We start from the raw sequence: 113,949 nt of genomic DNA, 5'->3' as shown, positions 1-113,949 counted from the left end.
GTCGCCTTCCGCGACATAAACCCCCAGGCACCCACGCACATCCTGGTGATCCCCAAGGTGCACTACCCGGACGCGGCCTCCCTCGCCGCGGCCGAACCGCAGGCCGCCGCGGATGTGCTGCGCGAGGCGGGCACGGTCGCCGCCGATGAGAAGCTCGTCGAGACGGGCTACCGCGTGGTGTTCAACACCGGCTCCGGCGCCGGTCAGACCGTCTTCCACGCCCACGCCCACGTCCTGGGCGGCCGCGGGCTCAACTGGCCCCCCGGATAACCCTTGTCCGCACGGGAACTGATCGTCCTCGGCACCGCCAGCCAGGTGCCGACCCGGCACCGCAACCACAATGGCTATCTGCTGCGCTGGGACGGCGAGGGCCTGCTGTTCGACCCCGGTGAGGGCACCCAGCGCCAGATGCTGCGGGCCGGGGTCGCCGCCCATGACATCGACCGGATCTGCGTCACGCACTTCCACGGGGATCACTCCCTGGGCCTGGCCGGGGTGATCCAGCGGATCAACCTCGACCGGGTGCCGCACCGGGTGACCGCCCACTACCCGGCGAGCGGACAGCGGTTCTTCGAGCGGCTGCGGTACGCGACCGCCTACCGCGAGACGGTGGCGCTGACCGAGGAGCCGGTCGCCGGTGACGGCGCGGTGCTGGCCCGCACCCCCGCGTACACACTGGAGGCGGCCCGGCTCTCGCACCCCGTCGAGTCGTACGGCTATCGCCTGATCGAACCGGACGGCCGCAGGATGCTGCCCGAGCGGCTCGCCGCGTTCGGCGTCCGCGGCCCGGACATCGGCCGGCTGCAGCGGGATCGGGCGCTGGAGATCGAGGGGCGTACGGTCACGCTCGAAGAGGTCAGCGAGGTGCGCCGGGGGCAGCGCTTCGCGTTCATCATGGACACCCGGCTGTGCGACGGCGTCTCCGCGCTGGCGCAGGGGTGCGATCTGCTGGTCATCGAGTCGACCTTCCTGGACGAGGAGGAGGCGCTGGCCGTCGAGTACGGGCATCTGACCGCCGGGCAGGCGGCCCGGGTCGCGGCCGGGGCGGGGGCGCGGCATCTGGTGCTGACGCACTTCTCGCAGCGCTACGGCGATCCGTCCGACTTCGAGCGCCAGGCGCGGGCCGCCGGGTTCGAGGGGGAGCTCACGGTCGCCGAGGACCTGATGACGGTGGCGCTGCCCAAACGGCGCTGAGGGCGCCAAGGTGAGGGCGTAGGGCCCCGGGGACGGCGCATGCCGCGCCGCGACGGGGCCGCCCGGGCCGCCCGGGCCGCGGGGACGATACAGGCCCGCGCCGCGACGGGGTCCTGCGGATCGGTGGGGACGGCGGACGCCCCGAGGGGGTGACGCTTGCCGGTCCCCGGCCCGTTGTCCGTGCCATCGTGCACACTGTCCGCACCCGCATCCGACGATGGAGGCGGACCGGTCAGACCTGGGAGAGCGCGGTGACGACACACAACGGCGACAAGCTCACAGCGGGTTACCCCCTGCTCGACCCGCTCGAGGCCGTTCGCCGGCCCGGTGACCCGGCGTGCGACGTCTATCTCACCGGCACCGTCTTCCTCGACATCATCTTCACCGGTCTGGACACCGCCCCCGTCCGCGGCACCGAATCCTGGGCCCGCGGCATGGGCTCGAGCCCCGGCGGCGTCGCCAATATGGCCACCGCCCTGGCCCGGCTCGGCCTGCGCACCTCGCTCGCCGCCGCCTTCGGCGACGACCACTACGGGGACTACTGCCAGGACGCCCTGGACCGCGGCGAGGGCATCGATCTCTCGCTCTCCCGCACGATCCCCGGCTGGCACTCCCCGGTGACCGTCTCCATGGCCTACGAGGGCGAGCGGACCATGGTCTCCCACGGCCATGAGGCCCCGCCGCCCGAGGAGCCCGCCCCCAGCTCCCCGCCCCCGGCCCGCGCCGCCGTGGCCTCCCTGGTGCCCGGCCACGGCCAGGAGTGGGTCGCCGAGGCCGCCCGCCGCGGCAGCAGGGTCTTCGCGGACGTCGGCTGGGACGACACCGGCCGCTGGGATCCGGCCGACCTCGCCGAGCTGGAGCACTGCGAGGCGTTCCTGCCCAATGCCGAGGAGGCGATGCGCTACACCCGCACCGATTGCCCGCGCGCCGCCGCCCGGGCCCTCGCCGACCTGGTCCCGCTCGCCGTCGTCACGCTCGGCTCCGAGGGGGCGTACGCGGTCGACGGCCGCACCGGCGAGACCGCGGAGGTGCCCGCGATCTCCGTGGAGGCCCTGGACCCGACCGGCGCCGGGGACGTGTTCGTCGCCGGTTTCGTCACCGGCACGCTCGCCGACTGGCCGCTCGGCGACCGGCTGGCCTTCGCCGGGCTGACCGCCGCGCTGTCGGTGCAGGAGTTCGGCGGCTCGCTGTCCGCGCCCGGCTGGGTCGAGATCGCCGCCTGGTGGCAGCACGCCCGCTCCTACGACGACCAGCCCGGCCGCGCGCTGCGCCGCTATGCCTTCCTCGACCGGCTGCTCCCGGCCGCCGCCCGCCCCTGGCCGCTGCGCCGGGCCGTTCCGACGATCGGTTTTCGCCAGGCGTAGCGCCGAGGCCCCGGCCGACGCCCCGGACCCTGGGACGGCCGGGGCGCGGGAGCCCCAGGTGAGTGAGGTGATGAGTGGACGAGGAGTAAAAGTGCTCGGGTCTTGTCGGTGCTCCGTCGTACCCTTGTAGCCAAGGTTGTCGAGCGGCGAGAACCCTTGTGCCAGGAGGTAGAAGCAGGCCAGAGAGCCGGCCCATGACGCAACCAACCACAGCACCGCAGGCGCATGCGCAGTTCACGGTCCCGAACAAGCACCCCATGGTCATGGTCCTGGGATCCGGTGACGCGCTGCTGCGTGTGATCGAGAACGCGTTCCCGGCGACCGATATTCACGTACGGGGCAACCAAGTCAGCGCCACCGGGGATCCGAAGGAAGTCGCCCTGGTCCAGCGTCTGTTCGATGAGATGATGCTGGTGCTCCGCACCGGTCAACCGATGACGGAGGATGCGGTGGAGCGCTCGATCTCCATGTTGCGCGCGGCCGAAAATGGAGAGGGCGGAGGGCAGGAGACGCCTGCCGAGGTGCTCACCCAGAACATCCTCTCCAACCGCGGTCGCACCATCCGTCCCAAGACGCTCAACCAGAAGCGCTATGTCGACGCCATCGACAAGCACACGGTCGTCTTCGGCATCGGCCCCGCGGGCACCGGCAAGACCTATCTGGCCATGGCCAAGGCGGTCCAGGCGCTGCAGTCCAAGCAGGTCACCCGGATCATCCTCACCCGGCCGGCGGTCGAGGCGGGGGAGCGGCTCGGCTTCCTGCCCGGCACCCTCTACGAGAAGATCGACCCGTATCTGCGCCCGCTCTACGACGCGCTGCACGACATGCTCGACCCCGACTCCATCCCGCGCCTGATGGCCGCGGGCACGATCGAGGTCGCGCCGCTGGCGTATATGCGCGGCCGGACGCTCAATGACGCGTTCATCATCCTCGACGAGGCCCAGAACACGAACCCCGAGCAGATGAAGATGTTCCTCACCCGGCTCGGCTTCGACTCCAAGATAGTGATCACGGGCGACATCACCCAGATCGACCTCCCCGGCGGGACCAAGAGCGGTCTGCGCCAGGTGCGGGAGATCCTGGACGGCGTCGAGGACGTTCACTTCTCCATGCTCACCAGCACCGACGTGGTCCGTCACAAGCTGGTCGGCCGTATCGTCGACGCATACGACCAGTACGACAGCCGCAACGGAAAGTAACCACGAACCCCCATGGCGATCGACGTCAACAACGAGTCCGGTATCGATATCGACGAGCGGGCTGTGCTCGACGTCGCCCGCTACGCGCTGGCCCGGATGCGTATCCACCCGCTCTCCGAGCTCTCGGTGATCGTCGTCGACGCCGACGCCATGGAGCAGCTGCACATCCAGTGGATGGACCTGCCGGGGCCGACAGATGTCATGTCCTTCCCGATGGACGAGCTGCGCCCGCCGGCCAAGGACGACGAGGAGCCCCCGCAGGGCCTCCTCGGGGACATCGTGCTCTGCCCCGAAGTGGCCAAGAAGCAGGGGGAGGAGGCGCCGACCGGGCACTCCATGGACGAGGAGCTGCACCTGCTCACCGTCCACGGCGTCCTCCACCTCCTCGGCTATGACCACGAGGAGGCGGACGAGCGCGCCGAGATGTTCGGCCTGCAGGCCGCCATCGTCGACGGCTGGCGCGCGGAGCAGGGCCTGACCGGCCCCTCGCCGGCCCCCACCGTCCGATGAGCGCCCAACTCGTCACCGCGACCGTCCTGCTGGTCGTGGTGGCCTGGCTGGCGGCCTGCGCGGAGGCCGGTCTCGCCCGCACCACCCGGTTCCGGGCCGAGGAGGCCGTGCGCTCCGGGCGGCGCGGCAGCGCCAAGCTGATGCTCGTCGCCGAGGACCCCACCCGCTATCTCAATGTGGCGCTGCTGGTCAGGGTCGCCTGCGAGGTCGCGGCGGGCGCGGTCGTCACGTTCGCGAGTCTGCGCGAGTTCGACGAGACCTGGAAGGCCCTGACCGTCGCGATCGGTGTGATGGTCCTGGTGTCGTATGTGGCCGTCGGCGTCTCCCCGCGCACCATCGGCGCCCAGCATCCGCTCAACACCGCGACCGTCGCCGCCTATGTGCTGATCCCGCTGGCCCGGGTCATGGGCCCCATCCCGCCGCTGCTGATCCTCCTCGGTAACGCGCTCACGCCCGGCAAGGGCTTCCGTAAGGGCCCGTTCGCCTCCGAGGCCGAGCTGCGCGCCCTGGTGGACCTCGCCGAGCAGGAGTCGCTGATCGAGGACGAGGAGCGGCGCATGGTCCACTCCGTCTTCGAGCTCGGCGACACCCTGGTGCGCGAGGTGATGGTGCCGCGCACCGACCTCGTGGTCATCGAGCGCTTCAAGACCATCCGGCAGGCCCTCACCCTGGCGCTGCGCTCCGGCTTCTCCCGGATCCCGGTCACCGGGGAGAACGAGGACGACATCGTCGGGGTCGTCTACCTCAAGGATCTTGTCCGTAAGACGCATATCAACCGCGAGGCCGAGGCCGAGCTGGTCTCCACCGCGATGCGGCCCGCCACCTTCGTCCCGGACACCAAGAACGCGGGCGATCTGCTGCGCGAGATGCAGCAGGAGCGCAACCATGTCGCCGTCGTGATCGACGAGTACGGCGGCACGGCCGGCATCGTCACCATCGAGGACATCCTCGAGGAGATCGTCGGCGAGATCACCGATGAGTACGACCGCGAGCTGCCGCCCATCGAGGACCTCGGCGACGGCGCCCACCGGGTGACCGCCCGGCTCGCCCTCGGCGACCTGGGCGAGCTGTACGGCACCGACCTGGAGGACGAGGACGTCGAGACGGTGGGCGGGCTGCTCGCCAAGGCGCTGGGCCGGGTGCCGATCGCGGGCGCCACGGCCGAGGTCGACGTCCCCGAGGGCGGCATCGACCCCGCGCTCAAGGCGCTGCGGCTGACCGCCGAGTCCCCGGCGGGCCGCCGCAACCGCATTGTCACGGTGCTGGTCGAGCCGGTCCGCGAGACCGCCGCGGCCGAGCCGGAGTAGCCCTGTAGCAGCCCCTACGCGCCCGTGACGCGGCCCTGTCCACACCCCGTGGGCGGGGCCGCACCGTCATGCCGAGAAAGCCGGGGCCGCGTCGTCATGCCGAGAAACCGGGGCCGCACTGCCATGCCGCGAGACCCGCCCCTCCGCGCTCCCGCGGCACGCGCCGGGGCGCGGCACCCGCCTGCGCGACAGCGGGCCGTCGCGCCAGCGCATCGGCAACGCGCGGCCCGCGCTGCGCCATGCGAGTGGAATAGCCGTCCGCTCCCTGGCCCATCTGGCGTAGGCACCCGCTTACTTGCAGATACCGACTGGTGGGTCGCCCATACCTCTGTCGGGGGACAGTCGACTTGTCTTGCTTGACGTAGACAGGTCGGCCGTATGGGCACCCCCGTGCAGAGGCCATGGCTCCGCGAGGCATGCGCCGCGCGGAGCCGGGCGGCTCATCCCCCCTGAGATCAGGAAAGGGCGGCCGCTTCCATGTCCACCACCGCGGTGACCTCCACGCCGAATCCCTCCGTCTTCGGTCAATCCGTCACCTACACCGCCAATGTCACCGGCATCACCACCGGGACCCCTCCGTGGGGCGACGTGACCTTCGTCATCACCGGTGGCCCGACCATTGGACCCATAACGCTCACCCAAACCGGGGTCGACTCCGGCACGGCCAGTGTGACCGATTCCACCCTTGCCTTCGGCTCCCATCTGGTCACGGCGAACTTCGTCAACTCCAGCGATCCGGTCGACAATTCGTCCGGCACGACCATCCAGCAGGTCAACCAGTCGGCGACGGTCACCACCGTCACCTTCGTCCCGCCCGCGCCCGTCTGCGGGCAGACCGTGACGCTGACCGCCAATGTGGCGGCGGTGCCCCCGGGCAGCGGCACACCCACCGGTACGGTCACCTTCATCATCAGCGCGGACGGGCCGACGGTGACCGGGGCCCTCGACGGGGCCGGGAACGCCTCCGCCACCGTCCCCGCCCTGAGCGTGGGCACGCACCAGGTCGCCGCGTTCTACAACGGCGACACCAACTTCGCCGCTTCCAACTCGGCCTTGACGCCGCTCACCGTCAACCCGGCGGACTCGACCACGACCCTCACCGTGTCCCCCGCCGCGCCCGTCTGCGGTGCGGAGGTGACCCTGTGCGCCCAGGTGGCGGTGGTCGCGCCGGGCACCTGCACCCCTACGGGCACGGTGACGTTCGCCGTCGACGGTGTCCCGTTCGTCGTCGCCGCGCTCGACGGGAGTGGCCAGGCGTGCGTGACGGCCGGCGACATCCCGGTGGGGACACACACCGTGACGGCCGCCTACAACGGCAACGGGGATGTCGCGGGCTCGACCGGTACGGGAACGGTCACGGTCGGCCAGGGAGCCTCGACCACAACGGTCACGGTGTCCCCGGCCGCACCGGTCTGCGGTGAGACGGTCACCATCTGCGCCCAGGTGACGGTGACGTCGCCGAGCACCTGTACGCCCACGGGCACGGTGACCTTCGTGATCACCGGTGGCCCGACCCTGACGGGCATGCTGGACGGGACCGGCCAGGCATGTGTGACCACCAACGCGCTGACCGCGGGGTCTTACACCGTGACGGCCACGTACGGAGGCGACACGGGCGTCGCGAGCTCCACCGGCTCGGGGTCGGTCACCGTGGGCCAGGGCACGTCGAGCACCGTGGTGAGCGTCTTGCCCAGCCCGACCGTCTGCGGTGAGACGGTGACCATCTGCGCGGACGTGACCGTCGCGCCGCCGAGCACATGCCTCCCCACCGGGAACGTGATCTTCGTGATCACCGGCGGTCCGACCCTGACCGGCGTGCTCGACGCGACCGGCCAGGCATGCGTGACCACCAATGCCATCCCGGTCGGCACGCACACCGTGACCGCCACCTACGAGGGCGACGAGGGTGTCACGGGCTCGACGGGGACCGGCTCCGTCACGGTGAACCAGGCGTCCTCGACGACCGTGCTGACCATCACGCCCAGCACGGTGTCGTGCGGCGAGACGGTCAGTCTGTGCGCACAGGTCACCACGACGCCGCCCGGCACCTGCACCCCGACCGGAACGGTCACCTTCGCGATCGCGGGCGGTCCGACGCTGACGGGCGTGCTCGACGCGACCGGCAAGGCGTGCGTGACCACCAGCGCCATCCCGCCCGGCACCCACGCGGTGACGGCCACCTACTCCGGTGGCACCGGCGTCGCCGGCTCGTCCGCCACCGGGTCCATCACCGTCAACCAGGGCGTCTCGACCACGACGCTGACCATCACGCCCGCCTCTCCGGTGTGCGGTCAGGCGGTGACCCTTTGCGCGCAGGTGACGGTCGTGGCGCCCAGTACCTGCGTTCCGACCGGGACGGTGACATTCACGATCGCGGGTGGTCCGACGCTGACCGGGACGCTGAACGCCAGTGGTCAGGCGTGCGTGACGACCAGTGCGATTCCGGTCGGCACGCATGCGGTGACGGCCGCGTACGCGGGGATCACCGGCGTCGCGGGCTCGTCGGCCTCCGGCTCCGTGACCATCGGCCAGGCCGCGTCCACGACCACGCTGACCATCACGCCCGCCTCCTCGGTGTGCGGTCAGGCGGTGACCCTGTGCGCGCAGGTGGCGGCGAATGCGCCCGGCACCTGCGTTCCGACCGGAACCGTGATGTTCGTGATCACGGGCGGTCCGACCTTGACCGGAACGCTCAACGCCAGCGGCCAGGCATGTGTGACGACAAGTGCCATCCCGACCGGCGCGCATGCGGTGACGGCCACCTACGGGGGCAACACCGGTGTCGCGGGCTCGTCGGCCTCCGGCTCGGTCACCGTCGGCCAGGCGACCACCACGACCACGCTCACCTCCTCGCCGAACCCGTCCGCGCCCGGCCAGAACGTGACCTTCACGGCCACCGTGACCCCGGTGCCGCCGGCGACGGGCACGCCGACCGGGACCGTCACCTTCGTGATCAGCGGCGGGCCCACCCTCACCGGCACGCTCAATGCCTCCGGTATGGCGACGGCCAGCACCAACGCCCTCACCACCGGAGCGCACACGGTCACCGCCACCTACGGCGGTGACACCTGCTTCGGCGGTTCGACCTCACCGACGATCACCCAGAACGTGGTCACGGCGTCGGTCGGGACCACCGTGACCGCCACCCCGGCCACCATCCGGCTGCGGTTCAACGGCACGCTGATCATCCCGACCCTGAGCGCGACGCTGAGGGACGCGTCGAACAACCCGATCTCCGGCCAGACCCTCACCTTCGTCGCCAACTCCGCACTGGGCCCGATCCCGCTGGGCAGCGCGGTCACCAACGCCAGCGGCACGGCGACGCTCAGCAACGTCACCGTATCGCCGACCGTGCTCACCGCCTCGACGTACACCGCCTCCTTCGCCGGCGCCCCGGGTCTGAGCCCGTCGTCGGGCTCGGCCTCGCTGACCTTCCAGCCGATGCCGATCCTCCCGTAAGGCCCTGACCGTAAGAGTCTGAGCACACCCGCACCGCGCAAGTCGCCCGCGCCGGGCCGCCGCACCGCGGCCCGGCGCTGGCCGCGGTGTGCCCGGGGGCGGGCTCGGGACCGGCTCCCCGTCCACCCACCGGCGTCACCGCCGGTCAACGCCCCGCATATGCTCATCCGCATGAGCGAAGCAGCGCAGCTGGACCCCGAAGACCGCAAGATCATCACGCTGGCCCGCTCCGCGCGGGCCCGTAACTCCGTGGCGGAGGGCGCCGCCGTCCGTGATGAGACGGGGCGTACGTATGTCGCCGGGACCGTGGCCCTCGACTCGCTGAAGCTGAGCGCCCTGCGGACCGCCGTCGCCATGGCCGTGGCGAGCGGTGCCACGTCCCTGGAGGCCGCGGCCGTGGTGACCGAGGCGGAGAGCGCGTCGGACGAGGACCGCGCGGCCGTACGGGACCTCGGCGGGGCCGGGACGCCGGTGCTGCTGGCGGGCCTCGACGGCACCCTGCGGGCCACGCTCCCCGCCTGACCGACCGACCGGCCACCGGCGGTCGTACGAGGCCGGGACGACTGGCTGTACGGGGCTCGGGACGACCGGTCGTACGAGGCCCGGGGCGACTGGTCCGAGCGGGCCGGGGCATCGGGGAGAATGGGGTCCATGACTGCCGGTACCTCCCCGTCCCCGACCGAGCAGCGGGAGACCCCGCACCGCTCGGGCTTCGCCTGCTTCGTCGGCCGCCCCAACGCGGGCAAGTCGACCCTGACCAATGCGCTGGTGGGGACGAAGGTCGCGATCACCTCGAACCGCCCGCAGACCACCCGCCACACCGTCCGCGGCATCGTGCACCGCCCCGACGCCCAGCTGGTGCTCGTCGACACCCCCGGTCTGCACAAGCCGCGCACCCTGCTGGGCGAGCGGCTCAACGATGTCGTGCGCACCACCTGGGCCGAGGTCGACGTCATCGGCTTCTGTCTGCCCGCCGACCAGAAGCTGGGCCCCGGTGACCGCTATATCGCCACCGAGCTCGCGGGGATCAAGAAGACCCCCAAGATCGCGATCGTCACCAAGACCGATCTGGTCGAGTCCAAGCAGCTGGCCGAGCAATTGATCGCCATCGACCGGCTCGGCACGGAGCTGGGCTTCGAATGGGCCGAGATCGTCCCGGTGTCGGCTGTCGGCGACAAGCAGGTGGGCCTGCTGGCGGATCTGCTGGTCCCGCTGCTGCCCGAGGGCCCGACGCTCTACCCCGAGGGCGACCTTACCGATGAGCCCGAACAGGTCATGGTGGCCGAGCTGATCCGGGAGGCCGCGCTGGAGGGCGTACGGGACGAACTGCCGCACTCCATCGCGGTGGTCGTGGAGGAGATGCTGCCCCGCGAGGACCGCCCCGCGGACCGGCCGCTCCTCGACATCCACGCCAACCTCTATATCGAGCGGCCCAGCCAGAAGGGCATCATCATCGGCCCCAAGGGACGCCGCCTCAAGGAGGTCGGCACCAAGTCCCGCAAGCACATCGAGGCGCTACTGGGTACGCCAGTCTTCCTCGACCTTCATGTGAAGGTCGCCAAGGATTGGCAGCGGGATCCGAAGCAGTTGCGGAAGCTGGGGTTCTGAGCCTGGCCCACGCGGCCGCGGAGACGGGGGTTCTGAGCCCCCGTTGCGCGTCCCTACGCGCCTTCCTTCAGCACCGTGCGGATCAGTTCCCGCTGGGCGTCGCTCAGATGGGGGTCCGCGGCGTGGACGGTGCGGCCGTCGACGGTGATCTCGTACTGGAAGCCGTCGGGGACGCCGCGGGCGGCCGTGATGTGGCCGGTCTCGACGGCCTGGTGGGCCAGGGCGTCCAGATGCGTGGCGTCGGGCCGGCCGGTGGTGTCCAGCTCGGCCCGGCGCTCGATTCCGGCGAAACCGCCGGTGCGGGTGACGGAGATGCGCATGGCTCCATCACTACCCGATGGCGTGCTCTAGCGCGCGCCCACGCGGGCCCGCAGATCGGTGATGCCCACCCCGGCCCACGCCTCCTGCACCGCCGTCTGCTCCTCGCCCTCGCCGTAGCGGGCGTGCGCCGCGGCCACCGTAAGGTGGGCGAAGTCGGTGAACTCCGCGTCGGAGGCCAGATCGCCGCCGGTCAGCACGTCGAACCAGATCTGCCCGGCGCGCTCCCAGGCGTTGCCGCCCAGGGCGGTGGCGGCGAGGTAGAAGGCGTGGTTGGGGATACCGGAGTTGATGTGGACGCCGCCGTTGTCGCGTGAGGTGTGGACGTAGTCGTCCATCGTGCCCGGCTGCGGGTCCTTGCCCAGCACATCGTCGTCGTACGCCGTGCCCGGGGCCTTCATCGAGCGCAGGGCCACTCCGGTGACCCGGTCCGTCAGCAGCCCCGCGCCGATCAGCCAGTCGGCCTGTTCGGCGCTGTGGCCGAGCACATGCTGCTTGACCAGTGAGCCGAAGACGTCGGACATCGACTCGTTGAGCGCCCCGGACTGGCCGAAGTACTCGAGGTTGGCGGTGTACTGGGTGACGCCGTGGGTGAGCTCGTGGGCCATGACGTCGACCGGGATGGTGAAGTCCAGGAAGACCTCGCCGTCCCCGTCGCCGAAGACCATCTGCTCGCCGTCCCAGAAGGCGTTGTTGTAGTCCTCGCTGTAGTGGACGCTCGCGTTCAGCGGCAGGCCGGAGTCGTCGATCGAGCGCCTGCCGTACGCCTTGAGGAAGAGCTCGAAGGTCGCGCCGAGCCCGTCGTAGGCGCGGTTCACCGAGTCGTCCCCGCTCGCCTGGTCGCCCTCGCCGCGCACCTTCTTCCCCGGCAGCGAGGTCTTGTGGTGGGCGTCGTAGATGGTGCGCTCGGGCTTGTCGGAGGGCGCGGCGGCCCGCGCGGCGGGGACCCCGCGCACGGTGGTGATCCGGCGGCGGGTGCGCTGCAGGGCGTCGTGCTCCAGGGTGCGGCGGGCGAGATCGGCCAGCGAAGCGTCCTCGGCATGGGACAGCTTGTCGAGGACATGCGGCGGCACGATCGTGCAGAAGGTGCCGCGGCGGTGACTGCGGGCCTGCGCGGGGGCATTGGCGTTGGCGTCCATGGCTGGCAATGTCGCACCGTGTGAGATGGGTGTCACGCCTTGCGGTCATGATTGCTGAAATCGAGTGGAAGATGTGTATTCCTCCGCAGACCATGTTTCGGTCCGCATGGTGATACGGGTTCCGCCGTGCCGGTGCGTCTCGGTTAGGCTGCTCAGCATCATGCGTTTCGGGCTGCTTCTTCTTAGCTGCCGCGGCGAGGGCCTGTAGTCGTAGGCCGACCCCCTCCCCGCGGAGTTCGGCGTTGCAGTGATCACGCCCTGTCGGCCGCCCCAGGACTCCGCGACAACGGATTCGTCCTGTGGACAGCGGATTACCCAAGGAGCCCCGCGCACCATGACGACTCACTCCGATACGCCCGGCCATTCCCAGACCTCCGGTAGCGCCGTCGGGCGTCCCACGCCCCTCACGGCCGCGACCGTCACCCAGCGCCCCTCCGGTATGCCGATCCACAAGTATGGCCAGTACGAGGCCGTCGACATCCCGGACCGCACCTGGCCGGACAACCGGATCACCGTCGCCCCGCGCTGGCTGTCCACCGATCTGCGGGACGGCAACCAGGCGCTGATCGACCCGATGTCCCCGGCCCGTAAGCGCGAGATGTTCGACCTGCTGGTGCGCATGGGCTACAAGGAGATCGAGGTCGGCTTCCCCTCCTCCGGCCAGACCGACTTCGGCTTCGTACGGTCGATCATCGAGGAGGGCGCGATCCCGGAGGATGTGACGATCTCCGTCCTCACCCAGGCGCGCGAGGAGCTGATCGAGCGCACCGTGGAGTCGCTGCGCGGGGCGCACAGGGCCACCGTGCACCTGTACAACGCCACCGCCCCCACCTTCCGCCGCGTCGTCTTCCGCGGCACCCGGGAGCAGGTCAAGCAGATCGCGGTGGACGGCACCCGGCTGGTGGTGGAGTACGCCGACAAGATCCTCGGCGATGAGACGGTCTTCGGCTACCAGTACAGCCCGGAGATCTTCACCGACACCGAGCTGGACTTCGCGCTGGAGGTCTGCGAGGGCGTCATGGACGTCTGGCAGCCCGAGGCGGGCCGCGAGATCATCCTCAATCTGCCGGCCACCGTCGAGCGCTCGACCCCGTCCACCCACGCGGACCGCTTCGAGTGGATGTCGCGCAATCTCTCCCGGCGCGAGCACATCTGCCTGTCGGTGCATCCGCACAACGACCGCGGCACCGCCGTCGCCGCCGCCGAGCTGGCGATCATGGCCGGGGCGGACCGGATCGAGGGCTGTCTGTTCGGGCAGGGCGAGCGCACCGGCAATGTCGACCTGGTGACGCTGGGCATGAACCTGTTCTCCCAGGGCGTCGACCCGCAGATCGACTTCTCGCAGATCGACGAGATCCGCCGCACCGCCGAGTACTGCAACCAGATGGAGATCCACCCGCGCCACCCCTATGCGGGCGATCTGGTCTACACCTCCTTCTCCGGCTCCCACCAGGACGCCATCAAGAAGGGGTTCGAGGCGCTGGAGGCGAGCGCCGCCGAGCAGGGCAAGACGGTGGACGAGATCGAGTGGGCGGTCCCGTACCTGCCCATCGACCCCAAGGACGTCGGCCGCTCCTACGAGGCCGTGATCCGGGTGAACTCCCAGTCCGGCAAGGGCGGCATCGCCTATGTCCTGAAGAACGACCACAACCTGGACCTGCCGCGCAGGATGCAGATCGAGTTCTCCAAGACGATTCAGGCCAAGACCGATGCAGAGGGCGGCGAGGTCACCCCGGGCCAGATCTGGGCGGCCTTCCAGGACGAGTACCTGCCGACCGACGACAACCGGTGGGGCCGGATCGCGCTGAGCAGCGCGCAGACGTCGACCACCAGCGAGGGCACCGACGCGCTCACCGTCGAGGCGGTCGTGGACGGCGCCGAGACGGTGCTGACCGGCACCGGCAACGGCCCGCTGGCGGCCTTCTTCAACGCTCTGGCCTCGATCGATGTGGACGTACGGCTGCTGGACTACTCCGAGCACACCCTGAGCGAGGGCGCCGCGTCCCAGGCCGCCGCGTACATCGAATGCGCGATCGACGGGCAGGTGCTGTGGGGTGTCGGGATCGACGCCAACATCGTGCGGGCCTCGCTCAAGGCGGTCGTCTCCGCGGTGAACCGGGCGCGCCGGTGATTTTTCCGGTGCGTAGATGATCTCTCATCCGGCGGATCCGACGGGTCCATCACCCCGTTGACCTTGTCACCCACACGGGCCCCGTTCACCATGCGAGGTGGGCGGGGCCTCGGGTTTGGCCTGTTGTCTCCGTTCGGGGTACTGACGTCACATCATGGATGTGGCTAGCATCACGTCAACGCGGCAACGTGGCCGAAGCGTTATGGAGGTGTGACGTGGTGCACCGGCGAGCCCGCCGTGACCGGGACCTGTGTGTGGTAGGAGTGCGCACTCTGTGGCGGACCGTCGGCGATGGTGAGTTCTTCTGCCCGGAATGCGGAGGTGACCGCAATTTCCGCCGCCGTACCGGCCGCCGTCGCATCGTGCTGCTCGGCCTGCCCGTGCTTCCACGCGGACCGGTCGCGCCCATCGTGGAATGCGCGGCCTGCGGCGGCCGCTACGGCACGGAGGTGCTCGACCACCCCACGACCATCCGCTTCTCCGCGATGCTCCGCGACGCGGTGCACACCGTGGCCCTCGCGGTCCTCGCCGCGGGCGGCACCGAGGCGACGGCGGTCCGGCAGGTCGCGGTCGGCGCGGTGCGCGCCGCCGGGTTCGCCGACTGCAGCGAGGACCAGCTCCTCGCGCTCATCGAGGCGCTGGCCGCCGACACCGGGCGGCTCCCGGGCGCGTGCGGCGAGCGCGACGGTCTGGACCCGTGCGGTACGGCGCTGGCCATCGAGCTGCATGAGGCCCTGGAGCCGCTGGCCCCGCATCTGGCCCCCACCGGCCGGGAGGCCATCCTCCTGCAGGGCGCCCGGATCGCCGTGGCCGACGGCCCGTACCGCCCGGCCGAGCGCGCGGTCCTGGAAACCGTCGGCCGGGCCCTGATGATCTGCCCCGACGACACGGCCCGGCTGCTGGCCGCGACGCGGGCGGCGTTCTGAAGGCGCCACGAGGGCAGCCGTCCTGAAGCCGCCACAAGGCAGCCGTCCTGAAACCACAAGGGCGGCGCTCTGAAACGGAGATTCCGGTTCGCCTCCCTACTCCCCAGGGAGTAATCGGCCCCGTCCCGCCCCCGGCGCAGTAGCCGCCATCTCCGTCGTCGGCGCGACGTATCGGCGCCCCCGCGCCGGAAGCCTGGGGGCATGCAGACGACATCGTCAGGGATCCCGAGCGATCCCCATCAAGCGGACACGGCGCCGCCCTCCGCGGCCGGGCCGCCCGCCGGGCCCGGCGGCAAGGGGCGCCGCTCACTGCCCTGGGCGCTCATCGCGGGCTGGGTGCTGCTGCTCCTCGTCGCCGTCCCCTTCGCGGGCAAGCTCGAGGGCGTCAAGCGGGACACGGCCGTCGACTACCTCCCGGCGGGCGCCGACTCCACCCAGGTGGCGCGGCTCCAGGAGCGGCTGCCCGGTGGCGACACCATCGACCTCGTCCTCGTCTACCACCGCGACGGCGGGCTGACCGATGCCGACCGTAAGGCGGCCGGCGGGAAGGTCGCCGAGGTGGCGGGGCGCCACGACATCGTCGGTGGGCAGGCGCCGCGCGCCATACCGTCCAAGGACGGCACGACCCTGATGTATCCCATGGCGCTCACCGGCGTGACGGACGAGAAGGAGCGGGCCGAGGCCGTCAAGGACGTCCGCGCCGAGCTCGCCTCCCACCCCGAGGGCCTGAGCGTCCAGGTCGGCGGTCCCGGGGCGCTCAGCGCCGACTCGCAGGAGGTCTTCGCCTCCACCGACGGCACGCTGATGTTCGCCACCGCCGGGGTGGTCGCCCTGCTGCTGATCATCACCTACCGCAGCCCCCTGCTGTGGCTGGTTCCGCTGGGGGTGGTCGGCGTCGCCGCCATGGCCGCGATGGCGATCGTCTACGGCCTCGTCCAGGGCTTCGACCTCGTCGTCACCAGCATGAGCTCCTCGATCATGACGGTGCTGGTCTTCGGCGCGGGCACCGACTACGCCCTGCTGATCGTCTCCCGCTACCGCGAGGAGCTCCGCCGCCACCGCGCCCCGTACGACGCGATGCGCGAGGCCCTGCGCGGCTGCGGTCCGGCCGTGCTCGCCTCCAGCGGCACCGTCGCCGCCGGGCTGCTGTGTCTGCTCGCCGCCGACCTCAACAGCAGCAGCGGACTGGGCCCGGTCGGCGCTGTCGGGGTCGTCTGCGCCCTGGCGGCCATGATGACGCTGCTGCCCGCGGTGCTGGTGCTGCTGGGGCGGCGGGTGTTCTGGCCGCTGATCCCGGCCTACGGCAGTGAGCCGCGGGCGACCCGGCGCGGGTTCTTCGAGGCGATGGGCGGCTCGGCCCGCCGCCGGCCCGGGGCCGTCCTCCTCGGCGGTGCCGCACTGCTGGGCGCCCTCGCCATCGGCGTGCTCAATCTCCCCGGCGACCTCAAGCAGGAGGACACCTTCACCGACAAGCCCGAGTCGGTGGCCGCTACCCAGACCCTCGCCCACGCCTATCCGGACAGCAGCAGCCAGCCCATCAGCGTGCTGGCGCGCACCGCGGGGGCGGACGAGGTGCTGCGGCGGGCGCGCGACACGGAGGGGGTCGCGCGTGCGGACCGCGGGCGCAGCGGCGGCGGCTGGACGGAGATCGACGTCTTCCCCCAGGGCGCCCCGCAGTCGGCCGGAGAGACCGCCACCCTGCACGCCCTGCGCTCCGGTCTCGTACGGGTCGAGGACGCCGACGCGGTGGTCGGCGGGCCCAGCGCCCAGCAGCTCGATCTGAAGGACACCAACGCCCGCGACCGGATGCTGGTCATCCCGCTGGTGCTGATCGCCGTGCTGCTGATCCTCGCGGCGCTGCTGCGCAGCCTCGTCGCGCCGCTGGTCCTGGTCGTCGCCGTGGTCGCCGTATGGGGCGCCGCGATGGGAGTCGGCGGGCTCTTCTTCGACCCGGTCTTCGGCTTCGCCGGGGTCGACCCCGGGCTGCCGCTGCTCTCCTTCGTCTTCCTGGTCGCCCTCGGCGTCGACTACGGCATCTTCCTGATGCACCGGATGCGGGAGGAGTCGCTGCGCGGGGCGGACGTCCCGGACGCGGCCGTGACCGCGCTGCGCACGACGGGCGGGGTGATCGCGTCGGCCGGTCTGGTGCTGGCGGCGACCTTCGCGGTGCTGGCCTCGCTGCCGATGGTGATGCTGGTCGAGATGGGGTTCGTGGTGGCCGTCGGCGTGCTGCTCGACACCTTCCTCGTGCGGACGTATCTGGTGACGTCGGCGAGCCTGCTGCTGAAGCGGTGGGTGTGGTGGCCAGGTGCCCTCTTCCGCCGTACGCCCGCCTCGTCGGTCTCGTCCGGCTCGCCCGCCTCGTCGGCCTCCTCGGCGTCGGCAGGCCAGGGCGGCGCCTCCGGCCCCGAGGCCCGTCCCGAACCGGCCGTACGCGGCGGCTGAGGCCGCCTCTGAGCCCGGACCGGCCGCACAGGGGACGGCCGGTCCGGAACCCCCTGCGCACCGCCCCCTCCGCACCGCCCTTTCGTACCGCCCTATGGATCGGCCCGAGGCGGATCCCCGAGGATGGAGCCCGTGCCCGCACCTTCCGCGACCCACCCCGCGACCGCCCCACCCGCGCGCTCGACCGCGCACTTCACCGCCCACCGCGCGGTCGCCTCCGTGCTGCGCGCCCTGCACAGCGGCCCCCGCCCCGCCGAGACCCGGGACGAGGCCCGCAGGCGGCGGCGGGTGGATGCCGGGATCGCCGCTGCGGTGCTGGTCCTGCAGATCACGCTGGCCCTGCTCAACTTCGATCGGAACGGCCATCGTCCCGACGCGATCGGCTGGGCGCTGCTCACCGCCAGCGCCGTGGCGCTCGTCGGGCGGCGGCACAGCCCGATGGTGGTCACCGCGGCCGTGGTGCTCATGGTCGGGCCGTACCACGCCATGGGCAACGTCCATATCGCGGTCGTCCCGGCCGGGCTCCTCGCCGTCTACACCCTCGCCGTGATCGGCCCGCCGCTGCGGTCCTTCCTTACGGTCGGCCTTCTGCTCGCGAGCATGGTGACGACGATGGCCCTGGGCAGCAACCTGCGGGCCGGCGCCGACATGCTGCGCAGCTCCGGCTGGGTGCTGTCGGTCGTGGTGATCGGCGAGGCGGTCCGTATCCATCGTAAGTACATCGCCGCCATCCTGGAGCGGGCCGAACGCGCCGAGCGGACCCGCGAGGAGGAGGCGGCCCGGCGGGTCGCCGAGGAACGGCTGCGCATCGCGCGCGATCTGCACGATCTGCTCGCGCACAGCATCACCCTCATCGGCGTCCAGACCTCCGTCGCGGCGCATGTCCTGATCGCCGACCCCGAACGGCTGGACCGCGAGGCGATGGCCAAGGCACTCGACGCGATGGCCGACACCTGCCGGGACGCCCGCGCCGAACTCCGGGCCACCCTCCAGGTGCTCCGCGGGGGCGCGGACGGCGACGCCGACCGCGCGGACGAGGAGGACATCGGCCCGCTGCCAGGGCTCGCCGGACTCGCCGACCTGGCCGCGGCGGCGGAGGCGGCGGGCGTACGCGTGGACCTTACGGTCGGCGTGGAGGGAGTCGAGCTGTCGCCCGCCGTGGGCGCCGCCGCGTACCGGATCGTGCAGGAGGCCCTGACCAACGCCGTCCGCCACGCGCCCGGCACACGGGTGCGGATCACGCTCGTACGGGACGAGGGGGAGCTGTGCGTCGCCGCCGTGGACGACGGCCCCGACGGCGACGGTGAGCCCCTTACCACGCCCACCGAACCGGGCTATGGCATCGTCGGCATGCGCGAGCGGGCCCGCAGCGTCGCGGGCACCCTGACCGCCGGACCGCGCGAGGACGGCCCAGGCTTCGCGATCAGGGCCGCGCTGCCGTGGGGCAGGGGCGGCGCGCCCGGCGGCCGTACGGGCACCGGACAGACCGCCGCAGCGCCCAGGGAGGCCACCGCATGACCACCGCACCGGACCCGGCGCCACGGACCAGCCCAGCGGACCCGGCGTCAGGCCCCGCCCCAGTGGGCCCCGCCCCCGGGACCACCTCGCCGGATCCCGCCGCCGGAACCACCCCACCGGATCCCGCCTCCGGGACCACCCCCTCGGATCCGGCGTCCGGGACCGCCGCGCCGATCAGGGTGCTGCTCGCCGACGACCAGAGGCTGGTCCGTTCCGCCTTCGCCATGCTGGTCTCCTCGGCCCGCGACATGAATGTGGTCGGGCAGGCGGGCACCGGCCGCGAGGCCGTCGAACTGGCCCGCACCGCCCGCGCCGACCTCGTGGTCATGGACATCCGGATGCCCGATCTCGACGGCATCGAGGCCACCCGCCGCATCGCCGCCGACGAGGACCTCGCCGGTGTCAGGGTCCTCGTCCTGACGACCTACGACACCGACGAGCACATCGTCGAGGCGCTGCGCGCGGGCGCGTCCGGCTTCCTGGTGAAGGACACCCGGCCCGCCGAACTCCTGGACGCCATAAGGACCGTGGCGGCGGGGGAGTCCCTGCTCTCGCCCGGCCCCACCGCCCGCCTCATCGCCCGCGTCCTGCGGCTCCCGGACGCCCCGCCGCCCGGCGCCCCGGCCCCCGCCGCACTGGCCGCGCTCTCCGAGCGCGAACGCCAGGTGCTCGCCCTCGTCGCCCGCGGCCTCAACAACGCCGAGGCCGCCCAGACCCTCGGCCTCTCACCGCTCACCACCAAGACCCATGTCAGCCGCATCATGGGCAAGCTGGGCGCCCGCGACCGCGCCCAACTGGTCATCGCGGCCTACGAGTCCGGCCTGGTCACCCCGTCCCGCTCCTGACCGGGCGCCCTGCCCCGGGCGCCCCCGCTCCACACGCTCCCCCCGTCAGCCCACCTCGCGCTGCCCCCAGCCCTCCCGGTACGCCGCCCAGTCCTCGTCCGTCGCCGCGTAGTCCACGTACAGCGCCACCCCGAAGCGCTCACGCCGCCGGTCCTCGCGGCCGAGGCCGAGCCGGGCGCCGCGGACCGCCGCCGGGACGGTCTCGGCCCAGGCGTGACGGCCGAAGTTGTTGGTGTGGTAGCCGGGGAGGCCCATCAGGAGATCCGTGGTCGGCGGGGTGACCTCGAGCGCGAGTTCCGTCTGCTGGGCCACATAGCCGCCGTAGAGGCTCTCCATCGGCATCGAGGTGTCGTACGACATCACCGCGATCTGGTCGACCCGCCGTGCCACCTGCCCGAAGTACGACTGCGACCACCACTTGGGGTGGCCGGTCAGGAACCCCGCGACCGAGTGCAGGGCGGGCAGCGGGTCGATCTGGTGGGCCGCGACCGACAGCGGGACGTGGCGGGGACGGGTGAGGGCGTGCAGCGCGTCGAGGAGGGCGAGGTAGGCGCGGTCCTCGGAGTGCAGCGGCTCCAAGTCGAAGTGGACGCCGTCGAACCCCGCGTCCAGCACCTGGCGCGCCGAGGCCACGATCCGCGTGTGGTTGTCGCCGTCGGCGAGGCTGAGCCCGGTCGGGCCCTCGGTGTCCAGAACGTCGCCGAGCCATGCCTGGACGCGGACGCCCGGCAGTTCGCGGTGCACCGCCTTCAGCAGCCACCCCGCTTTCGGGTAGCGCCCTTGGGGCAGGGTGCCGTCATGTTCCAACGGGCCCGCGTGGACGTACAGATCGCGGATCCCGGTGCCGCGCACCCGCCGCACCAGCCCTTGGAGTTCGGCCTCGCCCTTGCGACCGTCCACCCAGGCGTGTCCGAGCCATACGGCGTCCCGGCCCCGGGTCTGCGTACCGGGCCCGGGATCGCCCGCGTACAGCAGCCGCAGGGAGATCCCGGCGGCGAGTACGGCCAGCACCAGGCAGCCGACGAAGGCGGCCACGATCCGCTTGGGCCATTTCAGCCGCGGATGGCGCCAGCGCCGCAGGAACGCCTTGCGCAGACGCCGGAGCGAGGCGCGCCCCTTGGCCAGAGGCTTCGATATATGAGGTTTGACCACGGAAGGGAGGGTAACCAGAGCGGTGCGAACGCGGTTGCCCGCACGAGGGCACGGCTACCCGGCCCTTCCCCGGCCTGCCCCCGTCCCCGGTTCGCCGCGGGCGGCCGTCGTCGGGCCCGCGCCTGCCCTCCGCCGTTCCGCGCTTGCCGCGCTTACATCTTGTCGCTCGGGATTTCCTTGATCTCGGCCGTCGGGGCGTTCTTCTTGACGGATTCGACGCCCTTCTGCGCGGCCGACTTGGACTCGTAGGCTTCGCCGACGGCGATGATCTCGCCGTTGCCCGCCTTCAGCCGGAAGCGGTGCTTGCCGCCCTTGTCCTCGTAGATCTCGAACTTGCCCGCCATGGATGCCACCTCCATTAGCCGCACCGACCCCCTCAAACCACCGTAGAGCGGGCGATGCGGCCTCGCACTCTCGCATCAGGGCGCATCAGAGGGGCGTCAGGGCCCATCGAGGCCCATCGAGGTCCAATCGAGGCCCATCAGGGTCCAATCAAGGTCCATCAGTCCCATCACGGAGCGCCGAACAGCGCGCGGCACGGCTCCAGTCCGGCCATCTCGACCGGGGTGGCGCGGTGCTCTTCCCAGGCCGCGCGGTCCAGCCGCAGCCGTTGAATGGTGCGGGCCTCGCCCCTTACGGCGACCACGGACAGCCCGTCGGGGCGGTAGCCGAGCCGCCGGGAGACCCCCAGCGAGCGGCCGTTCTCCACCATCGCGCCCGAGGTCAGCGACAGCGCGCCCAAGCCCTCGAACGCCAGGTGTGCCACCGCCGCCCGCATCTCCGTGCCCAGGCCCTTGCCCTGATGGGCGGCGCCCAGCCAGGAGCCCGTCTCGGCCTCCCGCGTGACCGCGAATTCGGTCGCGAACAGGTCCTGCCGCCCGATCACCGCGCCCTCATGCAGCACCGCGAGGCTCAGCGCCCACTTCTCCGGCCGCCACTCGGCGATCGTGCCCAGCAGATGCTGGAAGGAGCTGCGTCCGCGCTCCTCCGGGGGCGCGTCGGTCCAGGGAATGCTGAAGGGCATCTCGGCCGGGTCGTGTACCCCGTCCGCCGCGACCGCGGCGAGTTCGTCGAGCAGGGGGATGTCGGGAAGCCGCAGTTCCAGGCGCGGCGTACGAAGGCGAAGCCCGTACAGGGGCCAGTAATGGGGGTCCATGACGGGAGACTGCCGGACGTACGGCCGCCGCGTCGAACCAATTACGGGCTCATTCGTCAACCCATGTTGACGGCGGGCGGGGCGTCAACCTACATTGACAGCATGACCGAAGCAACGGATCTCGCCGAGCGCGCGGGCGACCGGGACCCCCGGGTCGGACTGCGTGCCGTCGCCGCGCTGCGCCGGTTGCTGGAGCAACTGGAAGCCGTGCAGGTGCGCGGCGCCCGTGCCCAGGGCTGGTCGTGGCAGGAGATCGCCGCCGAACTGGGCGTCAGCAGGCAGGCGGTCCACAAGAAGCACGGGAGGCGTTGATGTTCGAGAGGTTCACCACCAGTGCCCGCGAGGTCGTACGCGGCGCCGTCCGCCACGCGGAGGACACCGGGGCCGACACGGTCGGCGAGGCCGAGCTGCTGCTCGCGCTCCTAGACCGTACGGACAGCGGCCGCACGGGCGGCGGCGGTGCCGACAGCGGCCGTACGGAGGACGGCGGCAGCCATACGGAGGTTCCCGGCGGCCGTAAGGGCGGCGGCCGTGCCCGCGGCGACCGTAAGGGCAGCCCCGCCGCCGAGGTTCTCACCGCCCTCGGCGCGCACGGCCGACGCGCCTCGATCGAGCGGGCCCTGGCCGAGGTCCGCCGACGCGGGGGCATCACCGGCGCCGATGTGGAGGCGCTGGCCGGGCTCGGCATCGATGTGGACGAGATCGTCGCGCGGGTGGAGGAGGCCCATGGCGTGGGCGCCCTCGCCACGGCCGGATCCACCCCCGACTCCACCCCCGATTCCGCTCCCGGATCCGCCTCCGCACGCGCTCCCCGCCGCGGCAGGCGCCCCCTGCGCCGCCCGTTCTCCCGGGAGACCAAGTCGGTGCTGGAGCGCTCGCTGCGGATCGCCCTCGCCCGCGGCGACAAGCACATCGGGGATGAGCATCTGCTGCTCGCCCTCACCGCCCGCCCCGGTGTCGCCGCGCATGTCCTGGCCGACCACGACGTGACGTACATCCAGGTCGAACGAGCCCTCGCCGCCCGCGCCACGAAGGGCTGACCCGGGAGCCCGCCCCGCGCGAGGGCGCACAATTGGTTTGCTCCCGCACCGTGTTGGGACGCATCCTGACCCGATGTTGATCCGACGAGAGACCCGCTCCGACATCGACGCCATCCGGGCCGTCACCTCGGCCGCGTTCGCGAAGCCGGACACCTCGGATACCCCGGACACCCCGGTCCCGGTCGAGACCGCGCTGCTGGACGAACTCCGGATCAGCGACGGCTGGTTGCCCGCCCTGTCGTTCGTCGCCACCGGCGACCGCGACGAGGTGATCGGACATGTCGTCTGCACCCGTGGCCATGTCGGCTCCGACCTGGCCCTCGCCCTCGGTCTCGGACCGCTCAGCGTGCACCCCGCCCATCAGCGCCGCGGCGTCGGCCAGGCGCTCGTCCACGCGGTGCTCGGCGCCGCGGACGCCTTCGGTGAATCGCTGGTCGCCCTGCTGGGCAGCCCCGCCTACTACGGCCGGTTCGGCTTCCGCCCGTCGACCGACTACGGCATCACGGCCCCGGACCCGGCCTGGGGCGAATACTTCCAGGTCCGGACCCTGACCGCCTATCAGCCCACCCTCAAGGGGGCCTTCGCGTACGCCGAACCGTTCAACCACGTCTGAGCCCGCAGCCCGCAGCCCGCAGCCCGCAGCCCGGAAGCCGGCCCAGGCTGCCGGTCGGCGACAACGGCAGGGCGCGTTGAGGTGATTCCGTCACGCGTTCTGCGCCGCGCGCTGCTCCAATGCCCGCGAGACGGCGCGGGCGATGGATTCGTCGATGCGTTCGCCGATGGTGGCTTCGACGAACTCGGCGAATCGGGCCACCACTTCGGGCCCGGCGCCCTCGGGGGAACCGGCGTCGAAGGGCGGCTGGGGGTCGTATTCCATGGCCAGCTGGGCGAGTTTCGCGGCGTCCTCGCCGAGCACGCGTGCGATGAGGGTGAGCCCGAAGTCGATACCCGCGGTCACACCGCCGCCGGTGACCCTGTTCCTGTCGATGCACACGCGCTCGCTCGACACCTCGACGCCGAACCGCGCCAGTTGGTCCCGCGTGGCCCAGTGGGTCGCGGCCCGGTAGCCGTCGAGCAGGCCCGCCGCGGCGAGCGCGAGCGAGCCGGTGCAGACCGAGGTGATGTACGAGGCCGTACGCCCATGGTGCGCGAGGAAGTCGAGCGTGGTGCGGTCGAGCAGCACCTCGTCGACGCGTCCGCCGGGTACGAACAGGATGTCCAGGTCGGCGGGGCAGTCCTGGAGGGTGACGGTCGGCAGGACGGCCAGGCCGATGTCGGACACCACTGGTTCGAGTGAGTGCGACACCAGGTGGACCCGCATGCCCGCACTCGCGAAGGCCAGATGCGGACCGACGAAGTCGAGCGTCGTATGCCCTCCGTACAGCAGCATGCCGACGTCCATCGGACGTGCGCCCGCGCCCGCCTGCGGGCCGTTCTCCTGTGTCGTCGTCTCGCCTGCCAACTCGATCCTCCGTGGTGTGCCGAAAGCGCGTGGAATCGCGCTTTTCAGCAGGTTATGCACGGGCGGTGGCATCAACCACGAGCGTTTCTGCCGAGCCTCCACGGATTCTCGCCAGTCGGCTGTCGGAGGCACGGGCTACGGTGGGTTCTGGGTTCGTTGTTGCACCCCTTGAGCCTTTCGGTCGAGTGCGTCGAGTGCGTCTAGTACGAGGAGAATCCGGAGTGACCCCCGAAAAACTGCGGTCCTTCTGCCTCTCCTTCAACGCGGCGGTGGAGGAGTTCCCGTTCTCCCGCCACCCGGAGGTCGCGGCCTTCAAGGTGGTCGGCAAGATCTTCGCCCTGACGACGCCGGACGCCCGCCCCCTCACGGTGAATCTGAAGTGCGACCCGGCGGACGCGGGCCGGCTCCGTGAGGGGCATCCGGAGCTGATCATCCCGGGGTGGCATATGAACAAGCGCCACTGGAACACGGTGACGGTCGACGGCGGCCTCCCGGACCGGCTGGTCCGGGAGCTCATCGAGGACTCCTACGACCTGGTGGTCGCGGGGCTGCCGAAGGCCGAGCGCCTCCGGCTCGACCGCCCATGAGGGTTTCCAACGGCGGACGCCGGGCCGGTCTCAGCCGAACTGGCCGGGCTGGTAGTCGCCGGCGGGCTGTTGGACGATGACGTTCAGGCGGTTGTAGGTGTTGATGATGGCGATGATGGCCACCAGGGCGGCGAGCTGTTCCTCGTCGTAGTGCTTGGCCGCGTTCGCCCACGCCTCGTCCGTGACCCCACCGGCCGCGTCGGCGATGCGGGTGCCCTGCTCCGCCAGCTCCAGGGCGGCGCGCTCGGCGTCGGTGAACACCGTGGCCTCCCGCCAGACCGCGACGAGGTTGAGGCGCGTCGAGGTCTCCCCGGCCTTCGCGGCATCCTTGGTGTGCATGTCGGTGCAGAAGCCGCAGCCGTTGATCTGGCTGGCGCGGAGCTTCACCAGCTCCTGCGTCGCGGCCGGCAGCGCCGAGCCCGTGACCGCCTTGCCCGCGGAGTTGATGTGCTTCAGGAACGTGCCGAGGAGCGGGTTGCCGAAGAGGTTCAAGCGAGCATCCATGGTGAGCTCTCCTATGCCGTTGCGGTGGCTGTGGTGACACCTCCCTGACGGAACGGTTCGGGGAGATGTGACAGGACCGCATGTGACCTGCGTCTCCCTCACAGCGGCGAGGCGGCGAGGCGATGAGGCGGCGGGTCAGCGGGCGAGGCGGGGGAAGAGCGCCTCGGCGTTGCCGCGGTCGATGGCCTCGGCCTGCCCGGGGGCGTAGTCGGGGTAGGTCTCCAGGTAGTGGTTGTAGTAGGTCCCGGCGTCCTGGGGCGCGAAGGGCCAGTCGCTGCCGTAGAGGACGTGACCGGGCTCGGCGAAGGCCAGCAGCGCGGGCAGGGCGCTGGGGCTCGCGGACAGCGCGGTGTCGAAGTAGAACCGCTTCAGGTCGCGCAGGATGTCCCCGGCCTCGCGCTCGCGGTCGACGACGGTGGAGGTCAGGCCGGAGAAGCGGTACGCGGCGTAGGGCAGGAAGCCGCCGCCGTGGGAGAGGATCACGCGCATGTCCGGGTAGCGGCTCATGACGCCGTTCAGCACCAGGTTGAGGGCGGTGCGCGTGGTGTCGAAGACGTAGTCGGCCAGCGGGGCGGGGGTGCCGGGCAGGAGCGGCATCGGCGGCTGGGCGGGGTGGACGAAGACGGTGGCGCCGCGGCGGTCGATTTCGGCCCACAGCGGTTCGAAGTCGGGGTCGCCGAGGTAGCGGCCGTGGGCGTTGGACATCAGGACGACGCCGTCGGCACCCAGGGTGTCCAGCGCGTGCGCGGTCTCGGCCAGGGCGGCGTCGACGTCGGGCAGCGGGACGCTGGCGAAGTGGCCGAAGCGGCCGGGGTGGTCCCTGACGACCTCGGCGCCGTACTCGTTGACGGCGCGGGCGAGGTCGCGCGCCTGTGCGTCGCTGCCCAGGTGGACGCCGGGGGAGGTGACCGACAGGACGCCGGTGGCGATGCCCTGCTGATCCATCATCGCGATGGCGTCGGTCGGGCTCCAGGCGGGGATGGCCCAGCCGCCGGAGTCGAGGCCGTGCGCGGCGAGGGTCTGGGCCCAGATGGGCGGGACGATGTGCTGGTGGACGTCGATACGGGCGGGGAAGGTCATGATGATGAGCCTCCTAGTACTTAGCTTGCTAACCAATCTTATTTAGTAAGCTAACAATCATGCGAGAGGCAGGCAACCAAGAGACGGGCGAACCAGCGGCCGGTCCCGCGCCCGATTGCGCCCCCGAGGCGGGCGTGGAAGACCTGGCCCAGGCCGCCGACCGGCTCTTCTACGCCATGCGGCGCTCGCGGGCCGCCACCGTCGGCCAGTCCGCGGTCGGTCTGTCCATGTCCCAGGTGGCCCTGCTCGACCCCCTGGCGCAGGACGCCGAGGGGGACGGCCTGCCGGTCGGCCGCCTCGCGGCCGGCGCCGAGGTCAGCGTGCCCACCGCGACCCGCATGCTCCAGCAACTGGAGGCCAAGGGCGTGATCACGCGGCGTCGCTCGCCGCAGGACGAGCGCCAGGTCCTCGTCCGCCTCACCGAAGAAGGCGCCGAACGCCTCACCGCGATGCGGACCGAGCTACGGGCGCGCCAGTACGAGGCGCTGTCGCAGTTCACCCCGCAGGAGCGCCGCGCCCTGGCCGCGCAACTGCACCGCCTGACCGGCATGATCAGCGCAACCATCCCGGGCCCGGCGGGAACCCCATAGCAGCGGCGGCCTACTGGGGGTTGGTGCCCCGTCCGCGCGTCGCGGCGTGGCGGGCGCGGTGGTTGGCGACATTGGCGCGGTTGCCGCACAGGCCGGGCATGCAGTAGCGACGGCTACCGGGCCGGGTGGTGTCGATGAACACTCCACGGCAGGTGGGCGCGGTGCACGGGCGGAACCGCTGCTCGCCGAGGGTGTGTACGGCCCCGAGGATGCCCATGCCGCAGATCAACGAGAGGGCGTCGGCGACGGTTGCTCCGTCCCGGAGCGGGGCGGCCCAGCGGGTGCGGTTCTCGCGCCCGGGATCGGGAATCAGGGTGGTGCCCTGGGCGGGCGAGGTGAGCGCGGTGGCACCGGCGATGAGGTGATCGCGGTCGGGGTGATCGATCAGATCGCGCACCGTCACCCGAAGTGCGTGGACCGCACGCAGCTCGGCTGGGCGTGCGCGGCGGGCGAGCTCGGACAGCCCATCGCGAACGCCCTCGTCTCCGGACTGACCGCCGAGCAGATCGGCGAACGCGACGAGGGCGGCCAGGTCGGGCAGGTGGTCGTCGCCGCGCCAGACCTCGGCAGTGGTGTTGACCAGCTCGGTCGCGACCCCAGCCGCCCAGACGTAATCGTCCAACGCCACTTGCATCCTTGACGAACCTCTCGCTACCTTCGGCTAAAAGCGACTTTACCCCTTACGCATGCGAGCCGGTGGGCGGGACCGGGGGCGGGTGGTGACTGCCGCCGCCCGTGCCCCCTGCCGTGGCTTCATCCAGGAGATCGCCCATGTCAGAGCTGGAGATCGATGCCCTCGTCTTCGACGTGCTCGGCACGCTCGTCGACGAACCCGCCGGTATCCACGCCGGTATTCATGAACTCGCCCCGTCAGCCGCGTCAGCCCCGTCGCTCGACGACTGCAGGGTCGATGAGCTTCTGTCGCTGTGGCAGCAGCACATCGACCGCGAGCAGCGCCGCGTCCTCGACGGCGACCGCCCCTACCTCACCAGCGACGCCCTCGACCAGGAGGCCGCCCGGCTCGTCGCCGACGCCGCCGGAGTCGACGACCCGGCCGCCGTAGCGGCGCTGGCCCTGTCCGGCCGTCGGCTCCCGCCGTGGCCCGACACGGTGGCGGGGCTCGCCCGCCTCGCCGAACGGTTCCCGCTGATCGGGCTCTCCAATGCGAGCCGTACGGCGCTGCTGGGACTCAACGCCCATGCCGGACTGCGCTGGCACCAGGCCCTGTCCGCCGAAGACGCCCGGACCTATAAGCCGGACCCAGCCGTCTACCAACTGGCCGTCACCGTTTCCGGACGACCGCCGGAGCGGCTGCTGATGGTCGCCGCCCACGCCTGGGACCTGCGTGGAGCGCAGCGCCTCGGCCTGCGCACCGCCTACGTCGCCCGCCCCGTAGGCGACCCGCCCACCGCCTCGGACCGCTTCGACGTGCACGCGGACGACCTGGCCGACCTGGCCGACCAACTCGACAAGCTCCAGGGCGCTTGATCCATTACAGGGCTCAGACCATTACGGGGCTCAGGCGATACCCCGCTTCGCGCGCTCGGCATCGATGAGCTCTTCCATGAGCTCCTCAGGATCCACCATCCATTCGGGATCGTAGAGGTCGTCATGGTCCTGCCCGCTGAGAGAGAGCCCCAACTCGGCCAGCCGGGCGGACAGTTGGGAGAACGCCGACGGGGTGTCGTCGGGCTCGTCGTGGTAATGGGCTCTGTCCGCGGCACACGCTTCGGCCAGCGTGCTGCCCGCCATGCTCCAGTACGAGAACTCGGTGTCCAGCTCGATGACGGGCCAAGGACCGTCCGTGGGCTCGTCGGGGTGCAGCCAATAGCCGATCCAGCCCTTGCCGCCTTCCGCGACGAGCTTGACGTACTTGGCCATCTCGGCGGCTCCGGCGTTGATGGCCTGCATCTCGGGGTCGGCGCGTTCCTTTTCGCTGAGATAGCTGGTGTCGAGGAGTGGATGGAGCTGATCGGATTCGAAGAATCTGAGGTCGAGAAGGGCACGGAATTCGGTGCGGTTCTCCCACTGCGCCACCAGCATCGTGTGCAGGTCGTCGGGGATCGGACGACCGTCCAGCCGCTCACGGGAGAACGTCGCGAGCCGTTCTTCGAACATGGTCCCTCTTCACTCGTTCACTCGTCGAAGCAAGCTGATCCGATGACCTTAAGGGCACCCTCGGACAACCGACCTTCACGCCGTGAGGAGTGCTCAGTCCCGGAACGAACCGTCATCCCGGCGCGAGTGCCGTGACAGCAGGTGCTTGCACTGCGGGCAGTGCCGCCTGAACCCCTTCTTGATCAGATAGCTGATGCCGATCGTCACCACATGCATCAGCCCCACCGCCGCGTTCTGGAACAGCCGCCCCAGCCACGACCTCGTACACGTCTCACAGTCCCGGCAACCGTCCGCCATGGCGCGTTCCCCCACTCGTCATCCGTTGTGCCCGTGCTGACCCGCTCTGTAGAACCAGTGTGCGCAATGGAGAACGCGGACCGGGCGCCAACTGCCGCCCCACCGCCGGGTTGTGACCGCCCCAGATCGCGCCCAGCACACAGTTGTGACATCGCGGATCACTTCGGACCGCCCGCCCGTACATCCATGCCGTGCACACCAAATTCCGCACCATGCACGCCTCTTGACGTGGACGCGTCGCTACGCGTCACTGATAGGAACCTTTCCTATCAGTCTGTCCGGAGGAAACCCTGTGGCGCCCATCCCCCGCAGACCGCGCCGAGCGGTCGGTGCCTTCCTGGCCGCGGCCACCGCGGCCTTAACCATCACGCTGCCGAACATCAGCGCGGCCCAGCCCTCCGACGCGAAGGCCGCCGCCGCATCCGTGCGGTACGAGGCCGAGTCCGCGGTCATCTCCGAGGGCGCGGCCGAGTCCAACCACGCCGGCTACTCCGGCTCCGGATTCGTCAACTTCGACAACGCGGCCGGGACCTACGTCGAGTTCACGGTGAACGCCCCGGCCGCGGGCAGCGCCACCCTGACCCTCGGCTACGCCAACGGCACAGCCGCCGACCGCCCGCTGGACATCGCCGTCAACGGCGACCAGGCGGTGGACCACCTGGCGTTCCCGTCCACCGACACCTGGACCGGCTGGTCGTCCGTGACCACCACCGTCACCCTCAAGGCCGGTGCCAACACCATCCGCACGACCTCGGCGGCGGCCGAGGGCGGCCCCAACCTCGACTACATCGACGTCACCGCCGCCGACGGACCGGCCGGAACCGACTACGAGGCCGAATCCGCCAAGATCTCCCAGGGCGCCGTCGAGTCCAACCACGACGGCCACTCCGGCACCGGATTCGTCAACTTCGACGTCGTCACGGGCGCCTACGTCGAATTCACCGTCGACGCGGCACAAGCCGGCCCCGCCCGGCTCGACTTCCGCTACGCCAGCGCCTCCGCCGACCGCCCGCTCGACATCGCCGTCAACGGCGGCACCGTCGCCGACGACCTCTCCTTCCCGGCGACCGGCGCCTGGACCACCTGGAAGACGGTCAGCGTGAACGCCACGCTCAAGGCCGGCGGCAACACGGTCCGCGCGACCACCTCCGGCGCCGACGGCCCCAACCTCGACAAGCTGACCGTCACCCCGACCGGCCCCGCCGACACCGAGCGGCCCACCGCCCCCGCGAACCTGCGCAAGGACAAGGAGCCGACGGCCACCACCGTCTCGCTGGCCTGGGACGCGTCCACCGACAATGTCGGCGTCACCGGCTACGACGTCTATCAGCACGGCCAGTTGATGAAGAAGGTCGGCGCGGACGTCCTCGCGGCGACCGTCGAGAACCTCGACCCCGAGACCTCGTACGACTGGACCGTCTTCGCGCGGGACGCGGCCGGGAACGCCTCCGAGGCATCCAACGCCGTCACCATCGCGACCCTGCCCGCGCCGCCCGACACCGAGCCGCCGACCGCCCCGGCCAACCTGACCTCCCCCTCGAAGACGGCCACCACCGTCGATCTGGGCTGGTCCGCGTCGAGCGACAACGTCAAGGTCACGGGCTACGAGATCTACCGCGACGGCGTGCTGTCCGGCACCTCGGAGACCACCTCCACCAGCGTCGCGGGCCTGATTCCGAACACCGCGTACGCCTTCAAGGTCAGGGCGTACGACCTCAAGGGCAACAAGTCCCCCTTCACGCCCGAGATCACGGTGACCACCTCCGGAAGCCAGCCGGGCGGCACCCCCGACCCCGGCACGGTCAGCACCATCGCGAGCGGCGTGGACGTGGCCTGGGGCCTGGGCTTCCTGCCCGACGGCACCGGCATCTTCACCGAGCGCAACACCTTCAACGTCTACAAGCTGACCAAGTCCGGCACGAAGACCCTGGTCGGCAAGGTGCCCAACTCCCAGACCACCGGCGGCGAAGGCGGTCTGCTGGGCCTCGAGATCTCCCCGACCTTCGCCACCGACCACTACCTCTACTTCGTGCACACCTCCAGTGAGGGCAACCGCATCGCCCGGATGACGCTGGAGAACAACACCCTCAGCGGCTACAAGGTGCTGCTCCAGGGCATGGAGAAGAGCCGCTTCCACAACGGCGGACGGCTGCGCTTCGGCCCCGACGGCAAGCTGTACGCCTCCATGGGCGACGCCCAGACCGAGTCGCGGGCGCAGGACCGGAACTCGCTCAACGGCAAGATCCTCAGGATCAACCCCGACGGCTCGATCCCGTCCGACAACCCCTTCGGCAACGCCGTCTGGTCGCTGGGCCACCGCAACCCGCAGGGCCTGGACTTCGACTCCAAGGGCCGCCTGTGGGAGTCCGAGTTCGGCAACAGCGTCATGGACGAGGTCAACCTCATCCAGAAGGGCGGCAACTACGGCTGGCCCAACTGCGAGGGCACCAGCGGCGATTGCTCGGACTCCGACTACATCGCGCCGAAGAAGACCTGGTCGACCTCCTCGGCCTCACCCAGCGGGCTGACGATCATCAATGACCATGTCTTCGTCGCCACCACCGTGGGGAAGCGCGTCTACCGGATGCGCATCGACTCCGCCGCCAACCTCGTCGAGCAGAAGACGTACTTCCAGGGGACCTACGACCGGCTGCGTACGGTCGAGGTCGACCACGACGGTGACATCTGGCTCACCACCTCCACCGACAAGGACGGCACCGACGGCAACGACCGCATCCTGCGGATCGACATCGTCTACTCGGACGACGGCACCGCCGGTGAGTTCAAGCTGAGCAGCAGCGCCTTCAAGGACAACGCGACCATCCCGGAGCGCCACACCTGCGCCGGCGACGGAACCGCGGGCCAGGACCCCTCACCGCCGCTGGCCTGGGGCGCCGGAACCACCGGCGCACGCGGCTGGGCCATCGTCTTCGCCGACGTCGCGAACAGCGGCAACAAGCTCCACTGGGCGATCTGGGACATCCCGGCGGCCAAGCTCTCCCTGCCCGAGGCGCTGGGATCCGGATTCAACGTCCCAGGCCAGGACGGCGCCAAACAGAAGGCCATGGGCAGCGGCGCCAACGCCCAGCAGTACTTCGGCCCCTGCCCCGGCGGTTCGACCCATCCGTACACCTTCACGCTCTACGCCCTGAACAGCGCGACCGTGCCCGGGATCAACTCCGGCTCGTCGATGGCCCAGATCGAGACGGCGATCAAGAACGCGAGCACGGCGAACGTGAAACTGCGCGGCAACTCGGACGCGGGAACGTAACCGTTGAGATGACGTAGGGGTGGCCGGAGAGGTCCTCTCCGGCCACCCCTCATTCGTCCACCGGGTCGCGCAGCTCGAACCAGATGTGCTTGCTGGTGGGGCGCAGCCCGTGCTCCCAGGTGACGCCCCATGCGTAGGCCAGCTCCTGCATCAGGAACAGCCCCCGGCCGCCCTCCTCGTCGGGCGCCGCGTCGCGGGGGTACGGGTGGCGGTCCGGGGAGCCGTCGCGTACGGCGATCGTCGCGATGCGGTCGCGGACGAGGGTGTCGATGTGGATCAGTTGGGTGTTCGTGTGCCGGTTGACGTTCGTCACGGCCTCGGAGACCAGGAGTTTCGCCGTGTCCGCGAGGTCGTGCAGGTCGTTGGCCTGGAGGAGGGCGGCGATGGCGTCCCGGCAGACCCTGGGGCTCTTGGGGGAGTTGGGGGCGCTGAGGCGGTAGGCGTACGGGGGTTCGGTGACTGCGGCGACTTCGGGCATGAGGGTGCTCCCAACGCGGTGCGTGATTGGTTCGATGCGCTGCGCTACCAGGACCATACGGCATTCGGATGCAGCTATGCAGCGTAGTTCGCTGCCTTCATGCAACCGATCGTGGATTCGAGTAATGTCGCAGACGCACTGTGTGATGAAGTGGGCAAGGGGAGGGTGTGCACATGCCGCAGAAGGCAGCCCCAACCGCACGACAGCGCCGCGTTGGCGCGGAGTTGCGCAAGATGCGTGAGCACGCCGGGATAACGGTGGCCCACGCGGCTCAGCAGCTGGGTGCCGAGGGTGCACGGGTCAGCAACATGGAGTCGGGGCGCCTGGGTGTGAGCGAGGAACGCGTCAGGATGCTGGCCGCCGTCTACTCATGGGGCGACCAGGCGTATGTTGACGCTCTCGCAGCCATGGCCACCGAGCGTGGCCGAGGCTGGTGGGATGAGTATCAGGGCAAGATGGCTGCCAGCGCCCTTGACCTGGCCGAGCTCGAATTCCGAGCCGTGAGCTTGCGCGCCGTGCAGATCATGCACATCCCGGGTCTGCTGCAGACTGAGGACTACGCGAAGGCGGTGTTCTCGATCGCCGAGCCGGAACCCACCCCCGCGCAACTGCGGGTCAGCCTGTCCTTCCGGTTGCGCCGTCGCGATGTCCTGGATCGGGACGATCCGCCGCCGTGCACCTTCCTGATTCACGAAGCTGCGCTGAGGATGGAGTTCGGTGGGGCCAAGGTGGCCCGTGCTCAGCTGGAGCGTGTCCTTGAGGCATCGGAGCGGGACAATGTCACGGTGCGAGCCATCCCCTTCTCCGCCGGAGGGTTTCCCAACGCCGGGGTCTCGGCTGCCTATGTGTGTGGGGCGGTCCCGCAATTGGATACGGTGCAGCTCGACGCGCCCACCGGTGTGATGTTCCTTGACGGAGAGACCCACCTCGCCAACTACCGGCGGATTCTCGATCGGACGGAAGAGCTGTCCCTCACACCCGAAGACACGCGCGATTTCATTCACGCCATCGCGCCCTGACTCTGAAGGCATGGAGATGTCCCACATACAGTGGCGGAAGTCCTCCTACTCGGCGGACGCCCCGGACAACGCCTGCGTGGAGCTGGCCCACGCCCCCGACGCCGCGATCCTCCTCCGCGAGAGCGACGAACCCCAGACCGTGATCGCCACCACCCCCGCCGCCCTCCGGGCGCTTACCCGGGCCGTGAAGGCAGGGCGGTTCGATCATCTGTCCCGCTAGGGGACAATGGGCGCCATGAGTCTGTTCCGCGACGACGGCATCGTGCTGCGCACCCAGAAGCTGGGCGAGGCGGACCGGATCATCAGCCTCCTCACCCGCAACAACGGCCGCGTCCGCGCCGTCGCGCGGGGGGTGCGGCGGACGAAGTCGAAGTTCGGGGCGCGGCTCGAACCGTTCAGCCACGTCGACGTGCAGTTCTTCTCGCGCGGCGGTGGCGAGCTGATCGGCCGCGGGCTGCCGCTGTGCACGCAGAGTGAGACGATCGCGCCGTACGGTGGGACGATCGTCACCGATTACGCCCGCTACACCGCCGGTACGGCCATGCTGGAGACGGCCGAGCGGTTCACCGACCATGAGGGCGAGCCCGCCGTACAGCAGTATCTGCTGCTCGTCGGCGCCCTGCGCACCCTGGCCGCCGGGGAGCACGAGCCGCATCTCGTCCTGGACGCGTTTCTGCTCCGCTCGCTCGCGGTCAACGGTTACGCACCGAGTTTCGATGACTGCGCCAAGTGCGGGATGCCCGGTCCGAACCGGTTCTTCTCGGTCGGCGCGGGCGGGGTCATCTGCGGAGAGTGCCGGGTGCCCGGAAGCGTCGTACCCTCGGCGGAGTCGCTGACGCTGCTGGGCGCGCTGCTGACGGGGGACTGGGCGACGGCGGACGCGTGTGAGCTGCGGCATGCCCGGGAGGGCAGCGGGCTCGTGGCGGCGTATTTGTCCTGGCACCTGGAGCGGGGACTTCGGTCGCTGCGGTACGTAGAGAAGTAGCAGCACAGGCAGTAGCACAGAGAGCAAGAGCTGAGGGAGACGTGGCAGGCATGGCAGGACGCGGGTTTCTGGGCCGACAGCGGCGGGAGTACCGGATCCCGGAGCCGCACCCGTCCGGCGCCCGGCCGCCGAAGATCCCCGGTGAGCTGGTGCCGCAGCACGTGGCGTGCGTGATGGACGGGAACGGCCGCTGGGCCAAGGAGCGCGGGCTGCCGCGCACCGAGGGGCACAAGGTTGGCGAGGGCGTCGTGCTGGACGTGCTCAAGGGCTGCCTCGAGATGGGCGTGAAGAACCTCTCCCTCTACGCCTTCTCGACCGAGAACTGGAAGCGCTCGCCCGACGAGGTGCGCTTCCTGATGAACTTCAACCGCGATGTCATCCGCCGCCGCCGCGACGAGATGGACGCGATGGGCGTACGGATCCGCTGGGCGGGCCGGATGCCGAAGCTGTGGAAGTCGGTGGCGCAGGAGCTCCAGGTCGCCCAGGAGCAGACCAAGGACAACGATGCCATGACGATGTACTTCTGCATGAACTACGGCGGCCGGGCGGAGATCGCGGACGCGGCGAAGGCGCTGGCGGAGGACGTCCGGTCGGGGCGGCTCGATCCGTCGAAGGTGAACGAGAAGACGTTCGCGAAGTACCTCTACTACCCGGACATGCCGGATGTGGATCTCTTCCTGCGCCCCTCGGGCGAGCAGCGGACGTCCAACTACCTGATCTGGCAGAGCGCGTACGCCGAGATGGTGTACCAGGACGTGCTGTGGCCGGACTTCGACCGCCGCGACCTGTGGCGGGCGTGCCTGGAGTACGCCTCGCGGGACCGCCGCTTCGGCGGGGCGATCCCGAACGAGGACCAGTTGAAGAAGGACGACTCCCCGTCCGAGTAAGCGCGCAGGCGGCGTGAGCGGCGGCCGCTTGGTCCGCCGCCGCCACGCCTATTCCGCCGCCACGATGCGCTCCACCGCGGCCGCCACCAGCCGGTCCCGCTCCGCCTCCGTGAAGACGTCCGGCAAGGTGAGCTGCTCGACGATCAGCCAGTTCAGAGCCATTATCAGCAGCTTGACGGCCATGGCGTCGCCGGGGAGCCCCGACGCCTCGTGGTAGGCGACGTTGGCATCGACGTCGGCCCGCACCCGCTCGGTGAGGACCTTACGGAGCGCGGGGCGGCGGGTGGCCTCGAGGCGGAGCTCCAACAGGGCCAGATAGCCGGTGCGGAACGAGGCGACGCGGCCGACGAGTTCACGCATCAGCTCCACGTAGGTCTCCCGGTCGCGGCCTGCCGCCCGCTGGCGGGCGATCGTGGCCTCGTCGGGCTGGAGCCGCTCATAGACACGGGCGCCGGCCTGGGTGAGCAGATCGTCGCGGTTGGCGAAGTAGTTGGACGCCGTACCGGCGGGGACGGCGGCCTCGGTGTCCACCGCCCGGAAGGTCAGGCCGCGTGCGCCTTCCCTGGCCAAGACCTCGATCGCAGCGTCGACGAGTGCGGCGCGCCGCTCGTCGTTCCGTCTCACCATTGACACCACTCCGTCTGTAGTACTACGTTCTAACCACTTCAGTCAGAGTACTACAGGTGGAGCTGCCAACAATGCGAAAGCTCGTGTACTACGTCGCCGTCACGCTCGATGGTCGCATCGCCGGTCCCGGCGGTGAGTACGACTTCTACTTCGCCGGCGACGAACGGCAGTCCGCCGCCTACTCGGCCTGGACCAACACGCTGTTTCCCGACACGGTCCCGACCGCCCACCGCGCCGCGGTCGGCCTGACCGACACGCCCAACCGGCACTTCGACACCATCATCATGGGCCTCGGCGCCTACCGCCCCGCCCTGGACGCGGGGATCACCAGCCCGTACGCGCATCTGCGCCAGTACGTGGTGTCCAGCACCCTCAAGCCCGACATCGACCCGGCCGTCACCGTCGTCCCGGGCGATCCGCTCGCCCTCGTACGCGAGCTCAAGCGGGAGGAGGGCACCGGGCTGAACGTATGGCTCTGCGGTGGTGGCAAGCTGGCGGGTGCACTGCTGCCCGAGGTCGACGAGCTGGTGATCAAGAACTACCCGGTCGTCGCCGGTGCCGGGGTCCCGGCCTTCGACGGCGCCTTCGACCCCACCGTCTTCGACGTCGCCGAGCGCACCGCCTTTCCCGGCGGCGTCACCCTCACCCACCTCACGCGCCGCTAGCCATGGCGCTCAGCGCTCTTTACTCGTTGTAGGGCCCACATTGAACGGTCCATGATGCTCGCCGCCCTAGCCTGGAAGCTTTGTACGACAAACGCTCAACGGGGGAGGCGTCGCATGGGCGGCGGCAGCGGCAGCGGCGGCGGGCACGGCGGCGGCAAGGTCCTGGACATCAAGGTGGCGGACATCAAGTCCGTCGCGCCCACCTTCCACCACCAGTCGGTGAAGCTGAGTGAGGCGCTGACCAAGCTGATCACGACGCTGGACGGCTATGGGGAGCCGTGGGGGGACGACAAGCCCGGTAAGGACTTCGGCAAGCAGTACAAGCCGAACCAGAAGCACATCGAGTCGGCGGCCGGCATTCTCGTCCTCGGGCTGACCAGCATCTATGAGGCGATGAACGACATGGCCGATGGCCATGTCGACAACGACAAGCTCATCGAGGGCATGTTCACCAAGGCCAAGCATGGCTCCGGCCATGACCAGGGTCCGGGCGCGGGCGGCCATCGGTGAGTTTCGGCAGCGAGATCGAGGAGAAGGCCAAGGCCCTCCTCATGAAGCTGGGCATGTGGTGGCCGGACGCCAACTCCGGCACTCTTCGCCACGCGGCCGACGCCTGGCGGACGTTCGCCGACAGCGTGGACGATGTGCGGGTCGCGACCGACAAGGCGGCCACGACGCTCATCCACCACAACAAGGGCGAGGCGATCGACGCCTTCGAGACCTTCTGGGGGCGTTACGCCAAGGGCAAGGGCGAGGGCTGGCTGAGCAACCTCGCCAAGTCCGCCCGGAACATGGCCAAGGCGCTGGACAAGTTCGCCGGCACCGTCGATGACGCGATCGAGAAGCTGTGGACGCAGATCAGCATCGATGCCGTCGCGCTCGTCGGCGGCGGGCTGCTGACCATCGTCACCGGGGGTGCCTCCGACGGGGTGGCGGCGGAGATCATCGCCATGGCCGCCGGTCTGGGCGTCGCCGTGGAGGAAGCGGTCGCTGTCATCGCCGCGGAGATGCTGACGGGCGCGGTCTTCACCAGCGTGCTGTCGGTGACGATCGACGCGGCGGTGGCCCAGCCGGTGAAGATCGCCCTGGGGCAGCAGAAGGGCTTCAGCCTGGACGAGGTCAACCAGGCCGCCAAGGACGGCATGATCGACGGCGGGATCTTCGGCGCCGGGCTGGGGGTGCTCAAGCCCGGTGTGATGCCGAAGCTCACCGGCGTCCCGGACCTGCTCAAGCCCCCGAAGGTGCCCTCGCTGCGCCCGAACCTGGTCGAGGAGGGCCCGGCCGCCCGCCCGGCCAGGAAGTGCCCGTGTACGGGTGAGCCGATCGACATCGCGACCGGCGCGATGTTGATGGAGCACACCGATCTGACGCTGCCCGGTTCGCTGCCGTTGGTCTTCGAACGCACCCATGTGTCCTCGTACCGGGGCGGGGTGTGGTTCGGCCCGACCTGGGCCAGCCTGCTGGACGAGCGGATCCAACTCGACGCGGAGGGCGTGGTGTTCGCCGCCGCGGACGGGATGCGGCTGGTGTACCCGGTGCCGGAGCCCGGGGTGCCGACGCTGCCCGCGAAGGGCGCGCGGTGGCCGCTGGAATGGGATGGCAAACCGGACGGCGTCATGACGGTCACCGATCCGGAGGCAGGTGTGGTGCGGACGTTCGTCCGCCCCGCCGCCACGGAGGAGCCGGGCGCGGTCCATCTGCCGCTGGAGAGCCTGCAGGACCGCAATGGCGCCCGCATCGACATCGAACGCGCCCTGAGCGGCGCCCCGTTGGCCGTCCGCCACTCCGGGGGCTACTACCTGGCCGTCGACACCGAGGGCCAGCGGGTCACCGCACTCCGGCTCCTCGATGAACCGCCGTCGATCTATGCCCCCGGGCAGAGCCGCGAGGGCGGCACGGTGGTGATGCGCTACGGCTACGACGAAGCGGGCAACCTTACGGAGGTCATCAACTCCAGCGGCACGCCCCTGCGCTTCACCTACGACGCCCAGGGACGGGTGACCTCCTGGACCGACCGCAACGGCACGTCGTTCCGGTACGTGTATGGGCCGGACGGAAAGGTGGTGCGCACCGAGGGCAGCGACGGCGTCTACAACGGCGGCCTGGAGTACGACGACGCGGCGCGGACGACGGTCTACACGGACTCGCTGGGCCACCGCACGACGTACCGCTACAACGCCGACGGGCAGTTGATCGAGGAGACCGATCCGCTGGGCCACACCACGCTGACGGAGTGGGACACGCGCGGCGACCGTAAGGTCGCGATGACGGATCCCCTGGGGCGCACGACGCGCTACGGGTACGACGAGGACGGCAACCTGACCGGCGTCACCCTCCCGGACGGGGCGCGGGCGAAGGCCACGTACAACGCGCTGTGCCTGCCGCTGGAGGTCACCGAGCCGGGCGGCGGCACGTGGCGCCACGCATACGACGACACGGGCAACCTGACCGCCACCACCGACCCGGCGGGGTCGACCACCACCTACGCCTACACCGACCGGGGCCACCTGTCCCAGGTGACGGACGCACTGGGCCACAGCCGCCGCATCGCATGCGGCCCGGCGGGACTGCCGATCGCTGTTGTGGATCCCCTCGGCCACACCACGAGCGTCCGCCGGGACACCTTCGGCCGGATCGTGGAGGCGACGGACCCCCTGGGCCACACCACCCGCATGGGCTGGACGACCGAGGGCAAACCGGCGTGGCGGGAGGAGCCGGACGGGGCCAGGGAGAGCTGGACCTGGGACGGCGAGGGCAACCTCCTCACCCACACGGACCCGGCGGGCCACACCACCCACCAGACCTCCACCCACTTCGACGTCCCCGCCACCCGCACCGAGCCGGACGGCGCGACGTACGCCTTCGCCTACGACACCGAGCTGCGCCTGACCGAGGTCACCAACCCCCAGGGCCTGACCTGGACCTACACCTACGACCCGGCGGGCCGCCTCACCTCCGAGACCGACTTCAACGGCCGCACCCTCGCCTACACCCACGACCCGGCTGGCGACCTGCTGACCCGGACCAACGGCGCGGGCGAGACGCTGCGTTTCACCCGGGACGCGCTGGGCCGTGCCGTCGAGCAGCGGGACGCCGCGGGCGAGACCACGACCTTCGCCTACAACGCTGTCGGCCAACTGGCCCAGGCGACCAACGCGGACGCCGAGCTGACCATCGAACGCGATGCGCTGGGTCGCGTCCTGTCAGAAACGGTCAACGGCCGCACGACGACGTACGCGTATGACGCGGTGGGCCGCCGCACCGAACGCACGATGCCGTCCGGCCTGACGAGCGCCTGGACCTACGACGAGGCAGGCCGCCCCACCGCACTGCGTACGGGGACGGCCGGCACCCTGACGTTCACCTACGACGCGGCGGGCCGAGAGACGGAACGCCGCGTGGGCGAGGCGGTGAAACTGACTCAGACCTGGGACACGGCAGACCGCCTCACGGCACAAACGATCGGCGAGGGCCGCGACAGCGAGGCGAACCGGGTCCTCCAACACCGCTCCTACGCCTACCGCGCGGACGGCTACCTCACCGAGATCCGCGAACTCACCTCCGGAACCCGTCGCTTCGACCTGGACCCGGTAGGCCGCGTGACGGGGGTTCACGCCCACGGCTGGACCGAGACGTACGCCTACGACACGGCAGGCAACCTCACCCACGCAACGGCCCCGGAGCACGACACCCCCGGTGACCGCAGCTTCACCGGCACGATCATCCACAGCGCGGGCCGTAAGACCTACGAACACGACGCCCAGGGCCGCCTGACCAGCCGCACCCGCAAACTCCTCAACGGCCAGACCCGCACCTGGACGTACACCTGGAACGCCGAAGACCGCCTGACCGACGTGACGACGCCCGAAGGCGACCACTGGCACTACACCTATGACCCGCTGGGCCGTCGCATATCCAAACAGCGTCTGGCCGAGGACGGCACGGTCGCCGAATCGGTGGACTTCACCTGGGAAGACACCCGCCTGGCGGAACAGTCCACCCCCGAGGGCAAGCACACCACCTGGGACTACGCCCCAGGCACCCACCGCCCCCTCACCCAAACCGACCACACCCCGCTGATCCGGAAGCCCGGCGCATCCCTCATCGAGAAATTCACGGGCGCCGATGACGAGACGCCACCCGGCTTCCACGCCATCATCACGGACTTGGTCGGCACCCCAACAGAACTGGTCACCCCCGACGGAGACCTGTCCTGGCAACACCGCACCACCCTCTGGGGCACCCACTTCCCCTCCCGGGCGAGCACCTCAACGGTCGACTGCCCCCTCCGCTTCCCCGGCCAATACGCCGACCCCGAAACGGGCCTGCACTACAACTACTTCCGCCACTACGACCCAGAAACGGCCCGCTACGTCACCCCCGATCCGCTGGGCCTGGATCCCGCCCCCAACCATCACGGATATGTCACCAATCCGTCCGGCTGGGCTGATCCAGCCGGTCTTCAGCGTTGTCCGCAGGATGCTTTGGATAAGGCTTACGAACTGGACAACACTCCACGCAAGCTGGAGCATGTAATCGACCCTCCCAAGCACGGCTTCGACGACATTGTCAAGAATTCGGGAGGGAGGGAACAGGCTTTCAGGCGTATCGTCAATAGCTTGGGCGAGAAGGATGATTTGCCGGATGCCGGCGGGTTCGTGGTCAAGCGTACGATCGACGGCGAGGTCGTGACGATTCGCGGAGCCATGGTGAAGGGTGTGCCACGAGTAGGCACGGCGTTCATCGAAGACAAGTTCCCCGGAGGGAAATGATGGCGGCAGTCGAGCACCCGCCCAGGCATCTACAGGCGGCTGAAATTAGTGTACTGAAGAAGGTCCTTTCGGTGCAATTCCCGGGCGCTGAGCAGTTGAGGCAGCAGCTCCCTCAAACGCGCGTCGTCGGTCGCTGGGGTAGTGATTCCCCCAGCGTAGACCTCGAAGTGGTGGAGCCTTTCCCGCGAGCGGAGGTCTCCGATGGGGTGATTCCCGCCATTGGCGCGGTGAAGGATTCCTCCGGAGAATTGGTCGGCGAACTGCTGCTATGGGTGAGTGATGGGTGTCTGTCGGCTCTGGAGTACTCCTGGTATACCGACGAGGCTCCGGTGGTGCTGCCTGGCCCGCACGATGTGACCGTTGCTGTGGAGCAGTGAGGGAGGGCGCGTGGATGGCATCGCGGTTCTGGCGAGGGTGATTTCCACCGGTCGGCTTCACGACGTCAGTATCGGTTCGCCCATTGGAGGGGTCGATCAGGCGCTGAAAGTCGACTTCATTGACGTGGTCGACGAAGAGTACGGAATGCTCCGCAGGGACTACGGATTCGTGGAGCTCTACTTCTCCGGCGGTCCGGGGAAGTGGAGCATGACCAGCGGCATGATCGAACTGCATCGGCTCGCGGCTGATGACCAGGGCATGGCGGCGGAATGGCGCCGGGATACGGACGTGGAGTTCCCGGAGTGCTGCTCCTGGAGCGAGCTGCGGGAGGAGCTGTCGCGAACCCCCGACGCGCCCGATCTCGATCTTCGCCCTCAAGGCGGCTATCTCGAATACCGCGCACCGGAGACCAAGGTCTCCGTGCTGGTGGTGGACAACCAGGAGGAGCGTGACGACTGCCCGGGGCATGGGGACGTCTGGAGCGTGAGCCTTGGCTGATGGAGTTCGGAGGGGCCGCATTCGCCAGGCGACGGGCATCGGACTGTCGGCCCGGGCCGCATCCGCGCTGCGGAAGTCCGACTCCCGCAGCGCGGATCGCCGTCAGTACCCGGCTTCCTCGACACCCGCGCGGGCACCCCATGCCCGGGAAGCGGCGACAGCACCCACCGCCGTCGCGGCCAGCGCGGCGCTGACCCACACCGCGCCCCGGTAGTCGCCCGTCGTCTCCGTCACGACGCCCGCGGCCAACGGGCCCAGGAAGGCACCCGTGTTCAGCGCGACCGTGGCGAACGAGCCGCCCAGCGAAGGGGCCTGGGCGGCCGTGTGCATGACGCGGGTGACGAGGGTTGAGCCGATGCCGAACGACAGGCCGCCCTGGAGGATCGTCGCGATGAAGAGCGGGGCCGTATAGGGGCTGGCCAGCGCCAGCAAAGCCCAGCCCACAGGCAGGGTGAACAGTGCGAGGAGCAGGCCCCTCCCGAACCCGCCGTCGGCCCTACGGCCGGCCGTGGTGACCCCCACGAAGGCGCCCACCCCGAACGCGGCGAGAAGGGCGGGGACGGCGGCGTCGGGGAGGTGGGTGATGTCCGTGGCGATGACGGCCAGGTAGGCGAAGGTCGCGAAGGTCGCCCCGTTGACCACGGCCGCCAGGACCATGGCCCACTGCACCGGGCGCGCCGCCACCACACGCGCTTCCCGCCTGATCGACACATCCTCCCGACCCGCCGCGTCGGCGGGTGCCTGGCGGAAGACCAGAGCCAGCGCGGGCAGGCACAGGGCCGCCACGGCCCAGAACGCGGAACGCCAGCCGGACCACTCCCCGAGCAACGCCCCCGCGGGGACACCCGCGACGCACGACAGCGTGACCCCGGACAGCAGAACGGCGGTGGCCCTGGCGTGCCGCGCCGTCGGTACGAGGGCCGTCGCGACGGACATCGCGACCGCCAGGAAACCGGCGTTGGCGATCGCGGCGACGATACGAGTACCGAAGAGCACGGCGAAGTCCGTCGTCACCGCGCCGATCACATGCACCACCACGAACGCCGTCAGAAACGCCGCCAGGGCCCTCCGCCGTGGCCATCGCGCGCTCAGCGCGGCCATCACCGGGGCGCCGACGATCATCCCGATCGCGTATGCGGACGTCAGGCTCGCCGCGGCTCCCACCGATACGGAGAGGTCGCGGGCGATGCCCGGTACGAGACCGGACAGCATGAACTCGGATGTTCCTTGCGCGAAGACAGCGAGGGCGAGGACATAAAGGAAAACAGGCAAGAGGTCGACTCCAGCGAAGAGCGGATGCGGGCAAGAACAGCCGCGTGCTGGATGTCGGACTACGCCATGACGAGCCATGAATACGTCATGACTACGCCATGGATACGGCGAGCCCGAAACGGAACCAGACACACGGAGTCGTGTCCGGTCGCTGGAAGCGAGATCGACCCAAAAGTCAGGTCAGCGGTTCAGACAACTACTCGCCGCCGAACGACCGGCGGCTCCGCTCTGTCTGATTCAGGGCTCGTCACGTCGGGCACCGTATCCACAACCCCAGACGGAGATCAATTCGGAGCGGGGCGGTTGCCAACCCCGCGACGTGAAGATCAACCCTGCGCAGCCTTCGCCGCCGCGCAGTCGCCGCAGGTGCCGAAGATCTCGATCGTGTGGGCCACGTCCACGAAGCCGTGCTCGGCGGCGATCGCGTCGGCCCACTTCTCGACGGCGGGGCCCTCCACCTCCACCGCCTTGCCGCAGGCGCGGCAGACCAGGTGGTGGTGGTGCTCCTCGCTGTTGCAGCGGCGGTAGACCGCCTCGCCCTCCGTGGTGCGGAGGACGTCGACCTCGCCGGCGTCGGCGAGGGACTGGAGGGTGCGGTAGACGGTGGTCAGGCCCACCGAGTCGCCTCGGTGCTTGAGCATGTCGTGGAGCTCCTGCGCACTGCGGAACTCGTCCACCTCGTCCAGTGCTGCCGCCACCGCGGCGCGCTGCCTGGTGGACCGGCCGCGTACTGGGGGACCCGCGGTCACCACAGCTGCCTCCTCAACCTCACATGCTCCGTCGCTCTCAGGGCTCTCTCCGCGCCCACTGCGTCTTCTGCCCGGCCATTGTGCCAGTTATCGCTCGGGGGACGGACGAGAGCGACAGACTGGGTGGCCGAGTGTGCGAGTACGTGGACTATACGAGTGTCGTCGTTAGTCGTTATACGAGTACATCGTCCCTCACCGTGCACCCTTCCCCGGCCGCGGCCACCCGTTGAGCGCGTCGTTTCGCCAGGGGCGCGGCCAGGGCCGTGATCACGGCGAAGACGCCGATGGCGAGGACGACGATGCTCGCGCCGGGCGGGACGTTCTTGTAGAAGGAGAAGACCGTGCCGGACAGGGTCACCACGACGCCGATGGTGATCGCCAGCGCGAGCGTCATCGCGAAGCCCCGGGTGGCCTGCTGGGCGGCGGCGACCGGGACCACCATCAGGGCGCTGACCAGGAGCAGGCCGACGACGCGCATGGCGACGGTGACCGTGACGGCCGCGGTGACGGCCAGCAGCAGGTTGAGCGTGCGCACCGGAAGGCCGGTCACCCGGGCGAACTCCTCGTCCTGGCACACCGCGAAGAGCTGGCGGCGCAGCCCCAAGGTGATCAGTACGACGAATGCGGCGAGGAGGGAGATCGCGACGACGTCCTCGGGGGAGACCGTGGTGATCGAGCCGAAGAGATAGGTGGTGAGGTTGGCGTTGGAGCCGGTCGGCGAGAGGTTGATCAGCAGCACACCGCCCGCCATCCCGCCGTAGAAGAGCATCGCGAGCGCGAGATCGCCACGGGTCTTGCCGTACCAGCGGATCAGCTCCATGGCGATCGCGCCGAGGGCGGAGACGGCGACGGCGGTCCACACGGGGTTGGCGCCGGTCAGGAAGCCGAGGGCGACGCCGGTAAGGGCGACATGGCCGATCCCGTCGCCCATGATCGCCTGGCGGCGCTGGACGAGGTAGATGCCGACGGCGGGCGCGGTGATGCCCACCAGGACGGCGGCGAGCAGGGCCCGCTGCATAAAGGCGTAGTCGAGGATCTCGAGCATCTCAGGTCAGCAACCCTGTCCGGATCGGTTCGGCGTCGGGCGCCGCATGGGGATGGACGTGATCGTGGCCGGGCAGCGCGTGCTGGCCCACGGCCTTGGGCGGCGGTCCGTCGTGGACCACGCAGCCGTCGCGGAGCACCACCGCGCGGTCGATCAGCGGCTCCAGCGGGCCGAGCTCATGGAGGACGAGGAGGACCGTGGCACCGGCGGCGACCTGCTCGCGAAGGGTGCCCGCGAGGATCTCCTGGCTGGCGAGGTCGACCCCGGCCATCGGCTCGTCCATGATCAGCAGTTCCGGTTCGCCCGCGAGGGCGCGAGCGATCAGCACGCGCTGGTGCTGACCGCCGGAGAGGGCGCTCACCGGGTCCCGGGCGCGGTCGGCCATGCCGACGAGCTCCAGGGCCCGCTGAACGGCCGCCCGGTCCGCCTTGCGCGGCGGGGCGAACCGGCGCCGGGCCAGCCGGCCCGCCGAGACGACCTCGCGTACGGTCGCGGGGACGCCGCTGGCGGCGGTGGTGCGCTGCGGTACGTAACCGATCCGGGCCCAGTCGCGGAAACGGCGGCGGGGGGTGCCGAAGAGGGCCAGCTCACCGCCGGTGAGCGGCACCTGGCCGACGATGGACCGTACGGCGGTGGACTTGCCCGAGCCGTTTGCGCCGAGCAGCGCCACGACCTCGCCGCGGCGGACGGTCAGATCGATACCGCGCAGCACGGGGCGGCCACCGAGGGTGGCGGTGGCGCCGCGCAGGGATATGGGGTCGGCGGTCGGTGCTGAGGTCGGGGCCGGATGTGTGGGTGCCTCGGGTCCTGGATGCGGGGGCGCGGTCGGGGCTATGTCCGGTTCCTCGGTTTCCATGGGTTCCTCGGTCGCCATCGTTTCCTCGACCTCCGTGGGGTGGTCCGTCACTTGGTGCCCAGCGCCTTCTGCAGGGCCTTCAGGTTGGATCGCATGACCTGGATGTAGTCGTCACCCTTGGACTTGTCGCCGATGCCCTCGATGGGATCGAGCACATCGGTCCGCAGATGGAGATCGCCCGCCAGCGTCTTCGCCGTCCGGTCGCTCACGAGGGTTTCGAAGAAGACGGTGTTGACCTTGTCCTTCTTGGCGACGCTGTGCAGCCCCTTGATCCGGGCCGGGCTGGGCTCGGATTCGGGGTCGAGGCCGGAGATCGCCTCCTGCCGCAGACCGTAGCGCTCGGCGAGATAGCCGAAGGCGGCGTGGGTCGTGATGAAGGTGTCCGACGAACGGTCCTTCAAACCGCTCCGGAAGTCCTGATCGAGCGTGGTCAGCTCCTTGACCAGGGCGGTGGTGTTCTTCTTGTACGTCGTGGCGTGATCGGGGTCGGCCTTCTCCAGCGCCTTGCCGACACCCTTGGCGACCTGGGCGTAGCGCACCGGGTCCAGCCAGATGTGGGGGTCGGCGGCGGCGTCGCCGGAGTGGGCGTGGCCCTCGTGCCCTTCCTCACCCTCGCCCCCATGACCGCCTTCGCCCCCGTGGTCATGGTCGCCCTCGACCTCGGTGCCGTGGTCCTCCAGCGTGGTGTACGAGGCGGCGTCGGCGACGTGCTTCGGCTCGGCCTGTCCGATGGCCCGGTCGACGGAGGGCTGCAGCCCCTTGAGGTAGACCACCAGGCCCGCCTTGCTGAGATCGGCGGTCTGCCGGGGGCTGATCTCCAGATCGTGCGGTTCGACGCCGGGCTTGGTCAGGGAGGACACATGGATGGCGGTCCCGCCGATCCGCTGGGCGAGGAACTGCAGGGGATAGAACGACGCCACCACGTCCAGCTTGCCGTCCGTCCTTCCGTCGCCAACGTTGGAGGAGCAGGCTGTGAGGGTGGTCAGGCCCAGTGCGGCGGCTCCGACGAGGGCGGTCGTGGGCCTGAGGCGGCGTATGTTCATGACTCTCATTTTCAACAAAGATGGAAACGATTGTCAACAACTGTCCTCTTGTTGATCGCTTCGACTACCGATTTGATCCGGGGGGTGCCGCCGCCGGTAACCTGAAGCATTCGCTTCGTCGTCAGTGTCGTCATCAATGAAGAGAGCACCGTGGCCGCCGACAAGATCGACACCATCGTCAGCCTCAGCAAGCGCCGTGGCTTCGTCTACCCGTGCAGCGAGATCTACGGCGGCCAGCGCGCCGCCTGGGACTACGGACCGCTCGGCGTGGAACTGAAGGAGAACATCAAGCGGCAGTGGTGGCGTTCGATGGTCACCTCTCGTGACGACGTCGTCGGACTCGACTCGTCCGTGATCCTGGCCCGTGAGGTGTGGGAGGCGTCCGGCCACGTCGCCACCTTCACGGACCCGCTCACCGAGTGCACCTCCTGCCACAAGCGGTTCCGCGCGGACCACCTGGAGGAGGCGTACGAGGCCAAGCACGGCCGGCTCCCCGAGAACGGCCTGGCCGACGTCAACTGCCCGCACTGCGGCAACAAGGGCAGCTTCACCGAGCCCAAGCAGTTCTCCGGGCTGCTCGCCACCCACCTCGGCCCGACCCAGGACTCCGGCTCGATCGCGTATCTGCGCCCCGAGACCGCCCAGGGCATCTTCACCAACTTCCTCGCCGTCCAGCAGACCTCGCGCCGGAAGCCGCCGTTCGGTATCGCGCAGGTCGGCAAGTCGTTCCGCAACGAGATCACGCCGGGAAACTTCATCTTCCGGACGCGTGAATTCGAGCAGATGGAGATGGAGTTCTTCGTCAAGCCGGGCGAGGACGAGACGTGGCACGAGTACTGGATGGAGCAGCGCTGGAACTGGTATCGGGACCTCGGTCTCCAGGAGGCGAACATCCGGTGGTACGAGCACCCGAAGGAGAAGCTCTCCCACTACTCCAAGCGCACCGCTGACATCGAGTACCGCTTCAGCTTCGGCGGCTCGGAGTGGGGCGAGCTGGAGGGCCTGGCCAACCGCACCGACTTCGACCTGAAGGCGCACTCGGCGGCGTCCGGCCAGGACCTGTCGTACTTCGACCAGGAGGCCGGCGAGCGCTGGACCCCCTACGTCATCGAGCCGGCGGCGGGCGTGGGCCGCGCGATGCTGGCCTTCATGCTCGACGCGTACGTCGAGGACGAGGCGCCCAACGCCAAGGGCAAGATGGAGAAGCGCACCGTGATGCGGCTCGACCCGCGCCTGGCGCCGGTCAAGGTCGCGGTGCTGCCGCTGTCCCGCAACCCGCAGCTCTCGCCGAAGGCCAAGGGGCTCGCGGCGGACCTGCGCAAGCACTGGAACATCGAGTTCGACGACGCGGGCGCGATCGGCCGGCGCTACCGTCGCCAGGACGAGATCGGCACGCCCTTCTGCGTCACCGTGGACTTCGACACCCTCGACGACAACGCCGTGACCGTGCGCGAGCGCGACACGATGAAGCAGGAGCGGGTCTCCCTCGACCAGATCCAGTCCTACCTGGGCGGCCGCCTGATCGGCTGCTGACCTGGCCCGGGCCATCGCGCCCGGACCACGGGCACCGGACACATACCCGACGACGGGCTCCGGCGCCGCGGACGCGATGTCCGTGGCGCCGGGGCCCGTCGGTTCGGCAGAACGGGGGGTTCACCAATCGTGCGAGGCGTGACACATCACATCACCGCCACCCGCGAGGACGGCACGGTCTTCGAGGTGAGCTACGGCTACGGTCCGGGGCAGCGGCGGCTGCTCGGCTGCGAGCACTGCGACTGGCAGGAGCGGATCACCTACGGCGGCGCCCGCCACAAGGGACTCGACCACCTCGCCCAGGCGCACGGAGCCCTCGGCTCCCCGCGGATGACCGCCGACGCGGCGGCGCGGCGGCAGGTCGTGCTGATCATGCTGGCCTGCTTCGCGGCGGCAGCGGTCATTCTGTGGTGGGCCGCCTCGCAGGGGTGAGCCGCGCGTTGCCGCGGACGGTCCGCCGCCCCCGGCCGAGCGCCAGCGCCGTGCACAGCGCCGCCAGCGGCAGCTCCGCGCAGGCCGCCATCGCGACCGCCACCGCCAGTTCCCCGCCCGGCGCGGCGGTCACCGTGTCGAACCACGCGTCCACCACCAGCAGCGCTCCCGTCGCCGCCGCGGTCAGACGATGGCGGTCGTCGCCGCGTCTGCGCAGCGCGGCGGTGGAGAGCAGCCCGAGCGCCTCGAGGGCGTCCAGGCCCACCCAGGCGGCGTTCCAGTGGCCGACCTGAGCCGTGGACGGCACCGTCCGGGCCAGTACGTACAGCCAGGGGACCAGCGCCGCCCCCGAGGCCAGCAGCACCGGCTCGGGGCGTATCCGCGTGATCCACGCGGGCCGGGAGCGAGATGTGCTGCGGCCGGGCCGGGCGGGGGCGTACAGGGCGGTCATGGGGCGGGTCTCCTTCCGGACGGCCCGGGGATCGGGCCTGCCCGCCAGCCTTGTCGGCGCCACCGCCCGTGTCGTTCAAGGCAGTTGCCGTTGTGGGGTGGCACTGGCTGCACTCCTTTTCCGGGTCCGCGCTCCAGCGCGCGGCCGTACCGAGCCGCTCTAGAGTCGCCGTATGAGACTCCCCACCGCGCTGCGGCCCGCGTTCGAGCGGACGCTTCACCGGCTGCGGCGCGACCTCGGTTTCGGCGTCGCGGGTGCGGCGGCGCAGTTCGTGGCCTGGGCGATCCCCATGAGCGTTCCGTGGCTGATCTACGAGCACATCGCCGCCCTGGGGTGGGTCGTGCTCGCCCTCATCCTCCCGCTCGTCGTCCCGGCCGTGGCCACGCCCGTGCTGACGCGCGTCCAGCGGTGGCGCTTCAAGGAGCTGCTCGGCATCGAGATCACCGGGCCCGGGTGGGCTCCGCGGCAACTGTGGTACCACCTGCTGGCCGGACCGGCGGTCGCCTGGGGCGGGGTACTGGCCGCCACGATGGCCCTCGTCGGTCTCGGGGCCGCCACCGTGTACCTCTGGATATGGGGCGTCCCGCTGTCCTGGCGGCTCGACCACGTCGGGTACTCGACCCAGGCCGCACATGTCACGGCGGGCGGCCTGATCCTGCTGGGCCTTGCCTACGCGCTCATCGGTGCCCTCGCGCGGCTCGACACCCGCGCCGCCACCACGCTGCTGGGCCCCGTCCCCGCCAAGGAGCTGGAACGGCGGGTCGAGGACCTGACCGAGAGCCGTGCGGGGGCGGTCGACGCGGCCGACGCCGAGCGCCGCCGCATCGAACGCGATCTGCACGACGGCGCCCAGCAGCGGCTCGTCTCCATGGCGGTCAACCTGGGCCTGGCCAAGGCCACCCTGACCGATCTGCCGGACGAGGCCAGGCAGGTGATCGACGAGGCGCACCGGGAGGCCAAGGGGGCCATCGAGGAGCTGAGCAGCCTGGTGCGCGGGCTGCACCCGGCCGTCCTCGACGAACTCGGTCTGGACGCCGCCCTCTCCGGCATCGCGGCGCGCGCCCCGCTGCCGGTGCGGCTGCATGTCCATGTGCCGGAGCGAGCCGCCCCGACCGTCGAGGCCGTCGCGTACTTCGTCGTGTCCGAGGCGCTCGCCAACGTCGCCAAGCACGCCCGGGCGGAGCGGGCCGACGTCACGGTCGTCCGCGCCGGGGGCACGCTGCGGATCGTCGTCGAGGACGACGGGGTGGGCGGCGCCGACCCCGCGCGGGGCAGCGGCCTCGGCGGGCTCGCCAAACGGACCGGGTCGGTGGACGGCACGTTCGACATCAGCAGCCCCCGCGGGGGCCCGACCGTCATCACTGTGGAGCTGCCGTGCGCGCTGTGATCGCCGAGGACTCGGTTCTGCTGCGGATCGGCCTGGTCAAGGTCGTACAGACCGCGGGCTTCGAGGTCGTGGCGGAGGCGGCGGACGCCGAGGGGCTGCTGGCGGCGGTCGAGGAACACCGTCCGGACATCGCGGTCGTGGACGTCCGGATGCCCCCGGGCTTCACGGACGAGGGCGTACGGGCGGCCCTGCTGATCCGGCGGCAGTGGCCGGACACGGCCGTACTGCTGCTGTCGCAGTACGTCGAGGAGCGGTACGCGGCGGACCTGCTGACCTCCCACACCAGCGGGATCGGCTATCTGCTCAAGCAGCGGGTCGCGGACGTGGAGGAGTTCATCGACGCGCTGCGCCGGGTGGCGGGCGGTGGCACCGCCCTGGACCCGCAGGTCGTGGCCCAGTTGCTGGTGCGGCGGCACAGCGATCCGCTGGACCGGCTGACCTCGCGTGAGCGCGACGTACTGGAGCTGATGGCCGGCGGGCGGTCGAACGCGGGGATCGCCGGGGCGCTGGTGATCAGCGAGAGCGCGGTGGCCAAGCACATCAACTCCATCTTGGGGAAGCTGGACCTGCCGGTCGCCGAGGCGGACCACCGCAGGGTGCTGGCCGTGCTGCGGTTCCTGGGCGTGGGCCAGAGGCCCCGGGCGTAGGCGCGCACGGTCGTCGAGGACCCCGTTCGCGTCCCAGCCGACGCGGTTCAGCAGCCGCTGCATCCGGTCCGGGCCGCGATGGCCGGCCTCCTCGGCCACCGGCCACCCGTTCTTACGCTCCAACGGCGCCAGCAGCCCCCGCGTATACGCCGGCGCCGGCACGACACCGTCGTGACACAGCGGGCCTTGGACCACCCGGTGCACGACCTGGTCGCGGGCTGCCCCAGCAGAACGGGTCTCGGGCGGCGGCATCGGATCCCTTGCTTCTTCTCACTGCCGAGGGTGGCCGTCCGGGCCTCCGGGTAGCGGGCGCCCGCGGCGGCGTTCGCCGGGACAGCCCTCCTCGATGGCGGTCACCTCTTACGCCACCGCGCGCGGCAGGCGCAGGCTCAGCAGCAGGGTCAGCGCGATCGCGGCGAGCTGGGCCGCGAGCGTGATGACCAGTGCGTCACCCATGCCCATCGAAGGCTCCAGGGACAGGAAGAGCGTGCCGAGCGTCGCCACGCCCAGTGCCAGCGCGGACTGCTGGGTGGTGACCATCACGCCGCTCCCCACCCCGGCCCGATCGTTCGGCACGTCGGCGAGCACGATCCGGATCAGCACCGGAAGCTGCAGCCCCTGTCCGAACCCGGCCAGCGCGACGCCCGGCAGCAGCCCGGCCAGCGACAGACCCTGCCAGTCGCGCCATACGGCCAGCATCAGCACCGCGATGCCCACGGCCTGGATCAGCCCGCCCGCGGTCACCACACGGCTGCCGTACCGGCCCACCAGGCGCGGCCCCATCAGCGAGGCCACGAAGAACGTCGTGGCCATCGGCGCCAGCGCCAGCCCGGCCTCGACCGGCCCGTACCGCAGCCCCTGCTGCAGTGCGACCGCGATGACGAACATGAAGCCACCGAAGCCGATCGAGAACGGCACCACCATCGGCAGCCCGCGCCGCAGCCCGTTCAGCGCGAACAGGCTCGGCGGCAGCAGCGGCGTGCGTCCCGCCCGGTCGGCGCGCCGCTCCACGACGTAGAACGCGGCGGCCACGAGGGGGAACGCGCCCAGCGTCAGCCAGGTCCACAGCGGCCAGCCCGCCGCCCGGCCCTCGGTCAGCGGAACCATCAGCGTGATCAGCGACAGCGCCAGCAGTACGGTGCCCGGCACGTCCACCGGCGCGGGCCGCTCCGAACGGGTCTCGGGGACCGTACGGACCGCGAGGATCAGGCCGATCACCGCGACCGGCACATTGACCAGGAAGACCGCGCGCCATCCGGTGCCCGCGATGTCCGCGGCCACCAGCACACCGCCCAGGATCTGGCCCGCCACCATGGACAGGCCGGCCGTCGCGCCGTACATGCTGAGCGCGCGGGCGCGGCGCGTCCCGCTGGTCGATGAGTGGATGGTGGCCAGCACCTGGGGCAGCATCAGCGCGGCCGAGGCGCCCTGCGCCACCCGGGCGCCCACCAGGCTCCAGGCGTCCGGCGCGAGCCCGCAGGCCAGCGAGGTCAGCCCGAAGGCCGCCATCCCGGCGAGGAAGAGCCTGCGCCGTCCGAAGGTGTCGCCCAGCCGGCCGCCGAGGACCAGCAGTACCGCGTACGCCACGCCGTATCCGGCGACGACGAGCTCCAGTACGGCCGGACCGGCGTGGAGATCGTGGTCCATGGTGGGCAGGGCCACGTTGACGATGAAGAAGTCGATCAGCGGCAGCGCCGCGCCCAGCAGCACGGTGAACAGCCCGAGGGGGCTCAGCGCGGGGCCGGAGGAGGTGTGGGTCCGTCCGGTGGTCTTCCCGCCAGCGGTCTTCGTGCCGGTCGTCTTCGCTGCGTCCGGGGCGGGGGTTCTCGTTCGTATCGTGGAAATCTGCGTTTCGGTCACGCTTACGAAGATCCTGGGTCGCTCAGGCTGGTACCAGAGTGTCTTTATCCTGGTACAAGAAGTACCTGGCAACCGGCTGAGCCCTTCAGGCACCCTGGAGCCATGACCACGATGGTGCGGGAAGCCACGGCCGGTGCCACGACGGGTGCCACGGCCGAAAGCAGGAGTGCGGGGGCCGAGATACGGCGGGGCGAGCTGGCCGCGTTTCTGCGCAGCCGGCGGGAGCGGATCACCCCTGAGCAGGTGGGGCTGCCCCGGGGCCGCCGCCGGCGCACCCCCGGTCTGCGCCGCGAGGAGGTCGCGCAGCTCTCGACCGTCGGCGTGACCTGGTACACGTGGCTGGAGCAGGGCCGCGACATCCATGTCTCGGCGCAGGTCCTCGACGCCATCGCCCGCGCGCTGATCCTGGACCGCAGCGAGCGGGCCCATCTCTTCGCGCTCGCCGGGACCGTCGACCCGAGCCCGGCGAGCGAGTGCACGGGCGTTCCGCAGTCGCTGCGGCGCATGCTGGAGCAGCTGGAGCCGTTCCCCGCCTGCGTCCAGAACAGCCGCTTCGACCTGCTCGCCTACAACCGCACCTACCGGCTGATGATGTGCGACCTGGACCAGGTGCCGCCGGAGGACCGCAACTGCCTGTGGCTGGCCTTCACCCATGACGAGTGGCGTTCGAGCCTGGTGGACCGGGACGAGACGATCCGGCTCATGGCGGCCAAGTTCCGTGCCGTCATGGCCGAGCATGTCGCCGAGCCCGCCTGGAAGGCGATGGTGAAGCGGCTGGAGGACGCCTCCGCGGAGTTCCGGGAGATCTGGGCGCGGCATGAGGTGGTCCGGCCCGGCGACAAGATCAAGGTCTACCGCCAGTCGCGGGTGGGCATCCTCCGGCTGGCCTCCACCAGCCTGTGGACCGGCCCGAGGCAGGGCCCCAAGCTGCTCACCTACACCCCGGCGGACGCGGAGACGCATGAGCGCCTGGAGCGGCTGCACGCCATGGCGCTCGCGGAGGGGGCCGGGGCGGGGGCGGAGGCCGCCCCGGCGGCGGTCTGATCCGACCGACGGCCCTGGGGCGGCCCCTTACGGACCGACCCCAGGGCCGTCGTTACGCACCGGCCCCAGGGCCGTCGTACGCATCACGCCTCGGCGCCGTCACACATCAGGCCATGACGCCCCTCACGCCTTCGCGTTCGCCGCTGCCCGTCCCGCCGGCGCGCTCTCTTCGAGCAGCGCGGCCGCGTGCCGGGTCGTCTTCTCGGCCCAGCGACCCGTGGTCACGATCCCCAGCAGCAGGATGACGGCACCGCATCCGGCGATGATCCACCAGGCCGGACGGGCGGCGTCCACGAACGCGGCAGTGGCCGCGGGCGAGGCGGCGTGCCCCATTTGGCCCGCCGCCGCCGAGGCGGCGCCCGCCGCCAGCACCGCGCCGATGACCGCGACACCGAGCGACTGGCCCACCTGGCGGCTGGTGGAGGCGACGGCCGCGGCGACTCCGGCCTGGGAGCGGGGCATCCCGGAGACCGCCGTGTTGGTGATGGGCGCGTTGACCATGCCGAAGCCGAGGCCGAACATCGCATAGCCGAGCAGCAGCCCGATATCGGTCGTCTGGACGTCGAAAGCGGCGAACATCACCCCGCTGGCCGTTATGGCCACCCCGGCCACCAGCATCGACGGGCGGGGCCCGCGGGCGCCCACCAGCCGTCCGGACAGCGGTGCGCAGACGAAGCACATGAACGCCATGGGCAGCATCCACAGCCCGGCGTGCAGCGCGTCGAGCCCTCGCACGTCCTGCAGATAGAGCGTGTTCATGAAGAGATAGCCGCCGAGCGCCGCGAAGGCGCACACCGCGACGACCGTCGCCCCGCTGAATGGCGCGCTGTGGAAGAACCGCACATCGATCAGCGGTTCCGCACGCCGCAGCTCGTAGCGGATCAGCGCGATGAGCCCCACGGCGGCGATGGCCACGAAGGTCACGATGAGCGGCGAGTCCCAGCCGAGGTCGGGCGCCTCGATGATCGCGTAGGTGATGGTGCCCAGCACCGCGACGACGAGCAACTGGCCGATGGGGTCGGCCCGGCGCGGCTTGGGGGCACGCGACTCCGGTACGTAGCGGGCGGTGAGGAGCAGCGCCGCGATCCCGACCGGAAGGTTTATCCAGAAGATCGAGCGCCAGCCGACGGACTCCACCAGCACTCCGCCGACGATCGGCCCGGCCGCCATGCTGATGCCGACGACCCCGCCCCAGACCCCGATCGCGCGGGCCCGCTCCCTGGGCTCGGTGAAGACATTGGTGATGATCGACATGGCGACGGGGTTCAGCATCGAACCGCCGATCGCCTGCACCATGCGGAAGATGACCAGCGTCTCCAGGTTGGGCGCGAGGCTGCACAGCCCCGACCCGAGGGTGAAGATCACCAGCCCGGTCTGGAAGGTGCGCTTGCGTCCCACCCGGTCGGCCGTCGACCCCGAGAGCATCAAAAGCGCGGCGAGGACCAGGGTGTACGCGTCGATCGTCCACTGCATCCCGGAGACGGATGCGTGCAGATCGCTTCGGATCGAGGGCAGGGCGACGTTGAGGACGGTGTTGTCGAGGCTGACGAGCAGCAGGCTCATGCAGCAGATCGCCAGCACGAGCATGCGCCGCCGATGGCTGAGCTCACACATGGTTGAACGCTACATCGATACTGTCGGTGCGGCGGTCATAACCGCCCTGTCGGTCCCTCTGGCGGGTGCGGGACAATGAGAGATCGGCCCGTCCTCTCCACCGTAGTACGCACAAGGAAGCTGACCCCATGACGCAGACGCCGCAGCCGCCCCAGACTCCGCATCAGCCGCGGACGCGGCTGCGGATCGGACCGCATATGGTCCAGCCGCCGGTCGTTCTCGCACCGATGGCCGGGATCACCAACGCTCCGTTCCGCACCCTGTGCAGGGAGTTCTCCGGCGGTAGGGGGCTGTTCGTCAGCGAGATGATCACCACCCGGGCGCTGGTGGAGCGGGACGCCAAGACGATGCGGCTGATCCACTTCGACGGCAGCGAGAAGCCGCGCTCCATCCAGCTCTACGGGGTGGACCCGATGACCGTCGGCAAGGCCGTCCAGATGATCGTGGCCGAGGATCTCGCCGACCATATCGACCTCAACTTCGGCTGCCCGGTGCCCAAGGTGACCCGTAAGGGCGGCGGCTCGGCGCTTCCGTACAAGCGGCATCTGCTGCGCTCGATCCTGCGCGAGGCCGTGACCGCCGCGGGCCCGCTGCCGGTCACGATGAAGATGCGCAAGGGCATCGACGACGACCACATCACCTTCCTCGACGCGGGCCGGATCGCGGTCGAGGAGGGCGTGACCGCGATCGCCCTGCACGGCCGCACCGCGGCCCAGCACTACGGCGGCACCGCCGACTGGGACGCGATCGCCCGTCTGAAGGAGGCCGTCCCGGAGATCCCGGTGCTGGGCAACGGCGACATCTGGTCGGCCGACGACGCGGTCCGGATGATGCGCGAGACGGGCTGTGACGGCGTGGTCGTGGGGCGCGGCTGCCTCGGGCGGCCCTGGCTCTTCGGCGACCTGGTGGCCGCGTTCGAGCCCGGCCAGGAGGGGCCGGTGGACGGCTCCGAGGTGCCGGTGCCCGGCTCCGAGGCGCCCGTATACGCGCGGCCGACGCTCAAGGAGGTCGCGGCCGTGATGCGCCGCCACGCCGAGCTGCTCGCCGAGTGGCTGGCGGACGAGGAGCGCGGAGTGATCGACTTCCGTAAGCATGTCGCCTGGTACACCAAGGGCTTCTCGGTCGGCTCGGAGATGCGCAAGCGGCTGGCGATCACCTCGTCCCTCGCCGAGCTGGACGCCCTGCTGGCCGAGCTGGACCTGGACCAGGAGTGGCCCTCCGGCGCCGACGGCCCGCGCGGCCGCACCTCGGGCCGCAACCGCGTGGTGCTGCCCGACGGCTGGCTGGACGACCCGTACGACTGCGCGGGAATCGGCGCGGACGCGGAGCTGGACACCTCGGGCGGCTGAACCCCGGCAATCCAGCCTCCAGCAGTCCCGTAGTCCAGCAGTCCCGTAGTCCGGGGGTCACACGAGGTCATCACGGGTTAAAGTGATGGGCTCGTGGTCGCGGTGGGATCTGGACGATCTGGGGGGATCGGTGACAAGCGTCGTCTTCGTCCACGGCACGGGGGTCCGGGCCAAGTCGTACGAGAAGAGCTTCGCGCGGGTCGTGAGCGGCCTGGGGCGGGTGAGAGCCGATATCCGGGTCGTCCGCTGCCTCTGGGGCGAGCAGCATGGAGCGTCGCTGGGGCTCGACGGGGCGTCGATCCCGGTGCGGACGAAGCACCGCGGTGTCGGCGGCGACGAACTGCTGGACCAGGACGATCCGCTGGCCGTGTGGGCGCTGCTGGAGGTGGATCCGCTCGCCGAGCTGCGGGAGTTCGCGGCGGCGGCGAAGGCGCGGCGCGGCGGAGCCGCGCGGGCCGGTTTCGCCCCCGGCCGTCAGGACCCCTGGCAGGCCGTCGCCGATACGGCACGCGGGCTGAGCCTGGAGGCGGTGACCGGCGGCGGGGGGAGCCTGGACGCGTTGGTGTCCGACCTCGCGCCGCACCTCGGCACGGCCGGTGGCCGCGTGGCCCAGGAGATCTCCCGCACCCTGGGCGGTACGCCGCCCGCCGACGGTATCGAGGCGATCGCGGCCCGCGCCCTGTACGCCCTGGCCGTCCAGCGCGCCGAGGGCCCGCACGGCGACGATGAGCCGCTCGCGGTGGACGGCGCCGACCGGGACACCGTCGTCGGCGCGCTCACCGATCAGTTGGGCGGCGCCGGCCGGGGCGGATTCGTCGCCGGCGCCGCGAAGAGCGTCGCCGTACGGGCGCTCAACTCCTACCTTTCGCCGCTGTCTTCACTGGCCCATACCTTCCGCGGCGGGATCACCAAGGGATCCGTCCCGGCCAGCGGCGACATCCTCCGCTACCAGGTGCGCGGCGCCGGGGTGCGTGCCGCGATCCGGGAGGCAGTGCGCGCTGAGATCGCGTCAGGGGGCGGCCCGGTGGTGCTGCTCGCCCACAGCCTCGGTGGTATCGCCTGCGTCGATCTGCTCGCCGAGCCCGATCCGCCTGCCGGGGTGGACCTGCTGGTGACGGTCGGCTCGCAGGCGCCGTTCCTCTACGAGCTGGACGCGCTCGCCGCGCTGCGCCGCGGCGAGTCACTGCCCACCAGCTTCCCCCGCTGGATCAATGTCTACGACGAGCAGGATCTGCTCGGTTTCGTCGGGGAGAAGGTCTTCCCCGACCGGGTCACCGATCTGCGCGTCAACACCCGCCAGCCCTTCCCGCGCGCCCACACCTCGTACTTCGCCCACCAACAGATGTACGAACTGCTGGGCCCGGAGCTGCCGAAGTGACAGCGGTGGAGCACGACTGGCGCCGCACCCATGCCGTGATCGTGGCGGTCGAGCGGTACAACGGCAGCGACGCCCTGAACCTCGACGGCCCGGTGCGCGACGCCATCGGCATGCGGAAGTGGCTGACCGGGCGGGGCGTACCGCCGGAGAACATCCGGTTACTGGCCTCGCCCATGGAGCACAACAGGGCGGCCCTGGAGGAGGCGCACCCCGGCTACCGCCCGGCGGAGCGCGCCGATGTGCGCAAGGTCTTCCGGGACGGGCTGCGCGAGATCGACGGCGACTGGCTGTGGATCTACTGGGCCGGGCACGGGGTGCAGGCACCGGGCGGCCGGTGGAGCCTGCTGTATCCGGAGACCTCCGACACCGACCTCCAGGGGCTGGACGCCGACAGCCTGATGGACCTGGTGCGCACCGACCATGTGCACTGGGACGGAGCGGACCGGGTCACCGTGGTCATCGACGCCTGCCGGCGGGCCCTTCCCCTCGACATCCACGAGCTGGCCGACGTCCCGCAGCCGCTCACCAACGTGACCCAGACCAGATCCGAGCGGCCGGTCTTCTGGATGCGGGCCTGCCAGGCCGGGGCCGTCGCCATGGAGCAGGACGGCGCCGGGCGCTTCACCTCCGCACTGCTGCGGCAGCTCGAGACGGCGGGCGCGGACGGGCCGGGGCTGGATCTGGACCGGGTCTGGAAGGGCGTACAGGACGAGTTCGCCCAGGTGCGCGCGACCGGGAGCAGTCGGCAGTACCCCACGATGCACGTCATCAACTGGGAGCAGGAGGAGCGGACGGTCCGGCTCGGCCCGCCCGCCCCGCCCCTCGATCCGGAGAAGCGGCGGTTCCGGGAGACGTTGGTCCTGGAGGCGTCCGGGCTGCTCGGGGCGGATGCGGCCGGATCGGCGGGGAGGGTCGCCGCCCGGCTCTGCGAGCAGTTCACCACCGCCCCGCCCGCCACGACGCCGCCCTCGGCCGAGGAACTGGTCGACTGGGCGCTGGAGAACCCGCACGGCACCATTACCCTCCTGGCCGAGCTGAGCGCCCACGCCCCGGTCCGTACCGAGATCCGCAAGGCCTGCCATGTGCTGCAGGACCAGTGGCTGACCCGCGCCGAGTACACGGAGCTGGTCGCGCTGCTGGGGCGGCTGGACGAGCGGGGCCGGTACGACGTCGCCGAGGAGGCCCGCGCGCTGTTCGGCCTCGTCGATCTCTCGTGCCACGATCCGGCCGTGCTCGCCGACGCGCTGGAGGAGCTGCTCCCCAAACCGGATCAGCTTCCCCAACTGCTCAGGGTCGTGGAGCGCTTCGCGGCAGTCGATGAGGGGGCGGCCGCGGCCGGTCTGCGCGCCTGGTCGCTGCGGTGTGCCGAACGGCTGGGGCTGAAGGGCCAGTTGATGGAGCGGCGCGGCGAGGCCGAGGAGTACGCCGAGGGCGTCAAGGCCGCAGGTCTCGCCCAGGACCAGCGCATCCAGATCCGGCTCCATCCGTCCGACGGCGCCGGACAGCGGCGTGCGTACGAGGTGTGGACGCGGCGCGGTGAGGACGTCACCTCCCTGGCCAAGGAGGACACCCCCGCCTCCCTGGAGGAGATACAGCGCGGCATCGACGCCCTTCTGAGGAGACATGCCCGCACGCGTGACACCCTCGTGGAGTTCTTCGTGGCCCCCACCGACCTCGAACTGGCCGTGCACCGCTGGCAGCTCGACGCCGATGGGCCCCTGGAGCGCTCGCTCGGCACGGACTACCCGGTCGTGGTGCGCTGCACCGACCTCCGGGACAACCAGCGGCACGTCTGGAAGCAGCGGTGGGAGAGGGTCGACTCGGCGGGGACCGAGGATCTGGAGTGGCTGCCCGCTCACCTGGACACCTTCAAGCAGGTCCACGGCGTCCTCCAGGGGCAGGAGGACGCTCCGGGCGTGGTGCTGACCACCCCCTTGCGGGCCCGGTCGGACGTCTTCAACGCCTGCCTGTTCGACGGAGTGCCCGTCCTCATATGGCATGGCGAGGCGGAAGCCGCCGCCGCGCGGGCCGAGTTGACGGCCCTGCTCGGCACCGAACGGCTGCGGTCCCTGCCCCAGCATCTGCGCAAGCTCCGGTCGGCGAGCGAGGCCGACGAAAGCCACCACGGCCGCCATATGGCGCTCCTGTGGGACGATCCGCACCGCCCGCTCCCCGACCAACTCGACCTGTCCGCACCCTGAGGAGAGACGAAGAAGATGGCACAGGACTGGAGGCTCTTCCAGGGCGGCGACACCGAGCCCCACGACGTGGAGACCTGGCCCACCGCCCCGCCGTGGCGGCGCTTCGGCGACGACGCGCGGCGCCGGGATCAGGAGCGGCCGCTGCCGTATCTGATCTCCGACGAGGACCGCGACGTCGTCAACATGGCGCTGCATCTGCACCGCCCGCTGCTGGTCACCGGCCGTCCCGGCACCGGCAAGTCGACTTTGGCCCACGCCATCGCCCGCGAGCTCAAGCTGGGCGAGGTGCTGCACTGGCCGGTCAACAGCCGCTCGACGCTCACCGAGGGCCTCTACTCGTACGACGCGGTGGGGCGGCTGCGCGAAGCCTCCCTCAAGCGGCGCGCCGACGAGACCGCCGAAGCCGAACCGGACATCGGCGACTATCTGCGGCTCGGCGCGCTCGGCACCGCGCTCCTCCCGGTGGCCAAGCCACGGGTTCTGCTCGTGGACGAGCTAGACAAGGGCGATGTGGACCTGCCCAACGACCTCCTTACGGTCTTCGAGGAGGGCGAGTTCGAGATTCCGGAACTGGCCCGGCTGGGGGAGGACAGGACGATCCAGGTGCAGATCTCCGGGTCCCGGAAGAAGGCCGGGATCCCCGGTGGCTGGGTCAGTTGCCGCGTCTTCCCCGTCGTCGTCATCACCAGCAACGGCGAGCGCGAGTTCCCCCCGGCGTTTCTGCGCCGCTGCGTCCGGCTCGACCTCAAGCAGCCCGATGAGCGGCAGCTCCAGAGAATCGTCACCATGCATCTGGGCGAGGAGATCGGCGCCCGGGCCCAGGAGCTGATCGCCGACTTCGTGGCCCGGCGCAACGAGCGGGAGCTGGCCACCGATCAACTCCTCAACGCGGTCCGGCTGCGGTCCTCCGGGGTGCGGGTCGACCAGGACGTCCTCGACAAGCTGTTCCGTTCGCTGAACGAAGTCGACGCGTAATGATCGAGCGGCTGTGCGCCCTGCTGGAGGACGCGGGCGTCGAGCTCTCCGAGGAGGAGCTGCGCGACGTCCTGTGGTTCGCCGCGACCACGGCCCCGGCGCGGAGTGAGGAAGGGGAACCCACGCCGTCCCCGGGTTCCGCCGGTCCCACCTCCGGCGCGGCCGACGGCGACGACGACGGGAAGGGCGACCAGCGGCAGCCCGCCGGGCCACCCACCGAAGGCGAGCCCGAGCCCGGCCCCCTCGTCCCCGCCGGGCTCTACGCCCCCGGTGCCGCCCGCCCCGCCGCGGCCCGCCCGGCGCGCGCGGTCGGCGTCCGGGGCGTCCGGGCGCTCCCCGCGGCGCGCGGCCTCTCCCGCGCGCTGCGGCCGCTGCGGCGGAGCGTGCCGTCCCGTACGTCCTTCTGCGTCGATGAGACCGCCACCGCCGAGTGGATCGCCGAAACCGGTCTGCCGGACGTGGTGCTGCGCCCCCGCCCGGAGCGCTGGCTGAGCGTCGCGCTCATCGTGGACGACGGCCCGTCGATGGTCCTGTGGCAGCAGCTCGCCGCCGAGGTGCGCGGACTGCTGGAGCGGCAGGGCGCTTTCCGCTCCGTACGGACCTACGGTCTGGACAGCGCCCAGGACGCCGCACCGGTGCTCAGGGCGCGCCCGTACGCCCCCGGCGCCCCGCGCCGCACCGCGCGCCAGCTCACCGACACCTCCGGCCGCACCGTGATGCTGGTCCTCTCGGACGGGGTGGGCCCGGGGTGGCGCGGCGGCGCGATTCCGCGGCTGCTGCGCCGCTGGGCCCGCCACTCGCCGGTGGCGGTCCTCCAGCCGCTGCCCGCGCGGATGTGGCCGGAGCGCGGCATGCCCACGCAGCGGCTGCTGGTCGACGCCGGCGGCCGGGAGGGCAGCCCGGGCCGCGCGCTGTCCGTGCGCCATCCGGTGCTGCCGCGCGGCCTGGTGTCGTACGACGGCAAGACGCCCGTGCCCGTGCTGGAGCTGGCCGAGGGCGAGCTGGGCGCCTGGGCGGCGCTCACCGGTACGGGCGGCAGCGGCGCGCCGCTGCCGGTGATGCTGCTCGACGGCGCGGAGAAGCCCGTGGCCGCGCGGGCCACGGCCCATGTCCCCGAGCCGACGGCCGAGGAGCGGCTGCGCCGCTTCAGGGGGGCCGCCTCGCCCGAGGCCCAGCGTCTGGCCGGGGCGCTGGCCACCGTCCATCCGCTGACGCTGCCGGTGATGCGGCTGATCCACCAGGCGGGCGCGGGGCGCGGGGAGCGGTTCCACCCGGCGCAGCTGGCCGAGGTGTTCCTGGGCGGGCTGCTGCGGAGGCGGGAGGGCGGCGCGGAGGAGTACGAGTTCCACCCGGGGGTCGCGGATCTGCTGCTGGACGCGGTCCGGACGTCGGACGCGCTGGAGACGGCGGCGCAGGTCACCGCGTTCCTGCTGCACCGCCAGGGCAGCGGCCCCGAGTTCCGCGCCCGGCTCTCCGGCGACCACGGGGACTCCCGCGTCGCCGAGGAGGCCCGCCCGTTCGCGGCGGCGTCCCCGGAGCTGCTGCAGCGGCTGGGGCTGCTCGAGGAGGGCCCGGACGATCCGGCGCCGCCGCCGGAGGTGCCCGAACGGCGGTCGGTGGCACCGGCCACCGCCGTCCCGCCTCGCTCCTACACCTCCGAGCAGGTCCAGCCGCCGGTGATGGCGGTGGTGCGGCGGATCGCGGCGGACGACGGGCTGCCGAAGTCGGTGCGTGACTACGTCGACAAGATGCTGGCCGAAGCCGACGAGCGCAACGAGGAAACCGGCTGGTGGGGAGTGCGGACCCTGCCCGATGTGGCCGAGCAGCTCATCGACGCCGGGTGGCCGGAGCACGTGGCCGAACTGCGGGAGATGGCGCGGGAGCAGATCGAGGGGCTCAGGTCCCGGGACGACCTCGAATCCCGCAACCTCCGCGGGCATCTGGCGATCACCCTGAACAAGCTCGGGGAGCACGACGAGGCGGAGCGCGAGCTGCGCGCGGTGGTCGCGATCTCGGGGAGGGTGCACGGCGCGGAGGCCGACTACACGCTCTTCGCCCGCGGCTACCTCGTCGACCTGCTGAGCGACGCCGGGCGGGCGGACGCGGCGGAGGAGGAGTGCCGCGCGCTGATCGAGGCGTGGGAGCGGCGGGACGACGACTCACGGTCGCATGTCCAGGACAAGCGCTTCAGGCGCGGGCGCCTGCTGCTGGACCTCGGGCGGGTGGCGGAGGCCGAGGAGGAAATCCGGGTCTCGCTGTCCATGGCGCGGGAACTGCACGGGCCCACGCACCAGGAGACCGTCAACGCACGTGCCTGGCTGACCACCGCGCTGCGGCGGCAGAACCGGCTCGACGAGGCGGAGGCCGAGATGCGGGCGGCGGTCGAGGACTGCGCGGCATCGGCGGAGTCGGAGGTGGACCCACCCCTGATGACGGCGCTCTTCACGCTCGGCGACATCCTGGACCTCGGGCAGCGCTACGAAGAGGCGGAGTCGCTGTGGCACGACCTGGTCGACAGGACCTCGGCGGCCCTGAGCCCCACCCACTGGCGGGTGCGCCGGGCGCGCCGTAACCGCGTCGATGACCTGCGCGGCCTGCGGCGGTACGCCGAGGCGGAGTCCGAGGCCGACGCGCTGGTGGCGGAGACGTTCGCGGCCGTCGGGGAGCGGCACGACGAGTCGTTGACCGCACTGCGGACGCGAGCGCTGGTCCTGGACGATCAGGGGCGGCACGACGAGGCGCAGACGGCCTACCGCGACCTCCTGGCACGGCAGACCGCCGTGCTCGGGGCCGAGCATCCCAACGCCCTCACCACCCGGCACCATCTGGCGGTCAGCATGGGGATGGCCGGACGGCACGAGGAGGCGCTGGAGGCGTACACCCAGGTGCTCCAGGACCGGATCCGCCTTGTGGGACCGGACGCGCCGGGGACGCTGGTGGAGCGCTACAGCCGCGCCGGGGCCCTGTCGAGCCTCGGGCGCGTGGAGGAGGCCGAGCAGGAGTACCGCCTGACCATGGAGGGGGAGGCCCGAGTGCTGGGGCCGGACGACCCGAGCGCCCTGCTGACCGTGGTCCAACTGGCCGCCCTGCTGCGCGACCAGAAGCGCTACGAGGAGTCCGAAGCCTTGTACCGCCGGGTGGTCGAGGGGCGCACGCGGTCCATGGGAGCCGAGGCCAAGAACACCCTGGCCGCCCGGCACAGCCTGGGCAATGTGCTCAACAAGATGGGCCGGTTCGCGGAGGCCGAGACGGAGATCCGGGAAACGCTCACGGCCCGGCAGCGCGTCCTGGGACCGGAGCATGCCAACACCCTGTGGACCCGGCACAACCTCGGCACCACCCTCAAGGGCCTCGGCCGCCTCGACGAGGCCGAGGCCGAGTGGCGGGCCGTGCTGGAGATCGGCGAGCGCGTCCTGGGCGAGGAGCACAACTGCACCGTCAAGACCCGCGAGGCCCTGGCCGGGCTGCGGGGGCCGGAGGACGACCAGATGTCCTGATGGGAACGGTCAGGCGTCCTGAGGGGGGATCCGGCTGTTCGCCCCCCTCGGGCGGCGAGCAGGGCTTCCCGTTCCCGCCGGGCGCGCCGTGGCGAAATATGGCGCGATCCGATCGCCATGCCGCTCCTCAGCACCCGCCGGGCGCCGCTCGCCAGTTCGGTCGGCGCGAGCCGTGCGCTGGCTGGGGGCTCGGCCGCCCCTCCCGGCGTGTCGCTCATCTGAGCAGCACCCCTCTCGTTGTATCCAAAAGGCGAGACAATGGGCTCTGACAAGGCGTGATTCTCGCCACTCTGATCGGGGTGTCGCTCATATGAGCAGGGATCGAGGGGTGATCCGACGGTCCTCCGCTGTGCTCACCTCTCCAATGCGTGGCACTCAGTGCCACCCTCTTGATGTTCGACACCTCGAACCAATGGTTACGTATAGTGAAATTCCAAGCGTCCGCCACGGGCGGAGGGTGGGTGTGTGTTCGAGGCTTGAAGACACTTCAAGCGAGCCTCGATCGGGCACCGTACTTTCGAACACGTGGCAGGCGGGTGGTTACAGCCGTATGACGGTGGAGTGGACCTGCTCAGGGGCCTTTGATCTGGGTACGCTCCCCGCCGTCAGGGCAGCCGAGCCGAGGAGATCGAGTCCCGTGCCGGAAACACAAGATCAGCAGAAGTTCGTTTACGACTTCACCGAGGGCAACAAGGATCTCAAAGACCTGCTCGGCGGTAAGGGAGCCAATCTCGCCGAGATGACCAATCTCGGTCTCCCCGTGCCACCGGGCTTCACCATCACCACCGAGGCATGCAAGGTCTACCTCGACAGCGGTGAGGAACCCGCGGCCCTGCGCGACGAGGTGAGTGCGCACCTCGACGCCCTCGAAGCGAAGATGGGCAAGAAACTCGGCCAGGCGGACGACCCCCTCCTCGTATCCGTACGCTCCGGCGCCAAGTTCTCGATGCCCGGCATGATGGACACCGTCCTCAACATCGGCCTCTCGGACCAGTCCGTGGCCGGGCTCGCCGCGCAGGCGGGTGACGACCGGTTCGCCTGGGACTCCTACCGGCGCCTCATCCAGATGTTCGGCAAGACCGTGCTCGGCGTGGACGGCGACCTCTTCGAGGAGGCCATCGACGACGCCAAGCAGGCCAAGGGCGTCACCGTGGACGTCGACCTCGACGCCGCCGACCTCAAGAAGCTGGTCGGCGAGTTCAAGAACATCGTCGCCAAGGAGACCGGCCGGGGCTTCCCGCAGGAGCCGCGCGAGCAGATGGACCTCGCCGTACGGGCCGTGTTCGACTCCTGGAACGGCGACCGCGCCAAGCTCTACCGCCGCCAGGAGCGCATCCCCCACGACCTCGGCACCGCGGTCAACATCTGCTCCATGGTCTTCGGCAACCTCGGCCCCGACTCGGGCACCGGCGTCGCCTTCACCCGCGACCCGGCCAGCGGCCACCAGGGCGTCTACGGCGACTACCTGCAGAACGCCCAGGGCGAGGACGTGGTCGCGGGCATCCGCAACACGGTCCCGCTGGCCGACCTCGAGCGGATCGACCAGCAGTCCTACGACCAGCTCATGCAGATCATGGAAACCCTCGAGACGCACTACAAGGACCTGTGCGACATCGAGTTCACCATCGAGCGCGGCAAGCTGTGGATGCTGCAGACCCGGGTCGGCAAGCGCACCGCCGGTGCCGCCTTCCGCATCGCCACCCAGCTCGTCGACCAGGGGCTCATCGACGAGGCCGAGGCGCTGCACCGGGTCACCGGGGCGCAGCTCGCGCAGCTCATGTTCCCGCGCTTCGACGACGAGGTGGCCTCCGGCGACACCGTCCAGAAGATCGGGCGGGGCATCGCCGCGTCCCCGGGCGCCGCCGTCGGCAAGGCCGTCTTCGACTCGTACACCGCCGTCAAGTGGTCGCGCTCGGGCGAGAAGGTCATCCTGATCCGCCGGGAGACCAACCCCGACGACCTCGACGGCATGATCGCCGCGGAGGGCATCCTGACCTCGCGCGGCGGCAAGACCTCACACGCCGCCGTCGTCGCCCGCGGCATGGGCAAGACCTGTGTGTGCGGCGCCGAGGAGCTCGAAGTCGACACCAAGCGGCGCCGGATGACGGTGCCCGGCCGGGACGGCAAGGACGGCATCGTCATCGAGGAGGGCGACGTCGTCTCGATCGACGGCTCCTCCGGCAAGGTCTACCTCGGCGAGGTCCCCGTGGTGCCCTCGCCGGTCGTGGAGTACTTCGAGGGCCGCATGCACGCGGGCGCCGACGACGCGGACGAGCTGGTGGGCGCGGTGCACCGGATCATGGCGTACGCCGACCGGGTGCGCCGACTGCGCGTACGGGCCAACGCGGACAACGCCGAGGACGCCGCCCGCGCCCGGCGGTTCGGCGCCCAGGGCATCGGGCTGTGCCGCACCGAGCACATGTTCCTCGGCGAGCGGCGCGAGATGGTCGAGCGGCTGATCCTCGCCCACACCGACGAGGAGCGGGACACGGCGCTCGATGGGCTGCTGCCGCTGCAGCGGGACGACTTCGTCGAGCTCTTCGAGGCGATGGACGGGCTGCCCGTCACCGTCCGGCTGCTCGACCCGCCGCTGCACGAGTTCCTGCCCGACATCACCGAGCTGTCGGTGCGCGTCGCGCTCGCCGAGTCCCGCAAGGACCACAACGAGAACGATCTGCGGCTGCTGCAGGCCGTGCACCGGCTCCATGAGCAGAACCCGATGCTGGGCCTGCGCGGCGTACGGCTCGGCCTGGTCATCCCCGGCCTGTTCGCCATGCAGGTACGGGCCATCGCCGAGGCCGCCGCCGAGCGCCGCAACGCCAAGGCCGACCCGCGGGCCGAGATCATGATTCCGCTGGTCGGCACGGTCCAGGAGCTGGAGATCGTCCGCGAGGAGGCCGAGCGGGTCATCGCGGAGGTCGAGCAGGCCCACGGCGTGGACCTCAAGCTCACCCTCGGCACCATGATCGAGCTGCCGCGCGCCGCGCTGACCGCCGCCCAGATCGCCGAGTCCGCCGACTTCTTCTCCTTCGGCACCAACGACCTCACCCAGACCGTCTGGGGCTTCTCCCGCGACGATGTCGAGGCCAGCTTCTTCACCGCCTACCTGGAGAAGGGCATCTTCGGCGTCAGCCCGTTCGAGACCATCGACAAGGACGGCGTCGGCGCCCTCGTCCGCGACGCCGCCCAGGCCGGTCGCGCCACCCGCCCCGACCTCAAGCTGGGCATCTGCGGTGAGCACGGCGGCGACCCGGAGTCCGTCCACTTCTTCCACGAGGTGGGCCTGGACTACGTCTCCTGCTCCCCGTTCCGCATCCCCGTCGCCCGCCTGGAGGCCGGCCGAGCGGCGGCGAACGGCCGGTAGGCCACCAGCCGATAAGGCCACCGGAGCCGGCGCCGGGAAACACCCACCCTCATCCCCGGCAGCGGCTCCGGATCTCAAAGGGGGCGGCACCTTGTGCGGAGGTGCCGCCCCCTCATTCGTCCGTCAGCCGAGGGGCGCGTCAGGTGAGCGGAGCCAGAGCCGCTGTCCGCCGGGGGACACGGTCAGCCCGAAGTCGCCGCTGTCCGGGCTGCCGTCGTTCACGTACGCCTTGTGCACGGCGGTGGCCTCCTCCCACAACTGGCGTGGGCCGTACTGCCACACCTCCTCGTGGGTGACCGTGGCCGCCGACCCGTTTCGATCGTGGAGCCAGATCTGATACCTGCCGTCCGGTGCTCCGTCGGCCATGACCACGCCCGGCAGTTTCGCGCCCGCGTAGAGGGCGAAGCCGAGGCCGGTCATGCTGTCGGCAGGAAACGGGCCGGTGCTGCCGTGCCGCCCGGTTCCGCTGTCCACCGGGACGTCCGGGCCGGGGCGCTCCGAGCGCATCGGCATGAACCGGGCACCGCCGATGAACCGGCCGGAGGCAACCCCATCGCCGCCTACGTCGAGCCGTACCAGCGTCCCGGACCAGAAGTCCCCCGCCAGCGGGGCGAGGATGAGCCCGCCCGGCTTGGTCTGCCGTACCCATGCGTAAGGGATGCGGCGCACCGAACAGGTCGCGATGATCCGGTCGTACGGCGCCCCGGACTCCCACCCCCGTGCCCCGTCGCCCCACACGACGCCGGGGCTGTATCCGGTTTCCTTGATGGCCTTCGCGGCCTTCTCCGCCAGCACCGGATCGACCTCGACGGTGGTGACGTTCTGGCTCCCCAGGCGCGCGGCGAGCAGCGCGGCGTTCCAGCCGCTGCCGGTGCCGATCTCCAATACGCGCTGCCCGTCGGTGACCTCCAGCGCGGCGAGCATGCGCGCCACCATCGTGGGCATGGAGTTGGACGAGGTCGCGATTCCCAGGCCGTCACTCCGCCCGTCGTCCACCTGCGTCACGATCGGCACATCCCGGTAGACGAGGTCCCACCATGCCGCGTCCGTCGTGACGGGGACGCAGGTGGCCCGCTGCTCCCAGATGTCGCCGGGGATGAAGTGGTGGCGTGGAACGGCGTCGAAGGCCGGGCGCCATGCGTCCGTGAGTTCGCCGGACGCGGCGAGGGCTTCCATGAGTGCCGCGTGACGTGGTCGCCAGTCCTCGGTCATGGACCCTCACTTCCCTTTCGGGGGCGGTGTGCCGTCCGGCGGGGGCGGCGGCGGGGGCGTCCACGGCTTGATCGGGGCGGGATCGCCCTTGTGCTTGTTCTCGACAGTCACAGTTCTACCTCCTGAGTACGGGCGCCTGGGCGCCTGTAAAGGCCCGCCCCGGCCGGGGCGGGGGGCTTTTCTGTGCGAGGACTCCACCCCGGCCCGGGGTCCCCCGATCGGGTCCGGAGTCCGGTCGGCGGTGCCTCACATGGCTTCCGCTGACCGGGCTTGTCGCGTGGCCGCCTCGTAGGCGCGGAGCAGCCGCTCGCCGGTCTCGCATTCGGCGCCGGGGGTGCGGCAGGCGAGGCAGCCCGCGGCGTGTTCGATGGCGGCGCGCCAGGCTTCGTCGGAGAAGGGGTCGGTGGTCTGCTCGGGGGTCGTCATCGGGTTCTGCCCTGGTCGAGGGCTCGGCGCATGGCGGCGGCTTGGGTTACCGCGTCGCGCGGGTAGTCCCGGGCGTGGGTGGGGCAGGCGTAGATGGTGGCGCCGGCGACGCTGCCGCTGTGCTCGATGGTTACGGGGACGGGTTCGTCGGTGGGTAACTGGCAGCGGTAGCAGAGCTGGCGGCCTTCTGGGACGGGGTCGAGTACGTCCTCGACGGCCTGACGCAGGGCGGGGGCCAGGTGGTCGGGGTCGGTGAGATAGCGGTCGGGGCCGAGCGGGATCCGCCAGTACGTTTGGTGCTCGGGCCCCCATGCGGCGGGTGGTACGCCGAGGAGGGTGCTTTCGTCGGCGAGTTCGGCGAGGACGCGGATCTGGCGCATGCACCAGCTACGGGCGGTGCGGATGCCGATCAGCCAGTAGGTCTTGCCGTAGGTGTTGTCCTGGATGACGGCGCCCGAGTCCCGCCCGAGCAGCTCCAGGGCGCGGTTCGCGACGGCGGTGGGCGCGGAGACGGCGTCCCACCATCTGCCCACCGGTAACGGCTCGATGTCCTCGGTGTTTGGCGGTGTCCACGGCAGGTTTCTGGTCGTCGTCATGGTCGGCTCCGTGCACGGTCTGTGTTCTGACCGTCACATCGTGCCGACCTGGCGGGGCGTCACGTTGCACTGAACTGTGCAACTTGACGGCGATTGTCCGTGCTAGAGGCCGATCCAGTCGGCGAACTCGGCTAGCTCGCTGCCGCGCGACCGCTCACGCGACCGCAGGGCGATGACCGCCTCGCGGGTCGTGGGGTGGTACCGCGTCTGCTGCGGCGCCGTCCGGCGCGCCTTCTGTAGGCAGTCGAGCGCCTGTGCCGAATCCCCGGTCCATACGTTTGCCCTGCTCAGGTCCAGCCAGTGATGCCCTGCCCGGGACCGGTCCCAGCGCTTGGGGAACCGTACGTCGTCCGCCAGTTGGACCGCCTGGTCGTACTCCTCCAGGTCGCAGGCGATCGCGATGGCGTGGACGCCGACGTTTGTCGGACCCCAGCCCACGCCGTAGGCCGCCGTCTCGCCGGTTCGTTCCGCCAGTTGGCGGGCCTCGGTTACGCGGGCCTCGACCTGGTCGGGGGCCTTCATGCGGCCGGCGATCACAGCCGCACGGAGCTGAAGGACACCGGCCATCGCGGCGAGACCCTCCGCACTCCGTGAATCCTGACCTTCCAGGTCCCGGAGGGTGCTGTCCACGATGCGCATGCCCAGGTCGTATCGGCTGGAGGAGAGGGTGGTCTGGGCGCGCAGGTAGCCGTACATGGCGGCGAGGCCCGGTTCGTCGGCGCGCGGCGCCGCCCAGTCCAGCCGTTGCAGGGCCACGGTGGCCAGGTCCACGTATCCGAAGGACCAGGCCAGCGTGAAGACGCACCGGAACGCCCAGGCCAGGCATTCATGGGCCTGCCGCTGCTCCTCGCCGCTGGTGGTGTGTATGGCCTGCACGCATTCGTCGATGAGCGCCGGGAGGTCGACAGCCATGGGCAGGTACTCGGCCTGCCGCCGCTGCACCAGGACCTTCTCCATGTCGGCGCGGATCAACGTGATCGGGCGGGCCGGGACCTGCCAGTCGAGGGGGATGTCCCAGTTCTCCATGCTGACCCGGATGGGCTGTATGACCTCGTCGAGCCGCTCGCGCCGGAGCTCCTGGGTATACGGCTGGCCGAGGAGTTCCGAGGTGGTCACGCTGAGCGCGCGTGCGCAGGCCGCGATGAGGGATGGCGAGGCGGGCCGCTGGCCGCACTCGACCTTCGACAGCAGGGACTTCGAGACGTTGGCGCGCATGGCCAGACCTTGCTGGGTCAGGTCGCGTTCGCGGCGGGTGCGAGCGATGCGTGCGCCGGTGTGTTCCTCGATGCTCTGCGGCATGCTGAACTCCGTTCTGGCCTCGACACTCAGAACGGTACCCGCGACCCGCTCCGCCGGTACGGCTGATCGGCCCCCATTTCGGTGAGGGCCGACGCGCCTCCTTGACACGACGGGACCGGCGCGGGTGCGGGGCGCCCGTCACCGACGCCCCGCATAGCGCAGCTCACCGATGTCCCCGCATAGCGCAGCGTCATCGCGACCGCGGAACTTAAAGGGGGCGGCACCTTGTGCGGAGGTGCCGCCCCCTCTCACTCCCCCCACGGGAGCTGTTGCCGCGCGCATCGGCTACGTGCGGCAACACAAGTGCCCAGTCGCCGTAACGTACTCGTCACCCCCCACGGGAACGAGCAATCTGGCTCTGAGCACCGCCTGTTGAATTCCGGACAGCCCCTGGAAGTGTTTACCGGCGGCCCCCGGTTTTCCTGGAGAACAGCTTTCCTCTTCCGGCGTCCGCGCCGCTCCCCGTTTCACATCTGGCCAAAAGGGCGTGGTGACTGACCGTGCCAGCGTGCATACTCATCGGTGATCGGGGGGCGGTCGCAATGTCACGTGTGGGGGTCTGGTGCTCCGTGTTCATTTCAGTGAACTCGATCTGGCCCGGCTGCGGATGGCGGTCCGACCGGACGCGCTCTGGGAAACCGTTTTGAGTTTCCATCGGCTGCGGGAGAACCGGGCCGAGTCCGTATACGGAAAATGGCGTTCGGAGGCGCGAAACCGACTCAACGGCGAAGCGCGGCTGCTCGCGCCGCTCATTCCCTCGCGCGGCTATTTCCCGGACTTCCTGACCCCCGCCGAAGGGGTAATCGGTTGCGACGCCGCGATGTCCGCGCTGCGCGCCATCCCGGGGGAGCGGCTGAACGCGGAGCTCGCCGGGCTTCCGGCGGCCTGGGCGCTTCCGGGGTGGATAAGGGATCTGGGGGAGGGCGAACGAAAGCCGCTGGACCGGCTGATCAGCACGCTGCGCGCCTACCACCAGGCCGCCGTCGCGCCGTACTGGGCGCATATACAGGCCCGGATCGAGGCCGACCGGGCGGCCCGGGGCCGCGCCCTGCTGGACGGGGGCGCCGATGGGCTGCTGGCCTCGCTGCCGGCGACGATGCGGTGGCGGGCGCCCGTGCTGGAGGTCGACTATCCGGTGGACCGCGATCTGCGGTTGCGCGGGCGGGGGTTGCTGCTCCTGCCGTCGTTCTTCTGCCGGGGGACGCCGGTGACGTTCCGGAACCCGGATCTGACGCCCGTACTGGTCTACCCCGTCGAACACGCCCCGTGCGGCCTTCCGCTCCGCCCCGGGCAGCGGCCCGCCCTCGCGTCGGGGCCCGGGGCCGGGGCGGCATCCGCGTCGGGGGCCGGGCCCGCCCGGACGCTCGGCAAGCTGGTCGGGCAGACCCGCTCGGCGGTGCTGCTGGAGGTCAGGGGCGGCTGTACGACCAGTGAACTCGCCCGCCGGGTCGGCGTATCGCTGGCCTCGGCCAGTCAGCACGCCAGTGTGCTGCGCGAGGCGGGTCTGGTGCACACCCTGCGCCAGGGCAGCGCCGTCCTGCACACGCTGACGCCGCTGGGCGCGGCGCTGCTGCGCGGCGGGGCGCCCGGAGAGCGCGTCTTCGGCTCACCGGCGCAGCTCCCGCCGGTCGCCACGAGCGGGCGGGGGCCGTCCGGGCGCGGATGAGGCTATTCGGCCCGACCGTACGGTGGGTTCTGCTCGGTGAGCTCAGGGACAGAGACCGGCCCGGAAGGTGAACGAGACGAGTTGCGCTCGATCACGTGCGCCGACCTTCGTCATGGCCCGCACCGCATGCGTCTTCACGGTGAACGGCGACACGGACATCTGGGCCGCGATCTCCTCGTTGCCGAGACCGCTTGCGACGAGAACGACCACGTCCCGCTCCCTGGGTGTCAGAGCGTCGAAGCGCCGCAGCAGTTCCTGGTCGATCACCGGGGGCGGACTGTCGGTCATATGACCGATGAGCGCGGCCGTCGCGGCGGCCGACAGCGCACCGCCACCGCGGACGACCTCACTGATTCCGGCGACGAGTTCAGCAGGGCTCACGGTCTTGCTCAGGAAGCCGTTGGCGCCCGCGCGAAGGGCGGCGAGAACGATGTCGTCCTGGTCGAAGGTGGTCAGCACGATCACCCGCAGCTCTTCGGGCGGGTGCTCTTTGCGGATCCGGCGGGTGGCTTCGACACCGTCGATGCCGGGCATCCGGATGTCCATCAAGACCAGGTCGACGGGGTGGTCCCGGAGGAAGGGGACGACCTGGAGTCCATCGGAGAGATCACTCGCGACAACCAGACTCGGGTCGAGCAGAAGCATCGCCCGGATCCCGGCCCTCATGTCGTCCTGGTCGTCGACGATCAGAATCCTCGTCATCAGATGACGGCTCCAAGGGGGCTGAACTCCGCACGGACCCGGAACTGTCCGTCGTCACTGTCGATCGTCAGCCGCCCGCTGGAGGACTCGACGCGCTCGCGCATCCCGATGAGTCCGAGTCCGCTGCCGGAGCCGGAGCCGGAGCCGGAGCCGGAGCCCGGGCCGGAGCCGCGGAGTGAATGACCGACACGGTTCTCCACGGTGACGCAGATCCTGCCCTCGCGCTCGCGCACATCCACCGTTGCCGCCCCCTCCCCATGCCGGTAGGCATTCGTGAGTGCTTCTTGAACGACCCGGTAGACCGTCACGCCGACACTGGGCTCCACGAAACCGGCGGGGATGTCGATGGAGGGTTGGACGTCGAGGCCGATGCTCTCGAACGAGGCGATCAGTCCTTCCAGGCCGCTCAGCGACGGAGTCGGCCGGAGCGCCTCGCCGTCGGAAGTGTCGTCTCCGACGCGGAGGAGCGCGAGGATCCGTTGCGTCTCGACGACGACGGTGCGCGCGCTGGACCTGGCCGAGACGAGGGCCTGCCGGGACGATTCGGCGTCCTCGGGCAGCCCGATTTCCGCGGCACCGAGATGCAGGCTCAGCATCGCCACTTGGTGGCCGATGACGTCGTGGAGGTCTCGTGCGATGCGGAGTCGTTCTTCGGTCACTCGCCGAGTGGCTTCGATCTCGCGGGTGGCGATGGCGCTTTCGGCCCGCTCCTCCAAGATCCACCAGTGGTCTCGATGGATGCGGAGCGCGGCCCCTGTCGCACCTCCCGCTATGGCCGAGAAGAGGGCGGCTGCTCCTACGATCGCGCCGCCACGAAATCCTCCCAACGTCATGAAGGCGCCCAGGAAGAACGCCGCCACGATGCCGGTTCCGGCCAGCGGCTGCTTTCCCCTGAGAGTGACCGAGAACAGCACGAGCACTGCCATCATCCACACCGACAGGGGGTCGTGGCCCACCGCTGTGACGGCGAAGGACGCCGCGCTCGTCACGACCAGTCCTGCCCATGGCTGCCACCATGAGAGGGCGACACCGCCACCGGCGAGGAGGACCGAGAGGGCCGTCGGCCCATCCGAGCCTCTCAGTATCACTGCCACGATCTGACCGGTGAACACCAGCGCGGCCACTGCATAGGCGGCTCGGTGCAGCGCCTCGGGGCGGCGGACCCACAGGGGTGCCGCGGGCCCGTCTTCACTGTTCTGCGCCTTGACCATGACCTGATTCTCGTTCACGCATGCCCAGGCCGTGTACTTCGAACGAAGTAGACGGCGCACCTGATTCGGCCGGTGGACACGGCAGAACTCATTCGATCGAAGCGGATGGCAGAACTACTTCGATTGAAGTACGTGGCCCGTCCCGAGACCGCTGAGACTCCTCATCGAGGCGACCGTCTCACACCATCACGATCACAACGGGACACCCGATGACTCAGACCACCGTAACTCCGACCACGACCACGACCACGACCACGACGGCGCCCTCCGGGCTCCGATCGCTCTACCTGATCCGAGTCGCCTTCTCCCTGATCTGGGTGGCACTCGTCCTCACGACCTCCGCCTCGCTCGTGTCGAGGGACAGGCCCACAGTGATCGCGGCCGTGCTGCTCATCAGCTACCCCCTGTGGGACGTCATCGCCACGCTCCTGGAGCGGCGGATGGCCGCCACCGGCTCCACGAACCGCGTCAGTACGATCAACGTGGCTCTCGGCCTCGCCACCACCACCGGAATGATCATCGCCGTCTTCTCCACCATCGGGACGGCCCTTCTCGTGTTCGGCATCTGGGCCCTCCTTTCCGGAGCGATCCAGCTCGTCGTGGCGATCCGACGCCGGCGCACCGTCGGCGCCCAGTGGCCCATGGTCATCAGCGGCGGGCAGTCCGTCCTCGCCGGTGCCACCGTCGCCGCCACGTCCGCCTCGGCGACGAGCGGCCTGTCCACCGTCGCCGGATACTCGGCCTTCGGTGCCTTCTGGTTCCTCGTCTCCGTCATCGCCCTAAGCATCCGCGGCGGCTAGTCCTTTCGGCCCTCGGCCATCGCGTGGTCCTCCGCCGTCCCCGGTGTGGCTCCGGTGGCGAGTTCGCCCGTGGCCACCTTGCTGTTCCGGCGGCCCCAGCACAGGTAGATCAGCAGTCCGGCCGCCATCCAGCCCAGGAACCGGGCCCAGGTGATCAGCGGCAGATTGCCCACCAGCAGCAGACACAGCAGCACCGCGACGGCGGGCACGACCGGCACCCATGGGGTGCGGAAGCCGCGCCGCAGGTCGGGGCGGGAGCGGCGCAGGTAGACCACGCCGACGCAGACGACGATGAAGGAGGTCAGCATGCCGATGTTGCCCAGCTCGGCGAGGTCCCCGATGGGCAGCACCGCCGTCATGAACGCGACCAGCAGCCCGAGGGTCCAGGTGATCCGGCGCGGGCTGCGGGTGACCGGGTGGACGTGGGAGAACCACTCGGGCAGCAGCCGGTCGCGGCTCATCGCGAGGAAGACCCGGCTCTGCCCCAGCAGCATGATCATCACGACCGTGGTCAGCCCGCAGATCGCGCCGATGCCCACGATCCGCACCGCCCAGTCCGCGCCCGCCGCCTTGAGGGCGCCGGTGATGGGGGCGGCGTTGTCCAGCTTGGAGTAGTGCTGCATCCCGGTCACGGTCAGGGCGACGGCGACGTAGAGCACGGCGCAGACGGCGACGGTGGACAGCAGCGCGATGGGCAGGGTGCGCTGCGGGCGCTTGGCCTCCTCGGCGTTGCTGGCCATGATGTCGAAGCCGGAGTACGCGCCGAAGATGATCGCGCCACCGGTCAGGATCCCGGCCATGCCGAACGTGGCGTCCGCGCCAAGACCGGCCCACCCCAGCAGCGGCTGCTCCCACATGTCGCCGTTGCCGCCGACCGGTTGGGACGCCGGGATGAACGGCGACCAGTTGGCCGCGTCGATATGCGTCACCCCGATCGCGAGGAAGATGACGATGGCCACGAGCTTCACCATCGTCATCGCCGTGTTGATCCGGGAGGTGGTGCGCACCCCGGAGGCCAGGACGGCGGTGAGCACCAGGATGACCAGCACCGCCGGGATGTTGACGGCGGCGTCCGGGCCGGAGACGGAGGCCGGGAGGTGGATATCGAAGGTCGCCAGGAAGTCGGTGACGTACTGCGACCAGCCACTGGCCACCGCGCCCGCGCCCATCGTCATGTCGAGGATGAGGTCCCAGCCGATGAGCCAGGCCACCAGCTCCCCGAGCGAGACATAGGCGAAGGTGTAGGCGCTGCCCGCCACCGGGACGGTGCTGGCGAACTCCATGTAGCAGAGCGCGACCAGGGCCGTGGCCACCGCGCCGATGCTGTAGGAGATCGCGATGCTCGGCCCGGCGTAGTTCGCGGCCGCGGTGCCGGTCAGCACGAAGATGCCCGCGCCGATGGTGACGCCGATGCCCATGAGGGTGAGCTGGAGCGGGCCCAGGGCGCGGGCCAGCCGCGTCTCGGGGCTCGCTGCGTCCTCGATGGTCGCTTCGATGGATTTGTTGCGCATGGCGGTGGTCACTCCTTCGCTGGGCCCGGCGCGACACGGCGGACGACGACGCTCTGAGCAGGACGGTTACGCCGTGAGCGGGACGGCTGCGCCGTGAGCGGGACGACTACGCCCTGAGCAGCACTCCGGGGAGGTGCTCGGCCAGTCGCTCGTAGTCGGAGACGGTGTTGTAGAGATGGGCCGAGAGCCGCAGGAAGCCCCGCCCGTCCCACGAGGTGATCGCGGTCTCGCAGCCGGTGTCGGCCGCGATCGCGCGCTGCAGCACATGGGAGGCTTCGTGGTCGGCGGCGAGACCGGCGGGCAGCGGGACCAGCCGCATCGCCGGGGCCTCGCTGCCCCCGACGGCGGTCAGGTCCGCGCCCAGGGCGTCGGCCAGCAGCCCCTGGGCCACCTCGGCCAGCTTGGACATCCGCTCGCGGGCGGCGTCCCAGCCGTACGTCTCCTCGATGAACTCCAGCGAGCGCGGCGCCGCGAGCCAGGCGGTGAGGTCCAAGGTGCCCTGGACGTCGAAGCGCTGCGGGAACGGGTCCGGGGTGCCCCAGGAGTCGGTGAGCGGCCACAGATCCTGGGCGTCGGGGCCGCGCGCGACCAGCGCCGCCGTACCGCGCGGCGCACAGCACCACTTGTGCAGATTGCCGACCCAGAAGTCGGCCGCCCCGGCCAGGCCGACCGGATCGGCCAGCATGCCGGGCGCGTGCGCGCCGTCGACCAGGACCTTCGCCCCGACGGCGTGGGCGAGCCGGGCGATCTCCGCCACGGGGAAGAGCCGGGCGGTGGCCGAGGTGATCTGGTCGACGACCACCAGCGCGGTGGCCTCGCTCAGCGCCCCCTCGACGACGGCCGCGATCTCCTCGGCGGTCGCCTCCAGCGGGATGTGCAGCGTCCGCACCCGGGCCCCGGCCCGTTCGGCGGCCCGTGCCGTGCCCATCGCCACCGCGCCGTAGGTGTGATCGGTCAGCAGCACCTCGGCGCCGGGCGGCAGGGTCAGAAAGCCCAGTACGGTGCTCACCCCGGCGCTGGCGTTGGCCACCAGGGCGGTGTGATCCGCCGGGACCCGCAGAAACCGCGCCACGGCGGCCCGCGCCCGGCCCACCCGCTCGGGCAGCTCGCGGAACCACGCGTCCGGGTTGGTCTCCATCTCCTCGCGCAATGCCCGCTGGGCGTCCTGAACGGTGCGCGGCACGGCGCCGAACGAGCCGTGGTTGAGATGGACGACCGAGGGATCGAGCGTCCAGCGCGACGGGGCGGCGGCCATAGGTCCCTTCCTGGTTGACTGAGGGGAGGTGAGCGAGTTGTCCGACGAGTTGTCCGATGACTTCGTCGAGCTTCCGGGAACCGTAGAGGGATCTCGCTGGTCTGACCAGGCCCTTGACGTAAAATGGGCGTAACGAAGTCGACAGATAGCGTGGAGTCATCTAATGACTCGGCCGGATGGTCAGGAATGGGTGGCCATCAATGGGTGGCCGGAAACGGGTGGGCAGGAAGGGGTGGCCGGATGGCCGCGACCGATGAGGCTGCGGACGGGCTGCGCGCCATGATCGCCAAGGGTGAGCTGGCGCCCGGCCGGCAGCTCCCCGCCGAGCCCGAGCTCTGCGCGCGGCTCGGCGTCTCGCGTGGCTCGCTGCGCGAGGCCGTGCGCTCGCTCGCCGCCCTCGGGATGCTGGAGTCCCGCCACGGCGCCGGCACCTTCGTATCGGCGCTGCGCCCCGGGCAGATGCTGGCCGGGTTCGCCGCCACCGTGGACGTCCTGCCGCTCGACGGGCTGCTGGAGCTGTTCGACGTACGCCGCCCCCTGGAGGCCCAGGCCGCCGCGCTGGCCGCCGCCCGCGCCGACGAGCAGGTTCTCGCCCGGCTGCGCGAGGTGCAGAAGCGGCTGGCCGCCTCGGAGGACGAGGCGGAACGGCATGCGCTGGACCGGGAGTTCCACTCCACCCTGTGCCAGGCCGGCGGCAATGAGGCGCTGGCCGCCCTCGCCGATGTGCTGCGCGCCCGGGGCAGTCACTACAGCATCTACGGCGCCCCCGAGGCCGACACCATCCGGCTGGCCAGCGACCTCGGCCATGAGGCCCTGATCAACGCCGTGGCCGCCCGCGATCCGGCGGCGGCCGCTGCGGCCGCCACCTCGCATCTGTCCCAGACCGAGGTCTGGCTGCGGCGGTACGGCCCGGCCCCGGACGGCGGCCCGGCGCACTGACCGGCGTCCAAGCGGGTCAGAGGAAGTCCGCCACGGTTCGGGCAGCGTCCCGAAAGGGGCGCGGGGCTGTGTCGATGTGCGGCTCCGCCGCGTGGGCGCGACCAGCCACGACGGCGACGCAGTTGGCCGACGACGCATCGCGACACTTCCAGCGGAGCGCTTAGAGGTGGCGCGGAAAGGGGTGCGGTCATGGTCGGCGGTTCGGGCGTTCGTCCCAGCGGTGAGTCATCCATGCTCGCCGGATCAGGCTGCGCACGGTGATGATCGTGTCGGTGAGGTCGAAGAATGCGTTGACGACGGGGGCGCGCCGCTCGTAGCAGCGGGCGAGCCGGTGGAAGGCGTTCTGCCATGCATGGGTGCGTTCGACGTGCCAGCGCTGACTGGCCTGGATGGGCGCCTTCTCGCCTTTGTGCGCGATGTGGCCGTGCAGGCCGCGTTCGTCGAGCATCGTGCGGGTCTTGTTCGAGTCGTAGCCGACGTCCAGGTGGACGGTGACCTCGTCGGCAACGGACCCAGGTCGTTCAGGCGGTCCAGGGTCGGGGCGAGCAGCGGGGAGTCATGGCAATTGGTCCCAGAGCGGTTCGGTCAGCCATGACGGAAGCGCAGGCATGGGTCTCCTCGGTGATCACAGAGCGTCAGCAACTCCATGATCAACGGGACCTGTGCCCGCTCGGCTACCTACCTTCCCAACCGCGCCTGTCCGCGCGGCCGAACAGCGTTGTCAAGCTTGCGGCTACTTGCGCCATCCACTCCCCTGCCCGCCGTTTCCGGCGCTTCAGTCGGTCGTGTTCCCGACAGGCCCGGCGAACCAGGGTGGTCGACCTGACCACTCGACAACGCGCGTGCCGGCAATGGCCTGAGGAACTCTTCCCACGGAGCCTCTGCGCACGGATGGCGAGAGCTTGGGCACTCAGATGCTGTTGGCGATGCGCTCGTGGTCCCGTTCGCCCTCGCGGGTCTGGATACCAGCGGCGAGCAGCTTGTGGGCGAGCTCGGTGACCTCATCGCCGAACGCCGCGAACAGGCCCTCGTTCTCAACGGCGTACGCCGCACGCGGAATCGGCTGCGCGACCGCGTCGACCGCAGCCTTCGTGATGGAGATCACCTCCGGCCGGAGGCCGGCGATCCGTCGGGCGAGGGTGTCGACGAAGGAATCGAGTTCTGCGGCGGGCAGGGCACGGTTGATCAGGCCATACCGTTCCGCGAGCTCCGCGCCCACGAGTTCGGCGCCGAGGATGAGCTCCAGCGCTCGGGCCCTTCCTGCCAGGCGCGTCATGTTCACCGTGCCTCCGCCTCCGGGGAGGATGCCCATCAAGGACTCCGGCTGCCCCTGCCCCGATTTGCCGATCGCCGCGAATCGCATGTCCAGGTACATGAAGAACTCGTTGCCCGCGCCGCGCGCGAAGCCCGCCAGCTTGCCGATGGTGACCTGCGGCAGCGAGCGGACCTCCTCGCTCATCGCCTGGAGGATGTTCAGGCCTTCCGGGACGGTCGAGCCCGGCGCGGCCGCGATCGCAGCGCGAGTGGCTGCAGGCAGCGCGTCAGGGTCGGTGAGGTAGGCCATGTCACCGTGCGCAACGAAGAACTCCGGGTCAGCGCTCTCGAAGACAATGACGCGGACGTCGGCGTCGTCCCGCACACGCGCGACGAATGCCCGGAGTGACGGCAGGAGGACCGCGTCCATCAGATTGAGCGGCGGGTGATCGATTGTCACCGTCGCGACCCCGTCCGAGACGTCGATCGTCAGGGCGGGAAGGTCTTCGTAGCTCATGAGGTGGCTCCATATCGCGGTAAGGGACGGCCCGTGACCGGGCCGCCGGCTGGGGACAGTGTCGCGAATCTCAGCATCGCGACTGACACTGAGTATCAGGTTAGAAACCTGTACCCGAAGAAGCAAACGAGTGTGTAGGAGTACACTCGTCCCCATGAGCGCAGCGCCAGTCGGTACCCGTGAGATCAGCCGCCACGCGGTGCGAGCAGAGCTGGCCCGCGTCGCGTTCAACCGGTTCTGCCTCACCGGCTTTGACCAGGTCACCTTCGCCGACCTCTCCGAAGCCGCCGGAGTGTCGCGGAGCACCTTCCTGCGCTACTTCGGCACCAAGGAAGACGTGGTCCTGTTCGTCTTCGACCCTGTCGGTGACGTCATCACTGACGCGCTCGATGCCGAGCGGGCCAACCAGGACGACTGGAGCAGGCTGCGCAACGCCCTGGAGTCAGCCGTGAGGTTCCTCGTGCGCGACGTCCAGGAACTCGTGACGATCCTCGGCCTCATCGAGCAGACCCCAGCCCTGTGCGCACGCCTCCGCGAGAAGCAGGCTGAATGGCGACCAGAGATCGTCGCCCGACTGCAGAAGACAACCTCCCCGACCGACGGGCCATCGGTCATCGCCAACGTTCGCGTAGCGGCGGCGCTCGAAATCTTGTGGATCGTCCTCGGGCAATGGAGCGCGAGCGACGGCCAAGAGGACCTCGGCAAACTGCTGGACGCTGCGTTCGCCGCCTTCTCGACCCCGGCATGCCAGCAGACGGACGCTCCGTTGTAAAGGGCCGAGGCGGCGGCTTCCTCGGCGGTGCCGAAGCAGCTGAAAGGAGTGGTCGACCCGGCGGCGGTGATCGCGTCGTCGGAGTCCAGCCCCGGCCGCGAGTGCAGGAGTGGGGTGTCGATCCGGCCGAAGCGGACGGTGTCCACGCTCAGCCGTGCGGGGCCGCCGAGGCCCCCACAGCACCTATCTGCGCGACCTCTCAGTCGTCGATGCCGCTGCGCTCGACGCCCGCGACGATATGCCGCTGCAGGACGAGAAAGACCACCAGCAGCGGCACGATCGACACCGCCGCCGCCACGAACAGCTCATGGATGTTGACGGTCTGGGCGGTGGTGAACGTCGACAGCGCCACCTGCACCGTCCACGCGTCCCGGTCCTGGCCGATGACCAGCGGCCACAGGAAGGAGTTCCAGGCGCCGATGAAGACGATCGTGCCGACCGCCGCGAAGACCGGCCGGGAGTTCGGCACCACGACCTGCCAGTACGTACGCCAGTAGCCCAGACCGTCCACCCGCGCCGCGTCCTCCAGCTCCCTCGGAAACCCAAGGAAGTACTGGCGGAAGATGAACGCCGCGACCGCGCTGAACAGCGTCGGCACCACCAGACCGCGCAGGGTGGACACCCAGCCGAGCGAGCTGACCAGCACAAAGCTGGGCACGAAGGTGACCGCCGCCGGGACCATCAAGGTGCCCAGGATCCAGTAGAAGACCACATTGGCGTAGGCGTACGGGATGCGGGCCAGGCCGTATCCGGCGAGCGAGGCCAGCAGCAGGGTGCCCACGGTGGTGAGGACCGCGATCAGCGAGGAGTTGAGCAGCGCGTGCGCCATCGGCACGTTGGGGTCGTCGAACAACTCGCGGATGTTGGACCAGTGCAGCTCGCTCGGGAAGAACCGCCACTCCGGCGAGGTGATGTCCGCCTCGCTCGACAGACCGTTGCGCACCAGGAGATAGAAGGGGATCAGGAAGAGCAGCGCGAGTGCGAGCAGCAGCACCAGCCGCACGGCGCGCCCCACGCCGACGAGGGCGTCCCGGACATCGCGCGTGTTCGGGGGAACGCGCGGGGGATTGTTCTGGCGAGTGCCCGGGGAATTGCTCGGGGAAGCGCTACGGGGAGTGCGCATCAGTCCTCCTTCCGGCCCAGGCCGAACCAGCGGGCCTGCACCACCGTCACCACGGCGATGATCAGCGCCAGGATCACCGCGCCCGCACTGCCCAGGCCCAGGTTCTGCCCCTGTCCCAGCGCCGTGTAGTAGAGGTAGACCAGCGGCGGACGGGCGTAGGGCGGATAGCCGCGCGAGTCCGACAGCAGGTTGTAGAACTCGTCGAACGCCTGGAACGCGTTGATCACCAGCAGCAGCACCACCGCGACCGAGGTCGCCCGTAACTGCGGAAAGGTGATGTGCCGGAACACCTGCCACCCCGGCCGCGCCCCGTCCACGGCCGCCGCCTCGTAGAGCCGAGGCGAGATGCGCTGCAGCCCGGCGAGGAACAGCACCATGTAGAACCCCGCCTGCAGCCACAGCCGTACGGTCACGATGACCAGCCAGTACCAGGGCGGGTCTGTGGTCGACAGCCAGGCGATCTGATCGGCGCCGAACCAGTCCAGCACGGTGTTGGCCAGCCCGAAGCGCACCCCGTTGAAGATCGACATCTTCCAGATCAGCGCCGCCACCACATACGAGCACGCCACCGGCAGGAAGAACACCGACCGGAAGAACGCCTGCGCCCAGCGCAGCCGGTTGACCATCAGCGCGAGCGCGAGCGAGAGCACATAGGTCGCCGGGACGATGAACGCCGTGAAGACCAGGAAGGTCACCAGGCTGCCGGTGAACGCGTCGTCGCCCAACATCGCCGTGTAGTTGTCCAAGCCGACGAAGTCCGTGGGCGAGACGGTGTTGTGCGCGTCGAAGAAGCTGAGATACACGCTCCAGGCCAGCGGGACATAGGTGAAGAGGGTCAGCCCCAGGACGAAGGGGCCGACGAATATCCAGAACCACAAATGGCGGTTCTGCGGGCCCAGCAGCCTGCGTGTCACTTCGGTGGTCGGCACCCCCCGCATCAGTTCTTCTTCCGCACGCGCCGCAGCTCGGCCTTGGTCTTGCGGACCACCGACCGCAGCTCGCCGTCCGGGTCGGCGCCGCCCTTGATGATCCGGCTCAGCGCGTCCTGATAGGCCGTCCTGCTCGCCGAGGTCCACAGCAGCGGCTCGGCATGGCCGTGGTCGGTGACGTAGCGCACCGCCTCACCGGCCGCGCCCTGCCGCAGCTTGGCCGCCTTCGTGGCCAGCGAGATCCGGGCGGGGATGTGGAAGCCGTAGCGGAGCGCGAAGTCCTCCTGGTAGTCGGTCCGCTCCACCCACAGCCACTTCAGATACGCCTTCGCCACCGCCTTGTGCCGGGACCGGGCGCTGACCGCCGCCCCGTAGGCGCCGACCGGCACCGCGGGCGCGCCGTGCGCCCCGTCCTGGGGGAACGGCAGCACCCCGAAGTCGTCCCCCAGCGCCTTCTTCACCTGCGGCAGCGCCCACAGCCCGGACCACTGCATGGCGGTGAGCCCCTGGGTGAACGCGGCCGGATCCGACCAGTCGGAGGGCGCCCCGAGCAGCAGCGACTTCTCGGCGTAGAGCTGACGCAGCTTGCCGAGCGTCCGGGCGGCGGCCGGGTCGTCGAAGCCGACCTTGCCGTCCTCGGTGACCAGCGTGAGCCCGGCGGCGTTGAGCGGGGTGCCGCCGAGGACGCCGGGGCCGCCGTCATTGCCCAGGAAGAGCCCCTTGACGTCCCTGGTGGTGAGCTTCTTCGCCGCGTCGATCAGCGCGTCGAGGGTGCGCGGCGGCTCCACCCCGGCGTCGTCCAGCATGCTTCTGCGGTAGTAGAGCAACTGGGTGTCGATGACCTGCGGAATGGCCCAGATCTTGCCCTGATACGTCTTCGGGGCGAGCACGGCCGGGTTGAAGTCGTCCTTGGCCTCGCTGAGGAGATCGGTGAGGTCGACCACCTGACCGCCCTGGATCTGATCCAGCGTCGGGCCGTTGACCTCGAAGACATCCGGGCCGGACTTCGTGAGCAGCGCGGCGGAGGTCTGCTGGTCGTAGGCGCCCGGCCGCCACTGCACCTGGACGTTGGCCCGGTCGAACGCGTCGGCGTAGCGCCTGACGGCCTGTTCGGTGCCGGGCTCGCCGTACTGGTGGTACCACTGCTCGATCACGGGCTGGCCGGCGTGGTCATCGCCGTCCCGCCCGGTGTTCGACCCGCAGGCGGAGGCCAACGCCCCCGTCAGGGCCAGCCCTCCGCTAGCACCCAGCAGCCTTCGGCGGCTCATGGACATTGGCGTGCGCCCCCTCGTCTCCCGGTCCGTACGACTCCCGGTCTCCGTACGACCCAACGATCAACGATGGAGGCGGATTACGACAGAGGTATTGCGAAGGGATGTCACTTTTCGGTACCGGAATGTGACGCTGAGTCGACGTGGGGGGTGGGGTGGGCTGGAGCGGGGCGGGGTAGGGCGTGCTAGTTGTCGGCGTCGAGTTCGTCGAAGACGCGCTGGGCGGTGGCGAAGGCCGAGTTGGCCGCCGGGACACCGCAGTAGATCGCCGACTGCAGCAACACCTCGCCGATCTCCTCCCGGGTCAGCCCGTTGGTGAGCGCGGCCCGGATGTGCATGGCCAGCTCGGCGTCATGGCCGTGGGCGATCAGCGCGGTGAGGGTGATACAGCTCCGGGTCCGCCGGTCCAGACCGTCGCCGGTCCAGATCTCGCCCCATGCGTAGCGGGTGATGAAGTCCTGGAAGCGGGCGGTGAACGGGGTCGTCCGGGCCACCGCGCGAGCCACATGCGCGTCTCCGAGGACGGCCCGGCGCACCGCCATCCCGGCGGCGTGGCGGGAGGCGTCGTCGTGGGGCGCGTCGGCGTCGTGCGCCAGGTGCGCCAGCAGGGCCGCCGTCACCGCCTCCGGGCGCTCGACCCCCGCCAGATGGGCCGCCCCGGCGATCTCCAGCAGGCTCGCACCGGGCACCGCGTCGGCGATCCGGCGGGCGTGCGCGGGCGGGGTCGCGGGGTCGTCGCGACCGGCCACGACGAGGGTGGGCGCCGTGATCTTCTCCAGGTCGGCCGTCATGTCGTACGCGGCGAGAACGTCGCAACAGGCGGCGTAGCCCGCACGGTCCGTGGCGCGCAGATCCTCGATCAGCGCGGCGCCGACGGGGGATTGGGCGAAGCGGTGCGAGAACCACGTGCCCGGACGGCTCGCCACCATCGCCTCCGTCCCCTCGGCCCGTACCAGCGCGGCCCGCTCACGCCAGACGGCGGGGTCCCCGAAGCGGGCCGAGGAGCAGACGACCGAGAGGCGGCTGACTCGGTCGGGGTGGTGGGCGGCAAGGTGCAGCCCGACCGCGCCGCCGATCGAGATGCCCGCGTACGCGAACCGCTCCCACCCCTGATCGTCGGCGAGCCGCAGCACGAGGGCGGCGAGCGCGTCGACGGTGGCGGAGCCGTCGGCGGGCAGCAGCGCGGCGGGGGAGCCGCCGTGACCCGGCAGATCCCAGCGCAGCACGCGGTGCGCCCGGGTGAGCGCGGGAAGCTGGGGCTCCCAGACGGCGAGGGAGGTGCCGATGGAGGGGCCGAGGATGAGAGGCGGGGCGGTGGGGGGTCCGGCGAGGTCGTGGTGAGGTCGGTTGTCGGTCACGTGGTGCTCCGGTCGGTGGGTGTGTGCGGGTGCGTGGGCGGCTGCGGCGGGGCGTTTTCCCCACCCCGCCCCTTCCCGAAACTGGGGCCGCGCCCCAGCCCCCACTTCAGGGGCTCCGCCCCTGGACCCCCGGGGTTTCGCCTCGACCCCAGGGGCTTCGCCTCGATCCCAGGGGCTCTGCCCCCCTCGGACTCCCGCGGGGTTTCGCCCCCTCTGAGGCGGGGCTGAGGGGCATCTTGCAGCCTCTCCGGCGATTGAGGAGCGGGGGTCCGGGGGCGGAGCCCCCGAAGTGGGGGGCTGGGGGCGCCCAATTTCGGGAAGGGGCGGGGTGGGGAACTTGCCGCCCGGGGGCGTTACGCATAACGCTCAAGCGCACGGTCGACCAGGGCCGGGCCCGCACCCACGTATGTGCCCGGGTCCGTCAGCTCGCGCAGACGGTCCGGCGGCAGCACACCCGCCAGTGCCTCCGCCAGCCCCACGCCCCCCTCCGCGACGCGCCGCGACGCCTCGGTCAGCAGTTCCTTCGCACGGGCGCGGCCGACCACCTCCGCAAGCTCGGCCGCGATCCGCTCGCTCACGATCAAGCCGCCCGTCAGCCGCAGATGGTCGGCCATCCGGTCGGGGAACACCTTCAGACCGGACGTCAGCTCGGCCGCGTCCCGGGCGGAGCCCCCCGCGAGCCGCAGCAGCTCCCGTAGCGGCTGCCACTCGGCGTGCCAGGCCCCGCCCGGCCGTTCGTCCTCCGCGGCCAGCGCGCCCAGCAGGGTCGCGGCGAGCCCCGGTGCCTGACGGGCGGCAGCGGCCATCAGCGTGGCGCGCACGGGGTTCGACTTGTGCGGCATCGCGGACGATCCGCCACCCGCGCCCTCGGCCACCTCGCCGATCTCCGTCCGCGAGAGCACCAGCACATCCGCCGCCACCTTCCCCAGCGCCCCCACGGTGAAGGCGAGCGTGGAACCCAGGTCGGCGACGGGGGTGCGCAGGGTGTGCCACGGGAGGTCGGGCTCGGCCAGCCCGGTCGCCTCGGCGAAGCGCGCCAGCAGCTCAGCCCCCGCCCCGAAGGCGGCCAACGTGCCTGCCGCACCGCCCAGTTGGGCGGGTGGCCGCAGGGCCGCCAGCCGGTCACGGGCGTCCAGGACCAGCGCCCGCCAGCCCGCCGCCTTCAGCCCGAAGGTGGTGGGCACGGCGTGCTGGGTGAGGGTACGGCCGGGCATCGGGGTGTCGCGATGCGCGGCGGCGAGCCGCGCCAGCTCCGCCGCCGTACGGTCCAGGTCGGCCACGATCAGCGGCAGCGCACGGGCGGCCACCAGCATCGTGGCCGTGTCCACGATGTCCTGGCTGGTCGCGCCCCGGTGGACATACGGCGCGGCCCCGCCGTCCGTATGGGCCACCGCCGCCGTGAGATCGGCGACCAGCGGAATGACCGGGTTGCCCCCGGAACGGGCGCGCAGCGCCAGATCGCGTACGTCGTACAGCTCGACGCGGGCCGCGCCCGCCACCGCCTCCGCCGCCCCGGCCGGTGCGACCACTCGCGCCAGCGCGGCCTCCGCGTCCAGCATGGCCTGCACAAACGCGGTGTCGCCCGTGGCGGTCTCCACCGCCGACCCCGCCCGCACCGGGGACAGCAGCCCCACGTCGTGGCTGTCCGAAGGACGAGAACTACCGGAACTCAAGGAAGACCGTCTCCCCTTCGCCCTGCAAACGGATGTCGAAGCGGTACGTCCCCGGCAGGGATCCCGCCGTCGCCACCAGCGTCTCGCGGCGCGCCGGATCCAGCGAGGCGAGCAGCGGGTCGGCGGCGTTGGCCTCCGCGTTCCCGGGGAAGTACACGCGGGTGAAGAGGTGATGCAGCAGCCCCCGGGCGAGGACGCACACGCTGATGTACGGGGCGGCGGGCGCGGCCGGGGCGCCCGGCGGCAGCGTACGGGCCGTCCAGTGGCCGTCCGCGTCGGTGGCGATCCGGCCGAAACCGGTGAAGTCCACGCCGTTGCGCCCGAGGTAGCCGCCGGTCACCGGGTCGCGCCGCATGGACCCGCCCGCGCCCGTGAGGGAGCCGTCCGGGCCGGCCTGCCACAGCTCGATCAGCGCGTCCGGGACGGGCGCTCCCTCGCCGTCGTAGACGTAGCCGTGGAGCGTGATGGCGCCGGGGTGGCCCGCGGGGGCCATCTCGCCGCCGTCGGGGAAGGGCAGGGCGTAGCCGTAGAAGGGGCCCACGGTGTGGGACGGGGTCGGTGCGAGCTTCTGCTCGGGTGCGGGCGCGAGCCCCTGCTCGGGTACGAGCCTCTCGGCCATCAGCGACCCTCCTCGATCCAGGTGGCGGACGGCCCGTCCAGCACGATGTCCCAGCGGTAGCCCAGCGACCACTCCGGCTGTGACAGCGCGTGGTCGTACGCCGCGACCAGCCGCCCCCGCGCCGACGGGTCCGTCACCGACTGCAGGATCGGGTCGTGGACGAAGAGCGGATCGCCGGGGAAGTACATCTGGGTGACCAGGCGCTGGGTGAACGCCGAGCCGAAGACGGAGAAGTGCAGATGCGCGGGGCGCCACGCGTTCTCGTGGTTGCGCCACGGATAGGCGCCCGGCTTGATGGTGGTGAAGCGGTACGAACCGTCGTCGCCGGTCAACGTCCGCCCCACACCGGTGAAGTTGGGGTCGAGCGGCGCGGGGTGCTGATCGCGCAGATGGGCGTAGCGGCCCGACGCGTTGGCCTGCCACAGCTCGATGAGCTGGCCCCGGACGGGGCGGCCCCGGCTGTCCAGGAGTCGTCCGGAGACGGTGATGCGCTCGCCGAGCGGTTCGCCCTGGTGCTGTGCCGTGAGGTCGTTGTCGATCGCGGTGATGTCGGTGTGGCCGAAGACGGGGGTGTGCAGCTCCACGGTCTCCGGGTCGCCGTGGACCGCGACCAGCGGCTGTTCGGGGTGGCGCAGCACACTGCTGCGGTACGGGGGGAAGTCGCGCGGCGGATGGTCGGCGGCGGGGGCTCCTTCGGCGCGCGCCTTGTCGTATGCGTCCCGTATGTGGGCGAGTTCGCGGTCGATGTCGGACTGGGTGAGAGCCATGTCTGCTGTCAGCCTTACCTTTCCAGCTTTACCAGCCGTGCCGTTCCGGTCCGGATTACCTCTCCAGGACGAGGGCCAGGCCCTGTCCGACACCGATGCACAAGGTGGCCAGGCCCGTCCCCGAGCCGCGGGCGGCGAGCTGATGGGCGACGGCCCCGGCGAGCCGGGCCCCGGAGGCGCCGAGGGGGTGGCCGATGGCGATGGCGCCGCCGCGCGGGTTGACGATCGCGGGGTCGAAGCCGGGGTCCTGGGCGGACCATTCGGCGAGGCAGCCCAGCACCTGCGCGGCGAACGCCTCGTTGAGTTCGAGCGTGGCCAGATCGGCGAAGGAGCGGCCCGCCTTGGCGAGGGCGCGGCGTACGGCCTCGACCGGGCCGAGCCCGAAGTACTGCGGCTCGATACCGGTGACGGCGGAGGCGCCGATCCGGGCCAGGGGTTCGCGTCCGGTGGCCTTCAGCCCCTCCTCGTCGACGAGCAGCAGGGCAGCCGCGCCGTCGTTGAGGGGCGAGGAGTTGCCCGCGGTGACGGTGCCGCCGGGCTTGCGGAAGGCGGGCTTGAGCTTGGCCAGGGCTTCGGTCGAGGTGGTGTCGCGGATGGACTCGTCGCGGACGAGGTCGCTGTCCGGATACGGCAGCACCTCGGCGTCGTACGCCCCGTCCTGCCACGCCCGCGCCGCCTTCTCATGGCTGCCGAACGCGAACGCGTCCTGCGCCTCGCGGGTGATGCCGTGCTTGTCGGCGATCAGTTCGGCGCCCTCGCCGAGGGCGACGGTCCACTCCGGCGGCATGTCCGGGTTGGTCATCCGCCAGCCCAGGGTCGTGGAGTAAAGCTGCTGATGCCCGGCGGGGAAGGCGCGCTCGGGCTTGGGCAGCACCCAGGGGGCGCGGCTCATCGACTCCACCCCGCCCGCGAGGGCGATATGCGCGTCGCCGACCGCGATCGCGCGGGCGGCCTGCAGCACGGCCTCCAGGCCCGAGGCGCACAGCCGGTTGACGGTCGCGCCGGGCACGGTGACGGGCAGCCCGGCCAGCAGCACGGCCATGCGGGCGACATCGCGGTTGTCCTCGCCCGCGCCGTTGGCGTTGCCGAAGTAGACGTCGTCGATGCGTGCCGGGTCGAGGCCGGGGGTGCGGGCGAGCAGGCCGCGCACCACATGGGCGGCCAGGTCGTCGGGGCGCACCCCGGCGAGCGCGCCGCCGTATTTGCCGACGGGGGTGCGGACGGCGTCGACGATATAGACGTCACGCAGGGGGGTCATCGGGTCTCCTTCCCGGGCTTCCCGGCTGCTCCGGGATCTCCGGTGGCCGCGGGCTTCCTGGTCGCCGCGGGCTCTCCGGCCGCTCCAGGCTTCCCCGCGGCCTTGAGGGCGCGCAGCGCCGCCAGCTCAACGGGGGTGGGCGGCTGGGTGGTGCCCACGGTGTCGGCGACGGTCAGCTCCCAGTCGGTGGCGGCCCGCACCTGCTCCACGGTGACGCCCGGGTGCAGTTCGGTCAGCACCAGCTCGGCGGTGGCCGGGTCGGGGCGGAGCACTCCGAGGTCGGTGATCACGGCGACGGGGCCGGCGCCCGGCATGCCGAGCTTCTTACGGTCGCCGGGGCCGCTGCCGTGGCCCAGGGTCGTCACGAAGTCCAGCCTTTGCACGAAGTTGCGGGTGGAGTGGCGCAGCACCATCAGCACCTTGCCGCAGTTGGAGGCGATCTCGGGGGCGCCGCCCGCGCCGGGGAGGCGGCCCTCGGGCTTGTCCGGGCCGCGGTCGACGATGGTGGTGTTGATGTTGGCGTAGCGGTCGACCTGGGCGGCGCCGAGGAAGCCGACGTCGATCCGGCCGCCCTGCAGCCAGTAGTTGAACACCTCCGGCACCGGGATCACCGCGTCGGCGGTGTCGGCGAGTTCGCCGTCGCCGATGGACAGCGGGAGCCGGGTGGGCTTGGAGCCGATGGTGCCGGACTCGTAGATCAGGACGAGGCCGGGGTTGACGGTGGCGCGGGCGAGGTTGGCGGCGGTGCTGGGGAGCCCGATGCCGACGAAGCAGGTGGTGGCGTCGGCGAGCGCGCGGGCGGCGTTGACCTCCATCAGCTCGTCGCTGGTGAAACCGGTCGGGCCGGCGGGGGTCGCGGTCATCGGGTGAGAGCTCCCTCGGTGTTGCGCACGTTGTCGTCGATCCACTGCGTGAACGCCTCGCGGTCGCGGGCGATCGGGTCCCATGCCTGGTAGAAGGCGTTGTCGCGGGTCGAATACCCGGCGGCGTAGGAGGGGTGGGCACCGCCGGGGACGACGGAGACGGCGTCGATCACCCAGGTCGGCAGGACGATCCCGCCGGGGCGTGGCTGAAGCTCCTCGACGATCTCTTCCACGGTCACCAGCACCCGCTCCGCGGCGAGCGCCGCTTCCTTCTGCACGCCGGTCAGCCCCCAAAGCTGCACATTTCCGGCGCGGTCGGCCTGCTGGGCGTGGATGACGGTGACATCGGGGTTGAGCGCCGCGACGGCGGCCAGCTCCTCCCCGGTGAAGGGGCAGACGACGGTGGAGACGGTGTCCGTACGGGTCGGGATGTCGCTGCCGCGATAGCCGCGCAACACGGCGAACGGCAGCTTGGAGGCGCCCGCCACATAGCGGTTCGCCATGCCCGCGTGGCTGTGCTCGTCCAGCTCCAGCGGCCGCGGCCAGCCGTTCTCGACGGCGTCACGGAAGCGGTGCAGTGAGCCGACGCCGGGGTTGCCGCCCCAGGAGAACACCAGCTTGCGGACGAGTCCGGCGCCGATGAGCTGGTCGTAGATGACGTCCGGAGTCATCCGGACGAGGGTCAGATCGGTGATGCCCTGGCGGATGACCTCGTGCGCGGCGGCGTACGGGATCAGGTGGGTGAAGCCCTCCATCGCGATGGTGTCCCCGTCGTGGACGAGGTCCGCCACGGCGTCCTGCAGGCTTCGGATGTCGGCCATCGTCACTCCGCTCAGTCCGCGGTCAGGATGCTCAGTGTGCTGACTAATGTGGTGCCAGCTTCGCACGGTGCCATTGGCTGGTGCGCTCGTCAAGAGAGTCTAGGGTGAATGTCGGCCTCTCGACATGGGGCCTTCCACAGGGCAGAATCACTCAGTGCACGGACTAATGGACCAACGGGCTGATCGAGCAGCGGGGAAGCCGGGAGGGCACGGCATGAGCGGCGCGGTGGATCTGAACACGCACCCCGGGCATCTGGCCCGCCGCTTCCAGCAGGCGCACTCCCTGCTGTGGGGCGCGATGGTCTCCGAGGAGATCACCTCGCCGCAGTTCGCGGTGGTCAACGCGCTGACGGAGAAGCCGGAGATCGACCAGCGCACCCTGAGCGAACACGTCCACCTCGACCGCTCCACCATCGCCGACCTGGTCGCCCGGCTGGCCCGCCGCGGCCTCCTGGAGCGGGTCCGCGACCCGAACGACGGCCGCCGCAATGTCCTGCGCCTGACGGAAGAGGGCGCCCGCGTCCACCGGAAACTGGTCACACGGACGGTTCGGATGAACCGGGTCTTCCTCTCCCCGCTGGACGAGACGGAGCGGGAGACGCTGCTGCGGCTGATCGCCCGGGTCACGGACGCGGCGGAGGAGCTGCGCGCGTAGGTGCGTGGGCGCGAGGCGCGCAGGGGGGCGGCGCGCTCGGGTGCCGCTCTGGCCGTCGCGCCGCCGGACCGGCGGCGCGGACCTCGCCCGAACGCGACCTACGCCAGGCCGAACGCGACCTACGCCAGGCCGGGCGGGGCCTGGAGAGCCGAGCGGCCCCGGCCCGCACGGTGCGCAGGGGCACGGGGGCCGCGCAGTCAGGTGGTCCGCCACGAAGCCCCCCGCCACGTGGCGCGCATGGGGGCGGGCCCTAAGGCGTCGATGGCCTGGTGGCGATGATGACCGTGGCGTCCAGTTCGTCGGATTCGGTCAGGCGCGGCTCCAGGCCGTCGCCGGACACGATGGCCATGGCCGAGGGCGCCTGCCGCCCGCTCGTCTCGAACAGCAGCGAGCCGCCCGGGGCCAGCCATCGGCCCGCCTCGGCGGTCACCCGGCGCAGGACGTCCAGCCCGTCCGCGCCGCCGTCCAGCGCCACCCGCGCCTCGTGGACCCGGGCCTCCGGCGGCAGCAGCCCGACCTCCTCGGTCGGCACATACGGGACGTTGGCCAGCAGGACGTCCACGCGGCCGCGCAGCGCGGCGGGCAGCGGCTCGTAGAGATCGCCCTCGTACACCGTGCCGCCCACGGGCTCGACATTGCGCCGAGCGCAGGCCACCGCGACGGGGTCGATATCGGCCGCGTACAGCTCCACCTCGCCCAGGTCCGAGGCCAGCGCGGCGCCCAGCGCGCCCGAGCCGCAGCACAGATCGACCACGACCGCCCCGGGCCGGGCCAGCGCCACGGCCCGCTCGACCAGGAACTCGGTGCGCCGACGCGGTACGAAGACCCCGGCGTCGACGGATATCCGAAGCCCCCGGAACTCCGCCCAGCCGAGCACATGCTCCAGCGGCAGCCCGGCGGCGCGTTGGTCCACCATGGCGAGGAGCCCGGCCGGGGTACGGGCCGTGGCGAGGATCAGCCGCGCCTCGTCCTCGGCGAACACGCACCCGGCGGCGCGGAGCCTGGAGACGACGGTGGAAAAGGCGACAAGTGAAGGTGAAGCTGATGAAGCCGACATGGGAGCCTGGAAGCCTTTCGGAATCCCCGAGGGCGCTCCCGGCAGTCAGCTATCCCGTGTATCCCTGCGGCGAGAGCACCCAGCCTGAACTGGCATTGATGGGTCTCACCTCCTCGGTGCGTACGGGCGACGGCCACACTACCCGATCAGCGCGCGCCGGGCCTCGTGGATCAAGCGCTGGGCATCGGCCCCGAAGACGGCGGATTCGCGGAGGGTGTTCCAGGCGCGCAGGTAGAGGGCGATGCTGTCGGCGTCGTTGATCCAGAGTTCGGCATGCCAGTCCTCGACGAGCACCAGCCGCTCGTCGTGGATCCAGAATCCGTTGACGGGCTGGATCTTCAAGGGGGCGGCGAAGGGCACGATGCCCAGCTCGACCGTGTCCAGGCCGATGATGCCCGTGAGCCGATCGAACTGTGCGGCGAGGACTGATGGCGGGCAGACGAGGGCACGGAGCGCCCCTTCCCACATGATGATCCGGTACCGCTTGCGTGCGTCGTACAGCCCTTCCTGGCGCTTCACTCGGGTGCGGACCGCAGCCTCGGTGTCGCGCGGAGACTTGTGCAGGTCTGCGTTCTGGATGAACACCGCGCGTGCGTAATCGGCCGTCTGGAGTATTCCCGCCACGAGACAGTTTTCCCAGATGTGCAGCTTGGCCGTGCGGGCGTGTTCAGCAGTGATCGCGTCCTGTACGGGCTTGTGCCCTGCGGCGAGTTGGCGGCGCCACGATCGGATGTGGGATTCCAGCCCGTTGAACCGGGAGAGCAGTTCCTCGGCGGCCTCCGGCTGATCGGTTGCCGTGGCCCAGGCGCGCGGGTCCTTGGCTGTCGCGGTCTGGCGCCCGTTTTCCAGCTTGTAGATCTTGGAGTGAGGCCAGCCCAGCCGCTTCGCGAGTTGTGTACCGGTGAGCCGACCTCCAGGGCATGCCGCACGCAGCTCCCGAAGCCGCGCTCCAAGAGCCACCCGCGCCTGTTGAAAGTCAGTGCTCACCGGTCACACGGTACTTGCAACCTACGTGGTCAGTCCCGACGCGAACTTCTCGTATCGCACCGCGTAATGCCACGCCGCGTCACGTACCTGAAGGTAGCGGTTGACCTCGGCCGGCTCGGTGATCAGCTCGACCTCGATCAGCTCGTCGTCCTCATCGAAGTTGAGCAGAGCGACCAATCGCGCGAATCGGCTCGCGGATCTCCTGATGTGGGCCGCGCTGGAGGAGCAGACGAAGAACGCCGCCTCGGCGTAGGCGGTACGCATCCGGCCTCCCCCTTGAACCCCCGTACCGACTGGACCGGAGCCCTGGCAGGTCGAGCCCAGCCGGAATGGGTGCAGGTGCACGACGGCGCGAGGAGAGCCCTCGTGCCGACAGCACAGAAGGGAATCATCCCGATGCGGTCGACAGGACACAAGACCGTCTTACGGCAGGACCCGGACGACGGCGACACCATGCCCGACTCCGACGCACCATCGCCCCCTTCGGGCGGTGACTGCGGTGGCGGTGACGGCTGCGGCCGTCGATAACCCCGGTAGGCAGGGCAGTCCCGGCCAACGCGGGGGCTGCCCTCTTCGGCCAGTGAAGGCGACATCTTGCACCACCACCACGGCTACACCTGGCTCGGCTCGGGTCACGACCTCCTCAAGGACGGCCCCAGACGCCCCATCCACCCGGAGTTCAAGGCTTCCAAGGTCGTCCCCCTCGAACTCGCCCACTGGCTGCTCAAGCCCCCCACCTTCGTCCAGGGAACCTGGACCGAGCCCACTCAAGCCGCCACCTGGTTCGGCGAGCGGGCCCGCGAACACGCCCACTCCTTCGCCTCCGTCCATGACCGCGCGCCCGAAACACTGTCGGTGAAGGTCCAGGGCGCGGCCAAGGCGGTCGCCGGCGGGGAGGACGCCGCAGGAGGGTGGTATCTCACCGGGCAGCGGTTTCTCTCCGTATGCCTGATCGCCTGCGGTCCCCACCGCTTACGCCCCGAGATCGGCTGTCCCCAGCAGCGGACGTGACTCGGTACTCAGTTCGCGAGCGCCTCGTACCGCACGCCCGTCAGCCGCTCGGACGCGGCCCACAGCCCCCGCCCCGCCGTGTCGCTGCGCGTCCACTTGGCGCGGGCCGAGCGGACGGGGGAGCCGTGCCAGATTCCCTGGAAGGGCGGGCCGAAGAAGTCGTCCTGGCGGACGCCCGGGGCGGTGGCCGCGTACAGAGTGGGGAGGGCGCCCTGGTCCGGGCTCTGGGCGAAGTAGCGGTTGCCGATTTCCATGAATCGCTCGGTCGCCCGGCGGCCCTCCATTTTCGGGGCGGCGGTCTGGAGGTTGGTCGAGGCGTAGCCGGGGTGTGCGGCGGCTGCCACCAGGTGGGCGCCCGTCGCGCGCAGGCGGCGGGACAGCTCGTGGATGAAGAGGAGATTGGCGGACTTGGAGCGGGAGTAGGCGGTCCAGCGGCGGTATCCGCGCTCCATGTTCAGGTCGCGCGGGTCGACCGTCCCCAGCATGTGCATAAAGCTGGACACGCTGACCACTCGCGCCCCCGGGCCCGCCTCCAGGAGCTTCGGGAGCAGCAGCCCGGTCAGCGCGAAGTGCCCCAGGTGGTTGACGCCGAACTGCATCTCGAAGCCGTCGGCGGTGCTGCGGCGCGGAAGGGCCATTACGCCCGCGTTGTTGATGAGCAGATCGAGCCGGTCGACCTGGTGCTCGGCCGCGAAGGTGCGTACGGACTTCAGATCCGCGAGGTCCAGCGGCGCGACCCGCACATACGCGCCCGGCGCCTGCGCCCGGATCCGCTGCGCGGCCTCGGCCCCGCGCGCCTCGCTGCGGCAGGCGAGGACCACCTGGGCGCCGCGCCGTGCCAACTCCCGGGCGGTGATGAAGCCGAGGCCACTGTTGGCGCCGGTCACCACGGCGATGCGGCCCGTCTGATCGGGGATGTCGCTCGCGGTCCAGCCCTTCATCTCGCGCTCCTTCGCGGTGTGTGCTACGCGCCGGTAGCCCCTGTGTCCGGCGACAGCCTAAGGGCGGGTTCATGAAGGTGCGAGGCGTGCGGATCGGCAAGACCCGCTGGGGTAGTGCCCGGCTCGGGCGGGTGCGGCTTTCGGCACCCCCTGCCCCGCTGCTCACCTGCGCCAGCCCATGGAGGCGTGGAAGGCGGAGCTGATCGGGGTGCGGCGCTCGTACAACCGACGGCTGGAGAACCCCCTTCCGCTCCCCACCCGCACCCTGCCCGAACTGTTCGCCCACGCCTGGGCGCTGGTGGAGAAGGGCGAGGCGCCGGTCTGAACCGGCCCCGCCCCGCCCCTACTTCACCCGCGCCTCGCACACCATCCGCCGCCGGTGGTCCACCGTGCGCTCAGGGCCGGTGAGCGTCAGCGGGACCGTGTGCCGTACGCCGGAGTCGGCGCTGGAGGAGGCCAGCCGCAGCTCCAGCGCGCCTGGTTCCACCACCCTCGTGCCATCGGCCCGCAGCGGATACGAGGCGAGGTCGGCGTGGAAGGCGAAGTGGACCTCGGCCGACTCGCCCGGCCGCAGCGGCACCCGTGCGTAGCCGATCAGCCGGGACACCGGCCGGGCGATCCGCGCCACCGGGTCATGGAGATAGAGCTGCACGACCTCCGTCCCGGCCCGGTCACCGGTGTTGCGCACGGTCAGCCGGACCGTGGTCTCCCCGTCGGTCGGCACCTCGGCGGCGTCGGCCTCCGGGCGCTCCCAGGCGAACGAGGTGTAGGACAGCCCGTGGCCGAAGGGGAACAGCGGGGTCGGGTCGATCGAGCTGGAGTCGCCCCGCAGCCCGAGCGGCGGCTGTGCGTACGTCCAGGGCTGGCCGCCGGACGTGTACGGGACGCTCACCGGCAGCCGTCCCGAGGGGTTGACGCGGCCGCTCAGCACCCCGGCCACCGCCGGGCCGCCCTCCTCACCGGGGAAGAACGCCTGCACGGCGGCGGCCAGCAGCCTCGACCAGCGGCCGAGGGCGTACGGCCGACCCGTGAACAGCACCAGCACCACCGGGGTGCCGGTGGCCACCAGGGTGTCCAGCAACGCCCCCTGGTCACCGGGGAGTTCGAGGTCGGCGGCGTCGCAGCCCTCGCCCGAGGTGCCCCGGCCGAACAGGCCCGAGCGGTCGCCCAGCACCGCGACGCACACATCCGCGTCCGCCGCCGTCCTGGCCGCCTGCGCCAACCGGCTCTCGGCGGTGAGCGCCGCCGCACCGGCCGAGGCCACCGCGCCCGGGTCCCCGGCGGACCCGGCCGGGCCGGGTGCGGCGCACCCCTCGGCGTGGGTGGTCCGCGCACCGGGCAGCTCGGCGCGCAGCGCGGCGAACAGTGTCGGCACTTCGATGCCGAGGGGCAGTTCGGGGTGTTCCACCCCCACATGGCGGGGGAAGGTGTAGCAGCCGAGCATGGCGGCCGGGTCGTCGGCGAGCGGGCCGACCACCGCGATCCGGGCGTCCGGCGCGAGCGGCAGCACATCGCCGTCGTCGGCGAGCAGCACCACCGACTCCTCGGCCAGCTCGCGCGCCACGGCCCGCATCCCGGGCGGATCGAGATCGAGATCGGGGGTTCCCGCGGGCCCGGCGGATTCCGTGGGCTCCGAGAGCGCCGACGGCATCGGCGACCAGTCCGCGTCCAGCAGCCCCAGCTCGCACTTCTGCCGCAGCACCCGCAGCGCCGCCCGGTCCACCAGCGCCTCGTCCACCTCCCCGGCGCGCACCGCGTCCCGCAGCGGGGTGCCGAAGCAGCGCACCGCGGGCAGCTCCACGTCCACCCCCGCCGCCAGGGCGAGCCCGGCCGCGTCGCCCCGGGTGGCGGCGACCCGGTGGGCCAGCTCCAGGAAGGACACCCCGAAGTAGTCGGCGACGACCGTGCCGGTGAAGCCCCAGGTGTCGCGGAGCAGTTCGGTCAGCAGCCAGGGGTTGGCGGCCGAGGGCACACCGTCGATGTCGTTGTAGGAGTGCATGACCGACCGCGCGCCCCCGTCCCGCACCGCCAGCTCGAAGGGCGGCAGGATCACATCGGCGAGTTCCCGCGGGCCGATGGAGACCGGTGCGTGGTTGCGGCCGCCCCGGGAGGCGGAGTAGCCCGCGAAATGCTTGAGGGTGGCGACGATCCCGGCGGACTCCAGGCCGCGGACATAGGCGGTGCCGATGGTGGCGACCAGATAGGGGTCCTCGCCGATGGACTCCTCCGTACGGCCCCAGCGCGCGTCCCGCACCACGTCCAGCACCGGGGCCAGCCCCTGGTGGATACCGGCCGACCGCAGCGAACCGCCGATCAGCTCGGCGGCCCGCCCCACCAGCGCCGGGTCGAAGGACGCGCCCCAGGCGAGCGGGGTGGGGAAGACCGTGGCGCGCCAGGCGAAGAAGCCGGTCAGACACTCCTCATGGGCCAGCGCCGGGATCCCGAAGCGGTTCCCGGCGGCGATCCGGGTCTGGAGGCGGGCCAGCGCGGCGGCGCCCTCGGCCGGTTCGACGGGGGAGGTGCCGAAGGGGCGGGTGAGCTGGCCGACGCCATGGGGGAGGAGGCCGTCGAGGTCCACGGTCTCGGACACCTCGTGCTGGAGCGGGGCGACGTCCTCGCCCTCCTCGGCCTCGGATCCCGGCCATACGCCGGCGAGTTGGGCGAGCTTCTCCTCCAGCGTCATCGAGGAGAGCAGGGCCGCCGCGCGGTCCTCGGCGGTGAGGGAGGTGTCCTGCCAGGGCTGAGGCATGAAGCTCCTTGTCGGGGGAGGGCGGCGGGGCGGGAGAACGGGCTTACCTGCCGCCGGAGGCGGCTTGTGCGCGCCGGGGTCGGCCTATTTGCCGCCCATGCCCATCAGCCCGTTGATCAGTTGACGGCGGGCGAAGAGATAGACCAGGAAGATCGGGAGGATGGAGAGCACCACGGCCGTGAGCAGCGCCGGGGTGTCCACCCGGAACTCGCCCACGTAGTCGTACAGCCCCAAGGTCAGCAGCCGGTTGCTCTTGGACTGGGTGAGCAGCAGCGGGAAGAGGAAGCCGTTCCAGGCGTGCAGGGCCGACATCACCCCGACCGTGGAGATCCCGGACCGCGACAGCGGCACGACGAGCTGGAGCAGCACCCGGGTCGGGCTCGCCCCGTCCAGCGCCATCGACTCGTACAGCTCCTCGTCGATATCGCGCATCGTGCCGACCAGGATCAGCACGCTGACCGGGAGGGAGAAGGCGGCCGTCGGCAGGATCACCGCGAGCAGGGTGTCGTACAGATGGAGCTTGGTGATGACCAGATAGACCGGGATCACCACCGCCTGGGAGGGGATCGCCAGCCCCAGCAGGAAGATCTGGAAGATCCGGCGGGAGGCCCGGCCGCGGGCGCGCACGACGGTGTAGCCGACGGTCACCGACAGCGTGATCACGATCGCCGCGCATACCGCCGTGACCAGCGCGGTGTTGAGGAGGTAGGAGAGGAAGTCGGAGCGCAGCACCCGCCGGTAGTTGGCGAGCGTGGGGTGGTCGGGCAGGGCCAGCGGCCCGTCGTCGATATAGCCGTCGCGGGTCTGGAAGGTGGCGGCCACCAGGACGTACAGCGGCAGTCCGACGATGCCGAGCCAGATCAGGGAGCCCAGCCCGGCGGGGTAATTCGGGGTCCGGGAGCCGCGTCCGACAAGGCGCGGGCGGCGGGGCAGACCCCGGCGGCGGAAGCGGGGGCCAGGGGCCGCCGGGGTCTTGTTCGGCGTACGGATGCCGTCCGGGGGGTGGCTCGGTGAGCGGTTCGGGTGGCCGGGCAGGACGTCGGTCACATCCCCTCCCGGGTGCTGCGCATCGCGGCGAAGCCGGTGAGCCGCACCAGCAGCAGCGAGACGGTGGTGGCGACGACGACGAGGATGGTGGCGACCGCGCTGGCGTAGCCGAGGTCGAACGCCTGGAAGCCGTTCCTGTACATCAGATACGGCACGATCGTGGTGTCCGTGCCCGGCCCGCCCTTGGTGAGGATCAGGACGGTGTCGAAGAAGGTCAGCGCGCCCACCACCATGATCACCGAGGAGGTGACGATGGTGTTGCGCAACTGGGGCAGGGTGATCGAGAAGAACTGCCGTACGGTCCCGGCGCCGTCGATCGCGGCCGCGTCGTAGAGCGAGCGGGGGATGGCGCGGGCGCCGCCCTGGTAGATCAGTGTGTGCAGCGGGATGAACTGCCAGGCGGTGACGAAGAGGACCGCCCCGAAGGCGCCCTTGGAGCTGCCGAGCAGATCGCCGTCCGCGAAGCCCAGGGCGGGCCCGATGTCGGCGATCAGGCCGAAGTTGGGGTCCAGCAGCGACTTCCAGACCAGCGCGAGTGCCACGGAGGAGCCCAGCAGCGGCAGGAAGAAGATCGCCGACAGTACGGCCCGGTTGCGCTGCCGCCCGGCCGCCCACACGCCCAGCAGCAGGGCGAGCGGCGTCTGGAACACCCAGGTCAGCACGGTCAGCACCAGGCTGAGCCAGATGGCCTGATGGGTTTCCGGGTCGTCCCACAACCGGGACCAGTTGCTCATCCCGGTCCAGCTCGGGGTGCCGATGCCGTCCCAGTCGGTGAAGGCGAGGGCGCCGACCAGGACCATCGGCGCCACCGCGAAGAAGACGAAGAACAGCGCCCCTGGCAGGGCCCAGACGACGCCGGGCCGGCCGACCCCCGGCCGGCCGACCTCCGACCGGCCGACCTCCGACCGGCCGACGCTCCGGCGGCGCTCGTGTGCCGGGCGCGGCTCGCGCGTCGCGGCGTCCGCCATCACATGCCCTTCAGGGCGTCGACGAACTCGGCCGGGCCGAGCTGCCCGTTGAACAGCTTCTGCACGGTGGTGTGCAGCGGCGGGGTGTACTTGGCGGGCAGCGCCTGGTCCCAGGAGAGCGTGAAGTCGGGGGCCTGCTTGACCAGGTCGTACTGGAACCGCGCGTAGTCGGGGTTCTCGTGCTTCCCGAGCAGGGAGGTGGCGTCGGAGGTGGCGGGCACGTCCCCGTTGGCGATGAGGTCGCCGGAGTAGTCCTGCCGGGCCGCGAACTTCACGAATTCGAGCGCGGCCTTCTGCTTGTCGCCCTTCACCTTGGCGTTGATCGACCAGTAGTTGGTCGGGTTGCCGACGACGCTCTTGGGGTCACCGCTGCCACCGGGGACCGCCGGGAAGGTGGTCCAGCCCAGCCCCGACTTGGCGAACGCGGGCTGATTGGCCTTCTGGTTGGCGTACTCCCAGCTACCCATCAGATGCATGGCCGCCTTGCCCTTGGCGAAGAGCGTGGAGGCCCCGTCGGCGGTGTAGTTGACCGACTTGTAGTTCTTGCCGAACGCGCCCCGGTCCACCAGATCCTTGATCGTCTGCGCGGCCTTGAGCACCGCCGGGTCGTCCCACGCCGCCATGCCCTGGCTCTGGATCTTCTGGAACACCCCGGCCCCGCCGTAGCGGTCCACCAGGTACTCCACCCACATCAGCTCGGTCCAGGGATCGGTGCCGGCCAGCGCGAACGGGGTGACGCCCTCGCCCTTGCAAGTGTCGATGAGCTCCAGCAGATCGTCCCAGGACTTCGGGGGCCGGGCCCCAGCGTCCGTGAAGACGTCCTTGTTGTAGAAGAGAATCACCGGCTGCATCCCGCGCATAGGGATGCCGTAGTGCTTCCCGTCGATCGCCCCCGCGTCGAGGATCGTGGGGATGAACGCCTTCTTCAGCTCCGGGTCCTTGGCCATGGCCGGGTCGAGGCCGAGCAGCATGTCCTTCTTGACGAAGTCGCTGATGCTGCCGCCGCCCCAGTTGAAGAAGACATCCGGTGCGTTGGGCGTGCCCATGGAGGTGCGCATCTTGTCCGAGTAGCCCTCACCGGGCACCTGGGTGAGCTTCGCCTTGATGTCGGAGGTCTTGTTGAACCGCTTGACGACCTCGCGCTGCACCTTGGTCGAGGCGTCCTGGTAGACCCAGACGTCGAGGGACCCGTCATCCGAACCCCTGGGCCCGCCGCTTCCGCAGCCGGCGAGTGCCGTCCCGGCCAGCAGCAGGGCCGCCGCCAGGGTGGACGCACGAAGGGTGGACCTTGCCCTTGCCCTTGCCCTTGCCCTTGCCCTTGCCCTTGACCGAGGTATGCGCATCGTGTGCCTTCCGGAAGTAGCCCGATAATTCTCGGAAGCGGTTGCGTGGAAGGTATGGGGGTGCTGATGCGGTGTCAAGAGTTCTGGCGGCGGGTGGCTTTGTTCCCCACCCCGCCCCTTCCCGAACCGGGGGACACCCCCGGCCCCCGCTGGGGCTGCGCCCCCGGCCCCCTGCTGGGGCTGCGTCCCCGCACCTCCGCTGGGGCTGCGCCCCTGGGCCCCTGCTGGGGCTGCGCCCCCGCACCTCCGCCGGGGCTCCGCCTCCAGACCCCGCCGGGGCTCCGCCCCCGCACCTCCGCCGGGGCTGCGCCCCCGCACCTCCGCCGGGGCTCCGCCTCCAGACCCCGCCGGGGCTCCGCCTCCAGACCCCGCCGGGGCTCCGCCTCCAGACCCCGCCGGGGCTCCGCCTCCGGAGCCCGCCGGGGCCGCGCGGTCCTGCCTGGCCCGCCGGAGGCCGCACTCCTGAGCGCCCTTCGGGCGTGTCCTCAATCGCCGGACGGGCTGGAAAATCCAGCCCGTCCGGCGCTTGAGGACCGGGGTCCGGGGCGGAGCCCCGGCGGGGGCGGGGGCGCAGCCCCCGTTCGGGAAGGGGCGGGGTGGGGAATCAGCCCTCGGCCGGTGCCGCGGTGCTGGAGCGGACAACCAACTGCGTGGCCAGCTCCACCCTGGGCGACTCGATCTCCTCCCCCCGCGCCTGCCGCAACACCGTACGCGCGGCCAACTTCCCCATATCCGCCAACGGTTGACGGACCGTCGTCAACGGCGGCGCCGACCACCGCACCTCGGGCAAGTCGTCGAAGCCGACAATGCTCACATCCTCCGGAACCCGCAGCCCCCGACGCCGCAGAGCCTCGATCGCGCCCAGGGCCATCTGGTCGCTGGAGGCGAAGATGGCGGTCGGCGGGGTGGGCCCGGACATCAGCTGGTCGCAGCCGTGGAAACCGGACTCGTGGTAGAAGTCGCCCTGCGCCACCAGCGCCGGATCGAACGGCACGCCCGCCGCCTCCAGCGCGGCGCGGTGGCCGTCCAGCCGGGCCCGGCTGCACAGCAGCCGCGGCGGACCGGCGATCAGCCCGATCCGGCGGTGGCCAAGGCTCAGCAGATGTTCGGTGGCGGCCATGCCGCCCGCCCAGTTGGTCGCCCCCACGGTGGGCGCGTCCAGCGCCGGGGAGCCGGCCGGGTCGACGACCACGATCGGCACGTTCAGCCGCCGCAGCTCCTCGTGGACCACCGGCTCCAGCACGGACGTCACCAGGATCACCCCGTCCGAGGCGCGGGCCCGCAGGTTCTTCAGCCACTGCCGGGCCGAGCCCGCGCGGCCGTGGATGGCCGAGACCACCGTGCCCACCCCGTCCTGGTGGGCGACCTCCTCCACGCCGCGGATGATCTCCACTGCCCAGGGGCTGTCCAGGTCGTTGAAGACCAGGTCCAGCAGGGCGGCACGGTCGCCGGGCACGCGCTGGCGGCGGCGGTAGCCGTGGACCCGCAGCAGGTCCTCGACCCGGGCCCGGGTCTCGGGCGAGACATCCGAACGGCCGTTGACCACCCGGGAGACCGTGGGCACTGACACCCCGGCCTCCTGCGCGATGGCCGTGATCGTCACCTTGGGCCGGGCGCCGCCCTCGGTGCCCCTGCTCTCCGTAGCCATTCCGCCTCCTCGGTTGACGGGAGCCACCCCCGCCTCTCACTTTCCGGGGCGCACCCTCGGAACCTTGCAGAAGTCTTCCGGAAAACCGGATCAGACGTGAAGAGACGAGAGAGGGACGTCCCCATAAGCTTCTGAGCTTACGCAGCGCCGCGGGGCCGGCCTCCGCCGCCGTCACACCACCGTGCCGGGCGACTTCCCCTCGGCGGGGCCGCCCGCGCGCCCGGCAGGGGGCCGTGGTCCGCTTGGTCGGTGGTCCCGTTCGACCGGCTGAGGTCGTGGTCTGCTTGGCCGTTGGCCTTGCTCGACCGGCTGAGGTCGTGGTCTGTCCGGCTGTTGGTCCCGCGCGACCGGCTGACCATCCTCGTCCGCCTGGCCGTTGGCCCCGAGCGACCGGCTGGGCGCCGTCGTCTGCTTGGCCGTTGGCCCCGCACCACTTGGCCGGTGACCCCGCTCCAGCGTGTAGGCACCTCGCCGCCCAAACTTTCCTCTCCCCGGGTGTAAGAAAGCGCGGCCCTCGACCACTGCATGGTGAGAGAGCCGAGATGAGGAGACGGCGTGACCGACGCCCAACGCTTTCGGGACCTTTACGAGGAGTGCCACCCCCGTGTGCTGGCCTACGCGGCCAGCCTGGTGGGCCGGCAGGTCGGTGAGGACATCACCAGCGAGACATTCACGGTCGCCTGGCGGCGGATGCGGGACATCCCGACGCCGCCGCTGCCGTGGCTGCTCGGCGTGGCCCGCAATCTGACCCGCGAGCTGCGGCGCAGAGACGGCAGGCAGTACAACCTGGCCGCCCAGGAGGCTCAGCGCGTCATCACCTCCGGCGCCCAGGTCGAGGACGTGGCCGCGGGGGTGACCGAGCGCGCGGTGGCACTGCAGGCCCTGGCGGGGCTGTCCGCCGCCGACCGCGAGCTGCTGACGCTGGTCGCCTGGCACGGGCTCGGCCCGCGAGAGGCCGCGCGCGTCCTCGGCTGTTCCAGCGCCACGTTCGCGGTGCGGCTGCACCGGGCCAGACGGCGGCTGGAGCGGGCCGTGGACGCGGTCGGACCCGACCCGGACCTCAGCCCCGGCCCCGGCCCCGGCCCCGAGCCCGGCCTTGACCCTCGCCCCCGCCCTCGCGCCCCTCGCGCGAACGTGACAGTGAAGGAGACCTGAGATGGCACGCAAGCGGCACGATGTGATGAAGACCCTGGCGGACGCGCGGCCCCCGGAACTCGATCCGGACCACCTGGCCGGTTCCGCACGCGCCCGCCGCGACCTGGAGACCATCCTGGCCGGTACGGTCGGCACGGCCGAGGCGTCGGAACTCCGCCGGTCCCCCCGGATGTTCACCTGGCGCTGGGCGCTGCCCGTCGCGGCGACAGCGGCTGCCGCCGGAGTGCTCGTCGCCACCCTCCCCCAGGGCGGCTCGGGCGCCGAGGGCTCCCGGGCGTCCGTCGGCCCCACGGCGGACGGCGCCCGGCACATCCCGGCCAACGGCCGTCTGGCGCTGCAGCACGTCGCCGACCGGCTGGACCGGACGGCGGCGGACGAGGGCACCTACTGGCAGATGACCACCCGGTCGGCCTGGATCGCCGTCGTCGACGCGTCCGGGGAGACCTTCGCGGTGTCCAGCTCCGAGAAGCAGCAGCGGTCCTTCGGGGTACGGCCCGGCACGGAAAGCCTCAACGTCATGGGGCTCGACGCCACCACCAAGCCCCGCACCGAGCGCGATACGGCGCGCTGGCGGGCCGCCGGCTCGCCGAAGGACCTGACGCTCGCCGACACCGGACGGGGCGGCAGGCTCGGTCTGCGGATCGAGACCGGGGCCGGGAAGCGGCCGACGGTGGACCGCATCAACTCGGGCGACCGGATCGCCGCCCTCGGCGCACGCAATGTGACCTACGAGGACCTACGGCAACTCCCGGGCGACAGCGCGAAGCTGAAGAAGGTGCTGTCGGACCTGTACCGGGAGGACGGCGGGAGCGAGGTCCGCGGCCGCACCGAGTGGATGTGGCGGCAGGCGGCCGGGCTGATCGGCCTGCCGGTGAAGGCCGAGGTACGGGCCGCCGCGTACCGCGTCATCGCGGGGCTGCCGGGCATCCGCGCGCTCGGCGAGGTGACCGATCCGCTGGGCCGCGAGGGCGTCGGCTTCGCCCTGCCCGCGTCCGACCGGCCCGGCTACGGGACCGGACGGTCCGAGCTGATCGTGGACCCGGCGACCGGGGCCCTGCTGTCCGAGCAGGAGGTCCTGACCGAGCCGGACGCGAAGGCCGCGAAGGCGGGGCTCACCTCGGGCACGGTGGTGAACTACACCGCCACCGTCAGGTCGGAGTGGACCGACCGGCAACTGAAGACCCCGGAAACCCCGGAAACCCCGGAAACCCCGTAATGACTGGCCGGGGCGGGCTGTAAGAACGGCCGGGCCGCGGCCATTTCCTTCTGAGAACCCCACCCGAGCAGAAGGAAGGTCATGGACAGAACCACAGGACGGCCCGGAACCCGCCGGATCTGGCTGCGCACGGCGGTCGCCGTGTGCGCGGTCGCACTCGGCACCCTCGGCACCCCGGCGAACGCCACCCCGGCGAACGCCGCGCCGGGCGCCGTCACCGCCGCCACGTCCACCACCGCGTCGGACCCGGCGGCCCGCGCCGCCACCCCGTGGAAGCTGCGGACGCCGATGGGCGAGACGGCTTCGAAGGAGTTCTGGGACATCGCCTCGACCGGTGCCAAGGACGCGTGGATCGTGGGCCGGAACACGGACGGCGCCGCCGGAGCCACCCCCCTGATCAGGCACTGGAACGGCACCACGTGGACGGATGTGCCCGCCGCCGCCACCGGCGGCAAGGCCACGTGGCTGCAGGAGATCGCCGCCTCCGCGCCCGACGACGCCTGGGCCGCCGGCACACTGGACGACAACACCGCGGTCGTGCTGCAGCACTGGGACGGGAAGAAGTGGAACAAGGTCGACCATGCCGCCGCCCCCGAGGGGTCGCTGAGCTTCGTCCTCGACATCGCCACGTTCGGTGAGAAGTCGGCCTGGCTGACCGGCTTCGACTGGAATCCGGAGAGCGGCGCCGAGGTCTCCTATCTGGAGCGCTGGACCGGTTCCAGGTGGCAGAGGGTGTCCCTCCCCGCCGCACCCGGCGGCGGGGAGGTGCGTCCCTCGAGCATCACCGGCACCGGCCCGGACGATGTCTGGGTCACTTCCGACGCCGTCACCGGCGATGTGACAAAGCCGCTGCTCCACCACTGGAACGGCAGCGGCTGGACGGTCCGCGAGGTGCCCACCCCCGCCGAGTCCGCGACCGGCTGGACGGCCGGCCACGCCGTGGCCACCGGCCGTAACTCGGTCTACGTGGTCGGCAAGACCAACGAGGACACGCCCAAGGCCACCATGGCCACCCGCTGGACCGGCAGCCGCTGGGAGTCGCTGCCCGCGCTTCCCGTCGGCGAGGCGAACGCCGTGGGCGCGGACGGCGCCGGGCGGCTGTGGATCGGCGGCTGGACCCCGGGCAACCGCCACTCCGTGCTGTCCCGCTGGACCGGTACGGAGTGGGCGACCGAGGAACTGCCCGCCGACGTCACCGAACACAGCGAGATGTCCACGGTGCTCGGCATCGCGGGCGTCCCCGGAACGAAGGGCGTGTTCGCCGCGGGGACGGCCGGCTGCGCGAGCGACCCCGTCCAGTGCGGGATGCTGGTCTCACGCGACGTGCGGTGACCCGCACGGGGCGGGTGGTGACTCCCCCTTGGCGGAGGGCGCTGCCCCGCTCAAGGAGCTGCCCCCTCCCGGGGCGGGCGCTGCCTCCTCCCGGGGCGTGCGGTGACCCCTCCCGGGGCGGGCGCTGCTCGCCTCAGGGGACGTGCGGTGACCCCTCACGGGACGTGCGCCGACCCCCTCAGGCGACGTGCGCTGCCGCGTCCCCCGTGCGCGTGACATACGCCTGGACGGCGACCGTCTCGTCGTCCAGGCACCGCCCCGTCTCCAGGTCGAAGCGCTGCTTCAGCAGCGGGGAGGCGACGAACGGCCGTCCGCCCGCCGAGCCCAGCAATCCCCGGGAGAGGACGTACGCCCCGGTGAACGGGTCGCGGTTGGCGATCGCGTACGCGCGTCCCGACCGGTCGAGGAAGACCGCCACCTGGGTGCCGTCCGGCAGCAGGGCGGCGACGCCGCGCCCGGGGGTGAGGTCGGTCAGCTCGCAGACCGCGAACCACCGCTGGTCGATGAGGAGTTCCACACGGACGGCGGTCCGCTCGGGTGCCATGGTCATCGGCTGGCAGTCCCTTCGAGGGTACGGACGGGGAGGGTGGGGCCGGACAGGATCGTCAGGTCCGGCTTGACCTGGTCGCGTTCGGGCACGAACTTCACCGTCGGGTCCGGCGCGTCGGGCGCGTTGACGAAGGAGACGAAGCGCCGCAGCCGTTCCGGGTCGCCCAGGGTCTCGGCCCACTCGTCGCGGTAGCCGGTCACATGGTCGGCCATCATCGCCTCCAGCTCGGCGCACAGCCCCAGCGAGTCCTCGACCACCACATCGCGCACATGGTCCAGGCCGCCCCCGATCCGCTCCAGCCAGGCCGAGGTGCGCTCCAGACGGTCCGCGGTGCGGATGTAGAACATCAGGAACCGGTCGATGAGCCGGATCAGCTCCTCGTCGTCCAGGTCCTGGGCGAGCAGATCGGCGTGGCGCGGATCGGCTCCGCCGTTGCCGCCCACGTACAGGTTCCAGCCGGCGGAGGTGGCGATCACGCCGAAGTCCTTGCCGCGCGCCTCCGCGCATTCGCGGGCACACCCCGAGACGGCCGACTTCAGCTTGTGCGGTGCGCGCAGCCCCCGGTAGCGCAGCTCCAGGTCGATGGCCATCCGGACCGAGTCCTGCACTCCGTAGCGGCACCAGGTCTGCCCCACACACGACTTCACGGTGCGCAGCGCCTTGCCGTACGCGTGGCCCGACTCGAATCCGGCGTCCACCAGCCGCGCCCAGATCAGGGGGAGCTGGTCCACCCGGGCGCCGAAGAGGTCGATCCGCTGACCGCCGGTGATCTTCGTATAGAGCCCGAAGTCCCGGGCCACCTCGCCGATCACGATCAGCTTCTCCGGGGTGATCTCCCCGCCGGGGATCCGGGGCACGATCGAATACGACCCGTTGCGCTGCAGATTCGCCAGGAAGTGGTCGTTGGTGTCCTGCAGCGCTGCCTGCTCGCCGTCCAGGACATAGCCGCTCGCGCCCAGGGTCGGGGCCAGCGAGGCGATGATCGAGCCGACGGCGGGCTTGCACACCTCACAGCCGTCGCCCTGCCGGGCCTCGGCCCGGCCGTGGCTGTCCAGCAACTGGGCGTAGCTGGCGATGCGCAGGGTACGGACGATCTCGTACAGCTCGGCGCGGGTGTACGCGAAGCAGCCGCACAGCCCCTTGTCGACGCTGACGCCGCTCGCCTCCAGTTCGTCGTTGACGAGTGAGGTGAGCGCCTTGACGCAACTGCCGCAGCCCGTGCCCGCCTTGGTGCACTTCTTCACCTCCGGGACGGTGGTGCAGCGGTGGTCGGCGACGGCCGAACGGATCGCGCCCTTGGTGACGTTGTGGCAGTTGCAGACGACCGCCTCGTCCGGCAGCGCCGACGGCCCGAGCGCGGCGGGCGCGCCCAGCCCCGCCGGGAGCACGAGCTGCTCGGGGGCGACGGGCGGTACGGCGCCGGTGAGCGGGCGCAGCATGCCGTACGCCTCGGCGTCGCCGACCAGCACCCCACCGAGGAGGGTGCCGTCGGCGCCGACCACCAGCTTCTTGTAGACGCCCGTGCGGGAGTCGGAGTAGACGACGTCCAGGCAGCCGTCGGCGGTGCCGTGGGCATCGCCGAAGCTGGCCACGTCGACGCCGAGGAGCTTGAGCTTGGTGGAGGTGTCGGCGCCGTTGAAGCGCGCGGTGGCTTGGCCGGCGATGGTGCTCGCCGCGACCTCGGCCATCTCATAGCCGGGCGCGACCAGCCCGTACACCCGGCCGTCGGCGGCCAGCGCGCATTCGCCGATCGCGTACACCGCCGGATCGCTGGTGCGGCACCGCTCGTCCACCGCGATCCCGCCGCGCTCGCCGACCTCCAGACCGCAGTCGCGGGCGAGCTGATCGCGGGGGCGTACGCCCGCCGAGAAGATGACGAGGTCGGTGTCGATGGACGAGCCGTCGGACAGCGCCATGGCGGTGACCGCGCCGTCGCCGTCCGCCGTGATCTCTTTGCCGCCCACGCCGGTGTGCACGATCAGGCCCATGTCCTCGACCGTGCGGCGCAGCGCGGCGCCACCGCCCCCGTCCACCTGGATGGCCATCAGCCGCGGGTTGAACTCCACGATGTGCGTGGTCAGCCCGAGCCCCTTCAGCGCCCCCGCCGCCTCCAGGCCCAGCAGCCCCCCGCCCACGACGACGCCGGACGTGCGGTGCTCGGCGTACTCCTCGATCGCGAGCAGATCCTCGACGGTGCGGTAGACGAAGCAGCCGTCGCTGTC

The 113,949-nt window shown here is 71.0% G+C and carries 102 protein-coding genes and 2 pseudogenes (2 of these 104 cut by a window edge); 51 read left to right on the top strand and 53 right to left on the bottom strand.

Annotation, left to right across the window (positions count from 1 at the left end; translation table 11 throughout):
• The 9 genes from CGL27_RS17640 to era form a co-directional block, all read left to right on the top strand.
• Positions 1-270, top strand: partial view of a histidine triad nucleotide-binding protein gene (locus tag CGL27_RS17640; RefSeq protein WP_078641357.1) — the 3' portion only. Its footprint begins 90 nt before the window's first position; only the last 270 of its 360 coding nucleotides appear in the window; its start codon lies off the left edge, out of view; the stop codon is at positions 268-270.
• Between the two features lie 3 nt (positions 271-273).
• A complete protein-coding gene (locus CGL27_RS17635; protein ID WP_119988290.1) occupies positions 274-1,194 on the top strand; it encodes a ribonuclease Z in 921 nt (306 codons plus the stop codon).
• A gap of 251 nt (positions 1,195-1,445) precedes the next feature.
• Positions 1,446-2,558, top strand: a complete 1,113-nt coding sequence (locus CGL27_RS17630; RefSeq protein WP_078641355.1) for a PfkB family carbohydrate kinase — start codon at positions 1,446-1,448, stop codon at positions 2,556-2,558.
• Between the two features lie 194 nt (positions 2,559-2,752).
• Positions 2,753-3,757, top strand: coding sequence for a PhoH family protein (locus CGL27_RS17625; RefSeq protein WP_093461702.1), 1,005 nt, complete (start codon positions 2,753-2,755; stop codon positions 3,755-3,757).
• 12 nt (positions 3,758-3,769) lie between these two features.
• The gene (gene ybeY / locus CGL27_RS17620) at positions 3,770-4,267 is read left to right on the top strand and encodes an rRNA maturation RNase YbeY (protein ID WP_078641353.1); all 498 of its coding nucleotides are present in this window, start codon (positions 3,770-3,772) and stop codon (positions 4,265-4,267) included.
• Positions 4,264-5,574: a hemolysin family protein gene (locus CGL27_RS17615; protein ID WP_078641352.1), complete on the top strand. Its 1,311-nt coding sequence runs from the start codon at positions 4,264-4,266 to the stop codon at positions 5,572-5,574. The genes ybeY and CGL27_RS17615 overlap by 4 nt, the downstream gene beginning before the upstream one ends.
• Before the next feature lie 477 nt (positions 5,575-6,051).
• Positions 6,052-9,033 carry an Ig-like domain-containing protein gene (locus CGL27_RS17610; RefSeq protein ID WP_119988287.1) on the top strand — a complete coding sequence of 994 codons (2,982 nt, stop codon included), beginning with the start codon at positions 6,052-6,054 and terminating at the stop codon, positions 9,031-9,033.
• A 171-nt stretch (positions 9,034-9,204) separates the two neighbouring features.
• Positions 9,205-9,555, top strand: coding sequence for a cytidine deaminase (locus CGL27_RS17605; RefSeq protein ID WP_078647413.1), 351 nt, complete (start codon positions 9,205-9,207; stop codon positions 9,553-9,555).
• 129 nt (positions 9,556-9,684) lie between these two features.
• Positions 9,685-10,641 (top strand): GTPase Era, encoded by a 957-nt coding sequence (era, locus tag CGL27_RS17600; protein WP_107439062.1) that lies wholly within the window; start codon positions 9,685-9,687, stop codon positions 10,639-10,641.
• Positions 10,642-10,694: 53 nt separating this feature from the next.
• Here era and CGL27_RS17595 read toward each other — a convergent pair whose 3' ends face one another.
• Together CGL27_RS17595 and CGL27_RS17590 are read right to left on the bottom strand one after the other, a co-directional pair.
• On the bottom strand, positions 10,695-10,961 hold the full coding sequence (locus tag CGL27_RS17595; RefSeq protein ID WP_078641349.1) for a protealysin inhibitor emfourin: 267 nt from the start codon (positions 10,959-10,961) through the stop codon (positions 10,695-10,697).
• A gap of 27 nt (positions 10,962-10,988) precedes the next feature.
• Entirely contained in the window at positions 10,989-12,098 is a 1,110-nt protein-coding gene (locus CGL27_RS17590; protein ID WP_119988284.1) for a M4 family metallopeptidase, read from the bottom strand.
• 334 nt (positions 12,099-12,432) lie between these two features.
• On the opposite strand from CGL27_RS17590, the gene leuA reads away from it, so the two are divergent.
• From leuA to CGL27_RS17565, 5 genes are all read left to right on the top strand, one after another.
• Positions 12,433-14,229 (top strand): 2-isopropylmalate synthase, encoded by a 1,797-nt coding sequence (leuA, locus tag CGL27_RS17585; protein ID WP_078641347.1) that lies wholly within the window; start codon positions 12,433-12,435, stop codon positions 14,227-14,229.
• 215 nt (positions 14,230-14,444) lie between these two features.
• Entirely contained in the window at positions 14,445-15,155 is a 711-nt protein-coding gene (locus CGL27_RS17580) for a TerB family tellurite resistance protein (protein WP_119988281.1), read from the top strand.
• Between the two features lie 201 nt (positions 15,156-15,356).
• Positions 15,357-17,600, top strand: coding sequence for an MMPL family transporter (locus CGL27_RS17575; RefSeq protein ID WP_119988278.1), 2,244 nt, complete (start codon positions 15,357-15,359; stop codon positions 17,598-17,600).
• Between the two features lie 123 nt (positions 17,601-17,723).
• A complete protein-coding gene (locus CGL27_RS17570) occupies positions 17,724-19,118 on the top strand; it encodes a sensor histidine kinase (RefSeq protein ID WP_119988275.1) in 1,395 nt (464 codons plus the stop codon).
• On the top strand, positions 19,115-19,963 hold the full coding sequence (locus CGL27_RS17565; RefSeq protein ID WP_276147864.1) for a response regulator: 849 nt from the start codon (positions 19,115-19,117) through the stop codon (positions 19,961-19,963). The genes CGL27_RS17570 and CGL27_RS17565 overlap by 4 nt, the downstream gene beginning before the upstream one ends.
• Before the next feature lie 45 nt (positions 19,964-20,008).
• Here CGL27_RS17565 and CGL27_RS17560 read toward each other — a convergent pair whose 3' ends face one another.
• The 3 genes from CGL27_RS17560 to CGL27_RS17550 form a co-directional block, all read right to left on the bottom strand.
• A complete protein-coding gene (locus CGL27_RS17560) occupies positions 20,009-21,115 on the bottom strand; it encodes a hypothetical protein (RefSeq protein WP_119988274.1) in 1,107 nt (368 codons plus the stop codon).
• Between the two features lie 152 nt (positions 21,116-21,267).
• Entirely contained in the window at positions 21,268-21,459 is a 192-nt protein-coding gene (locus CGL27_RS17555; protein ID WP_078647411.1) for a YegP family protein, read from the bottom strand.
• Positions 21,460-21,626: 167 nt separating this feature from the next.
• Entirely contained in the window at positions 21,627-22,271 is a 645-nt protein-coding gene (locus CGL27_RS17550) for a GNAT family protein (protein ID WP_119988271.1), read from the bottom strand.
• 102 nt (positions 22,272-22,373) lie between these two features.
• Between CGL27_RS17550 and CGL27_RS17545 the strand changes: the two genes are divergently transcribed.
• From CGL27_RS17545 to CGL27_RS17535, 3 genes are all read left to right on the top strand, one after another.
• Positions 22,374-22,583: a helix-turn-helix domain-containing protein gene (locus tag CGL27_RS17545; RefSeq protein ID WP_078641341.1), complete on the top strand. Its 210-nt coding sequence runs from the start codon at positions 22,374-22,376 to the stop codon at positions 22,581-22,583.
• Positions 22,583-23,311 carry a Clp protease N-terminal domain-containing protein gene (locus CGL27_RS17540; protein ID WP_240450537.1) on the top strand — a complete coding sequence of 243 codons (729 nt, stop codon included), beginning with the start codon at positions 22,583-22,585 and terminating at the stop codon, positions 23,309-23,311. The genes CGL27_RS17545 and CGL27_RS17540 overlap by 1 nt, the downstream gene beginning before the upstream one ends.
• Before the next feature lie 73 nt (positions 23,312-23,384).
• Positions 23,385-23,924 carry an N-acetyltransferase gene (locus CGL27_RS17535; RefSeq protein ID WP_078641339.1) on the top strand — a complete coding sequence of 180 codons (540 nt, stop codon included), beginning with the start codon at positions 23,385-23,387 and terminating at the stop codon, positions 23,922-23,924.
• 90 nt (positions 23,925-24,014) lie between these two features.
• On the opposite strand, the gene CGL27_RS17530 is transcribed toward CGL27_RS17535, so the two are convergent.
• A complete protein-coding gene (locus tag CGL27_RS17530; RefSeq protein WP_205587714.1) occupies positions 24,015-24,773 on the bottom strand; it encodes a DJ-1/PfpI family protein in 759 nt (252 codons plus the stop codon).
• A gap of 221 nt (positions 24,774-24,994) precedes the next feature.
• On the opposite strand from CGL27_RS17530, the gene CGL27_RS17525 reads away from it, so the two are divergent.
• Positions 24,995-25,360: an MmcQ/YjbR family DNA-binding protein gene (locus tag CGL27_RS17525; protein ID WP_119988265.1), complete on the top strand. Its 366-nt coding sequence runs from the start codon at positions 24,995-24,997 to the stop codon at positions 25,358-25,360.
• A gap of 30 nt (positions 25,361-25,390) precedes the next feature.
• Here CGL27_RS17525 and CGL27_RS17520 read toward each other — a convergent pair whose 3' ends face one another.
• Together CGL27_RS17520 and CGL27_RS17515 are read right to left on the bottom strand one after the other, a co-directional pair.
• Positions 25,391-25,864, bottom strand: coding sequence for a carboxymuconolactone decarboxylase family protein (locus tag CGL27_RS17520; protein ID WP_119988263.1), 474 nt, complete (start codon positions 25,862-25,864; stop codon positions 25,391-25,393).
• Positions 25,865-25,999: 135 nt separating this feature from the next.
• Positions 26,000-26,944: an amidohydrolase family protein gene (locus CGL27_RS17515; RefSeq protein WP_119988260.1), complete on the bottom strand. Its 945-nt coding sequence runs from the start codon at positions 26,942-26,944 to the stop codon at positions 26,000-26,002.
• A gap of 59 nt (positions 26,945-27,003) precedes the next feature.
• Between CGL27_RS17515 and CGL27_RS17510 the strand changes: the two genes are divergently transcribed.
• A complete protein-coding gene (locus tag CGL27_RS17510; protein ID WP_240450536.1) occupies positions 27,004-27,534 on the top strand; it encodes a MarR family transcriptional regulator in 531 nt (176 codons plus the stop codon).
• 10 nt (positions 27,535-27,544) lie between these two features.
• On the opposite strand, the gene CGL27_RS17505 is transcribed toward CGL27_RS17510, so the two are convergent.
• A complete protein-coding gene (locus tag CGL27_RS17505; protein WP_119988254.1) occupies positions 27,545-28,162 on the bottom strand; it encodes a CGNR zinc finger domain-containing protein in 618 nt (205 codons plus the stop codon).
• A 143-nt stretch (positions 28,163-28,305) separates the two neighbouring features.
• Here CGL27_RS17505 and CGL27_RS17500 point away from each other — a divergent pair, with 143 nt between their 5' ends.
• The gene (locus tag CGL27_RS17500) at positions 28,306-29,022 is read left to right on the top strand and encodes a haloacid dehalogenase type II (RefSeq protein WP_119988252.1); all 717 of its coding nucleotides are present in this window, start codon (positions 28,306-28,308) and stop codon (positions 29,020-29,022) included.
• Positions 29,023-29,052: 30 nt separating this feature from the next.
• Here CGL27_RS17500 and CGL27_RS17495 read toward each other — a convergent pair whose 3' ends face one another.
• Positions 29,053-29,652: a hypothetical protein gene (locus CGL27_RS17495; RefSeq protein WP_119988249.1), complete on the bottom strand. Its 600-nt coding sequence runs from the start codon at positions 29,650-29,652 to the stop codon at positions 29,053-29,055.
• A 93-nt stretch (positions 29,653-29,745) separates the two neighbouring features.
• The gene (locus CGL27_RS17490) at positions 29,746-29,949 is read right to left on the bottom strand and encodes a hypothetical protein (protein ID WP_078641331.1); all 204 of its coding nucleotides are present in this window, start codon (positions 29,947-29,949) and stop codon (positions 29,746-29,748) included.
• A gap of 292 nt (positions 29,950-30,241) precedes the next feature.
• On the opposite strand from CGL27_RS17490, the gene CGL27_RS53165 reads away from it, so the two are divergent.
• Complete coding sequence (locus CGL27_RS53165; protein WP_119988246.1) at positions 30,242-33,220, top strand: PQQ-dependent sugar dehydrogenase; 2,979 nt, start codon at positions 30,242-30,244, stop codon at positions 33,218-33,220.
• 49 nt (positions 33,221-33,269) lie between these two features.
• On the opposite strand, the gene CGL27_RS17480 is transcribed toward CGL27_RS53165, so the two are convergent.
• Complete coding sequence (locus CGL27_RS17480) at positions 33,270-33,698, bottom strand: ATP-binding protein (RefSeq protein ID WP_119988244.1); 429 nt, start codon at positions 33,696-33,698, stop codon at positions 33,270-33,272.
• 173 nt (positions 33,699-33,871) lie between these two features.
• Between CGL27_RS17480 and CGL27_RS17475 the strand changes: the two genes are divergently transcribed.
• Genes CGL27_RS17475 through CGL27_RS17460 form a run of 4 tightly spaced genes read left to right on the top strand, consistent with a single transcriptional unit; the run spans position 33,872 to position 36,589 of the window.
• On the top strand, positions 33,872-34,717 hold the full coding sequence (locus CGL27_RS17475; protein WP_119988242.1) for a helix-turn-helix transcriptional regulator: 846 nt from the start codon (positions 33,872-33,874) through the stop codon (positions 34,715-34,717).
• A 16-nt stretch (positions 34,718-34,733) separates the two neighbouring features.
• The gene (locus CGL27_RS17470; protein ID WP_119988239.1) at positions 34,734-34,937 is read left to right on the top strand and encodes a DUF397 domain-containing protein; all 204 of its coding nucleotides are present in this window, start codon (positions 34,734-34,736) and stop codon (positions 34,935-34,937) included.
• A 15-nt stretch (positions 34,938-34,952) separates the two neighbouring features.
• Positions 34,953-35,702, top strand: a complete 750-nt coding sequence (gene recO / locus CGL27_RS17465) for a DNA repair protein RecO (protein ID WP_078641327.1) — start codon at positions 34,953-34,955, stop codon at positions 35,700-35,702.
• A 50-nt stretch (positions 35,703-35,752) separates the two neighbouring features.
• The gene (locus tag CGL27_RS17460; protein WP_078641326.1) at positions 35,753-36,589 is read left to right on the top strand and encodes an isoprenyl transferase; all 837 of its coding nucleotides are present in this window, start codon (positions 35,753-35,755) and stop codon (positions 36,587-36,589) included.
• Between the two features lie 48 nt (positions 36,590-36,637).
• Here the strand turns inward: CGL27_RS17460 and CGL27_RS17455 are convergent, their stop codons facing one another.
• Entirely contained in the window at positions 36,638-37,216 is a 579-nt protein-coding gene (locus CGL27_RS17455; protein WP_078641325.1) for a TetR/AcrR family transcriptional regulator, read from the bottom strand.
• A 71-nt stretch (positions 37,217-37,287) separates the two neighbouring features.
• On the opposite strand from CGL27_RS17455, the gene CGL27_RS17450 reads away from it, so the two are divergent.
• The 5 genes from CGL27_RS17450 (at position 37,288) to CGL27_RS17430 (ending at position 43,529) form a co-directional block, all read left to right on the top strand.
• On the top strand, positions 37,288-37,881 hold the full coding sequence (locus CGL27_RS17450; protein WP_119988237.1) for a dihydrofolate reductase family protein: 594 nt from the start codon (positions 37,288-37,290) through the stop codon (positions 37,879-37,881).
• Positions 37,882-37,995: 114 nt separating this feature from the next.
• Positions 37,996-38,391, top strand: a complete 396-nt coding sequence (locus CGL27_RS17445; protein ID WP_119988235.1) for a hypothetical protein — start codon at positions 37,996-37,998, stop codon at positions 38,389-38,391.
• Between the two features lie 41 nt (positions 38,392-38,432).
• Entirely contained in the window at positions 38,433-42,653 is a 4,221-nt protein-coding gene (locus CGL27_RS17440; RefSeq protein WP_119994433.1) for a DUF6531 domain-containing protein, read from the top strand.
• A complete protein-coding gene (locus CGL27_RS17435; protein ID WP_205587713.1) occupies positions 42,653-43,030 on the top strand; it encodes a hypothetical protein in 378 nt (125 codons plus the stop codon). The genes CGL27_RS17440 and CGL27_RS17435 overlap by 1 nt, the downstream gene beginning before the upstream one ends.
• A 10-nt stretch (positions 43,031-43,040) precedes the next feature.
• Complete coding sequence (locus CGL27_RS17430) at positions 43,041-43,529, top strand: hypothetical protein (protein ID WP_119988232.1); 489 nt, start codon at positions 43,041-43,043, stop codon at positions 43,527-43,529.
• A 102-nt stretch (positions 43,530-43,631) separates the two neighbouring features.
• Here CGL27_RS17430 and CGL27_RS17425 read toward each other — a convergent pair whose 3' ends face one another.
• The 5 genes from CGL27_RS17425 to CGL27_RS17405 form a co-directional block, all read right to left on the bottom strand.
• The gene (locus CGL27_RS17425; protein ID WP_119988229.1) at positions 43,632-44,801 is read right to left on the bottom strand and encodes a Cmx/CmrA family chloramphenicol efflux MFS transporter; all 1,170 of its coding nucleotides are present in this window, start codon (positions 44,799-44,801) and stop codon (positions 43,632-43,634) included.
• A 326-nt stretch (positions 44,802-45,127) separates the two neighbouring features.
• The gene (locus CGL27_RS17420) at positions 45,128-45,553 is read right to left on the bottom strand and encodes a Fur family transcriptional regulator (protein ID WP_014060591.1); all 426 of its coding nucleotides are present in this window, start codon (positions 45,551-45,553) and stop codon (positions 45,128-45,130) included.
• Between the two features lie 169 nt (positions 45,554-45,722).
• The gene (locus tag CGL27_RS17415; protein WP_078641318.1) at positions 45,723-46,595 is read right to left on the bottom strand and encodes a metal ABC transporter permease; all 873 of its coding nucleotides are present in this window, start codon (positions 46,593-46,595) and stop codon (positions 45,723-45,725) included.
• A gap of 1 nt (position 46,596) precedes the next feature.
• Positions 46,597-47,469 carry a metal ABC transporter ATP-binding protein gene (locus CGL27_RS17410; protein ID WP_240450988.1) on the bottom strand — a complete coding sequence of 291 codons (873 nt, stop codon included), beginning with the start codon at positions 47,467-47,469 and terminating at the stop codon, positions 46,597-46,599.
• Positions 47,470-47,498: 29 nt separating this feature from the next.
• Positions 47,499-48,494, bottom strand: coding sequence for a metal ABC transporter substrate-binding protein (locus CGL27_RS17405; RefSeq protein ID WP_119988225.1), 996 nt, complete (start codon positions 48,492-48,494; stop codon positions 47,499-47,501).
• 150 nt (positions 48,495-48,644) lie between these two features.
• On the opposite strand from CGL27_RS17405, the gene CGL27_RS17400 reads away from it, so the two are divergent.
• Positions 48,645-50,027, top strand: a complete 1,383-nt coding sequence (locus CGL27_RS17400; RefSeq protein WP_014060587.1) for a glycine--tRNA ligase — start codon at positions 48,645-48,647, stop codon at positions 50,025-50,027.
• A 138-nt stretch (positions 50,028-50,165) separates the two neighbouring features.
• Complete coding sequence (locus CGL27_RS17395; RefSeq protein WP_240450535.1) at positions 50,166-50,459, top strand: hypothetical protein; 294 nt, start codon at positions 50,166-50,168, stop codon at positions 50,457-50,459.
• Here the strand turns inward: CGL27_RS17395 and CGL27_RS17390 are convergent.
• Positions 50,428-50,910 carry a hypothetical protein gene (locus CGL27_RS17390; protein WP_240450534.1) on the bottom strand — a complete coding sequence of 161 codons (483 nt, stop codon included), beginning with the start codon at positions 50,908-50,910 and terminating at the stop codon, positions 50,428-50,430. The genes CGL27_RS17395 and CGL27_RS17390 overlap by 32 nt on opposite strands.
• Before the next feature lie 172 nt (positions 50,911-51,082).
• Here CGL27_RS17390 and CGL27_RS17385 point away from each other — a divergent pair, with 172 nt between their 5' ends.
• Positions 51,083-52,297, top strand: coding sequence for a histidine kinase (locus tag CGL27_RS17385; protein WP_119988220.1), 1,215 nt, complete (start codon positions 51,083-51,085; stop codon positions 52,295-52,297).
• Positions 52,285-52,944, top strand: a complete 660-nt coding sequence (locus tag CGL27_RS17380; RefSeq protein ID WP_119988217.1) for a response regulator transcription factor — start codon at positions 52,285-52,287, stop codon at positions 52,942-52,944. The genes CGL27_RS17385 and CGL27_RS17380 overlap by 13 nt, the downstream gene beginning before the upstream one ends.
• A gap of 9 nt (positions 52,945-52,953) precedes the next feature.
• Here CGL27_RS17380 and CGL27_RS17375 read toward each other — a convergent pair.
• A pseudogene (locus CGL27_RS17375) lies at positions 52,954-53,094 on the bottom strand (IS701 family transposase); the annotation flags it as partial.
• 210 nt (positions 53,095-53,304) lie between these two features.
• Positions 53,305-54,804 carry an MFS transporter gene (locus tag CGL27_RS17370; protein WP_205587712.1) on the bottom strand — a complete coding sequence of 500 codons (1,500 nt, stop codon included), beginning with the start codon at positions 54,802-54,804 and terminating at the stop codon, positions 53,305-53,307.
• A gap of 111 nt (positions 54,805-54,915) precedes the next feature.
• On the opposite strand from CGL27_RS17370, the gene CGL27_RS17365 reads away from it, so the two are divergent.
• Entirely contained in the window at positions 54,916-55,848 is a 933-nt protein-coding gene (locus CGL27_RS17365) for a helix-turn-helix transcriptional regulator (protein ID WP_205587927.1), read from the top strand.
• A gap of 123 nt (positions 55,849-55,971) precedes the next feature.
• Here the strand turns inward: CGL27_RS17365 and CGL27_RS17360 are convergent, their stop codons facing one another.
• On the bottom strand, positions 55,972-57,462 hold the full coding sequence (locus CGL27_RS17360) for an MFS transporter (protein WP_119988214.1): 1,491 nt from the start codon (positions 57,460-57,462) through the stop codon (positions 55,972-55,974).
• Positions 57,463-57,590: 128 nt separating this feature from the next.
• On the opposite strand from CGL27_RS17360, the gene dusB reads away from it, so the two are divergent.
• From dusB to ppdK, 6 genes are all read left to right on the top strand, one after another.
• Positions 57,591-58,811, top strand: a complete 1,221-nt coding sequence (gene dusB / locus CGL27_RS17355; protein ID WP_119988211.1) for a tRNA dihydrouridine synthase DusB — start codon at positions 57,591-57,593, stop codon at positions 58,809-58,811.
• A 130-nt stretch (positions 58,812-58,941) separates the two neighbouring features.
• On the top strand, positions 58,942-60,189 hold the full coding sequence (locus CGL27_RS17350; protein ID WP_119994430.1) for a hypothetical protein: 1,248 nt from the start codon (positions 58,942-58,944) through the stop codon (positions 60,187-60,189).
• Positions 60,186-62,390 carry a caspase family protein gene (locus tag CGL27_RS17345; RefSeq protein ID WP_119988208.1) on the top strand — a complete coding sequence of 735 codons (2,205 nt, stop codon included), beginning with the start codon at positions 60,186-60,188 and terminating at the stop codon, positions 62,388-62,390. Before CGL27_RS17350 ends, CGL27_RS17345 begins: the two co-directional genes overlap by 4 nt.
• Before the next feature lie 15 nt (positions 62,391-62,405).
• Complete coding sequence (locus tag CGL27_RS17340; protein ID WP_119988205.1) at positions 62,406-63,365, top strand: MoxR family ATPase; 960 nt, start codon at positions 62,406-62,408, stop codon at positions 63,363-63,365.
• The gene (locus tag CGL27_RS53160; RefSeq protein ID WP_119988202.1) at positions 63,365-66,862 is read left to right on the top strand and encodes a tetratricopeptide repeat protein; all 3,498 of its coding nucleotides are present in this window, start codon (positions 63,365-63,367) and stop codon (positions 66,860-66,862) included. The genes CGL27_RS17340 and CGL27_RS53160 overlap by 1 nt, the downstream gene beginning before the upstream one ends.
• A gap of 637 nt (positions 66,863-67,499) precedes the next feature.
• On the top strand, positions 67,500-70,226 hold the full coding sequence (ppdK, locus tag CGL27_RS17330) for a pyruvate, phosphate dikinase (RefSeq protein WP_078641308.1): 2,727 nt from the start codon (positions 67,500-67,502) through the stop codon (positions 70,224-70,226).
• A gap of 123 nt (positions 70,227-70,349) precedes the next feature.
• Here the strand turns inward: ppdK and CGL27_RS17325 are convergent, their stop codons facing one another.
• The 4 genes from CGL27_RS17325 to CGL27_RS17310 form a co-directional block, all read right to left on the bottom strand.
• The gene (locus tag CGL27_RS17325) at positions 70,350-71,438 is read right to left on the bottom strand and encodes a methyltransferase domain-containing protein (protein ID WP_119988199.1); all 1,089 of its coding nucleotides are present in this window, start codon (positions 71,436-71,438) and stop codon (positions 70,350-70,352) included.
• A gap of 246 nt (positions 71,439-71,684) precedes the next feature.
• Entirely contained in the window at positions 71,685-71,864 is a 180-nt protein-coding gene (locus tag CGL27_RS17320) for a hypothetical protein (protein ID WP_078641306.1), read from the bottom strand.
• Entirely contained in the window at positions 71,861-72,460 is a 600-nt protein-coding gene (locus tag CGL27_RS17315) for a hypothetical protein (RefSeq protein WP_078641305.1), read from the bottom strand. Before CGL27_RS17315 ends, CGL27_RS17320 begins: the two co-directional genes overlap by 4 nt.
• A 102-nt stretch (positions 72,461-72,562) precedes the next feature.
• Positions 72,563-73,759: a helix-turn-helix transcriptional regulator gene (locus tag CGL27_RS17310; RefSeq protein WP_119988197.1), complete on the bottom strand. Its 1,197-nt coding sequence runs from the start codon at positions 73,757-73,759 to the stop codon at positions 72,563-72,565.
• A gap of 562 nt (positions 73,760-74,321) precedes the next feature.
• Between CGL27_RS17310 and CGL27_RS17305 the strand changes: the two genes are divergently transcribed.
• On the top strand, positions 74,322-75,425 hold the full coding sequence (locus tag CGL27_RS17305; RefSeq protein ID WP_119988194.1) for a helix-turn-helix domain-containing protein: 1,104 nt from the start codon (positions 74,322-74,324) through the stop codon (positions 75,423-75,425).
• A 42-nt stretch (positions 75,426-75,467) separates the two neighbouring features.
• On the opposite strand, the gene CGL27_RS17300 is transcribed toward CGL27_RS17305, so the two are convergent.
• Both CGL27_RS17300 and CGL27_RS17295 read right to left on the bottom strand, forming a co-directional pair.
• Positions 75,468-76,127, bottom strand: a complete 660-nt coding sequence (locus CGL27_RS17300; protein WP_119988191.1) for a response regulator transcription factor — start codon at positions 76,125-76,127, stop codon at positions 75,468-75,470.
• A complete protein-coding gene (locus CGL27_RS17295; RefSeq protein ID WP_119988188.1) occupies positions 76,127-77,338 on the bottom strand; it encodes a histidine kinase in 1,212 nt (403 codons plus the stop codon). Before CGL27_RS17295 ends, CGL27_RS17300 begins: the two co-directional genes overlap by 1 nt.
• A 209-nt stretch (positions 77,339-77,547) precedes the next feature.
• Here CGL27_RS17295 and CGL27_RS17290 point away from each other — a divergent pair, with 209 nt between their 5' ends.
• On the top strand, positions 77,548-78,138 hold the full coding sequence (locus tag CGL27_RS17290) for a DUF308 domain-containing protein (protein ID WP_119988186.1): 591 nt from the start codon (positions 77,548-77,550) through the stop codon (positions 78,136-78,138).
• Here the strand turns inward: CGL27_RS17290 and CGL27_RS17285 are convergent.
• Positions 78,135-79,649, bottom strand: a complete 1,515-nt coding sequence (locus CGL27_RS17285) for an amino acid permease (RefSeq protein WP_119988184.1) — start codon at positions 79,647-79,649, stop codon at positions 78,135-78,137. The two genes, CGL27_RS17290 and CGL27_RS17285, sit on opposite strands and share 4 nt — an antisense overlap.
• Before the next feature lie 106 nt (positions 79,650-79,755).
• Complete coding sequence (locus tag CGL27_RS17280) at positions 79,756-80,904, bottom strand: aminotransferase class V-fold PLP-dependent enzyme (protein WP_119988181.1); 1,149 nt, start codon at positions 80,902-80,904, stop codon at positions 79,756-79,758.
• A gap of 240 nt (positions 80,905-81,144) precedes the next feature.
• Here CGL27_RS17280 and CGL27_RS17275 point away from each other — a divergent pair, with 240 nt between their 5' ends.
• Complete coding sequence (locus CGL27_RS17275) at positions 81,145-81,843, top strand: FCD domain-containing protein (RefSeq protein WP_119988179.1); 699 nt, start codon at positions 81,145-81,147, stop codon at positions 81,841-81,843.
• A gap of 187 nt (positions 81,844-82,030) precedes the next feature.
• Here CGL27_RS17275 and CGL27_RS17270 read toward each other — a convergent pair.
• Together CGL27_RS17270 and CGL27_RS17265 are read right to left on the bottom strand one after the other, a co-directional pair.
• Positions 82,031-82,419, bottom strand: a pseudogene (locus tag CGL27_RS17270) (transposase); the annotation flags it as partial.
• Positions 82,420-82,753: 334 nt separating this feature from the next.
• Entirely contained in the window at positions 82,754-83,614 is an 861-nt protein-coding gene (locus CGL27_RS17265) for an enoyl-CoA hydratase/isomerase family protein (RefSeq protein WP_078641296.1), read from the bottom strand.
• Between the two features lie 154 nt (positions 83,615-83,768).
• Between CGL27_RS17265 and CGL27_RS17260 the strand changes: the two genes are divergently transcribed.
• A complete protein-coding gene (locus CGL27_RS17260) occupies positions 83,769-84,386 on the top strand; it encodes a TetR family transcriptional regulator (RefSeq protein ID WP_119988176.1) in 618 nt (205 codons plus the stop codon).
• A 199-nt stretch (positions 84,387-84,585) separates the two neighbouring features.
• Here the strand turns inward: CGL27_RS17260 and CGL27_RS17255 are convergent, their stop codons facing one another.
• The 10 genes from CGL27_RS17255 to CGL27_RS17210 form a co-directional block, all read right to left on the bottom strand.
• Positions 84,586-85,509, bottom strand: a complete 924-nt coding sequence (locus CGL27_RS17255) for a carbohydrate ABC transporter permease (RefSeq protein ID WP_240450533.1) — start codon at positions 85,507-85,509, stop codon at positions 84,586-84,588.
• On the bottom strand, positions 85,509-86,447 hold the full coding sequence (locus CGL27_RS17250) for a sugar ABC transporter permease (RefSeq protein ID WP_119988170.1): 939 nt from the start codon (positions 86,445-86,447) through the stop codon (positions 85,509-85,511). Before CGL27_RS17250 ends, CGL27_RS17255 begins: the two co-directional genes overlap by 1 nt.
• The gene (locus tag CGL27_RS17245; RefSeq protein ID WP_205587711.1) at positions 86,447-87,712 is read right to left on the bottom strand and encodes a sugar ABC transporter substrate-binding protein; all 1,266 of its coding nucleotides are present in this window, start codon (positions 87,710-87,712) and stop codon (positions 86,447-86,449) included. Before CGL27_RS17245 ends, CGL27_RS17250 begins: the two co-directional genes overlap by 1 nt.
• A 182-nt stretch (positions 87,713-87,894) precedes the next feature.
• On the bottom strand, positions 87,895-89,067 hold the full coding sequence (gene pcaD, locus CGL27_RS17240) for a 3-oxoadipate enol-lactonase (RefSeq protein ID WP_119988164.1): 1,173 nt from the start codon (positions 89,065-89,067) through the stop codon (positions 87,895-87,897).
• A gap of 353 nt (positions 89,068-89,420) precedes the next feature.
• Complete coding sequence (pcaB, locus tag CGL27_RS17235; protein WP_205587710.1) at positions 89,421-90,701, bottom strand: 3-carboxy-cis,cis-muconate cycloisomerase; 1,281 nt, start codon at positions 90,699-90,701, stop codon at positions 89,421-89,423.
• A gap of 25 nt (positions 90,702-90,726) precedes the next feature.
• A complete protein-coding gene (pcaG, locus tag CGL27_RS17230) occupies positions 90,727-91,359 on the bottom strand; it encodes a protocatechuate 3,4-dioxygenase subunit alpha (protein ID WP_119988159.1) in 633 nt (210 codons plus the stop codon).
• Positions 91,359-92,126 (bottom strand): protocatechuate 3,4-dioxygenase subunit beta, encoded by a 768-nt coding sequence (gene pcaH / locus CGL27_RS17225; RefSeq protein WP_078641288.1) that lies wholly within the window; start codon positions 92,124-92,126, stop codon positions 91,359-91,361. The genes pcaG and pcaH overlap by 1 nt, the downstream gene beginning before the upstream one ends.
• Before the next feature lie 55 nt (positions 92,127-92,181).
• Entirely contained in the window at positions 92,182-93,384 is a 1,203-nt protein-coding gene (locus tag CGL27_RS17220; protein WP_119988156.1) for a thiolase family protein, read from the bottom strand.
• A complete protein-coding gene (locus tag CGL27_RS17215; RefSeq protein ID WP_119988153.1) occupies positions 93,381-94,247 on the bottom strand; it encodes a CoA-transferase in 867 nt (288 codons plus the stop codon). Before CGL27_RS17215 ends, CGL27_RS17220 begins: the two co-directional genes overlap by 4 nt.
• Positions 94,244-95,068: a CoA-transferase gene (locus CGL27_RS17210; protein WP_119988150.1), complete on the bottom strand. Its 825-nt coding sequence runs from the start codon at positions 95,066-95,068 to the stop codon at positions 94,244-94,246. The genes CGL27_RS17215 and CGL27_RS17210 overlap by 4 nt, the downstream gene beginning before the upstream one ends.
• A 214-nt stretch (positions 95,069-95,282) precedes the next feature.
• Between CGL27_RS17210 and CGL27_RS17205 the strand changes: the two genes are divergently transcribed.
• Positions 95,283-95,723, top strand: a complete 441-nt coding sequence (locus CGL27_RS17205; protein WP_119988148.1) for a MarR family transcriptional regulator — start codon at positions 95,283-95,285, stop codon at positions 95,721-95,723.
• Between the two features lie 250 nt (positions 95,724-95,973).
• On the opposite strand, the gene CGL27_RS17200 is transcribed toward CGL27_RS17205, so the two are convergent.
• The 3 genes from CGL27_RS17200 to CGL27_RS17190 all read right to left on the bottom strand — a co-directional run bounded on the left by CGL27_RS17200 (position 95,974) and on the right by CGL27_RS17190 (position 98,031).
• A complete protein-coding gene (locus tag CGL27_RS17200; protein ID WP_119988145.1) occupies positions 95,974-96,780 on the bottom strand; it encodes a putative protein N(5)-glutamine methyltransferase in 807 nt (268 codons plus the stop codon).
• 138 nt (positions 96,781-96,918) lie between these two features.
• On the bottom strand, positions 96,919-97,767 hold the full coding sequence (locus CGL27_RS17195; RefSeq protein ID WP_119988142.1) for a helix-turn-helix transcriptional regulator: 849 nt from the start codon (positions 97,765-97,767) through the stop codon (positions 96,919-96,921).
• 21 nt (positions 97,768-97,788) lie between these two features.
• Complete coding sequence (locus tag CGL27_RS17190; RefSeq protein ID WP_119988139.1) at positions 97,789-98,031, bottom strand: DUF6879 family protein; 243 nt, start codon at positions 98,029-98,031, stop codon at positions 97,789-97,791.
• A gap of 330 nt (positions 98,032-98,361) precedes the next feature.
• On the opposite strand from CGL27_RS17190, the gene CGL27_RS17185 reads away from it, so the two are divergent.
• On the top strand, positions 98,362-98,778 hold the full coding sequence (locus CGL27_RS17185) for a hypothetical protein (RefSeq protein ID WP_119988136.1): 417 nt from the start codon (positions 98,362-98,364) through the stop codon (positions 98,776-98,778).
• Between the two features lie 8 nt (positions 98,779-98,786).
• Here the strand turns inward: CGL27_RS17185 and CGL27_RS17180 are convergent, their stop codons facing one another.
• Complete coding sequence (locus CGL27_RS17180; protein WP_119988134.1) at positions 98,787-99,719, bottom strand: oxidoreductase; 933 nt, start codon at positions 99,717-99,719, stop codon at positions 98,787-98,789.
• A gap of 178 nt (positions 99,720-99,897) precedes the next feature.
• Between CGL27_RS17180 and CGL27_RS50085 the strand changes: the two genes are divergently transcribed.
• Positions 99,898-100,044 (top strand): hypothetical protein, encoded by a 147-nt coding sequence (locus CGL27_RS50085; protein ID WP_162953014.1) that lies wholly within the window; start codon positions 99,898-99,900, stop codon positions 100,042-100,044.
• Between the two features lie 18 nt (positions 100,045-100,062).
• On the opposite strand, the gene CGL27_RS17175 is transcribed toward CGL27_RS50085, so the two are convergent.
• The 5 genes from CGL27_RS17175 to CGL27_RS17155 all read right to left on the bottom strand — a co-directional run bounded on the left by CGL27_RS17175 (position 100,063) and on the right by CGL27_RS17155 (position 107,474).
• Positions 100,063-102,468 carry a glycoside hydrolase family 3 N-terminal domain-containing protein gene (locus CGL27_RS17175; RefSeq protein ID WP_119988132.1) on the bottom strand — a complete coding sequence of 802 codons (2,406 nt, stop codon included), beginning with the start codon at positions 102,466-102,468 and terminating at the stop codon, positions 100,063-100,065.
• An 84-nt stretch (positions 102,469-102,552) separates the two neighbouring features.
• Complete coding sequence (locus CGL27_RS17170) at positions 102,553-103,401, bottom strand: carbohydrate ABC transporter permease (RefSeq protein ID WP_119994429.1); 849 nt, start codon at positions 103,399-103,401, stop codon at positions 102,553-102,555.
• A 110-nt stretch (positions 103,402-103,511) separates the two neighbouring features.
• On the bottom strand, positions 103,512-104,483 hold the full coding sequence (locus CGL27_RS17165; RefSeq protein WP_119988129.1) for a sugar ABC transporter permease: 972 nt from the start codon (positions 104,481-104,483) through the stop codon (positions 103,512-103,514).
• Positions 104,483-105,826: an extracellular solute-binding protein gene (locus tag CGL27_RS17160; protein ID WP_205587709.1), complete on the bottom strand. Its 1,344-nt coding sequence runs from the start codon at positions 105,824-105,826 to the stop codon at positions 104,483-104,485. The genes CGL27_RS17165 and CGL27_RS17160 overlap by 1 nt, the downstream gene beginning before the upstream one ends.
• A 604-nt stretch (positions 105,827-106,430) precedes the next feature.
• Positions 106,431-107,474, bottom strand: a complete 1,044-nt coding sequence (locus tag CGL27_RS17155; protein ID WP_119988126.1) for a LacI family DNA-binding transcriptional regulator — start codon at positions 107,472-107,474, stop codon at positions 106,431-106,433.
• Between the two features lie 555 nt (positions 107,475-108,029).
• Here CGL27_RS17155 and CGL27_RS17150 point away from each other — a divergent pair.
• From CGL27_RS17150 to CGL27_RS17140, 3 genes are all read left to right on the top strand, one after another.
• Positions 108,030-108,629, top strand: coding sequence for a sigma-70 family RNA polymerase sigma factor (locus tag CGL27_RS17150; protein WP_119988124.1), 600 nt, complete (start codon positions 108,030-108,032; stop codon positions 108,627-108,629).
• A gap of 1 nt (position 108,630) precedes the next feature.
• Positions 108,631-109,845, top strand: a complete 1,215-nt coding sequence (locus CGL27_RS17145; protein ID WP_119988121.1) for a CU044_5270 family protein — start codon at positions 108,631-108,633, stop codon at positions 109,843-109,845.
• Between the two features lie 81 nt (positions 109,846-109,926).
• On the top strand, positions 109,927-111,177 hold the full coding sequence (locus CGL27_RS17140; protein WP_240450532.1) for a hypothetical protein: 1,251 nt from the start codon (positions 109,927-109,929) through the stop codon (positions 111,175-111,177).
• A gap of 178 nt (positions 111,178-111,355) precedes the next feature.
• Here CGL27_RS17140 and nirD read toward each other — a convergent pair whose 3' ends face one another.
• Together nirD and nirB are read right to left on the bottom strand one after the other, a co-directional pair.
• Positions 111,356-111,727: a nitrite reductase small subunit NirD gene (gene nirD, locus CGL27_RS17135; RefSeq protein WP_119988119.1), complete on the bottom strand. Its 372-nt coding sequence runs from the start codon at positions 111,725-111,727 to the stop codon at positions 111,356-111,358.
• Positions 111,724-113,949: the 3' portion of a nitrite reductase large subunit NirB gene (gene nirB / locus CGL27_RS17130; protein ID WP_119988116.1), read on the bottom strand. It continues 408 nt past the right edge of the window; 2,226 of the gene's 2,634 nt are visible here — the last part of the coding sequence; its start codon lies beyond the right edge, outside the window — the gene reads right to left on this strand; it ends in the stop codon at positions 111,724-111,726. The genes nirD and nirB overlap by 4 nt, the downstream gene beginning before the upstream one ends.

This window comes from Streptomyces sp. 11-1-2 (assembly GCF_003595545.1).
GTDB lineage: Bacteria > Actinomycetota > Actinomycetes > Streptomycetales > Streptomycetaceae > Streptomyces > Streptomyces hygroscopicus_B.
Note: the sequence above shows the minus strand (reverse complement) of the source record. Positions and strands in the feature narration are given on the sequence as shown.

Bases quoted from the DNA above. Each gene is read 5' to 3' on its own strand.
- CGL27_RS17310 (WP_119988197.1), bottom strand. From the start codon at position 73,759: ATGCCGCAGAGCATCGAGGAACACACCGGCGCACGCATCGCTCGCACC.
- CGL27_RS17545 (WP_078641341.1), top strand. From the start codon at position 22,374: ATGACCGAAGCAACGGATCTCGCCGAGCGCGCGGGCGACCGGGACCCC.
- CGL27_RS17145 (WP_119988121.1), top strand. From the start codon at position 108,631: ATGGCACGCAAGCGGCACGATGTGATGAAGACCCTGGCGGACGCGCGG.
- CGL27_RS17190 (WP_119988139.1), bottom strand. From the start codon at position 98,031: ATGCGTACCGCCTACGCCGAGGCGGCGTTCTTCGTCTGCTCCTCCAGC.
- CGL27_RS17175 (WP_119988132.1), bottom strand. From the start codon at position 102,468: ATGCCTCAGCCCTGGCAGGACACCTCCCTCACCGCCGAGGACCGCGCG.
- CGL27_RS17490 (WP_078641331.1), bottom strand. From the start codon at position 29,949: ATGGCGGACGGTTGCCGGGACTGTGAGACGTGTACGAGGTCGTGGCTG.
- CGL27_RS17435 (WP_205587713.1), top strand. From the start codon at position 42,653: ATGGCGGCAGTCGAGCACCCGCCCAGGCATCTACAGGCGGCTGAAATT.
- CGL27_RS17275 (WP_119988179.1), top strand. From the start codon at position 81,145: ATGGCCGCGACCGATGAGGCTGCGGACGGGCTGCGCGCCATGATCGCC.
- CGL27_RS17440 (WP_119994433.1), top strand. From the start codon at position 38,433: ATGAAGCTGGGCATGTGGTGGCCGGACGCCAACTCCGGCACTCTTCGC.
- CGL27_RS50085 (WP_162953014.1), top strand. From the start codon at position 99,898: ATGGAGGCGTGGAAGGCGGAGCTGATCGGGGTGCGGCGCTCGTACAAC.
- CGL27_RS17260 (WP_119988176.1), top strand. From the start codon at position 83,769: ATGAGCGCAGCGCCAGTCGGTACCCGTGAGATCAGCCGCCACGCGGTG.
- CGL27_RS17300 (WP_119988191.1), bottom strand. From the start codon at position 76,127: ATGACGAGGATTCTGATCGTCGACGACCAGGACGACATGAGGGCCGGG.
- CGL27_RS17325 (WP_119988199.1), bottom strand. From the start codon at position 71,438: ATGACCGAGGACTGGCGACCACGTCACGCGGCACTCATGGAAGCCCTC.
- CGL27_RS17265 (WP_078641296.1), bottom strand. From the start codon at position 83,614: ATGAGCTACGAAGACCTTCCCGCCCTGACGATCGACGTCTCGGACGGG.
- CGL27_RS17245 (WP_205587711.1), bottom strand. From the start codon at position 87,712: ATGTCCATGAGCCGCCGAAGGCTGCTGGGTGCTAGCGGAGGGCTGGCC.
- CGL27_RS17550 (WP_119988271.1), bottom strand. From the start codon at position 22,271: ATGGACCCCCATTACTGGCCCCTGTACGGGCTTCGCCTTCGTACGCCG.
- CGL27_RS17210 (WP_119988150.1), bottom strand. From the start codon at position 95,068: ATGGCCGACATCCGAAGCCTGCAGGACGCCGTGGCGGACCTCGTCCAC.
- CGL27_RS17470 (WP_119988239.1), top strand. From the start codon at position 34,734: ATGTCCCACATACAGTGGCGGAAGTCCTCCTACTCGGCGGACGCCCCG.
- CGL27_RS17540 (WP_240450537.1), top strand. From the start codon at position 22,583: ATGTTCGAGAGGTTCACCACCAGTGCCCGCGAGGTCGTACGCGGCGCC.
- CGL27_RS17515 (WP_119988260.1), bottom strand. From the start codon at position 26,944: ATGACCTTCCCCGCCCGTATCGACGTCCACCAGCACATCGTCCCGCCC.
- CGL27_RS17615 (WP_078641352.1), top strand. From the start codon at position 4,264: ATGAGCGCCCAACTCGTCACCGCGACCGTCCTGCTGGTCGTGGTGGCC.
- CGL27_RS17605 (WP_078647413.1), top strand. From the start codon at position 9,205: ATGAGCGAAGCAGCGCAGCTGGACCCCGAAGACCGCAAGATCATCACG.
- CGL27_RS17155 (WP_119988126.1), bottom strand. From the start codon at position 107,474: ATGGCTACGGAGAGCAGGGGCACCGAGGGCGGCGCCCGGCCCAAGGTG.
- CGL27_RS17290 (WP_119988186.1), top strand. From the start codon at position 77,548: ATGACTCAGACCACCGTAACTCCGACCACGACCACGACCACGACCACG.
- recO (WP_078641327.1), top strand. From the start codon at position 34,953: ATGAGTCTGTTCCGCGACGACGGCATCGTGCTGCGCACCCAGAAGCTG.
- CGL27_RS17480 (WP_119988244.1), bottom strand. From the start codon at position 33,698: ATGCCCGAAGTCGCCGCAGTCACCGAACCCCCGTACGCCTACCGCCTC.
- pcaH (WP_078641288.1), bottom strand. From the start codon at position 92,126: ATGGCTCTCACCCAGTCCGACATCGACCGCGAACTCGCCCACATACGG.
- CGL27_RS17610 (WP_119988287.1), top strand. From the start codon at position 6,052: ATGTCCACCACCGCGGTGACCTCCACGCCGAATCCCTCCGTCTTCGGT.
- CGL27_RS17255 (WP_240450533.1), bottom strand. From the start codon at position 85,509: ATGCGCACTCCCCGTAGCGCTTCCCCGAGCAATTCCCCGGGCACTCGC.
- CGL27_RS17500 (WP_119988252.1), top strand. From the start codon at position 28,306: ATGTCAGAGCTGGAGATCGATGCCCTCGTCTTCGACGTGCTCGGCACG.
- dusB (WP_119988211.1), top strand. From the start codon at position 57,591: ATGACGCAGACGCCGCAGCCGCCCCAGACTCCGCATCAGCCGCGGACG.
- CGL27_RS17315 (WP_078641305.1), bottom strand. From the start codon at position 72,460: ATGACGACGACCAGAAACCTGCCGTGGACACCGCCAAACACCGAGGAC.
- CGL27_RS17250 (WP_119988170.1), bottom strand. From the start codon at position 86,447: ATGCGGGGGGTGCCGACCACCGAAGTGACACGCAGGCTGCTGGGCCCG.
- CGL27_RS17220 (WP_119988156.1), bottom strand. From the start codon at position 93,384: ATGACCCCCCTGCGTGACGTCTATATCGTCGACGCCGTCCGCACCCCC.
- CGL27_RS17360 (WP_119988214.1), bottom strand. From the start codon at position 57,462: ATGTGTGAGCTCAGCCATCGGCGGCGCATGCTCGTGCTGGCGATCTGC.
- CGL27_RS17280 (WP_119988181.1), bottom strand. From the start codon at position 80,904: ATGGCCGCCGCCCCGTCGCGCTGGACGCTCGATCCCTCGGTCGTCCAT.
- ybeY (WP_078641353.1), top strand. From the start codon at position 3,770: ATGGCGATCGACGTCAACAACGAGTCCGGTATCGATATCGACGAGCGG.
- CGL27_RS17590 (WP_119988284.1), bottom strand. From the start codon at position 12,098: ATGGACGCCAACGCCAATGCCCCCGCGCAGGCCCGCAGTCACCGCCGC.
- CGL27_RS17520 (WP_119988263.1), bottom strand. From the start codon at position 25,864: ATGGATGCTCGCTTGAACCTCTTCGGCAACCCGCTCCTCGGCACGTTC.
- CGL27_RS17625 (WP_093461702.1), top strand. From the start codon at position 2,753: ATGACGCAACCAACCACAGCACCGCAGGCGCATGCGCAGTTCACGGTC.
- CGL27_RS17495 (WP_119988249.1), bottom strand. From the start codon at position 29,652: ATGTTCGAAGAACGGCTCGCGACGTTCTCCCGTGAGCGGCTGGACGGT.
- CGL27_RS17140 (WP_240450532.1), top strand. From the start codon at position 109,927: ATGGACAGAACCACAGGACGGCCCGGAACCCGCCGGATCTGGCTGCGC.
- CGL27_RS17405 (WP_119988225.1), bottom strand. From the start codon at position 48,494: ATGAACATACGCCGCCTCAGGCCCACGACCGCCCTCGTCGGAGCCGCC.
- era (WP_107439062.1), top strand. From the start codon at position 9,685: ATGACTGCCGGTACCTCCCCGTCCCCGACCGAGCAGCGGGAGACCCCG.
- CGL27_RS17180 (WP_119988134.1), bottom strand. From the start codon at position 99,719: ATGAAGGGCTGGACCGCGAGCGACATCCCCGATCAGACGGGCCGCATC.
- CGL27_RS17165 (WP_119988129.1), bottom strand. From the start codon at position 104,483: ATGGCGGACGCCGCGACGCGCGAGCCGCGCCCGGCACACGAGCGCCGC.
- CGL27_RS17450 (WP_119988237.1), top strand. From the start codon at position 37,288: ATGCGAAAGCTCGTGTACTACGTCGCCGTCACGCTCGATGGTCGCATC.
- CGL27_RS17340 (WP_119988205.1), top strand. From the start codon at position 62,406: ATGGCACAGGACTGGAGGCTCTTCCAGGGCGGCGACACCGAGCCCCAC.
- CGL27_RS17555 (WP_078647411.1), bottom strand. From the start codon at position 21,459: ATGGCGGGCAAGTTCGAGATCTACGAGGACAAGGGCGGCAAGCACCGC.
- CGL27_RS17200 (WP_119988145.1), bottom strand. From the start codon at position 96,780: ATGTCGGCTTCATCAGCTTCACCTTCACTTGTCGCCTTTTCCACCGTC.
- CGL27_RS17385 (WP_119988220.1), top strand. From the start codon at position 51,083: ATGAGACTCCCCACCGCGCTGCGGCCCGCGTTCGAGCGGACGCTTCAC.
- CGL27_RS17285 (WP_119988184.1), bottom strand. From the start codon at position 79,649: ATGCGCAACAAATCCATCGAAGCGACCATCGAGGACGCAGCGAGCCCC.
- CGL27_RS17455 (WP_078641325.1), bottom strand. From the start codon at position 37,216: ATGGTGAGACGGAACGACGAGCGGCGCGCCGCACTCGTCGACGCTGCG.
- CGL27_RS17320 (WP_078641306.1), bottom strand. From the start codon at position 71,864: ATGACGACCCCCGAGCAGACCACCGACCCCTTCTCCGACGAAGCCTGG.
- CGL27_RS17575 (WP_119988278.1), top strand. From the start codon at position 15,357: ATGCAGACGACATCGTCAGGGATCCCGAGCGATCCCCATCAAGCGGAC.
- CGL27_RS17205 (WP_119988148.1), top strand. From the start codon at position 95,283: ATGAGCGGCGCGGTGGATCTGAACACGCACCCCGGGCATCTGGCCCGC.
- CGL27_RS17565 (WP_276147864.1), top strand. From the start codon at position 19,115: ATGACCACCGCACCGGACCCGGCGCCACGGACCAGCCCAGCGGACCCG.
- CGL27_RS17595 (WP_078641349.1), bottom strand. From the start codon at position 10,961: ATGCGCATCTCCGTCACCCGCACCGGCGGTTTCGCCGGAATCGAGCGC.
- pcaG (WP_119988159.1), bottom strand. From the start codon at position 91,359: ATGGCCGAGAGGCTCGTACCCGAGCAGGGGCTCGCGCCCGCACCCGAG.
- CGL27_RS17365 (WP_205587927.1), top strand. From the start codon at position 54,916: ATGGTGCGGGAAGCCACGGCCGGTGCCACGACGGGTGCCACGGCCGAA.
- CGL27_RS17390 (WP_240450534.1), bottom strand. From the start codon at position 50,910: ATGACCGCCCTGTACGCCCCCGCCCGGCCCGGCCGCAGCACATCTCGC.
- CGL27_RS17475 (WP_119988242.1), top strand. From the start codon at position 33,872: ATGCCGCAGAAGGCAGCCCCAACCGCACGACAGCGCCGCGTTGGCGCG.
- CGL27_RS53160 (WP_119988202.1), top strand. From the start codon at position 63,365: ATGATCGAGCGGCTGTGCGCCCTGCTGGAGGACGCGGGCGTCGAGCTC.
- CGL27_RS17460 (WP_078641326.1), top strand. From the start codon at position 35,753: ATGGCAGGACGCGGGTTTCTGGGCCGACAGCGGCGGGAGTACCGGATC.
- CGL27_RS17215 (WP_119988153.1), bottom strand. From the start codon at position 94,247: ATGACCGCGACCCCCGCCGGCCCGACCGGTTTCACCAGCGACGAGCTG.
- CGL27_RS17160 (WP_205587709.1), bottom strand. From the start codon at position 105,826: ATGCGCATACCTCGGTCAAGGGCAAGGGCAAGGGCAAGGGCAAGGGCA.
- CGL27_RS17410 (WP_240450988.1), bottom strand. From the start codon at position 47,469: ATGGCGACCGAGGAACCCATGGAAACCGAGGAACCGGACATAGCCCCG.
- leuA (WP_078641347.1), top strand. From the start codon at position 12,433: ATGACGACTCACTCCGATACGCCCGGCCATTCCCAGACCTCCGGTAGC.
- nirD (WP_119988119.1), bottom strand. From the start codon at position 111,727: ATGACCATGGCACCCGAGCGGACCGCCGTCCGTGTGGAACTCCTCATC.
- CGL27_RS17510 (WP_240450536.1), top strand. From the start codon at position 27,004: ATGCGAGAGGCAGGCAACCAAGAGACGGGCGAACCAGCGGCCGGTCCC.
- CGL27_RS17535 (WP_078641339.1), top strand. From the start codon at position 23,385: ATGTTGATCCGACGAGAGACCCGCTCCGACATCGACGCCATCCGGGCC.
- CGL27_RS17415 (WP_078641318.1), bottom strand. From the start codon at position 46,595: ATGCTCGAGATCCTCGACTACGCCTTTATGCAGCGGGCCCTGCTCGCC.
- CGL27_RS17295 (WP_119988188.1), bottom strand. From the start codon at position 77,338: ATGGTCAAGGCGCAGAACAGTGAAGACGGGCCCGCGGCACCCCTGTGG.
- CGL27_RS17570 (WP_119988275.1), top strand. From the start codon at position 17,724: ATGGAGCCCGTGCCCGCACCTTCCGCGACCCACCCCGCGACCGCCCCA.
- CGL27_RS17445 (WP_119988235.1), top strand. From the start codon at position 37,996: ATGGGCGGCGGCAGCGGCAGCGGCGGCGGGCACGGCGGCGGCAAGGTC.